Source organism: Herbaspirillum rhizosphaerae (assembly GCF_046025915.1).
In the GTDB taxonomy this organism is placed as follows: domain Bacteria; phylum Pseudomonadota; class Gammaproteobacteria; order Burkholderiales; family Burkholderiaceae_D; genus Herbaspirillum; species Herbaspirillum rhizosphaerae_A.
The window spans coordinates 1-115,343 of the sequence record NZ_JAQQFR010000008.1; the positions used below are offsets into that span (position 1 = coordinate 1).

A 115,343-nucleotide genomic window follows, 5' to 3' on the forward strand; every position below is an offset into this window, starting at 1 on the left:
GGGTTCGCGTCACCCAAACAAAAACGGCTGCAAGCAATTGCAGCCGTTTTTGTTTGGGTGACGCTTAGCTATTCAGGCAGCGATCAGGTCGGTTGTTGCTCGACATCCGCTTCGCCGTCACCTGCCAGAGTCTGACGCGTTACCGGTTGTGGATCGCGCACTAATGCTTCCGGCGGTTGTACGCGCACCGGTTCGCTGTGATCGACGGAAGAAGACAACACATTGAGCGTGGCTTCCGGCGCGGCATCCCAGACCGGGTCATCAATGGCTTCAAACACACGCTTCAGTTGTGATCCCCAACTGCGGCGGATCATCTGGAAGTACTGATTTTGCTCATCGATGGTGACGAAGCGTGTCACGGCCAGGTCGTTGCTGTTATAGACCAGAAGATCCAGTGGCAGACCGACCGAAATGTTCGACTTCAAGGTCGAATCCATGGAGATCAGCGCACACTTTGCGGCTTCATCCAACGAGGTTTGCGGTGTGACGACGCGGTCGATGATCGGTTTGCCATACTTGGCTTCGCCAATCTGGAAATAGGTGTTTTCGTCGTGCGACTCGATGAAGTTGCCGGCCGAATACATCTGGAACAAGCGGCAACGCTCGCCCTTGATCTGGCCGCCAAAAATGATGCTGACATTGAAGTCGATACCGAACTTGCCCAACTCTTCCGCATCGCGCTGATGCACGGTGCGAATAGCGTCGCCGAGAATTTGCGCGGCTTCATACATGGAGTGGGCAGTCCAGATGGTGCGGCCTTCGGCGTTGGTCTTTTCAGCAACGATCTGGCGGATCGATTGCGAAATGGAAAGATTGCCAGCCGTCATCATCACCATGACGCGTTCGCCCGGATTCTCGTAGACGTTCATCTTGCGGAAAGTGCCGATATGATCGACACCCGCATTGGTCCGTGAGTCGGATAAGAAGACCAGGCCTTCGTTCAGGCGCATGGCAACGCAATAAGTCATGATGTGAGCTAAAAATGTAAAAGCCGAATTTTACAGGAAGCCCCGCCGACGCTGCGCGTGGGCGGGGCCAAATGTCGTGGTCCTGACACATTATCGGCAAATTTCAGATAATTCTTAAGTGTCTCCGAGCATCAAATTGGCAAAATGATAAAAATTATGCTGCCAAAGGAACAAGAAAGTCTTTGCTGATGCGATTTCCCAGCTCAAAGATGCGTTCAAGAAACACAGTCAGGTAATCATGCAGTCCGGCATCCAGCACTTCTTCGATGCGGCTGAATTTGAGATCTGCGTGAAGTTTGCCGGCAAAGCGCTCGGTGTCGGCGGAAACATCGTTGTGCACGTGCTTCAGATTGCTCAGCACCTGATCCATGCAAGCCGCCAGCGAACGCGGCATGTCGGCGCGCAGGATCAGCAATTCGGCAACGCGTTCCGGTGTAATCACATCGCGATAGACCTTGCGATAGATTTCGAAGCCGGATACCGAGCGCAGGATCGCCGCCCAGTAATAGAAGTCGATCTGGCTGTCCTGACCCTTGTGGTCTTTGGTCAGCAAACTTTGACTCAATTGGGTTGATTGCTGGTTTTGCTGTTGGCTCTGTTTGGCGGCCACTTCCTTGGCGCCGTGGAATTTGACGTCAATGATACGGGCGGTGTTGTCGGCGCGTTCGAGGAAGGTGCCGAGGCGAATGAAGTGGAATGCTTCATCCTTCAGCATCGTACCGATGGTGACGCCGCGCGACAGATGCGAGCGGTGTTTGACCCACTCGAAGAAATCACTCGGATTTTGCTCCAGCGCGTCCGTCTGCAGATAACCCTGCATCTTGATCCAGGTGGCGTTCTGGATTTCCCATGCTTCTGTCGTCAATGCGCCGCGCACGGCACGCGCATTTTCACGCGCCTGCTTGAGGCAGGAGGCGATCGAAGAAGGATTGCTCGGATCACGCACCATGAAGTTGATGACGTCTTTTTGGGTCAGTGCATCGTACTTCTGGTTATAGCCATACAGCAGCTCCGAGATGCCGAGCACGGCGCGCCAGCCTTGTTCGGCGTCGTCGATCGATTGCGGCAGCAAAGCGGTTTGTACGTGCACGTCCAGCATGCGTGCGGTGTTTTCGGCGCGTTCGGTGTAGCGCGCCATCCAGAACAGGTGGTCAGCGGTGCGGCTCAACATATTTTATTTCTCCAGAATCCAGGTGTCCTTGGTGCCGCCGCCTTGCGACGAATTCACCACCAGCGAGCCTTCCTTGAGCGCCACGCGCGTCAGGCCGCCCTTGACCATCGAGACGGTTTTCCCCGACAGCACGAAGGGACGCAAGTCGAGATGGCGTGGCGCAATGCCGGATTCGACATAGGTCGGACATACCGACAAGGCCAGCGTCGGCTGAGCGATATAGCCGTCAGGCTTGGCGATGACACGCTGGCGGAAGTCTTCGATTTCCTGCTTGGTCGACGCCGGCCCGACCAGCATGCCGTAGCCACCTGCACCGTGGACTTCCTTGACGACCAGTTTTTCCAGATTGGCGAGCGTGTAGGAAAGATCTTCCTTTTTGCGGCACTGATAGGTCGGGACGTTGTTGAGGATCGGCTCTTCGGACAGGTAAAACTTGATCATGTCCGGCACATACGGATAAATCGATTTGTCGTCCGCCACGCCGGTGCCGATGGCATTGGTGAGCGTGACCTTGCCGGCGCGATAGGCCGACAGCAAACCAGGTACACCCAGCGACGAATCGGCGCGGAAGGCCAGTGGATCGAGATAATCGTCATCGATGCGGCGATAGATCACGTCGACACGTTTCGGCCCGCGCGTGGTGCGCATGTAGACCGTGTTGTCCTTGACGAACAAATCTTGTCCTTCGACCAGCTCGACGCCCATTTGCTGCGCCAGGAAGGCATGTTCGAAATACGCCGAGTTGTACATGCCCGGCGTCATCACCACGACGGTCGGATCCACCACGCCGACCGGTGCGACGGAACGCAGATTGTCGAGCAGCATGTCAGGGTAATGATCAACCGGCGCAATCTTGTGTCGAGTGAACAGTTCAGGGAACAGCCGCATCATCATCTTGCGGTTTTCCAGCATGTAAGACACACCGGAGGGCACGCGCAGATTATCTTCCAGCACGTAGAACTCGCCTTCGCCGGCACGCACGATGTCGACGCCGGCAATGTGCGCATAGATGTCGGAGGCCACATCGACGTCTTGCATCTCGGGACGATATTGCGCGTTCTTCAGAATCTGCTCGGCGGGAATGACGCCTGCCTTGATGATTTTCTGACCGTGATAAATATCATGGATGAACATGTTCAGCGCTTTGACGCGCTGCACCAGACCGGCTTCCAGTTTGGACCATTCAGCGGCATGGATGATGCGCGGAATAATGTCGAAGGGGATCAGCCTTTCCGTACCTGCATCGTTGCCGTAGACCGCGAAGGTAATGCCGACGCGACGGAAGATCAGGTCGGATTCTGCGCGCTTGCGAACTATCGTTTCAGCGGATTGTGCGGAGAGCCAGGCAGCAAATTCATCATAATGCTTGCGTACGGAAACGGCTCCATCGGAATACATCTCATCGAAAAAATTTGCCATAAATTTGCTTCATTTTCTGGTGCTGATGCTGGGGGATTTTGAGGCTTCTAATCAAGCGAATATTATTTGTAGAATCGTATTGGCCGGCATCCTCATCGCTGGTGAACGTAGACACAGACTATCACGCCATTTCCATTTTTGGACAGCGAAAATTGCGTAAGGTCGGGGCTTCGATTCGTGCCAGCGATGGCCGCCTTAACAGGGGATGGATCGTTGAAAATGCAGTTTTCCTTTCAAAGCAGAGATCGCGAAGAGATCAGATTCATGCCCAAGGCGTCGGCGCGGGAACGGCGCACGGCGCGGGCATGTCGATAGTGGTGAAGTCGGCCGGACTGACGATTTCCAGATATTCCATATCCGGTGAATAGTCGAACAGAAAGTGCACGATGCCGGGTCGCTGGTGTACGCAGTCGCCAGTCTTCACCAGCGTTACCTGATCCTCATACATGAAGCGCGCCCAGCCTTTGAGCATGATCACGATATGAAAATTAGCTTCGTGCCGATGCCAGCCGGTACCGGCCTCCGGCGCCATGTTGGCCTTGACCAGTTGAGCGATCACCTGACCGCCGGTGGCTGCCGCAATACCCAGATCCCGATATAGGAAGAAGTCGCGCAAGCCGCCGGATTCAAACGGCGTGTCGCCCTCGCTGACATGAGAAAACACGTTCAAAGCTGTCGGATTTGTTTCGGCTATCGTATTCATCACACTGATCCTTTCTGCGGCGTCCCGCATTTGACGCGATTGAGAATAACGTTGCTGGTGCTGTCTCCTCTTGTTCTTCCCGGTGAGGCCTTGTATAAAACTTCCGTCACGACTTCCATCGCAACTTCACAACATCTGCCGATGCTGCGGCTTAAATTGCGGCTTAAAATTCCACATCCAATTCATCGATATCTTCCGGCTCTTTCTGTGCTGCGGCAATCCATTCCTTCATTTCCGGCATGGCCATGATGCGCTTGCTGTAGGCCGCGCAGATCGGCTCCAGCGTGACGTCATAGGTGATGAACCGCGTGATCACCGGCGCATACATGGCGTCGGCCATGGTGCGTTCGCCGAACAGGTAGGGGCCGCCATAAGTCGCCAGGCATTCTTTCCAGATGGTGGTGATGCGCTGGATGTCGGCCTGTGCGCGTGACCAGACTTTGAAGTTGGGGAAGTGCGCCTTGAGGTTCATCGGCAGTGCCGAGCGCAGGGCGCTGAACCCGGAATGCATCTCGCCGCAGATCGCGCGGCAATGCGCACGGGCGGCCTGATCTGCCGGCAGCAGCTTGGCGGCGGGGCGGATCTCGTTGAGGTATTCGGCAATGGCGAGGGTGTCCCAGACAAAGATGTTGCCATGCTTCAGGCTGGGTACAAGAATGGATGAAGACAGCAGCAAGATTTCGGCGCGTGCATCGGGATCGTCCGGTGAGACGATGTCTTCCTGAAACGGCAAGCCGGCAAATTTGGCAAGCAACCAACCACGCATGGACCACGAAGAATAATTCTTGCTGGTGATGCGCAAAGTCGTTTTAGGCATGTCAGTCCTTTATGTGTATGTGTGCTTCTGACTTTGGCGCGTCGATACCTTGACGCGCAGTTTGCGTGGACGCGTCTGTGTTTCTGTGTACTTTCTGACCTGCTGCTTTTGGCTGCGGTCTTGCAACACGTGTCTTGCCGCATGTTCTGTAACCCTCATCAGAGGCGGCATGGTGTTGCATATTCGGTACTTGCAAAGGGCGTGCCAGCGACGCGCATCAGAAAGCGAATAGACATACCGTGTGGAAGGTGGTGGCGATCAGTGGCATGCATATTGCATCGATGGCAGTACTGGTGAGAACAGAGGGAATGGGTTCTATGACAAATATTTACCAGGCATATCAACAATACGCCGATGCCACCGATCCACTGCGGGCTTCGGCACGTGCAGCCGCACCGTTTCTGGGGCATAGCTGGCCGGGCTTTCCGTCCAGCCTGACGTTGCGGAAAATGTCTGCCGCTTACGAAGTATTTGCCCGTACGCAACTTACGCATGTGCGTCCACCCTTCGATATCGATAGCGTGGAGGATGGTGGTCGCACCGTTGCGGTGCAAGAGCAGGTGGTCGATCAGACGCCATTCTGCACGCTGCTGCGCTTCCGCAAGGAAACCGCCGCCGAGCAGCCCGCCGTCTTGCTGGTGGCGCCGATGTCCGGGCATTTCGCCACCTTGCTGCGCGGCACCGTCAAAACCTTGCTGCGCGATCACGACGTCTACATCACCGACTGGCACAACGCTCGTGATATCTCGCTGGAGCATGGCCGTTTCGGCCTTGACGAATACGTCTCTCACCTGATTCGCTTCCTGCAGACCATCGGTCCCGGCGCGCACATCGTTGCGGTCTGCCAGCCGACGGTGGCGGCAATTACGGCGGTGGCCGTCATGGCAGAAGACAATGACGCCGCCCAGCCACGCAGCATGACGCTCATGGCCGGCCCGCTCGATACGCGTGTCAATCCGACAACCGTCAACGAACTCGCCAAGAGTAAGCCCATCGAGTGGTTTGAGCAGAATCTGGTCAGCACCGTGCCGGCACGCCATCCCGGCGGCGGGCGGCGTGTTTATCCCGGATTCATGCAACTGGCGGCATTCATGAACATGAATATCAATCGCCACGTCGACGCATTTCGAAATCTATACAACTATCTCATCGAGGGGGAGAGCGAAAAAGCCGAGGCAATCAAGGTGTTTTATGAAGAATACTTCGCCATGTCGGATCTGCCGGCGGAGTTTTATCTGGAAACGGTACGCATCGTGTTCCAGGAGCATGCGCTGCCGCTCGGACTGCTGGAGTACAAAGGCCGTCCGGTCAATCTCAAGGCGATCCGGCGCACTGCATTATTCACGGTAGAAGGTGAAAAAGACGATATCTGCGCCGTCGGCCAGACCGTCGCTGCACAAGATATGTGCAGCAGTATCCGCCCCTACATGCGTTTGCACCATGTGCAGACAGCGGTCGGACACTATGGCGTATTTAATGGACGCCGCTGGGAAAATGAAATCTATCCACGCATGCGGGATTTCATTAATATGCACCACAGGTGATCATTCCCTCGCGCAACCCAATCAACTGTAGTCCATCAGCTCAACTTGTTTGTTGTAAAGGATCTTCATGTCAATTCATGTGGCGCTGAACCATGTCACGTCTTACCGTTACGACCGTGCTATCAATCTTGGACCTCAAATCGTCCGTCTGCGGCCCGCCCCGCATTGCCGTACTCGCATCCTGAGCTATTCCCTGCGCATCCTGCCGGAACCGCATTTCATCAACTGGCAGCAGGATCCGCAAGCCAATTACATGGCGCGTCTGGTCTTTCCGGAAAAGACCGAAGAATTCCGTATTGAAGTCGACCTCGTGGCCGAAATGTCGGTCATCAATCCCTTCGACTTCTTTCTCGAACCGTATGCCGAGCAAATCCCGTTCGAATACGCTGACGAATTGCAAAATGAGTTAGCGCCATATCGAAAGACTTTGCCGCTGACGCCGCTGTTTCAGAAGCTGCTGGACAGTATTCCGCGTGAAAAAGTGCGCAGCGCCGATTTTCTGGTGGGTTTGAATCAAAAGCTGGCCGACCTCGTCGATTACACCATCCGCATGGAGCCGGGCGTGCAGACGCCGGAAGAGACGCTCACCATCGGTTCCGGTTCCTGCCGCGACTCGTCATGGCTGTTGGTGCAGTTGCTGCGCCATCTTGGCCTGGCTGCGCGTTTTGTCTCCGGTTATCTGATCCAGCTCACCGCCGATCAAAAATCGCTCGACGGCCCGTCGGGCCCGGAAGCCGACTTTACCGACCTGCACGCCTGGTGCGAAGTTTATCTGCCGGGCGCCGGTTGGGTCGGTCTCGATCCGACTTCCGGCTTGTTCGCCGGCGAAGGCCACATCCCCTTGTCCTGCACGCCGGAGCCGTCATCGGCCGCGCCGGTCAGCGGCATGGTCGATCCTTGCGAAGTGGAGTTCGAACATTCGATGAGCGTGTCGCGCTTCTGGGAAGCGCCGCGCGTCACCAAGCCCTATACCGAAGCGCAATGGAGCGAGATCGAAGAACTCGGCCACGCCATCGACGACGATCTCGACGCACTCGACGTACGCCTGACCATGGGCGGCGAGCCGACCTTTGTGTCGCTCGATCATCCGGACGAGCCGGAGTGGAATACCGCCGCGTTGGGTGATACCAAAAAACCGCTGGCTGCCGATCTCTACCATCGCATGCGGCAGAAATATGCCGTCAAGGGTTTGCCGCATTTCGGCCAGGGCAAGTGGTATCCCGGCGAGCAACTGCCGCGTTGGGCGCTCAATTGCTACTGGCGCCGCGACGGCCAGCCGATCTGGAATAACCGTGATCTGATCGGTGACGAAACCACGCCGAACGTCACGGACGACAACATCACCGAGACTTTCCTCAAAGGCGTTGCATCGCGCCTGTCGCTGGACGGCAAGCATGTGTTTTCCGCCTATGAGGACGTGTTCTATTACATGTGGCGTGAGCGCCGTTTGCCGGGCAACGTCGATCCTTTCGATTCCAAACTGGAAGACAAGCAAGAGCGTGCGCGATTGCTGCGCGTGTTTTCGCAAGGTCTCGACAAGGTCGCCGGCCATGTGTTGCCGGTGGCGCGACGGCCTGACGAAAGCGGTTGGCAGACTGGCGATTGGTTCCTGCGCAGCGAGCGCTGCTATCTGTATCCGGGGGATTCGCCGCTGGGTTACCGCCTGCCGCTGGATTCGCAGCCTTGGGTGACGTCCACCAACTATCCGTATGTCTATCCGGAAGATCCGTCGCAACAATTCCAGGCACTGCCTGCTGCTGCGGATATTCGCCTGCAATACACCAAACGTCCTTCGCTGACCGGAGCTACCTCGGTTTCTTTCCTGCAGGACTACTACGCCACGCTGCGCGGCGCGGTGACCGGTAATGGCAAAGGCAGCGGCAATGGTGCACGTGCCGGAACAAGCGGTGGCGTTCCGGGTGCCTTTGAATCGGCAGACTGGATCACGCGCACCGCCTTGTGCGCCGAAGTACGCAACGGCGTGCTGTATCTGTTCATGCCGCCGCTGGCCAAGATGGAAAGCTATCTTGAGCTGGTCGCCGCCATCGAAGCGACGGCAGAAGAACTCAAACAGCCGGTGTTGATGGAAGGCTACGAGCCGCCGCACGATCCGCGCATCCGCAAATTCAGCGTCACACCGGACCCGGGCGTGATCGAAGTCAATATTCAACCGGCATCCAACTGGACGGAACTGGTTGATCAGACCACGCACCTGTACGAAGCCGGCCGCGAATCGCGACTGACGACCGAGAAGTTCATGCTCGACGGTCACCATTCAGGCACGGGCGGCGGCAACCATATGGTGATGGGCGGCATCACGACGAGCGATTCGCCTTTCCTGCGCCGTCCGGACGTGCTGCGCAGCCTGATCAGCTACTGGCACAACCATCCGTCGCTGTCGTACCTGTTCTCCGGCATGTTCATTGGCCCGACCTCGCAGGCGCCGCGTATTGACGAAGCGCGCAACGATTCCACCGTGGAAATCGAATTGGCCTTTGCCGAAATGGAAAACCAGATCGCCAAGGGCGGTTGCCCGCCGTGGCTGGTCGATCGTCTGCTGCGCAATCTGCTGATCGACGTGACCGGCAATACACATCGCGCGGAATTCTGCATCGACAAACTCTATTCACCCGACAGCGCCACCGGCCGTCTCGGCCTGCTGGAGCTACGCGCTTTTGAAATGCCGCCCCATGCGCGCATGAGCCTGACGCAGCAACTGTTGCTGCGTGCATTGGTGGCGCGTTTCTGGAAGACGCCGTACAAGCCCCAGCGCCTGGTGCGCTGGGGTACGGAACTGCATGATCGTTTCCTGTTGCCGCATTTCATCTGGCAGGATTTCAGCGACATCATGGACGACATGCAGGAAGCCGGCTATCCGATGCAGGCGGAATGGTTCGCACCGCACTTTGAATTCCGTTTCCCCAAGATCGGCGACTTTGCCGTCAAGGGCATGGCGCTGGAGCTGCGCACCGCGCTGGAACCTTGGCACGTGCTGGGCGAGGAGGGAAGTTCTTCCGGTACGGCGCGTTACGTCGATTCCTCGCTGGAGCGGCTGCAGGTCAAGGTCAGCGGCATGGCGAAGGATCGCTATGTGCTCACCTGCAACGGCGTGTCGGTGCCGCTGCAACCGACCGGCATCGTTGGCGAGTTCGTCACCGGCGTGCGTTATCGCGCCTGGCAGCCGCCATCAGCCTTGCATCCGACCATCGGCATCGACTCGCCACTGACCTTTGATCTGGTGGATACCTGGAACGGCCGCAGCCTGGGCGGTTGCCAGTACCACGTGGTGCATCCGGGCGGCCGCAGTTACGAAACCTTCCCGGTCAATGCTTTCGAAGCGGAAAGCCGTCGTCTCGCACGCTATTTCCGTCTCAACCACACACCTGGAAAGATGGAAGTTACCTCTTCAAGACCGTCAATCGAGTTCCCATTTACGTTAGACTTGAGACATTTCTAACGCACCTTTTTAGCCACCGCTGTCCGTCATTGCTTCACCGCATGACGGCGGCGGTCGCGCCCCCGGAATTCTATGTATCAGCGCCTCCTGCAAAGCTATACCGCCGACGCCGATCGTTACGACGAGATGCTGGCTGCCGACGGTCGTTTGCGACCGCATTGGCGCACGCTGATCGATCAGCTTGAAAATCTTTCTCCCGAGATGATGCGCCGTCGCGCTGAAGAAGTGCGCGACGCAATTGCCTCCGACGGGATGACATATAACGTCTATGCCGACCCGCAAGGCGTCAATCGTCCGTGGGAACTGGACTTGTTGCCGCAGATCGTCGCCGCCGACGAATGGCAGAAACTGTCGAGCGCGGTCACGCAACGCGCGCGCTTGCTCAACGGCGTACTCGCGGATCTCTACGGCGAGCAGCAATTGCTGGCCGATGGTTTGTTGCCACCGGCGCTGGTGTTTGGCCAGCACGGTTATTTGTGGCCATGCCGCGACGTTCATCCACCTGGCGGCGTGCATCTGCATTTGTACGCGATCGATCTGGCGCGTTCGGCGGACGGTACATGGTGGGTGATTGCCGACCGCACGCAAGGTCCTTCCGGTTCCGGCTATGCCTTGCAGAACCGTCAGATCATGACGCGCGCCTTGCCCGAGGCCATGCGCGACATGCGCGTGCAACCCTTGCTCAATTATTTCCATGCGCTGCATGAATGTCTCACGCGTTTGGCTCCCACGTCCGGCGAGCCGCCGCTGGTGGTGCTGCTGACGCCAGGCCCGTATAACGAAACGTATTCTGAGCACGCCTTTCTCGCGCACACCCTGGGCTTTCCGCTGGTCGAAGGTGTCGATCTGACCGTGCGCGGCGACATGGTTTTCCTGAAGACATTGACTGGCTTGCGACGTGTGCACGCGATCATGCGCCGTCTCGATGATGACTATTGCGATCCGCTCGAACTACGCTCAGAGTCCGCCCTGGGTATTCCCGGTTTGACGCAGGCAGCGCGGTCCGGCAACGTTTTGATCGCCAACGCACTTGGTAGCGGCATGCTGGAATCGACGGCATTGCATGGCTTCCTGCCGGCGATTTGCCAGCGCCTGCTGGGTGAAGAACTGGCCTTGCCGGCGGTGGCATCGTGGTGGTGCGGCGAAAAGCCCGCACTTGAGTACACGCTGGCGCATCTGGAAGAACTGGTGATCATGCCTGCGTTCCCATCGATGCGCATGCAACCCGTATTCGGCCACACCCTGAATGCGCAATCGCGTCGTCGTCTGGTTGAAAGCCTGCAACTGCAGCCGCATGCTTATGTGGCGCAAGAATGGGTACGTCTTTCGCAAGCGCCGGTGCTTTCCCGCAGTGGTGAATACCGGCTCATGAATCGCACCATCAGCCTGCGTGTGTTCGCAGTCTCTGACGGCGAAGGTGGCTACCACGTCATGCCGGGCGGTCTCACCCGTGTAGCGCCGCGCCAGCGTCGGGACGTTGTTTCGATGCAGCAGGGCGGCACCAGCAAGGACGTCTGGGTGCTCGGTGAACGCAACGACGATGGCGAATTTTCCGGTGGCAGCAGCACGGCAGAGAGCGGCGTCGCCGTCGGTCCGGGCGCGATGACGGATCCGGTGTCGCGTACTTCCGATCTGATCCGCACGACTGTGGACGTGTCTTCGCACGCTGGTGAAAATCTGTTCTGGATGGGCCGCTATGCGGAACGTACCGACAATCTGGCGCGCCTGTTGCGCACGACGCTGCAATGCACGACCGAAGCGCAAAGTGAAAATCGTGTGATCCTGCGCAGCGTCAGCGAGGTGTGTATTCGTCTCGGTATCCTGATGCCCAAATCGGAACAGGCACATCCGACCATCACCGCGTTGCAGCAGAGCCTGCAAGCCGCCATCTCGGATCCAAGCGCCAACGTCAGCATCGCAACGCATTTACGTCATCTGCATCACTCCGGCTATCAGGTGCGCGAACATCTGTCGCTGGACAACTGGCACGCGCTCAATCGCATGCCACCGATGGTGCAGGACAAGATCAATTCGCCGACGGCCATGCTGCACGTGTTGAACAGTGTCATTCAGGCCTGTTCAGGGCTGGCCGGTCATGCGCTGGACGACATGACACGTGACGAAGGCTGGCAGTTCCTGATGATCGGCCGCCATATCGAGCGCATGGTGCATCTGGCGACCTTGATCGATCAGTTCATGCAACTCGAACCCGCACGTCAAAACGCGGCACTCACCTGGCTGCTGGAATCATCGAGCAGCATTGTGACCTATCGCGTGCGCTATCGCCGCACGCCGGAATGGCTGCAAGTACTGCATCTGCTGGTCTTCGACGTCAGCAATCCGCACAGCATCGCCTATCAATTCCGCATGCTGCAGCATTACCTGACCGACATCGCGCAGCAGCTCGGTATCTTGAGCATGAATATTCCAGCGCATCTGAGCGATCAGTTGAATAGTTTCGCGTTACCCGATTTCTCTCGCGAGTCGGCAACTGCCGAGGCGGCGAATGCGCGTCTGATGCAACTCATGCGCGAAGCGACTACCGCTGGTTTCTCATTGACCGACGATCTGGCGCGGCATTTCTTCACGCCGCTCAGCGCACCTGTGAGTCAAGGGGTTTAAGCATGAGTAAGAGCAATGCCACCTATCACATCATCCACGAGACCAACTATAAATATGCGGTTCCGGTGCGCTTGTCGCATCAGGTATTGCGACTGACGCCGCGCTCGCTGCCGTGGCAGACGTGCACATCTCATTTCATCAATATCCTGCCCGGCCCAACCAATCTGATCAATCTGTACACCGACAGCTTTGGCAATGCACTGCAGTCGTTTTCTCTTGATCAGGATCACACCAGCCTGGAAGTGTATGCCGAGTCGCGCGTAGAAATTTCACCGCGTCTCCTGCCTGCATCGACGCCACCGTGGGAAGAAGTAGCCGAGACATTGTCCTACCGCGCAGGGCATAGTCTGCCGCCGGACATGCTGGAGGCATCGCGGTTCATGTTTGAATCCTCGCATGTCCGGATCAAGCGCGAATTTGCACGTTACGCGATGGAATGTTTCACGCCCGGACTGCCGCTGTTAGCGGGTGTCGATCGGTTGATGAAGCGCATCTTTAACGAGTTCACATTCGATCCTGAAGCTACCACGGTGTCGACGCCGGTAACCGAGGTGTTCATCAACCAGCGCGGCGTATGTCAGGACTTTGCGCACTTCATGTTGTCTTGTCTGCGGTCACTGGGTTTGTCGGCGCGCTACGTCAGCGGTTATTTGTTGACGCAGCCGCCACCGGGACAACCACGCCTGATCGGCGCTGATGCATCGCATGCCTGGGTGTCCGTATATTGCCCCGGCGCTGATGGTCAGCCGGGCACCTGGATTGATGCCGATCCGACCAATGGTGTTTTTCCCGATATTAGTCACATCACATTGGGCTGGGGACGTGATTTTATGGACATCTCTCCATTGCGCGGTGTCTTGATCGGCGGCGGTCAACAGACGATGGACGTGGCGGTGACTGTGATGCCTGCGGAAGAACGGCCTGATTTTCTGTTCAGCGTATAGAGTCCAAGGATGGCCGATGGCATGCCGTCGGCCATATGTCGTCTGCGTTCAGTTGTCACCTGGCTTCAGGCAAGAGACATATTAAGATTCTTCGGAGGCGTGATATCAATGGTGCGAATCGCATATTCAGGCTCTCTTTGCGCTGAGTCGACAACGAATACTTCGACTGCAGAGTTCAGCTCTCGCGCCTGATCCTGTAAGGATTGGGCTGCTGCCGCGGCTTGTTCGACCAGCGCGGCGTTCTCTTGCGTGGTCTGATCCATTTGCGCCATAGCCATGGTGATTTCATTCAAGCCCACGCTTTGTTCCCTGCTGGCGTGCGTGATGTCGCTGATCACCTCCGCAACATGACGAATGCCGGCAATCACGTTCTGGATCGTCTGGCCGGCTTCCGACACCAGGCGATTGCCGGAATCGACTTTGATGACCGAGTCGTCAATCAGTCCCTTGATCTCCTTGGCCGCACTTGCACTGCGTTGCGCGAGTCCTCTGACTTCAGCGGCAACGACGGCGAATCCACGTCCTTCTTCGCCGGCGCGTGCGGCTTCCACTGCGGCGTTCAGTGCAAGGATATTAGTTTGAAACGCAATCGTATTGATGACGTCGATAATATCCACAATGCGCTTTGACGATGCATCGATGGCGTGCATGGTCTCAACCACCTGTTCAACAATCGAGCCGCCTTGTCCGGCCATGGTGCAAACGTTCGACGCGAGGTTGTTGGCGGTCAAGGCATTGTCAGCGTTTTGCTTGACGGTCGCGGTAAGCTGTTCCATGGCCGCAGCGGTTTGTTCCAGAGAGCCTGCCTGCTCTTCGGTACGCGCTGACAGATCGAGATTGCCTTTGGCGATTTCGGTGGTCGCAACGGAAATTGTCGCCGTACCCTTGCGAACCTTTCGGACGATCGTCAAGAGGCTGTGGTTCATCGACTTCATTGCTGTCAGCAGGCTCGCGACTTCTTCATCTTTGGTGTCGACCGTCGAGGTCAGATCTCCCGAAGCGATCTTTTGCGCGACGGCGGCGGCATAGGTTGGCTCGCCACCGAGTTGATTCAGCAAACTGCGACTGACCATCGCTGCAGCAAGAATGCCGAATACCAGTGCAATGGCGCTCAGTACAGGAATGCCTCGGAGCGCATCCTGAGAAGTTTTTTCCGCTTCTATGCCGGCAGCCAGATTTTGTTTGTCTTCAATAGCGGCCAATGCAGCCAGTGTCGCACGGCGCTGTGCCTGCAACTCAGACAGCGTACCGGTCAAAAATTCTTTGATGATGGTGATTTCGCCCCGATTCGCGTGCTCCCGGAGTTTTTCCAGAAGTGGCGCTGCTTTTGCCGTTTGTGTTTTGATCTCTGCCATCAGCTCACGCTCCGTCGTTGTGGTCTCAGCAAATCTCAAGAATAGCTGTTCCAGACGCTGCTCAGCATCGTGATAGAGCGTGACGTGTTTCTGCAGTTGCGCTGCATATTGTTTGCTGAGTCCGGTGCTTTCTGCTATCGCAATATTGCGAACGACAATGGATTGTTCAAAGAGCTCGGCCCGCATTGCAGACAGGGCGCGAATTTCAGCATTGTTGATATCTGTAATGCGAAGGAGATGTGTATTGACATTCCGCACGCCATACATACCGATGAAACTGATGGACAGCATCAGACACAGAAGCAAACCGAAGCCGATAGTCAGGCGAGTGGAAACTTTCAAATTCGAAAAAAACATTGGATACCCCTAAAATAGTCAGACTGACGCAGGTGCCGCACGCGAATGCGCGACACTATTTTTAAGGGGGTAAGCGAGCGCTTTATGAGCGCCGATCTTCTCTTGTCGACAGCTGAGAACAAAGGAGATGGCGTTTCTTGTAGAGTGGATGTGAGTCTACAAATAGTTTCTTTGCGGCATAACGGACAGATGCAGGGTGATTCCGGGTCTGTTCAACGGTCGTGGTGTAAAAGCCGCACGGAACCGCCATGAGGATGCGGCAGATCTTCAGACGCGTGCGTAGTATGTCTAATTTGCCTTATTTGCCTCACTTGCCTTACGGCGTGCGGATGTGGTCAATCAGCGCCAGCGTCCGTTCATCCGGCGGAGGCGTCAGCAAGCTGACGATGACCAGTGCTGTGACGCCGACCGGCACGCCGAAAATACCGGCCGAGATCGGTGCGATATGGAACCACTGATTTGCGGCATGCCCGCCGAAAGCAGGATGGGTATGCAGCATGTAGTACACGCACATCACAAAGCCGCTGACGATGCCAGCAATGGCACCGGCCTGATTGGCGCGCTTCCAGAAGATGCCAGCCACCAGCGCCGGGAACAGGGTCGATGCCGCAAGTGAAAACGCCACTCCGACCATCGACAGAATGTCTCCCGGTTTCAGCGATGCGGCATAGGCCGCCAGCAAGGCCACCACCAACAGCAGCAATTTGGAAATCGTTACGCGCTTTTGCGACGACGCTGTCGGATCAACCACCTTGTAGTAGACGTCATGTGACAGCGCATTGGAAATCGTCAGTAGTAATCCATCGGCAGTCGACAAGGCTGCGGCCAGACCACCGGCAGCCACCAGCCCTGAAATGAAATACGGTAAGCCAGCAATTTCCGGGGTGGCCAGCACGATGATGTCGCCGTCGAGGGCAATCTCGCCAAGCTGCACGATGTTGTCGTGATTGAGGTCGTTGATACTGACCAGCGGATTGACCTTGTCGATGTTGGCCCAGTAGTAGACCCAGTCAGGCAGGTTTGCATAATTGCTGCCAACCAGCGAGGTATAAATGTCGTACTTCACCAGGATCGCCAGCGCCGGCACCGTGATGTAAATCAGCATGATGAAGAAGAGTGTCCAGAATACCGACTTGCGTGCCTCGTGGACTGTCGGCGTCGTGTAATACCGCATCAGGATGTGCGGCAGCGCGGCTGTGCCGAGCATCAGGCAGAACACCAGCGCGAGAAAATTATTGCGCTTGATTTCGGAGGCTTCTTCGTCCTTGCCGGGGAAGGGTTCGGTCTGCGACACCGGCGGCTGCGCGCGTGCGAGGTTATAGGCTTTGGCGTCGTTCCATTTACGTTCGGCTTCCTCTACCGTTTTCGGATAAGCAGTCAATGCGCGGCTGGCGCTTTTTATGTCCGCTAACGATGCATGGCTGTTGCGTTTGACCTCTTCAATGTGATGTTGCGCATCAATACGGCCTTCTTCCCACGAGCGCGGCAGGTTTTTGAGTTTCTTGTCGAAGTCGTCTGCGCGCGCCTGGAAGATCGCGCTGACTTCTTTTTCTTTCGGATCGTCGGCGATGCGTTTTTCGGCTGCATTCAGTTTGGGCAGTACGGAGCCGTAGGCCACTTGCGGTACGGGTACGCTGGTGTGTTTGGCCGACAGCCAGATGACCGGGATCAGATACGCGAACAGGATGATGATGTACTGCGCCACCTGGGTCCAGGTGATTGCGCGCATGCCGCCAAGGAAAGAGCAGACCAGAATGCTCGCCAGTCCCAGGAAAATGCCGATCGAAAAATCGATGCCGGTGAAACGCGAGGTGATCAATCCGACGCCGTAGATCTGCGCCACCACATAGGTGAACGAAATAATGATGGTCGCGATCACCGCGAGGATGCGTACGAAGTTGCCGCTGTAACGACCGGCATAACGTTCCGCAAGGAAGTCGGCGATCGTGTACTGGCCGAACTTGCGCAGATAAGGCGCGATCAGCAGCGCCACCAGGCAGTAGCCTCCGGTCCAGCCCATGATGTAAGCCAGTCCGTCGAAGCCTTGCAGATACAGTCCGCCGGCAAGACTGATGAAGGTCGCTGCCGAGATCCAGTCCGCCGCCGTCGCCATGCCGTTGAAAAGCGCCGGCACGCGTCTGCCGGCAACATAGTACTCGGGCACATCGGAAGTGCGGCAGACGACACCGATGCCGGCATACAAGGCAATCGTGACAAACATGAACAGATACCCGATCCATGCGCGCGGCATGCCTTCGTGTTCCAGCACCGCCAGCACCAGCAGGAAGAGAATGAAGCCGACCGTGTACCACGCGTAATACTTGCTCAGGCGGCGGAAAAATTGCTTGTTAGTCTCCATGCATCTGCTCGCTGTGAAGGTGCAATCGGCGCTCGGCGCGGCGCATCCAGATGGTGTACACCACGACGATGGCGAGATAGACCAGCATGATGCCTTGTGCCGCCATATAGAACGACAGCGGCCAGCCGAACAGATTGACCCGGTCCAGCTGGCGCGCAAAAAATACGGCAACGAAAGTCACCACAAACCACAGACCCAGCAAGGCCAGCGTCAGCCGGCGTGTCTTGTCCCAATAGGCGGACGGCGTCATGGGCGCTGCAGAAATTGCCGAAGCTGCAGACTCTGAAGGGGAGGATGGTATCTTCTCAGTCATGTCAGCCGATGTCGTCAATGAAAGCCTGGCGTGGCGTCATGCGCAACACCACGCGGAACAGGCAGCCCGGCGCCTTCGGATCCTGGCTGCGCGGATTGTTGTGAATCTCTACCGTGGCATCGTGCTGCTGCGCAATCTCACGCACGATCGCCAGGCCCAGCCCGCTGCCTGCTGCGTGCGTACCGAGGATGCGATAGAAGCGTTCGAATACGTGCTTGCGCTCAGCAGGTGCAATGCCGGGGCCGGTGTCTTCCACTTCGAGGAAGGCCAGGCCGCTTTCTTCGTCATCGCGCGCGCGTACCGTCACGCTACCTAACGCAGGCGTGTAGTGCAGCGCATTGTCGAGCAGGTTGTTGAGCAGCTCGCGCAGCATGATCGGATTGCCGGAAATCATGATCGGATGGCCGGGCTGCTCGAAGCCCAGATCGATGCGTTGCGTGAACGACATCGGCACCCAATCCTGCACCACCGTGCGCGCCAGTTCGGACAATTCCAACGGCTGGAAGGGCGATGTCTCGGGTGTTTGATTTTCGGCGCGCGCCAGCGACAGCAACTGATTGACCAGCCGCGTCGCGGACTCAGAGCTTTTGGCGAGCTGTTCCAGCGAGCGATGGACATCGGCCTGATCCGTCTGGCGCAATGCAAGTTCGGATTGCATACGCATGCCGGCCAGCGGCGTCTTCATCTGGTGTGCGGCGTCGGCGATGAAACGTTTTTGCAGCGCGATGGTTTGCGACAGCCGCGCCAACATGTCGTTGAGTGAGCGCACCAGCGGCGAGATTTCTTCCGGCACCTGGCCGGAGTCGATGGGGCTGAGATCGTCCGGGCGCCGTGCACGGATGCGCTGCTGCAATTCGGATAGCGGAGACAGACCGCGCGACAGCGCAAACCACACCAGCGCCAGCGCTACCGGCAGGATCACGAATTGCGGCAGGATCACACCCTTGATGATTTCATTGGCGAGCTGCGCACGCTTTTCCAGCGTTTCACCGACTTGCACTGTCGCCAGGCGCGGCTCTTTTGACGAGGCGGCGCGTTGCTCGGAGGTGCGGCGCAGGTCGACCTGCGTATAAGCGATGCGGACGTCGTTGCCGTGCAGGATATCGTTGCGAAACATCACCGTGCCGATACTCAGCTTGTCGTCGTCGGTCGGCGGCAGCGGCATGTCGCGATCACCCTCGACGAACTCGCCGCGCGGGCTGGTGATCTGGAAGTAGATGTTGTCGATATCGTCGGCACGCAGCAGATCGCGCGCCGATACCGGCAAACGTGCAACGGTCTTGCCATTGACTTCGGAAACCTGTTGCGCCAGCACCGTAACGCTGTCTTCGAGGGCGCGGTCGAACGGCTGGTTGGCGATGGATTGTGCGATCAGATAGGTGATGGCGATACTCATTGGCCACAATAGCAACAGTGGCGCCAGCATCCAGTCGAGAATTTCACCGAACAGCGAGCGTTGGATGCGCTCTTCGGGTTGTGTGGCGATGGCGGCGCGGCGTTTGCCTTTGGCCGAGGTGGGCGGCGTAGAGACACCGCCGACGGCGTCGCGCGCGTCAGGCATGGATGTCACCTGCGAGCGAGCCAACGCAAAGATAGTTCAATGGAAAAAAGCGAAAGCGGGAGTCAGACGTTGGCGGCAACGCCGGCACCGGCGCTGGCGATGGAGTCAGGCAATTTTTCGAGGCAATAGCCGAGTCCGCGCACCGTCGCAATGCGGATGCCGCCGACCTCGATTTTCTTGCGCAGACGGTGGACGTAGACTTCGATCGCATTATTGCTAACTTCCTCGCCCCATTCGCATAGATGATCCACCAGCTGTTCTTTGGAAACCAGCCTCCCGGTACGCTGTAATAATACTTCTAGCAAGCCCAGTTCGCGTGCAGAAAGATCGAGCATTTGTTCGCCGATGTAGGCGATGCGGCCGACCTGGTCGTAACTGAGCGAACCATGTTTGATCACCGTGGGGCCGCCGCCTGCACCTCGCCGGGTCAGGGCGCGTACGCGCGCTTCCAGTTCGGACAAGGCAAACGGCTTGGCCATGTAATCGTCAGCACCCAGATCGAGACCTTGTACGCGCTGCTCGACCGAGTCGGCCGCAGTGAGGATCAGCACCGGCAGCCGGGAGTTGCGTGCACGCAGGCGGCGCAATACTTCCAGCCCGGACATTTTGGGCAAGCCCAGATCCAGGATCAGCAAATCGAAATCTTGTGTGGACAAGGCGGAATCGGCTTCCACGCCATTCTTGACGCAATCCGCCGCATAACCGGAATGACGCAGCGAACGCGTTAATCCATCGGCCAGAACACTGTCATCTTCTGCAAGCAGGATACGCATGGTTAGATCCGCAGGAGTATGCGGCGTTGTCTCGTGTTTTATAAGAATATTGCGGTACTTTTTCTGCATATTCTACTAAATCGAGGTGCATTGCAACGCATAATCATACTGGTTTTGCGCTAAAACAAGCCGCGGCGATTTACTTTGCTTCTTTTGACTAAGCCCTTGATAAATCAGCGTAATGCCCGCATCTGTCCTGACTCTTGGTATAATTTTCTTGTTAATAGTCTGAAAACCTCAATGAAGCGTCTGTTTGCCCTCTTGTTGATCTGTCTGCTGCCCATGCAAGTATTTGCAGGGATGCTGACGTACAAGACCGGCATCGACTCTGCTGCACTGGAATTGCAGGTGCAGCAACAGCAAATGCTGGAAATGCAACGTTTGCTGACAGAAGTCGCAGGTGCCGGCCAGACCGCTGCTGACGACCAGCACGACCAGCAAATCCTGGCGGCACAGTCTGACCAGATTGATCAAGCCGACCGTGACGACGACACGTCGTATGCGGATAGTGAAGATTTTTCCAATCACGCCGGTGTCGGCGACGAAACCGTGCTCAATCCGACACTGGCTTTCATCGTTGATTCGGCCACGTTGGCGCCGGTGCTGCGTAGCGACGACGCGCGTCAACCTCCTTTCCTCCCTCCTGCCGGCCGTCCGCCGCGGGTCTGATTCCCTTCTTGCCGTTCGCGGCAATCCCCGGTCTTCGTCCTCAGTGCGGCGATAGCTGACGGCACGCGCCTTCTTCATCTTGTTTTGTGATTGTTTGCGTTGTGTTCGTTGTGCCCGCTGCATCTGATCCGATGCCTTGGCCTGGGTTGTTTCACTACCGGTTTTTATTGCTTTACGGCCGATGCGACCGCCTTCGCATCACATTCCATCTCAGGAGATAGCATGAAAAAAGTATTTGTCGCGCTGATAGTGGCTGCGATGACCCTATCAATTGGCGTAAGCAGCGTTGAGGCCAAGCGTCTCGGCGGCGGCGGCTCGTTCGGCAAGCAGTCGTCGGGTGCCAGCCGTCAGGCGCAAAGCCCGATGCAGCAGAACCAGGCCGCGCCTGCCAAGCCTGCTGCGCCTGCAGCAGCACCGGCTGCCGCTGCGCCAAAACCTAGCCCATGGAAGGGTATCCTCGGCGGTGCGCTGCTGGGCCTGGGTCTGGGCGCATTGTTGTCGCACTTCGGTCTCGGCGGCGCCATGGCCAGCATGATCAGCACCATTTTGATGGTGGCCTTGCTGGCGTTCGCTGCGATGTTCATCTACCGTATGTTCCGCCGCAAATCGGAAGGCAACAGCAACGAGCGTCCGGCGTATGCGGCGGGCTCGGCACCTGGTGCTGACCAAGGCAACTCCACACCGGCAATCGGTTCGCTGCTGGAACCGGCACAGCCACCGAAGGCGCTGCAAGGCACTTCTTTCGGTAGCGGTGCTACGGCCGTCGGTGCTGGTACGCTGGGTGCTGCGGAGCAGTCGTCTTACGGTATCCCTGCCGATTTCGATACGGTTGGTTTTGTGCGCAATGCCAAGACTTACTTTATCCGTCTGCAAGCTGCCTGGGACAAGGGCGATGCCAATGACATCCGTGAATTCACGACGCCGGAAATGTTTGGTGAACTGAAGCTGCAATTGCAGGAACGAGGTGCGTCGGCCAACCAAACCGACGTAGTGTCGCTGGATGCCGATATGCTGGGCGTGGAAACAGTCGGCAACGACTACCTGGCCAGCGTGAAATTCTTTGGTTTCATCAAAGAAGATCCGGCTTCGTCGCCAACGCAGTTCAACGAAATCTGGAACCTGTCCAAGCCTGTCACCGGCAACGGCGGCTGGGTGTTGGCTGGTATTCAGCAATTGTCGTAATGTGTTGACCGCTGGTCGGATGCATTCCGATCGCGCTGAAAAGCCGCTCTTCGGAGCGGCTTTTTTATGCTTGTTTAGTTTTATTATTTCCCCTTATTTTTCTTGCTTCCGCAACTCTTACGTCCGGTCGCGCGCTTGTCCTATGTCGCATGATTGGCGGCGGCCGCATGATGATCTTTTGTGCAAAAGGAGAACACCATGCAACGACAAGCTTCCGCCGTCTGGAACGGTAGTCTGAGAGACGGTAAGGGTTCATTGACCACCGAAAGCAAGACGCTTGATGCAACCCAATATTCGTTTTCGACACGCTTTGAAAACGGCGTCGGCACCAATCCCGAAGAGCTGATTGCGGCCGCACATGCCGGCTGTTTTTCCATGGACTTGTCGAGTCGCCTGGGCAAGGCCGGTCTCGGCGTTGAGCGTATTGACACCAATGCAACGTTAACGCTGGAGAAGGTTGAAGATGGGTTTTCCATCACGGCGATTGTGCTGGATGTGAAAGCGAAATTGCAGAATCCGGATCAGGCCAAATTTGATGAGGCCGTCGATGCGGCAAAGAAAGGCTGTCCGGTGTCAAAGGTATTGAAAGCCGACATCAGTGTACGGGCAAGCCTGGCTTGATAACTATTGATAGTCAACAGTGGATAGTTGCCTGATCTGATGGTCAATTGCTGTTGATTCATCCCATGACGGCTATGCGTCAGCGTGAACCAAAACGGGAGGGCGGTAGCGGGTCGGGCTGCCGTTCTTGCGACGGCTCTTCTTCCTGAGGAATTGTTCGGAACTGATTCGCAGACGCTGTTGCTTCCTTTGTCTCTTTGACGGTGCATTCACAAGATGGAACGTCGTCTTGCTCTTTTCCTCGTAACGGAAAACGCAATGCCAGCGGTACAGCGATGATCGCCAGTGCCGCTGTTGTTGCGTCGAGCCAGTTCATGTTTTATGCGAGGATCAGGTCGCAGCAGCGGCGACCGGTTTCCAGATTGCCACGTCGGTGGCATTGACCTTCTTCGGCAGCAGGCCCGCAGCAAAAAACGTATCCGCGATACGTTGCTGTTCGCCCAGTGCATTGACCACTACCGCCCGTACGTCGTAGCTGCGGCGGCTATTCGCCAACTCAATGGTCGGCGCGTCCAGACCCCAGAGCGGGGCAAGGAAGGTAGCCGCTTCCTTCGGATTCTGGCGCACCCACAATCCAGTCTTCTTCAGTTCATTGAATACGATTGCCAGCACGTCAGGATGGGCATCGGCGAAAGATGTCGACGCCAGGTAGTAACGCTGATAATCCGCGACGTTGCGGCCATTGGAAAGTACGCGCACTTGTGTCTGCTTTTGTACACCTGCGAGGAAGGGATCCCAGGTGACCCAGGCATCCACGCTGCCACGCTCAAATGCCGCACGGCCGTCGGCCGGTGTGAGATAGGCAACCTCAATATCACTGAATTTCAGTCCCGCTTTTTCGAGTGTGGCAATCAACAGATAATGCACGCCTGCCGCTTTGGTGACGGCAATCTTCTTGCGCTTGAGCTCGGCCACTGTTTTGATCGGCGAATCGGCACGCACGATGATGGCTTGTGCCGATGGCGAAGGCGCTTCTTGCGCCACATAGGTTAGTTTTGCGCCTGCAGCCTGCGCAAATACCGGCACGGTGTCAGCCACATCGGCACTGAGATCGACCCCGCCGACATTGAGTGCTTCGAGTAAGGGCAGGCCGCTGGAGAACTCATGCCAGCTGATCTTGACGTTCAGCGGCGCCAGCAATTTCTCCAGCGTGCCGTTCGTCTTGATGATGGTGAGCAGGGTGGAAGATTTCTGATAACCGATACGTAGCGGGGTGGTCTTGGCGCTTTGTGCAAATGCAGGCAATGCAAAGCTTGCAGTACCGGTGGCGCTCAGCAGAGCGATGGCCTGGAGCAGGCGACGGCGTTCCATATTGTTCTTTTCCCTTTTAGATTGAATCCGGCCGGCAATTGAAGAGCAACTGAAATTCAATTGACTAAAATTGCGGACACTTTGAGACCGACTTTACGGATGAAGGCCGGGGAAAAGAACGATTTTTTTCGCGCTTGCTTATTTGCTCAGCGCATGTGCTTCATGAATATTGGTGGAACATGCAGGTGATCGGTCCGGCGCACGTTGGCGCCGACCGGATCAGCGAGTCAGGGCAGGCGCAGTTCGAACTGCGCGCCGCCATCAGGATGATTGGCGAGCAGGGCTTCGCCTTTTTTGTCGCCTTTGTGATGTGCGCTGGCGATGGCTTTGCACAAATCCATGCCGAGGCCGGTCGATGGTTTTGCTTCGTGCGTACCGATGCCGGGGCCGTCATCGCGCACGCTGAATACGATACCGCCGCCGTCTTTATGGCAGCCGAGTTCAATCCGGGTACGCGCAAAACGTGTCGCGTTCTGGAGCGCAGCTTCGAGCGCCAGTCCGACGAGGTTTTCGTCGAAGAAGGCAATCACGGGCATACCTTCCTCATCGATGACGACATTCAGACCGGTCTGATTGATGGTCAGATGACGGAGCAATCCTTCCAGAAAATCTTGCGGAGACAGCGCCTCAACCTGCGCTGTCAGGCCTTGCGACGACGCCTTGTACAGTGTGAGAAAGCCGATCAGTTTCTCCTGTAAGTTAAGGCAGGTGGTATGTGCCTGGCCGGTACGCTCGTCGCTGGAGCCATCAGATAGTGCACGCAGTTGGCCTTCCAGAACGCCGAGTGAGTTTTTGATGTCGTGGACAATAATCGCTGCTAGTTTCGGGTCCATGTTCAGCTTTTCTGAGCGGCTTTTGCTACCGCTTCGCGTAAGAATTTATGCATCTTGCTGACACGGTCGTTCCCCGGTATCAGACGATCGAGTGTATTAAGGTAGCGGTTGACGCGTTTGACGTATTCCTGATTGATGCCGCGCTGGCTCATCCACAGCAGATGCAACTGCGCGGCTGCCATGAGGACACCGGTGTTTTCCGGCATGCTGTGCAAGGCTTCTTCCAGCTTGGCCAGTGACTCGTCCGGCTTGGCGCTGCGCATGAGGGCGTTGGCTTCCGCGATGATCGTCATACACTGTTTGATCGCGCCATCCACCAACTCGTCGGCCATGCTTTCGCGGCCGCTGTCGATCAGTACCTTGCGAGCAAGCGCCTGCAGTGTCTTGTTTTCATGATCGGATTTGACGGCCTTGGAAATCAGTTCCGCGCCTTCGTCATCATGGCCGATAGCGAACGCCGCGCGCGCCAAGGCCAGTGTCGCCATTTCGGAAGGCACACCGCCGGCACTGTTCATGGCAGCTTCAAAGGCTCGTTCCGCGGAAATTGTATCCCCCAGCTGGTAGTGAGCCTGCGCTGCTACCGCCGATTGCGCGGAGGTGAACATTTTGGATTCGGCGTACCGTTTCGGAGCACTCGACAGCAGCACCAGTGCAGCGTCGGCGTCACCAGTATCGACGTGCACCTGCGCCAGCGTCAGCAGATCGCTAGGTTGAGCCGTCAGCGAGCCCTTGGTATGTTTCAGAACTCTGTCGAAGGCTTCCTTGGCTTGCTCCAGATCGCCGACGCGATAAGCGGCGTCGCCGACCAGACGGCTGCGGCGTGCGGAAGGGATGATTTCCGACGAGCGCGACAAAGCATCCAGCGCTTCGCTCTGATTGCCCTGAGCTTCTTCGATTTGTGCGAGCAGATCGTAGGCTTCGATATATTGGGAGTTTTGTGCCAGTACATCCTGCACCAATACCTTGGCGTCATCCAGCTGGCCGGCAACGATATTGCAGCGCGCCATGCCAACCTTGGCCCAGACCAGATCGTCACGCATTTCCAGGGCTTGCGCATAGACCGCGCGCGCTTCTTCGATACGGCGCAGCTCAATCAGCAAACTACCTTTGGTCTTGAGGATATCGACAATCCACTTTGGCGCGACCTTCAGGACGTTGTCGCATTCGATGATGGCGCCGGCCTGATCCTTGCGCTTGAGCTTTTCATTGATCGGCAGCAGGGCGTTTTGCTTTTCCAGCAGACGGTCAATGCGCTCAGCCAGCTTGGAGGCTGTCAGCGGCTTAAGCATGTAAGCGTCGGGCTGGAACTCGGCTGCGCTGGCGACCAGGTTGTAGCCGCTTTCGGCCGTCACCATGATGAACATGGTTGTCGGCGGCAGCATAAATTGCGTACGGAAAAATTCGAGCAACTGCTGACCGTTGGTTTCCTTGTTCAGGTTGTAGTCGCAAACGATCAGGTCGTAGGCAGCCGCCTCCACGAAGCGGATCGCTTCATCGGGCGTGCCTGCCTGGTCGACTTTTGTGATGCCAAGCTGTCCCAGGTGCATGCGGATATTTTGGCGCATGGTGGGCATGTCATCAATGATGAGCGAACGCAGGCTGCTGATACGGCTAAATGGAACCAGGGTCATAAGGGGAATACGAAAAAACGTAATATTACTAGCTAGAAATGTATATCAGATACGAGGAATACCCCAATAAAAACGGGTATTTAACGCAATTTATTCAAATTATAGAGGCTGAAGCGTTTTTCCTCATGGCGGCTCATTGTTTTGTCCTGTTTTTATTGTCATTTTGCAATAAAAGGGCGGCGAGGCAGCAACGACAAGGCCGCTATAATTGGGGGGCCGATACTAACAGACATGAGATGCAGCTGACTTGTTTCGTCGCGACGCAAGAGATGCCGACGTAAAGTACGCCTTTGAGCGCGCCGTTGTTTTTAGCGCGAATCTGCGACAACTGAAAAAGAGCTTGCACAAACAACTGTTTTTTTATACAGTGCTGTTTAAGCAAAAGCACTGAACACTACGAACCACTTTCGTTGAAAGAAAACCCAATGGACGATAAAAAAGCCACTAACGCCAGCAATTCTGAAAAGGGCAAGGCGTTAGCCGCTGCTCTGGCACAAATCGAGAAGCAGTTTGGTAAGGGCTCGGTCATGCGCATGGAAGATGGCGCTGTCGTCGAGGAAATACAGGTCGTCTCGACCGGCTCCCTCGGTCTTGACATTGCACTCGGCGTCGGCGGCCTGCCACGTGGTCGTGTGATCGAAATCTACGGTCCTGAATCGTCCGGTAAAACCACATTGACGCTGCAAGCCATTGCTGAAATGCAAAAAATCGGCGGTACTTGCGCCTTTATCGATGCTGAACATGCACTGGATGTCACGTATGCCCAACGACTGGGTGTCAATCTGTCCGATCTGCTGATCTCGCAACCTGATACGGGCGAACAGGCACTTGAAATCACGGATGCGCTGGTGCGTTCCGGTGGCGTCGACCTGATTGTCATTGACTCGGTCGCGGCGCTGACCCCACGCGCTGAAATCGAAGGCGACATGGGCGATTCTCTGCCAGGTCTGCAGGCACGTCTGATGTCGCAAGCACTGCGCAAGCTGACAGGTAGCATCAACCGCACCAATACCACCGTCATCTTCATTAATCAGATTCGTATGAAGATCGGCGTCATGTTCGGTAACCCGGAAACGACTACCGGCGGCAATGCGCTGAAGTTCTACGCATCAGTTCGCCTGGATATTCGTCGTACAGGTTCGATCAAGTCCGGCGACGAAGTCATCGGTAGCGAAACCAAGGTCAAGGTCGTCAAGAACAAAGTGGCGCCACCATTCCGCGAAGCGCACTTCGATATTCTTTATGGAGAAGGCACATCCCGCGAAGGTGAAATCCTCGATCTGGGCTCCGACGCCAAGATCGTTGAAAAGTCGGGCGCTTGGTATAGCTACAACGGCGAACGCATAGGTCAGGGTAAGGACAATGCTCGCAACTACCTGAAAGAGCGTCCTGAACTGGCGCGTGAAATTGAAAACAAGGTGCGTGCTTCTCTGGGCGTCCCTGAGTTGGCCCCTGGTGCCGCCGGTGCCGCTGCAACACCAGCAGCAACTCCAGCGCCGACAGGCAAAGGTGCTGCAAAGAACGTAGCTGCCGAAGAATCCTGATGTCGTTGTACCTCGCTCGAGTCTTATCGGTCGCAACGATCGCGACGGTGTAACCGATGCCCAGGCCGCAACTCAGCCTGAAGGCGCGAGCGCTCAAATATCTCTCTTCACGTGAGCATAGTCGTCTGGAACTTGCGCGTAAGCTAACCCCTTACGCGCAAGATGACGACGATATCGAAGCCTTGCTCAACTGGCTTCAAGAATCCAAATTTCTCTCTCAAGAACGTTTTTCCGAATCGTTAATGCATCGGCGTGCCGGTCGCTATGGCAATAATCGCATTTTGTCCGAACTGAAAAGTCACGGCATCAGCGGTGAAACGCTGGGTGACGCGAAGTTTGAACTTGCACAAGGCGAGACCCAGCGTGCGCGCGAAGTGCTGAGCCGCAAATATGCGGAAGCGCCAGAAAGTGCTGAAGCACGTGCCAAGTGCATGCGCTTTCTGCAACAGCGGGGGTTTTCCCATAGGGCGATTCAGATGGCGGTCAAAACGGCGTGGAATGACGCGCCTCATGATGACGATTAATTGCCTGTGCCGATGGGGCATCGCGCGATAGCGCGCCAAGGAGGGCTTAGTATCCAATGGCACCAGAAAAGAACGCCAAGAACCACCGCAAGAAAACCTTACGATGCTGAAAACTTGAAGTGGCCCGGTGATTCCTCCTCTGCTTTTATCTCGTATTAACCACGGCAAAATACTCGGTAGTGGCTGATCCTGCTGCCTAGCCGGGTCGAGCTGTGCTAAAATCTCCGGGTTTTTGCTGCGCCGCATTAGCGGCTGTCATGGCAATCTTTGCGATGACGACACGCAATGCGACAACGATTAATGTTGATCAAATGGCATTCTCTATGCCCAACGCACTGTCTGTACCTTCTACTAAGCAATTCGCGAGGCCGTTTGGCTTTAGCGCGTCCCCGTTCGGTTGGGCCGCGCCATCGCGAATTCTTGCCTCCATTCGCGCCGCGCGGTTCTGCCGCCAGCCGGATTTCAATCCAGTAAGTTTTATTTAATAGTGTCTTAAAGGGAAGCTCCCATGAAAATCCATGAGTATCAGGGCAAAGAAATCCTCCGCCAATTCGGCGTGACCGTTCCACGCGGCATTCCGTGCCAATCCGTCGAAGATGCTGTCAAGGCAGCTGAAACGCTGGGCGGTCCGGTGTGGGTCGTCAAGGCGCAAATCCACGCGGGCGGCCGCGGCAAGGGCGGCGGCGTGAAGGTTGCCAAGTCCTTGGAGCAAGTCAAGGAATACGCTAATCAGATCCTCGGCATGCAGCTGATCACCCACCAAACAGGCCCAGAAGGCCAAAAGGTGCGTCGCCTGCTGATCGAAGAAGGTGCAGACATCAAGAAAGAACTGTACGTTTCGATGGTTACCGATCGCGTTAGCCAGCGTGTGGTCCTGATGGCATCCAGCGAAGGCGGCATGGACATCGAAGAAGTTGCAGAAAGCCACCCAGAACTGATTCACCAGATCGCTATCGATCCAGCTACCGGTCTGACTGACGCCGACGCTGACAGCATCGCAACCAAGATCGGCGTTCCAGCTGGTTCCGTGGTTGATGCACGCAAGCAACTGCAAGGTCTGTACAAGGCATACTGGGAAACCGATGCATCGCTGGCCGAAATCAATCCACTGATCCTGACCGGCGACGGTAAGGTCATCGCTCTGGACGCGAAGTTCAACTTCGACTCCAACGCATTGTTCCGTCATCCGGAAATCGTCGCTTACCGCGATCTGGACGAAGAAGATCCAGCTGAAGTCGAAGCTTCGAAGTTCGACCTGGCTTACATCTCCCTCGACGGCAACATCGGCTGCCTGGTCAACGGCGCTGGTCTGGCAATGGCAACCATGGACACCATCAAGCTGTTCGGCGGCGAGCCTGCCAACTTCCTGGACGTCGGCGGTGGCGCAACAACGGAAAAGGTTACCGAAGCATTCAAGATCATGCTGAAGAACCCAGAACTGAAAGCCATCCTGGTCAACATTTTCGGCGGCATCATGCGCTGTGACGTGATCGCCGAAGGCGTGATCGCTGCGTCCAAGGCTGTTTCCCTGAAAGTGCCACTGGTCGTGCGCATGAAGGGCACCAACGAAGAAATCGGCAAGAAGCTGTTGGCCGACTCCGGCCTGCCAATCATCTCGGCAGACAGCATGGAAGAAGCTGCGCAAAAAGTTGTTGCTGCAGCCAACGGTAAATAATAGGACAAGGAATAGCTATGTCGATTCTGATCAATAAAGACACCAAAGTCATCACCCAAGGTATCACCGGCAAAACCGGTCAATTTCACACACGCATGTGCCGCGACTACGCGAACGGCAAGAACGCATTCGTTGCAGGCGTGAACCCGAAAAAGGCTGGTGAAGATTTCGAAGGCATTCCAATTTTCGCGAATGTTTCCGAAGCCAAGAAGGCAACCGGCGCAACCGTTTCCGTGATCTATGTTCCGCCGGCAGGCGCAGCCGCTGCAATCTGGGAAGCTGTTGAAGCCGATCTGGATCTGGCGATCTGTATCACTGAAGGCATCCCTGTCCGCGACATGCTGGAACTGAAAAACCGCATGGCAAAAGCAGGCAGCAAGACATTGCTGCTGGGCCCTAACTGCCCAGGTCTGATCACACCAGACGAAATCAAGATCGGCATCATGCCAGGCCACATCCACAAAAAGGGTCGTATCGGCGTGGTTTCGCGTTCGGGCACACTGACATACGAAGCCGTCGGTCAACTGACAGCACTGGGTCTGGGTCAATCGTCCGCAGTTGGTATCGGCGGCGACCCGATCAACGGTCTGAAGCACATCGACATCATGAAGGCATTCAATGATGATCCTGACACCGACGCCGTCATCATGATTGGTGAAATCGGTGGTCCTGACGAAGCCAACGCTTCGTACTGGGTCAAGGAAAACATGAAGAAACCAGTCATCGGCTTTATCGCTGGTGTGACTGCGCCTCCAGGCAAGCGTATGGGCCATGCCGGCGCGCTGATTTCCGGCGGTGCTGACACTGCTGAAGCCAAGCTGGCAATCATGGAAGAATGCGGTATCAAGGCAACACGCAATCCTTCGGAAATGGCACGTCTGCTGAAGTCGGTTCTGTAATTCCTTTGCTGCAATAGCAAGCAAAGAGGCAAGTAAACGGCAGGCTGGATTGATTTGTCGCAGTTGTTGCAGTATCGGCAGAACTTCCCGGCCTGACCGGTGACATACCAATATGGGGAGCTCCGGCTCCCCATATTGTTTTCATGTCCAAACACGATGATGGGGGAACGGTTAATGGATTTTTTAATGGAATTGAACTGGCTTGCAGTCGGCCAGATCATCCTGATTGATATTTTGCTCGGTGGCGATAACGCTATCGTGATCGCCCTGGCGTGTCGCAACCTGCCCGATAACCTGCGTTTTCGCGGCATCTTGTGGGGTACATTCGGCGCCATTGCGATTCGCATTGTCTTGATCGCGTTCGCGGTGAGCCTGCTGCAGATGCCTTATATCAAGCTGGTCGGCGGCGTGTTGCTGTTCTGGATCGGCACCAAGCTGCTGAGCGACGATGACGGTCATGGTGAAATCAGTGGCAGCGATAAACTGTTCTCCGCGATCAAGACGATCATCGTGGCGGATCTGGTGATGAGTCTGGATAACGTCATCGCTATTGCGAGTGCAGCCGAACAGGCCGCCGGTGAGCATCAATTGCTGCTGGTAGTGTTTGGTATTCTCGTCAGCATTCCCATCATCGTCTGGGGTAGCACACTGGTGCTCAAGCTGATGGAAAAGGCGCCATTGATCATTACGCTGGGCGCAGCTTTGCTCGGTTACTTGGCGGGGGGCATGATTTTTTCGGACGTCGCCATTCGCGGGTGGGTGCAAAGCAATTTACCGCACCACGAGTTTGTCGTGCCGGGTTTGCAATTGCACTTGAGTCTGCCCGGTGTTGTGGGTGCCATCGGTGTCGTACTTGTCGGCAGCTGGCTGGCTCGCAAGTCTGCGAAAGAGGCGCATTGACGCGACTTTTAAGTTGAGATGATGAAGCCGTTCAAGATAGAGCGGCTTCGCCCATCGTTATATAAATGTTCACAAAAGTCGCGTTGGCGAATATCATCGCTCTGGGGAGAAGGCGTTGCCAGAGAGAAAATATCAGTCATCGAATCATCGTCGAACCAAGACCGAGTAATGATTACGTAGTTATCGCCGAATGACGAAGCGGCGCTTCTGAAAAATCGATTTTTTGTAATAGGAAAACAATATGCAAGCAACACGGTCCGCTCGTTATACACAAACCGGTTTCACCCTAATCGAATTGATGATTGTCATCGCTATTGTCGGCGTTCTGGCGATGGTCGCTATTCCGCAATATCGCGATTACCTGATTCGCGCCAAGGTCGCCGAAGGCATTAATCTGGCTGCACCGGCAAAAATGGCCGTGTCTGAAACGATAGTCGCCAAGGGTGGCGCTACTTTTAATCAGGCTGCTACCGGCTACAAATTCACGCCATCTAACGAAATAAAGAACGTTAAGGACATTACGATTGCGGATGGTGGCGCTATTACAATTACTTTCGGTGAGATTGGTGGTGATGGCAATGGGAAAACCTTGAAGCTAGTGCCGTCGGCAACGAATCCGAGCGCAATCACCTGGTTGTGCCAGGCAGCGCCAACAAATGCTGCTGCGACAACACCTGCGACACCTGCTGGCACGCCAGCTGTGGCGCCTGCCACGAATGTCGCGACTTTGCCGCCGCAGTACGCTCCGGAAAATTGCCGCAGCTGATTTCGTCGCTGATCTGATCAATCAGGCATCAACAAAAAAGCGTGCACAATGTGCACGCTTTTTTTATGTCAGAACGAATGGCGATGATGGCGAAATGAATCAACCCAACGTCACCTATGCCTGCGACCACGATCCAGACTTGCCGCCGTGTTTTTCCTGTACACGGATATCCGTCATGACCATGCCGCGATCAATCGCCTTGGACATGTCGTAGATTGTCAGCAGGCCGACCTGTACTGCCGTCAGGGCTTCCATTTCCACGCCGGTCTTTCCCTGTGTTTCGACGCGTACGGTGCAGTCGATGCTTGACTGGGCCTGGTCGATGTCGAAATCAACCGAGACGTGTGTCAACGCCAGTGGATGGCACAGCGGGATCAGATCGCTTGTGCGTTTGGACGCCATGATGGCCGCGATGCGAGCGATGCCGAGCACGTCACCTTTTTTTGCGGTGCCGGATTGAATCACGGCAAGCGTTTCCGGCTTCATGCGGATGGTGCCGCTGGCGATGGCGACGCGGTGCGTTTCCGCCTTGCCGCCGACATCGACCATGTGCGCCTGGCCACCTTGATCGAAATGCGTCAGGCCCTGATTGGCATCAGCATCATTGTTGGCATTGGAATTTATTGTCTTGGAAGAAGTCATAGCGGCAGAATGTCGGAGCGGTGAATACTGCGAGTATCATAGCAGGCATCGCAGGTAACTCTTTTATTGTCCCTATGCGTCAGCCAGTCGTTCCCGATCAAAACAGTACCGTCGTTACGCCGTTGCAGCGCCGTCTATCCGGTTTGCGCCCCTTGTTGGTGGCAGTCGCGTTGTCGCTGGCGGCTTTGCCTTTGGCGGTTGCGCCCAACCTCAGTACTGCCCAAACTTTGCCCACGCTGGGTGATACCGAGCGTGAAGGTTTGTCACCGTTGCTGGAGCGTAAGCTGGGTGAGCAAATCATGAAGGAGATCCGGCATGATCCGGATTATCTCGACGATGGCCCGCTGCTCGAATATCTGAATAATTTCGGATCGAATCTGGTGTCGGTGCGTCCCGACGTGCGCGGTGAAGCCGGCTACGACTTCTTCTTCTTTGCCGTACGCGATCCGGTACTCAATGCATTCGCTTTGCCCGGTGGTTTTATCGCCGTGCATTCCGGTCTTTTGCTGGCAGCGCAAAGCGAATCCGAACTGGCTTCCGTGCTGGCGCATGAAATCGGTCACGTTGCGCAGCGCCATATCGCGCGCATGATCGGTCAGCAAAAGCAGAATTCCATGATTCAGCTGGCGTCCATTGTTCTCGGTGCGCTGGCCGGTGTGTCCAAGGTCGGTGGCGATGCAGCGATGGCAACCATAATGGGCGGCACTGGCGTGGCGATGCAGCGGCAATTGAACTTCAGCCGCGATGCTGAGCGCGAAGCCGACCGGGTCGGCTTGCAGATTCTGCGCGACGGTGGTTTTGACACCTCGGGGATGGTGGCGTTCTTCGGTCGCCTGCAAAGCGCATCACGCAATTTCGGGGACTCATTGCCGCCTTATTTGCTGACTCACCCGCTGACGACGGAACGTATCGCCGATATCCAGGCGCGGATTCGCGATCAACGTTACAAGCAGCGTGCGGATAATCCAGACTTCCAATTGATCCGTGCACGTGTGCGCCTGCTGCAAGACAATTCGGCACAAGGCGTACGCGACGCTCAGGCCTACTTCGAGTCGCAATTGCGTCAGAATACCAAGATGCAGATCATGGTGTCGAAGTACGGGCTGGCCTATGCGGCTTACCTGCAGCGTTCTTACGATAAGGCAGAAACCTTGTTGCAAGAAGCGCGCTCTGCATCGCAGCCGATGGTCCCGAGCATCTTGTTCAGCAATCTGGAAATCGATATCAAGATCGCCAGGAAGCAACCGGATCAGGCGCTCAAGATTGCGGAAGTGCTGCGCAAGCAATTTCCCATCTCGCGGATGGCGGCGCGTCAATACGCTGACGCATTAATCGAAAGCCGTCGCTATGATCAGGCGGTCGCGTATTTGCGGGATCAGGCGCAGCTTTATCGAAACGATGTGGCGGTGCAGAATTTGCTCGCCAAGGCTTACGCGGCACAGGGTAAGCAGGCGTTGCAGCATATGGCGCTGGCGGAATCTTACTTTTTGTCCGGCAGCTTGCCGGCTGCGATTGAGCAGTTAGGTATCGCGCGTACAGCGCCGGATGCGACGTTCTATGATCAGGCCATGATCGATGCGCGTGAACGCGATCTGAAGGAACAGTGGAAAGAAGAAATGAAGGAAACCAAAGGTCGCGGATAATTCGGGTGAGGCGACGCGTTAGTCCGGGTTTTTCAGTTCTTCCGCAGTACGGGGTTGCGTGATGAAGCCGAACTGTTCTGCAAGGTTCTCCGTCGCAGTCCATTGCAAGGCGAGAGTTTTTCCTGCATAAGGCAGGCTCAGCGCACCGCGGTGCTTGCCTTCGAGCCACTCCATGATCTGTTCGTCACTTGCCGGAACACCTTCCAGCGTGAGAGTGGCAAACACGTGGGCAGCATCTCTGTCATCCAGTTTCGCAACAATTTTTCCCGCCACCAACAGCAAGCGCCCGTCCTGTGTCAGCCATGCCTGAGACGGCGTCGCCAACGTCTCTCCCGTGTGCAAGACAAAGCCCGCAGTCGGATCAGTGCGTATGACAAAGGGCGTGATTTCCAGATCAACATACACGCGCTGCGGCCCGTTTTGAAAATACCAGCGGCCTTCTGCATCGTGCGTGTAGTTGCGGTTGATGAAACCCAGTAGTGTCGGATGATTGATCTTGTCACCAGGCAGATTGAGATGTTGCGTGCGCTCGTCGCGCATGCGCCAGTTGCCGCGCGCGTCCAGCATCAGCCAGCCGAAACAGTGTGGCACATTCGGCCATTTGGCCATGGCTTGCAGGACGATCTCATCCATACGCTATTTACCTTCGAAGAAATGCAGCATGCGCTGCGGCAGCCAGCCGAGGTTGCCCGGTGGCGCACCCGCGGCGAAACCGACATGGCCGCCTTCTTCAGGATATTCCAGTTTGACGCATGCTGCTGCACTTTGCGGCAGATAGCGCGCCGGCAGAAAAGGATCGTTTTTTGCGTTCAGGACCAGCGTCGGTACAGTGATGTCGTGCAGGATATGTTTGGCACTGGCGCGATCCCAATAATCATCCGTATTGCGGTAGCCGTGCAATGGCGCCGTAATGATGTTGTCGAAGGTGTAGAGGTCGCGCGCCTGCATCAGCGCATCTCGACTGAACAGTCCGGGGAATTGGTCGAGTTTCACCAGCGACTTGGTGCGCATGGTGCGCAGGAAAACGTGGGTGTAAATCCGGTTAAAGCCATGCGCCAATGCCGCACCGCCGCCGGCCAGATCGAGCGGTGCCGAGATCGCGCAGGCGGCATCGATGAACTCGGCCTGATGCTGTGACTCACCCAGCCAGCGCAACAAGGCGTTGGCGCCCAGCGAGACGCCGGCAGCGTAAAACTTCGCGGCGCCGATGGTACTGCGATGATTCAGCAGGCGTCGCAAAATCCAGTCGAGCTCGGCGCTGTCGCCGGAGTGGTAGAAGCGTGGCGCCAGATTGATCTCGCCGGAACAGCCGCGAAAATGCGGCACCACACCCGACCATCCGCGTGCTGCAACGGCGGCCATGAAGGCGCGGCTGTAATGACTGTCCGACGAACCTTCCAGTCCGTGAAACAGTACCACCAGCGGCTGGCCCGGCTTGCCGTCGACAAAGTCGACATCGATGAAATCGGCGTCAGGCGTATCCCAACGCTCACGCCGGAAACGCACCTGCGGTTTGGCAATGAAAGTGGACGGATAAATTGTTTGCAGGTTGCCGCCGGGAAGCCAGCGGGGCGCGGAGTATCGCATGTTGCGTTTTTACGTATGTCAAAAGAAGTGCGAAGAGTGCGACGAAGTGTGAAGAAATGCGGAAGTACGGCAGAAACGTGTTGCGGCAATGTCGAGGAGATTGTCCGCCGCAAGGTTGTCCACAATCAGTGCAGCATCGTTTCGGTCATCGGTTCGGTTGGTGCCGGGCCGGGTGCCACCGAAGCGTGGTGAGTCACGATGCGCCAGCCTTGCGCGGTCTTCATGTAAATATTGGTGGCGATGACATGTACGTCGGCGCGTGCGTTCTCTGGATGCTGGATATCTTCGATGACGTTGTGTACGGCAGTGGTCATCGTATGTGCCGCATGCAATTGGCGTGGCTGGATATGCAGGCCGCCGCGCGCGAGAATTTCTTCCCAGGAATTGCGGATGGCGACATGGCCGATCAAACGAACTGCACCAGGATGGATGCAGACTATTTCTTCATCCTCGGCCCAGAGCGCCATCAGGGCTTCCAGATCGGCTCGGGCAAGCGCATCGTAATAGGCCGCTTCAACTTCGTCGGGTGAACCTTGTATCAGTTTGGCGCGTGGCATGTTTTCTCCGGAGGCAAAAAGCAAAGAGGGCCAGTCAATTCTTGGTGGCCCTCTTTGTCTGTGTCGCTATGGCGTGTCGTTGAGCTTAGTGCGCCTTGACGACGGCGCCAGGTTTCAACTGGTATTGCGTGCCGCAGTACGGGCACTTGGCGGCACCGTGTGCGTCCAGCTCGAGGAACACGCGCGGATGCGACGACCAGTGCGGCATGTTTGGATTCGGGCAGTGGGCCGGCAGGTCTTTGCCGTCGAGTTGTACAGGCTGGGTTTGTTGAACTTGGCTCATGTGATTCTCCGTTGCTGGGTGCTTTAAATGTGATGCAGTAAATTCGAATATTTGTTATCAGACCAGCGTCAGCCAGTGTTGATACTGCGGCGCCTTGCCCGACACGACGTCGAAGAACAAGGTTTGTAGTTTTTCTGTGATCGGTCCGCGCCCGCCGTTGCCGATGGTGCGGTTGTCGAGTTCGCGGATCGGTGTGATTTCAGCGGCGGTACCGGTGAAGAAGGCTTCGTCGGCGCAGTACATCTCGTCGCGGGTAATGCGCTTTTCGATGACATCAATGCCGAGGTCGCGCGCCATGGTCAGCACTGCGTCGCGGGTGATGCCGTCAAGGCAGGACGCCAGGTCAGGTGTATAGACCTTGCCGTTCTTGACGATGAAGACGTTTTCGCCGGAACCTTCCGACACATAGCCGTCGGTATCCAGCAGCAGCGCTTCATCGTAGCCGTCGGCCAGTGCTTCCTGGTTCGCGAGGATGGAGTTGATGTAGTAGCCCGACGCCTTGGCGCGCACCAGCGACACGTTGACGTGATGGCGGCTGAACGAAGATGTCTTGACGCGGATACCCTTGGTGATGCCGTCTTCGCCAAGGTAGGCGCCCCATGGCCATGCGGCGATGGCGACGTGGATCTTGTTGCCCTTGGCGGACACGCCGAGCTTTTCGGAGCCGATCCAGATCAATGGACGGATGTAGCAGGATTCGAGTTTGTTTTCACGCACGACCTGGCGTTGCGCTTCGAGGATGGTGGCCTGGTCGAAAGGCACTTCCATCTGAAAAATCTTGGCCGAGTTGAACAGGCGCTGCGTATGTTCCTTCAAGCGGAAAATCGCTGTGCCCTGCGGCGTTTTATAGGCACGCACGCCTTCGAATACGCCCATGCCGTAATGCAGCGTGTGGGTCAGTACGTGAATGGTGGCGTCGCGCCAATCGATCAGTGCTCCGTCTTTCCAGATTTTTCCGTCGCGGTCTGCCATGGACATGATGAAAGTCTCCGATGAATGGTAAAGCTGCAGTCAACGCTGCAAAGTCCACATTTTAACGGAACAAGCGCGTAAAAAGTTTCATCTATAAAATGTTCGAACTACGTAAAAATGCTACGTGGCAAGTTCTCAATAAAAGCGAACAAGGTAAGAATGAACAAGGAGACAGACGCCGGGGACAGTCGATCTGACCCGGTAAGGATAGTTGCGGGGGCTGCAGAATCGTCAGAATCTGGGCAGATGCAGACCAAGGCGCAAGCACGGCATATCGAGAAAGAAGCGTTTCAGGAAGGCTGGCGCGCCAGTGCGTCAACCATTCCTGCCGTGCTTGCCTGGGGCATCGTATCGGGCATGGCGATGGTCAAGTCGGGCATGACCATCTGGCAGTCTCTGGCCATGACGCTCACCGTCTATGCCGGGTCCGCCCAATTCGCCGTCCTGCCGCTCTTGGCGGCGCATACGCCGCTGATCGTGATCTTCCTGACGGCGATGATCGTCAACCTGCGTTTCGTCATCTTCTCCGCCGCGGTAGCACCGCATTTTGCCCATCTGCCCTGGTATCGCCGTGTCTGGTATGGCTATTTCAACGGCGACATTTCAATGGGGTTCTTTCCGCAGCGATTCCCGGCGCATACGGTGCATCAGCCGGCCGGCAAGCTCGGCTTTTTCGAAGCGGTCTGCTACCCAGGCTGGTTCGCCTGGCAGGTCGGCGCCATCGTCGGCATCCTGCTGGCCAGCCAGATCCCGGAAAGCTGGAATATCGGTTTCGCGGGCACGCTGGCCCTGATTGCGATCATGATCCCAATGATCATCAATCGGGCCGCGCTGGCCGGCGTAATCGTGTCCGGTGCTGTTGCCGTTGTAGCAATTAATCTGCCGTATCGACTCGGGCTGCTGCTGGCGGTCGTGATCGGCATGGCCGCTGCGATGCTGGCAGATAAATTTATCGTTAAGGAAAAAGAATGAACGCCTTCGACGTTTGGGTTTCTATAGTGTTGTTGACGATGTCGACGTTGATTACCCGCAGCGGCTTTTTTCTGTTCGGTCATGCCGTCAAGTTGCCGCCCAGGCTGCAACATGCCTTGGGCTATGCCCCGGCAGCAGCGATGGCGGCGATTGTGATGCCGGATTTGATGACATCGGGTGGTGTGATCGACATCAACTGGGCCAATCCAAAGTTGTTGGCAGGCATCGGCGGCGGGATTTTCTTCATGGTAACCCGGCATTTGCTGGGAACGATTGTTGCCGGGATGACACTCTTTACAGTGCTGCGTCTGGCGCTGTAGGCCGCTGTCCGGCCTGTGATCGAACGCTATCGCGGTTTACGTTGCTACGATTCCCTTATTCCGCCCGATTCCTCTCCGAAAACCATGCTGGGAGCAGGGCGGGTAGAGTAAAATAACGCCTTTTTGCCCCACCTTCGATTCTGCGAAAAATGAAATTCAACCGACTCAGCGATCTCATCTCTTCCAATCAACTGCAAGGCAAGCGCGTCTTTATTCGCGCTGATCTGAACGTGCCGCAGGACGATGCGGGCAATATCACCGAAGATACGCGCATCCGCGCTTCGGTGCCGGCTATCCGCGAGGCACGTGACGCCGGCGCAGCCGTGATGGTGACATCGCATCTGGGCCGTCCGGTTGAAGGCGAATTCAAACCTGAAGATTCGCTGGCGCCGGTTGCCAAGCGTTTGTCGGAATTGCTGGGTACCGAAGTCAAACTGGTCTCGAACTGGACTGATGGCGTCGATGTCGCGCCCGGCCAGGTCGTACTGCTGGAAAATTGCCGCCTCAACAAGGGCGAAAAGAAAAATAGCGATGAACTGGCGCAAAAGATCGCCAAGCTGTGCGATGTGTACGTCAACGACGCATTCGGCACGGCGCACCGCGCGGAAGCCACCACATACGGTATCGCCAAGTTTGCGCCGATTGCCTGCGCCGGTCCGTTGCTGGCCGCCGAACTCGATGCGCTGGGCAAGGCGTTGAACCAACCGGCGCGTCCGCTGGTGGCGATTGTCGCGGGTTCGAAAGTTTCCAGCAAATTGACTATCCTGAAAGCACTGGCCGACAAGGTCGACAACCTGATCGTCGGTGGCGGTATCGCCAATACGTTCATGCTGGCTTCTGGTCTGAAGATCGGCAAGTCGCTGGCTGAGGCGGATCTGGTTGACGAAGCGAAGGCGATCATCGATATGATGGCCAAACGCGGCGCATCGGTGCCGATTCCGGTCGACGTGGTGTGCGGCAAGGAGTTTTCGCCGATGGCCGTGGCGACCGTCAAGGACGCCAAGGATGTGGCGGACGACGACATGATTTTTGATATTGGTCCCAAGACCTCGGCAATTCTGGCTGCACAGCTGGCCAAAGCCGGTACCATCGTCTGGAATGGCCCGGTCGGCGTGTTTGAGTTCGATCAGTTCGGCGCAGGCACGATGGAGTTGGCACATGCGATTGCCGATTCCAGTGGCTTCTCGATTGCCGGTGGCGGCGACACGCTGGCGGCGATTGCCAAATACGACATCACCGACAAGGTCGGCTATATTTCGACCGGTGGCGGCGCTTTCCTGGAGTTCCTGGAAGGCAAGACTCTGCCGGCAGTAGAAATTCTGATGCAGCGCGCGCAATAAAGCGTCGTCAACAAGACACGCAGCACGCACCAAAGATAACGAGACAAGAGCTTTTCAACCAGGTCAGAGAAAGATTTTCATGCAAAGAGCAACCAAGATTGTCGCCACCATCGGCCCCGCTTCCAGCGACAGAGAAACACTGACGCGCATGATCAAGGCGGGCGTGAATGTGGTGCGCTTGAACTTCTCTCATGGCAAGGCCCAGGACCACATCGACCGCGCCACGCTGGTGCGCGAAGTAGCAGACGCCTGTGGCGTCAAGGTCGCGATCATGGCGGATTTGCAAGGTCCGAAAATCCGCGTCGGCAAGTTTGAAAACGGCAAGATCAATCTCGAAAACGGCGACAAGTTCATCCTCGACGCCGACTGCACCATGGGCAACCAGGAACGCGTCGGCCTCGATTACAAGGCGCTGCCGCGTGACCTTAAGGGCGACGACGTGCTGTTGCTCAACGACGGTCTGATCGTGCTGGTGGTGGAACGTGTGATGGGCAATGAGATCCACACCGTCGTCAAGATCGGTGGGGAGCTGTCCAACAACAAGGGTATCAACCGTCAAGGCGGTGGTTTGACGGCACCGGCGCTGACAGCCAAAGATATGGACGACATCAAGACTGCGATGAGCTTCCAGGCTGACTATGTTGCGGTGTCGTTCCCGAAGAACGCGACCGACATGGAAATGGCGCGTCAACTTTGCAATGTGGCGGCAGAGCCCTACGGCCACAAGCCGATGATGATCGCCAAAATCGAACGCGCCGAAGCGATCCCGCTGCTGCAAGAAATCCTCGACGCTTCCGACGGCATCATGGTCGCGCGTGGTGATTTGGCCGTGGAAGTCGGCAATGCTGCCGTGCCCGGTCTGCAAAAGCGCATGATCAAGATGGCGCGCGCTTCGAACAAACTGACCATCACTGCTACGCAGATGATGGAATCGATGATCGTCAATGCTGTGCCGACGCGTGCGGAAGTTTCCGACGTCGCCAACGCTGTGCTGGATGGCACCGATGCCGTGATGACTTCGGCCGAGACTGCTTCCGGCAAATATCCGGTGGAAACCGTGGAAGCCATGTCGGCCATCTGTCTGGCCGCCGAAAAATCCGAAGACTGCAAGCTCGATGCCGACTTCCTGAATTTGCAATTCACTCGTGTGGATCAGTCGATCGCGTACGGCGCACTGTTCACCGCGCATCACCTGCGCGTGAAGGCGATCGCCGCGTTGACCGAGTCCGGTTCCACTGCATTGTGGATGAGCCGACACAACATCGATGTACCGATTTTTGCCATTACCCCCAATGTCGCGACACGCCAAAAGGCCGCGCTGTTCCGCAATGTGCGCACGTTTGAACTAGCGCAGTCCACCGACACCGAAGTGGTGTTGAAGGGCGTGCAGGACTTGCTGCTGGAGCAAGGCGTCGTGCAAAAGGGTGATTTGATCGTCGTGACCTGGGGTGAGCCGATTGGACAAGTCGGCGGCACCAATGCCCTGAAAATTCTCAGGGTCGGCGAGTACTGATTTCTATCGTTCTGGAGTTTATTATGCCTCTCGTATCCATGCGTCAATTGCTGGACCACGCCGCCGAAAACGGCTACGGTTTGCCAGCGTTCAACGTCAACAATCTGGAGCAAGTCACTGCGATCATGCAGGCTGCCGACGAAGTTGGCGCGCCAGTCATCATGCAAGCCTCCGCAGGCGCCCGCAAGTACGCCGGTGAAGCGTTCCTGCGCCACCTGATCGAAGCCGCGGTCGAAGCTTATCCGCACATCCCTGTCGTTATGCATCAGGACCACGGCCAGTCGCCGGCGGTCTGCATGGCTGCGATCAAGTCGGGTTTCACTTCGGTGATGATGGACGGTTCGCTGATGGAAGACGGCAAGTCCGTCGCCAGCTACGAATACAACGTCGAAGTGTCGCGCAAGGTGGTTGAGTTCTCGCACGCCATCGGTGTCACGGTGGAAGCCGAACTGGGTGTACTCGGTTCGCTGGAAACCATGATGGGCGACAAGGAAGACGGCCACGGCGCCGACGGCAAGATGACGCGTGAGCAGCTGCTGACCGACGTCGCGCAAGCCGCCGATTTTGTCAAGCAAACGCAATGCGATGCGCTGGCCATCGCCATCGGTACTTCGCACGGCGCCTACAAGTTCTCGCGCAAGCCGACCGGCGACATCCTCGCTATCGACCGCATCAAGGAAATCCACGCGCGCATTCCGAACACCCATCTGGTGATGCACGGTTCGTCGTCTGTTCCGCAAGAACTGCTGGCTGAAATCCGTGAATTCGGCGGCGACATGAAGGAAACCTACGGTGTGCCGGTGGAAGAGATTCAAGAAGGCATCAAGCACGGCGTGCGCAAGATCAACATCGACACTGACATTCGTCTGGCGATGACTGGCGCGATCCGTCGCTACCTGATGGAAAATCCAGGCAAGTTCGATCCACGCGATTACCTCAAGCCGGCCCGCGAGGCTGCGAAGCTGGTGTGTAAGGCACGCTATCTGTCGTTCGGCTGCGAAGGCCAGGCCGGCAAGATCAAGGCGATCCCGCTGGAAAAAATTGCAGAGAAATACAAGAAGGGCGAGCTCTCCCAAATCGTTCAGTAAACAGTACGCGTTCGGCGAGCAAACCAAGCGACCGGGACTGGCAACAGCAGTCCCGGTTTTTTGACTTTAAAGGTGGGCAGAAAAACGGCAGTTTCGCCGTTCCAGGGTAACCCCGAATCCCTGACCTTCAACCCACGGAATGACCGGAATCAACATGACCAGCCTCTACAAAACTTCCATCACCTCACTCCCTCTGCTGGGCAACGGCAAGGTACGCGACAACTACGCGGTTGGCGACGACAAATTGCTGATCGTGACGACCGATCGTCTGTCCGCGTTCGACGTCATCATGAGCGAGCCGATTCCAGGCAAGGGCAAAGTGTTGAACCAGATGTCGGATTTCTGGTTCGAGAAGCTGGGCGACATCGTGCCGAATCATTTGACCGGTATCGCTCCGGAAACCGTGGTTGCCGCCAATGAAGTCGAACAGGTACGCGGCCGCGCCGTGGTTGCCAAACGCCTCAAGCCGATTCTGGTGGAAGCTGTTGTGCGCGGCTACATCATCGGTTCCGGCTGGAAGGATTATCAGGATTCTGGTTCCATCTGCGGCATCAAGTTGCCGGAAGGTCTGCAACAGGCCGCCAAGCTGGCCGAGCCGATTTTTACCCCCGCAGCCAAGGCCGATCTCGGCGAGCACGACGAGAACATCAGCTTCGCCGAAATGGAAACACGCATCGGCAGCGAACTGGCCAACAAGATGCGCGACATCAGCATCAAGCTCTACAAGACCGCAGCTGATTACGCTGCGACACGCGGCATCATCATCGCAGACACCAAGTTTGAATTCGGTCTGGACGACAACGGTGTGTTGCATCTGATGGATGAAGTGCTGACTGCTGATTCGTCGCGCTTCTGGCCTGCGGACAGCTACAAGGTCGGCATCTCGCCACCGTCGTTCGATAAGCAGTTCGTGCGCGATTATCTGGAAACTGTTGACGGCTGGAAGAAGACGCCGCCTGCACCTGCGTTGCCTGCTGATGTGATCGAAAAAACCGGCGCGAAATACCGCGAAGCGCTGGAACGCCTGACCGGCAATTCTCTGAAGGACTGAGCATGAGCGACCATAACGCACAAGCCAATGCGCAAACGCCGGTCGTCGGCGTCGTCATGGGATCGTCGTCCGACTGGGACGTCATGCAGCATGCCGTGGCAATCCTGAAAGAGTTCGGTATTCCGCATGAAGCACAGGTCGTTTCGGCACACCGTATGCCGGACCAGATGTTCGACTACGCCGAGAAAGCACGCGCTCGCGGCTTGCGCGCCATCATCGCCGGCGCCGGCGGTGCCGCGCATTTGCCGGGCATGATCGCCGCGAAGACCATCGTGCCGGTGCTGGGTGTACCGGTGCCATCCAAGTATTTGCGCGGCGAAGATTCCTTGCTGTCCATCGTGCAAATGCCGAAGGGCATCCCGGTCGCGACCTACGCCATCGGCGAAGCCGGTGCTGCCAACGCGGCCTTATCGGCTATCGCCATGCTGGCGACCACCGACGAAGCACTGGCCGCAAAGCTGGAGGCCTTCCGTGTCAAACAAACGCAAGTTGCCCTGGATATGAAGTTGCCGTTATGAGTCAGAAGCAGTCCCTAACGAACAATAACAATGTTTCGATCCCCACCACGACACCAGCCACCTGGCTGGGCGTGATGGGAGGTGGCCAGCTTGGCCGCATGTTTGCACACGCTGCGCAGGCGATGGGTTTCAAGGTCGCCGTGCTGGAGCAGGAAGAAGATTGTCCGGCAGGGCAGGTTGCGGATCGTTTGATTCGTACTTCTTATACTGATCCGAAAGGTTTGGAAGAACTCGCATCCTTATGCGGCGCAGTCACCACAGAATTTGAAAACGTATCGGCTGACAGTCTTGCCGCATTGGCCGGCAAGACTTACGTTGCCCCATCTGCATCCGGCGTATCGATTGCGCAGGACCGTATTGCCGAAAAACGTTTCTTCGTTGATTGCAGTGCTGCGTCCGGCGTGCAACCGGCGCCACACAAGATCATCGCCAGCGAGGCGGATATCGACGCGATTCCAGCTGATTTGCTGCCCGGGATTCTGAAAACCGTACGCATGGGGTATGACGGCAAAGGCCAGGTGCGCGTGCGCAGCATCGCTGATGTCAAGGCAGCGTTCGCCGAGATGAAGGGCGTGACCTGCCTCCTGGAAAAAATGCTGCCGCTGGCCTATGAGGTCTCCGTCTTGGTCGCGCGCGGTGCCGATGGCGCCGCCGTGGTGTACCCGATTGCAGAGAACGTGCATCGTGACGGCATCTTGTTCACCACGACCGTGCCGTCGGATCATGTTTCGGATCTCGTAGCAAAGAAGGCCCAGGACGCTGCGTTGGCGATCATCGCCAAGCTCGATTATGTCGGCGTGCTGTGCATTGAATTTTTCGTGCTCACCGACGGTTCTTTGGTTGTCAACGAGATGGCTCCGCGCCCGCATAATAGTGGTCATTACACCATTGACGCGTGCATCACCAGCCAGTTTGAACAGCAGGCACGTGCGATGGCGCGTTTGCCGCTGGGCGACGTGCGTCAGCATTCTCCAGCTGTCATGCTGAACATCCTTGGTGATGTCTGGTACGAAGGCGACAGCGATGAGATGCGCGAACCCGCCTGGGACAAAATCCTGGCGCTGCCGGGTGCGCATCTGCATTTGTATGGCAAGGCGCAAGCGCGTCGTGCACGTAAGATGGGTCACATTACTTTTGTCGCCCCAACGATGGTACAAGCGCAGGCACAGTTGGCGGCAGCATGCGCTATTCTCGGCATCGCTCAGTAAGAGAGACGCGACGATGGCGACAGTACAGATTGATATGGATGCGGTAAAGATGGCTGCACGCAAGCTCGAGGCCGGCAAGCTGGTGGCGTTTCCGACGGAGACGGTTTATGGTCTTGGCGGCGACGCCGAGAATGCTGCAGCGATTGCCGATATCTATGCTGCCAAAGGCCGGCCTGCCAATCATCCGGTTATTGTTCACGTCGCTCCTGAAGCCGATATTTCTTATTGGGCTGCCGATGTTCCCGCCGAGGCCCGCGCGTTGATCAAGGCCTTTTGGCCGGGCCCGCTGACACTGATTCTGAAGCGCGCTGCCCACGTTCCTGCTGCTGCCTCAGGTGGCCAGGATTCGATCGGTGTGCGTTGTCCCTCTCATCCTGTTGCACAAGCTTTGCTGCGTGAATTCAAGGGCGGCAAAGGCGGCGTGGCGGGGCCATCAGCCAATAAGTTTGGTCACGTCAGTCCGACCACTGCTGAGCATGTACGAGACGAATTCGGCAGCGATGCGGATAGTCTTGTTGATTACGTGTTGGATGGCGGTGCGAGTGAAGTCGGCATCGAATCGACGATCGTCGACTTGTCCCGTGTCGCAACGCACGGCGCCGTTTTGTTGCGACCAGGTCAGATCAGTGTTGATCAGATTGCTTCTGTGTTGGGCGTTGTACCACGTTCTCCGGATGCCGCAGCACCGCGGGCCTCGGGTACGCTGGATGCCCACTATGCACCGCATACGCCGGTTGCACAGGTGCCGGTGGATGAACTCTCCGAGACAATAAAAAAACTGACCGAGCGTCAGTACAAAGTCGCCGTGATCTATCGCACGCCAGAGCTTGCTTCCTTACTTGCCTCAATCGCTACACAAGCCTCTTTTGCCATGTCCGCGAACGCTGATCAATACGCGCACGATCTTTATGCTGCGTTGCGAGATATGGATCATCAGCATGCGGACGTCATTCTGGTGGAAATGACTCCCGCAGAAGCAGCATGGCAAGGTATCAATGATCGCTTGTGCCGTGCGGCCTTCGACTCGACTGGAATTCTTTCTCGTTTACTTACGAGCTGACGTGCTTTTTTCAGCGGTATTGCTGCTGATTCAATAGTCAAAATTATTTCCAGTTGCCAAAAAAATACACGTCTATACAAAGCGAATTAAAGCTGGCATAGTATCGCAAAAGAATAGCACGCGCGTTCTTTTTGTCTTAAGAGTGTAAAGACGGAATTCCATGATTCCGCTGTGCATTCAACAAAAACAGGCAACGCACAACGTAGCCAAAAAACCTTCGGACTAAGAGCCGGATAATTTATAAAACGGGGCGCAGCCCTTTATATTTGGAGACGACACATGAAGCAACAATTTTCCCTTTTGCCTAAAATCGCTGCGCTGTCCATCGCTGCTGCTTTTGCCGCACCTGCCATGGCGCAAACTGCCGGTAGCAATATCGTCAATCTGGGCTGGTTCCATCTGGCGCCGCAAGATTCGAGCGAAGGCATTCGTGGTGTTGGCGGTCTGGTCAATGGATCAAACTCGCCAAATGCTCATTCGAGCGTTAGCAATGCCGATACAGTCGGGGTGGCGTTTACACACTTCTTCACCGACAATATTGCTTTGACGACCGATCTGGGGCTTCCACCAAAGTTCAAGCTGACAGGTACAGGCACGCTGTCGAGCTTCGGTGAAATCGGTTCTGCGAAGCAATGGAGCCCGGCTATCGTCGCAAAGTATTTCTTTGGCGACGCGACTGACAAGTTCCGTCCATTTGTTGGTGCCGGTGTTACTTACGTCTGGTACTCGGATGTTAAGTTGAATCAAAGCTTCCAGCAATACGCAGGTGGCGGCTCCGTAAATTCGGCTCTGACTACTGGTAACGCCTCTGCCTCTTTGAGTTCGTCGCTTGCGCCAGTGGCGTCCCTTGGCGCGACATATAACGTGTCTGACAGGTGGTCGGTAGGTTTCTCGGTGTCGTATATCCCGTTGAAGACCGATGCAGAGATCACTGGCCAAGGTACAGCCGCAGGCACATTGAAGTACAAGACCTCTCTGACCATCAACCCTATCGTTAGCTTCTTGTCGGTCGGTTACAAGTTCTAATTCCGGCTTAGCTGAAAATAAGAAAAGCGCCCTTGAGGCGCTTTTCTTTTATTTGTTGTTCAGATCCAGTTGCTTAGGAGTCGATCTTGCCAAAACGACCGTCATGAAACACCAAAGCAGCTTGAGGCATCACCTCGCAATGCTCCACCTCGCCGACGAAAATCACGTGATCGCCTTCCGGATAGCGGCTGCGATTATGGCATTCGAACCAGGCGGAGACACCTTTCAAGACGGGTTGTCCCGTACGTGAAAGCGTATATTCCACACCGTCAAAACGGTCTGCCGATTTTCGCGCGAACTGTTCTGCCAATGCAGCCTGGTCGGCACCAAGAATATTGATCACATAGTGTGAGTTACCCGAGAACACCGGCATGCTACTGGCCTGTTCGGACAAGCTCCACAGCACCAGAGGCGGACTCAGCGATACGGAGTTGAACGAACTCGCGGTCAGGCCGAGCAAGGTCCCATCAGCCAAGCGTGTGGTGATAACAGTAACGCCGGTCGCAAATTGAGACAATGCTTTGCGGAAATGTGCGGCATCGAATTCGCGCGACGTAGCGCGCGGGGAGCGTGAATGCATCTAAAGCCTGTGGAATCGATTCTGGTCAATGCGACATTATGCCCAAAAAACACGATGCAGTAACCCGGAGGCTGCGAAGGGCAATATGTAGCTACTAGAAAAGACCTGGTTGGTCTTCTCGTGCTGAGTTTTTGAATATCTAACAATTAACAAAAAACGTACTTAATAGTGAATCCATTGTCACGTCTATCCTCAAGCAACGTTAGGAAATTAATTCTCAGCAATGGTATAAACGTAACTATGCAATCAACGTTGTGATTGCGGACATTCGAATCAATGACGTGGGAGCGATCGTGAATACTTCATCGGAAACAGCAATTCTTGGCGGCGGATGCTTTTGGTGTCTTGAGGCGGTGTATCAGCAGTTGAAAGGTGTGCAACACGTCGAGTCCGGATACACCGGTGGCCATGTCAACAAGCCGACCTACGAGCAAGTCTGCAATGGTGACACTGGTCACGCGGAAGTGGTGAAGTTGACGTTTGATCCTGCTGCGATCAGTTTCAGAGAAATTCTGGAAGTGTTTTTCACGATTCACGACCCGACGACGCTGAATCGCCAAGGAAACGACGTCGGCACGCAATATCGTTCGGTGATTTACTATGATTCACCAGCACAGCAAGATACGGCCAAGCACATCATCGCCGAGATGGCGCTGGTGTGGGATGCGCCGATAGTGACGGAACTCAGTCCTGTAGAAACTTATTACAAGGCCGAGGATTATCACCAGAACTACTTTCAGCAACATCCCTTCCAAGGCTATTGCGCCTTCGTCGTCGCGCCGAAGCTGGCCAAGTTCCGCGAAGTGTTTGCCGAGAAGAGCAAAGACGACTAAGAACAAGGCCGCAGCCGATCAAGCCGTTGCGTCGTAGATGTAGCGGCGCGATTGCGGCAGGACGTCTGCGTGACGGTTGGATTTGCCGCAGATGACCTGATATAGCGAAATCCAATCCTGGTTGAAACCATGCGAGCTGCCGGCGAGATAGACGCGCCAGATGCGATAGCGTTTCTCATCGGTGATCTTGCGAATTTCATCTGCCTTGGCTTCAAAATTGTCTGCCCAGATAGCACAGGTCTTAGCGTAATGCTTGCGCAGATTCTCGACATCAAAGGCTTCCAGCCCGCCTTGTTGCATGGCTTTCAGCACCAAGCTGATGTGGGGCAATTCACCGGCGGGGAAAACATATTTGTCAATGAACTCGCCGCCACCATAAGGTGACTCGCCGTTTTCAATATCCGTCGTGGTGATACCGTGATTCATTGCCAGTCCGCCATCGGCAAGCAAGGCGTTGATGCGTGAGAAGTACATCGGCAGATTTTTCAGGCCAACGTGTTCGAACATGCCGACGCTGGTGATACGGTCGAAGGTGCCGGTGATGTCGCGGTAGTCCTGCAGGCGGATTTCAATACGGTCGCTCAAGCCGGCTTTCTCAACGCGCTCCTTGGCCAGTGCATATTGATTTTCCGACAGCGTAATACCGACGCATTTTGCGCCGAATTTTTGCGCCGCGCGCAGCACCAGTGCACCCCAGCCACATCCGATATCGAGCAGCGTGTCGCCGGGGCGGACTTGGATTTTGGTGAGGATATGATCGATCTTCTTGATCTGCGCTGTAGCCAGGTCTTCGTCGCCATTTTCAAAGTAGGCGCAGGAGTAGACCATGTTCTCGTCAAGGAACAGCTTGTAGAAGTCGTTGGAGACGTCATAGTGATAGCGGATGGCTTCCGCATCTTTTTCCTTGCTGTGTCGGATGGAGCGGGCGATGCGCGCCAGCTTGCCTTCCGCTTTCAAGGTCTTGGCCGCCAAGGTGTTGGCGACGCTGATAATGCTGGCCACCGGACCGTCGACATCAATCTTGCCTTCGACGTAGGCTTCGCCGAGATTGGACAGCGATGGCTGGAACAGGTAAGTCAGGGCCGATACATGAGGAACGCGTAGCGTGACCTGCGGCACACCGTCGCTGAAGTCGAACTGTCGGCCGTTCCACAGTTCAAGACGCAACGGCAATGCCGTTGCATGACGGATTTCTTCTACCCAAGCTGCGAGCTTCTTTTCCCAAAACACGATGTTTCCCTCCGTGCAAGTGATGTGATGCTGTACGCAGCCCTGACATGAGTCCTGGTCAGGGTTGCAGGCGTTGCCGGTCCCAGGCGCCGTCTGCAGTGCGTGTATAGATCACGCGATCATGCAGGCGCGAGCGCCGGCCTTGCCAAAATTCCATTTTTTCCGGTACCACACGGTAGCCGCCCCAGTGTTCCGGGCGCACGGGCTGCGCGCCGTATTTTGCTTCTGCTGTGGCGAACTGCGCTTCCAGAGTTTCCCTCTTATCGACCGGTTGGCTCTGCTCAGAGGCGATGGCGCCAATCTGACTCGACAAAGGGCGACTCGAAAAATACGCATCGCTTTCGCTGGCCGTAACTTGCTCGATCTTCCCTTCGATGCGAACCTGACGCTCAAGTTCTACCCAATGGAAAAGCAGCGCGACATAAGGATGTTGAGCGATCTCGCGACCTTTGCGGCTGTGATAGTTGGTAAACCACGTAAATCCGGCGGCATCGACTTGCTTGAGCAGGACGATACGCGAGGAGGGCTTGCCGTCGGCACCGACGGTAGCAACACTCATCGCATTGGGTTCTGCGATCTCTGCTTTGATGGCTTCATCAAACCATGTTGAAAATTGAACAATAGGATCAGCGGCGACATCAAGTTCAGACAAACTGGCGCGGCTGTAATCTTTGCGAAGATCTGCTATCGACATGTTGCATTTATCCTTAATCGGGACAGCGCTAGATTAGCGCGTTTTTAAAAAGCGTGCAGGGAGTGGCTCGAAGCATCGCCGCCAAGATCAGACTGGTGGCCGCTTTCAAACGCGAGCCATTATGCGGCAGAACATCCGGCGTGAATATGATGCAGAACAAAAAAAGGCCGATGCACATGACATGCATCGGCCTTTCTGATGGAGGCGAAATCAGTTGTTCTTGATCGCTTCAACCTGAATTGCCAGCTTTATTTCCGGCGAGAAGCGTGGTACGCCGAAGGTCACGCCAAAGTCGGCACGGTTGAATGTCGCGGAGGCGTCAGCGCCACATACTTCGCGCTTGAGCATCGGATTTTGAACGCAAGCAAATTTGTTGATTTGCAATTGGACCGGCTTGGTGACGCCATGCAATGTCAGTTCGCCTTCGATGGCGACCGGCTTGTCGCCGTCAAATTTGATCGAAGTGCCCTTGTAAGTCGCAGTAGGGAATTTTTGCGCGTCCAGGACTTCTGCGGATTTGACGTGATCGTTCAGTTTGGAATGACCAAAGTCGATCGACGATGCATCGATGGTGATATCGACGGTACCAGTCTTGGCGGCGCGATCCAGCGTGATAGTGCCACTGGTCTTGGTGAACTTGCCGCGCCAGACAGACAGGCCCATGTGATCGGCTTCAAAGCTTGGGTAGGTGTGGCTAGGATCGATGGTGTAAGCGTCAGCGGCCAGGGCGGAGGTCGAAGCAGCACCGGCGGCGAGCAAGGAAATCAGGGCGAATTTAAATTTCATGGGACAGTCCTTTGTAATGATCTGTTGAGCGTTAAAACGAGTTGGCTTTATTGTGAATTACGGTGCTGTTACGACGTGAAACTTGATGGTGACTTCATCGGCGACCATGCCGGTATCTTTCCATTCACCTTCACCGATGTTGAATGTGAGGCGTTTGATTGGCACGGCGCCGTCAAAGATTTGTCCATTACCTTCTTTCTTCACCGTCAATGGGAAGCGCACGTCAGCCGTTTTTCCTTTGATGGTCAGCTTGCCCGTGACGTCATATTTGGTGCCGGCAGGTGCGCCGGCAGCAGCCTTGATGGAGCTGGAAACGAAACTGGCCTTGGGAAATTGTGCTGCGTTAAACCATTCCTTCTTCAGTACTTCCTTGTTGTATTCAGCGTCACCCAGGTCGAAACTGGAAATATCGATGTCCACGCTAGCTTTGGCGGCGTCGGGTTTGGCACTGTCGAAATCGATTTGTGCAGTAAATTTCTTGAATTTGGCCTCAACCGGAACATTCAATTGTTTAAATACGGCACTGACGGTGCTTTTGCCGGTGTCAACTTTGAGCGGTGCGGCAATTGCGGACGAAGCCAGGCTGAAGGCGACGATGCCGACGACGAGAGCGCTGGTCAATGTAGAACGCAGGATCATGAAATTTCCTCGAAAAAGATAATCAGGGCAGGATACGTTTAAGCACGCCGTCGCGATCGATGAATTGATGCTTCAGCGCAGCCAATACATGCAGGCAGAAAGCGGCTAGCAAAGTCATGTTCAGCCAGTAGTGCACCAGCTTGAGCAAGGGTTTGAGTTCCGGATTGGGATCGATGAAAACCGGCAGCGGGTAAAGGCCCAGATACACTACGGGAACGCCCGCGGCGAGACTATAGAAATATCCCGAAATTGGAATCGCAAAAATCAAAATATAAAGCAAACCATGCAGCGCATGTGCCGCACTTTGCTGCCAGCGCGGCATTTGTGCCGGATACGCTGGAGCCGCATGCGTCAGGCGCCACAGCAAGCGAAGACACGCGAAGGCGAGCACGGTGACGCCCAGCCATTTATGCCAGGAAAAATATTTCAGCTTGGTCGGCGTCAGGCCTGGGATGTTGACCATTGTCAGTCCGAGAGAGAAGGCGGCAATGATCAGCAGGGCGATCAGCCAGTGCAACAAAATCGCAGGTTTTGTATAGCGTTCCATGGCAGTTGCTGGTGGAAAGTGTGAGGAGATGGACGGCAAGCGAGTGCTTACTTGAGGCAGAGCAGGTGTTGCATGCTGCCGGCCGTCATGGCGACGTCGGTAGCTTGGGCGCAATCTCTATACAGCACAGCAACCATGCTTGTTCCTTTGTGATCGTTTGAAGTGATCGTTAAATGAGCCGACTCGCATTTTTGATGCGATGCCGCAGCATAAAGGCTTTTCGAGATTCGCAATAGGTCAGTAAAACTGATTTCACTGATCCATTTAAGTTAACAATCGATCTGTTACCGGGCTGTTTGAGGGATCCGGGGGCTTGGGGTTCCACCGGATCTCCTCCTACGCTTAAATATTTTTGGCCAAGGCGATTGCTTCGCCGATGTAGTTGGCCGGTGTCATGGCCAACAGGAGATTCTTGGCGTCTTGCGGGATGGCGAGGCCGTTGATGAAGTCGCGCAAGGCGTCTTTCGAAATGCCCTTGCCGCGTGTCAGTTCCTTCAATTGCTCGTATGGATTTTCGATGCCGTAGCGGCGCATGACCGTCTGAACCGGCTCGGCCAAAACTTCCCAGGTATTGTCCAGATCTTCAGCCAGGCGCGCAGGATTGACTTCCAGCTTGTTCAGACCGCGCAGGCAGCTGTCATAGGCCAGCACAGCGTAGCCAAAGGCTACGCCGATGTTGCGCAGGACGGTTGAGTCAGTCAGGTCACGCTGCCAGCGCGAAACAGGCAGCTTTTCCGACAAATGCTTGAGAACGGCGTTGGCCATGCCCAGATTGCCTTCGGAGTTTTCGAAATCGATCGGATTGACCTTGTGCGGCATGGTCGAGGAGCCGATTTCGCCGGCCTTGGTACGCTGCTTGAAGTAACCCAGCGAAATGTAGCCCCAGACGTCGCGGTTCAGATCCAGCAGTATGGTGTTGGCGCGCGCCACGGCGTCGAACAGTTCAGCCATGTAGTCGTGCGGTTCAATCTGGATGGTGTACGGATTGAACACCAGGCCCAGGCGTTGTTCGATGACGTTCTTGGAGAACGCCGCCCAGTCGGTTTCCGGGTAAGCGGACAGGTGGGCATTGTAGTTGCCGACGGCACCGTTCATCTTGCCGAGGATCTCGACGGCGGCGATGCGTTTGACGGCGCGTTGCAGACGGGCGACGACGTTGGCGATTTCTTTGCCCAATGTCGTTGGGCTGGCAGGCTGGCCGTGGGTGCGCGACATCATCGGCACGGCGGCATGTTCATGCGCCAGTTCGGTCAATTTGGTGATCAGGCCTTGCAGGGCTGGCAGCACGACTGTGTCGCGGGCCGCCTTGAGCATCATGCCGTGGGACGTGTTGTTGATGTCTTCGGAGGTGCAGGCGAAGTGGATGAACTCGGACGCAGCAACCAGTTCCGGCACGTCTTTGACTTTTTCCTTGAGCCAATACTCAACCGCCTTGACGTCATGGTTGGTGACTGCTTCGATTTCCTTGATACGCGCGGCGTCGGCTTCGGTGAAATCCGTTGCCAGCTTGTCCAGCAGTGCGCTGGCGTTTGCCGAGAACGGCTTGATTTCGGCAAAACCCGCTGCCGACAAGGCTTGCAACCAGGCAATTTCCACTTTCACCCGGTGGTGCATGAAGCCGGCCTCGGAGAGGATAGGACGCAACTTGTCGGTTTTGGCTGCGTAGCGGCCATCGAGAGGGGAGAGAGCGGAAAGTGCGGTGAGGGACATGATAGTAACGGGATGAAGGATGAAGATGACGGATAAACGGCGTTGAAACAACGGTGCGCAATTCGCACTCGGAGCGCTGGTGGAGAGCGGCAGCCGAGGCAAAACTGCATTGACTCGCGATTTTACCATTGCGGGGCGACGGAATCAGGTTCATTACGCATGTCGTCGCAAGTAGGTCTTCGGGCGTTAATGGGGAGTCCCCGATGCTATAATCGGGCCGGATTATTACAAAAATTGCTATGAAACTAATCGCCTCACTGGTAAGCCCCTACGCTCGCAAAGTTCGCATTGTCATGGCGGAGAAGAAGATCGATTACGAGCTGGTTCTGGAAGATGTATGGAGCGAGACGACGACCATCCAGCAATTCAACCCACTTGGAAAAGTGCCCTGTCTGATGATGGACGACGGTGGCGCCATGTTCGATTCCCGCGTGATTTCGGAATATCTCGATATCCTGACGCCGGTCGGTAAGCTGATGCCTACCGGCGGTCGCGAGCGAGCAGAAGTGAAATGCTGGGAAGCTTTGGCTGACGGTATGTTGGATGCCGCGATTCTGGTGCGCCTCGAGAAGGCTCGCCCGACAAGGCAGCAAAGCCCGGAGTGGATCAAGCGTCAATGGAGCAAGGTTGATGCATCCCTGAAATCCATGGCATCAGGTCTGGGTGAAAAAACTTATTGCGTTGGCAACCACTATTCGCTGGCGGATGTCGCAGTCGGCTGTGCTTTGGGTTGGCTGAACTTCCGTTTTCCTGAATCGCAGTGGAAAGAAAATTATCCTGAATTGCTGCGTTTGTTCGAGAAATTGTCCGAACGCCAGTCCTTCAAGGATACCGCGCCGAACTAATAATTCGGGGCGGGGCCTGATGCCAGGCCTCAAACAAAAAGCGCGACCTGAGTCGCGCTTTTTTTACGTCAGCCGTGTCGCATGAGCGGCTGGCAGATGTGATTACTCTGCAATGATCTGTGTTTGCAGGTAGTTTTGGATACCGATCTTTGTGATGATATCGAGCTGAGTTTCCAGCCAGTCAATATGCTCTTCGGTATCGTCCAGAATCATCTGGAACAGCTCACGAGAGACGTAGTCACCGTGGGTTTCGCAAGTCGCGATGCCTTCTTTGACGGTCTTGTGTGCTGCTTTTTCCAGCTTCAGATCGCATTCCAGCATCTCTACTGTATTTTCGCCGATCATCAGTTTGTGCAGTGCTTGCAGGTTTGGCAGGCCGTCGAGCATCAGGATGCGGTCGATCAGCTTGTCGGCGTGCTTCATTTCGCCGATGGACTCTGCGTACTCTTTCTTGGCAATCTTTTCAAAGCCCCAGTGCTTGTACATGCGGGCGTGCAGAAAATATTGATTGATGGCTGTCAATTCGTTAGTCAATTGAGCATTGAGCAGCTTAATGACCGCTGGATCGCCTTTCATAGGAACCTCTGAGAATAATAGTGGGAGAAGACAGGCTGGTAGGCAGAGGGGATCTGCGCACTCGTCCAGCCGCGTGAACGGACGGATCATAGCGCAGCCGATTCCGGACTTCACTATAAATTAGCGCGAATCATTCTTACTTTATTTCTATGGAGCAGCACCGGGCTTATCGCATCTGCACGGATAGCTTGTCCCAAGCGGGTTTGACAGAGCAGCCCTCAAAACAACAAAGCCTCCATTCCCTGAAGAATGAAGGCTCTGCGACGTAGCGAGCATGACGGCCTCGCCAGCTTCGGAGTGAATTACTTCGCTTGCGGATCAGTGACGAAGCCAATCTTGGACAGGCCGCCCGATTGAGCTGCTGCCATCACTTGCGCCACTTTCTCGTACTGCGTCGTACGCTCGGCGCGCAGATGCAATTCCGGTTGAGGCTGCTTTTTGGCAGCTTCGGCGATACGCAGATTCAACTGGTTGCTGTCGATCTGCTCATCGTTCCAGAACACCTTGCCACTCGCATCGATCGACAGATTGATGTTTTGCGGCTTGGTTTCATCCGGTTGATTGGTCGCGCGCGGCAAGTCGATCTTGACGGCGTGATTCATGACCGGAATGGTGATGATGAAGATGATCAGCAGCACCAGCATCACGTCAACCAGCGGAGTGGTATTGATCTCCGGGTTGAAATCGTCGTCCGAATCGGACAGGGAACCCATCGCCATTACGCTCTCCCGACGGCCGTCAGTTTGGCGCTTTTGGTGGCGCCTGTTTCGGCGTCCTCGGTTGCAGAACGCGCACCGGTAACAAACAGGGCGTGCAGATCAAAGCCGAACTTGTTCAGTTTAGCGATGGTGGTCTTGTTGCCGCGAACCAGTGCGTTGTAGCCGAAGGTTGCGGGTATCGCCACTGCCAGACCCAGAGCGGTCATGATCAGCGCTTCGCCGACAGGACCGGCGACTTTGTCAATACTCGCCTGGCCGGACGTACCGATGGACACCAGTGCGTGGTAGATGCCCCAGACGGTACCGAACAGGCCGACGAACGGCGCTGTCGAGCCAACCGAAGCCAGAACGGCCATACCTGCCTGCAGTTTGCCGGAAGCTTCATCAATGGCTTGGCGCAGAGAGAGGGTAACCCAGTCGCTGACCGACAATTGATCGTGCAAATGGCCCTTGTGGGCAGTGTGATGGCTCATGGAAGTAACGCCGGCTTTGGCGACTTCGGCGAATGGGTTGTCGGAACCCAGTGTTGCAACGCCTTCAGGCAGGCTGGTGGTGTCCCAGAATGCATGGCCCGCAGCGTCGGAGGCGCGGCGGAAACGCAGCAGTTGCAGCGCTTTGGTGACGATCACATACCAGGAGGCGATCGACATGGCGAGCAGCAGTACTGCCACGCCTTTGGTGACGAAATCCCCTTGCGCCCACAGGCTTTCCAATCCGTACGGACTAACTTCCATGATGACTTCCTTCTATGACTGTAGTGAATGAATTAACTGATTTTATTCCGCATGTCCGCTGTGATCAGCGGTCCAGCTTGAATGTGATTGCGCCGGTTGCCGATACGACGATAGGTTTGCCGTCTTCGATATAAGGCTTGAAGATTGCGCGCATGACGGCGCGGCGGGCTTCATCATCCAGACGGGACGAACCCGATCCCTTGATGATATCGACTTTTTCGGCCTTGCCCGAGGTGTTGACCAGAACGCGGAATTGCACGACGCCTTCTTCCCCCATCCGTTTGGACGCCGGCGGATAGTTGGGACGTGGTGCTTCGATGTATTCGATGCCGGACGTGATTTGCTTCGGCGGCGGCGGGCCTGGCGGCGAAGCAGGAGCCGGTGCCGGCGCTGCGGCAGGCGGCGATGGTTCAGCGGGTTGCGGCGGTGTCGGCGGGGCAGAGATGGCAGTCGGTGCTGGTGCTTGCGTGACCGGAATCGGTGGTGGCGGCGTGACGGATTTCTTTACAACCTGAACGACCTTCGGTGGCGCCGGAGGTGCTTTTGGCGGGGCTGGTTCTGGTGCGCGCTCGGGCGTGACAAATGTGGCGATGACTTCTTTTGGAATCGCGTTTGCGACTTGATGAATCAAACCGCTTTGCAGCGCATAGAAGAATGCAAGATGCAGCAGAATGATGAGGCCCAGCGGGCCGATTTTTCTGACCTGACGCCAGACGGCGCTGACGGCATTGGGCGAGCTGCTACTCATAGTAGGCGATAAGGCGTTCATAAATAATCTTTATGCAATAGCGGTGTTCGCGTGGAACACCATGCCTTGCACTGTATTGCGTGTTTGATGGGAATTGCTCAGGCATTCGCGCAGGACGTGTTTGGCGCAGGTATGGCATTTGCCGCAGCAAGTGCCAACACCGAGCTCCTTGCGAAGCTCGGACATGGAGGTCATGCCTGCGTTCACTGCCTGATGAATCTTGCCTTCAGAAATGTTGTTACAAACACATACGATCATTGTACGCCTTGCCGCCTGGGTGTATAGGCTCTTAAATGGATCTCGCTCCTGAGACGATGCGAGCAAACAAGTTAAATTTCTCGGGTTGCGGCATGGTGCGCTCCACTACGGTGCCCCACTGTTCCGACAATTGTTGGCAGGTCGCCCGCAATACCGGAGCCAGATTCGGCAAATCCGCCAATGCTTTCAGGTGTCGTTCAATCACTGACGCCAATTTGACGCAGCTTTTGGTTTCCTGATTGCTGGCAGTGTAGTGAGACATCAAATGCAGCACTGCTGAAACCAGCAGCTCTGGCTGTGCCGGCGCGCTATTAGGTTCTACGAAAGCAGAATCCATTTTTTCGGTAACCATCAAACTCTCCTTAATCGGCAAGCTTGGCTGGCTAACGAATAACGCTGTGGCATCACCGTTGGCTGGCTGGTTTTGTACCATCGTTCAAATACAAATTTTTCAGATGATTTTATTTTCGGGTTACGCGGTCAGGCTCAGGCTGTCAGAATCAGCTTGTTCAGCTGGGTCAGGCGCAGTTTGTAAATACGCCCGCCATGGTCGATCTCCAACTCGCGCATCTGCCGGAACAAATCCTGGCTCTTGATGCGCGCAATGGGGGAGCCATTTGCTGCAGTGGCTGGCTTGTTACGACGTTCGGTTCCGTGCTCGATCAGTTGGCTCATCATAACCTCCTATTAAATGCGAACAATTCTTATTTAGATTATTCGTCATTTAATCCAAGATTGCAAGCTCTTTTATGATTTGTTGCGACTTTCTTTCCTGTCAGAAATGGCGGGAAATGGATTTTGTTGCCAGAAAAGAAAAAACGCTCCGCTGCATAGGGCAGACGGAGCGTTTTTTTGCGCGATTTGAGCGGTTTTACACCGATTCGATAATCCCACCGCCGAGGCAGACGTCGCCCTGATACAACACGGCTGACTGGCCTGGTGTGACCGCCCATTGCGGATCGGTAAAGCGCAGGTCGAAACGTGCGCCGTCATCACTGAATGCACAGGGAACATCTGCCTGGCGATAGCGTGTCTTGGCGCTCAATGCCTCCATGTCCGGCGCTTCGCCCCCGACCCAACTGATCTGGCTCGCGCCCAATTGCGACGAAAGCAGCCACGGATGATCGTGGCCTTGCACGATATAGAGCGTATTGTTCTCTACGTCTTTGCGCGCCACGTACCAGGCATCGCTGTTGCCGTCGGCGTTCTGATGCGCCTTGATGCCGCCCAGGCCTATACCCTTGCGTTGACCAAGCGTGTAAAAACTCAGGCCGACGTGTTCGCCCACAATATCGCCTTCCGGGGTCTTCATCGGGCCGGGTTTGTACGACAGATAGCGATTGAGGAATTCGCGGAAAGGCCGTTCGCCGATGAAGCAGATACCGGTCGAGTCCTTCTTGGTCGCGTTCGGCAGCTTCAGTTGCTCGGCGATCTTGCGTACTTCAGTCTTGTGGATTTCGCCCAGCGGGAACAGCGTCTTCGATAATTGCGCCTGATTCAGACGGTGCAGGAAGTAGCTCTGGTCTTTGCTGGCGTCGACAGCCTTCATCAGTTCGAACTTGCCGATTGGATTCTCACGCACTCGCGCGTAGTGGCCGGTAGCGATCAAATCAGCGCCCAGTAGCATGGCATGATCCAAAAAGGCCTTGAATTTGATTTCGGCGTTACACAGCACGTCCGGGTTGGGCGTGCGGCCGGCCTGGTATTCGCGCAGGAACTCAGCGAACACGCGGTCCTTGTATTCGGCCGCAAAATTCACCGCTTCAATATCCACGCCCACGACGTCGGCGACGCTGGCCGCATCAATCCAGTCCTGGCGGGTCGAGCAGTATTCGGAATCGTCGTCGTCTTCCCAATTTTTCATGAACAGGCCGATAACCTCGTAGCCTTGTTCTTTCAACAGCCATGCGGACACGGACGAGTCGACGCCGCCTGACATGCCGATGACGACTTTTTTCTTAGCCATGGGCTACTCCAATTGCTTCTTTGACGGCAGCAGTGGTCACGCTAGCGTCGGTGTACAGTAAAGACAGCGGCGCGCGCTGCCCGCTGAGGTAATCGTCAATGCAGCGCAAGACCAGCGGGCTGCGATGGCGCTCGGTACACGCTGCGATTTCGTCGCGTGTCATCCATAGTGTGCGCACGATACCGGTATCGAGCGGGAGGTCGTGTTTTTCACCCAGTTTTCCGGCAAATGCAAAACGCAAGTAGGTGGTGTCCGCACCGGCGCGTGAGGACGATACATTGCGCGACATATACATGCCAATTAACGCAGTCGGTTCAAAATCGTGTGCGGACTCTTCCAACGCCTCGCGCACCACTGCGTGAGTCAGTGCTTCGCCTTCATCAAGATGGCCGGCCGGCTGGTTCAGGCGCAAGCCGTCGCTAGCTTGCTCTTCAATCATCAAAAAACGGCCCTCGCGCTCGATGATCGCAGCGACAGTAACGGAGGGCTTCCATACTTCAGTCATCATTATCCTTAACCTGCAACAGCCGCCATTTTACCGTGGCTGAGCAAAGCCTTCAGGGGATGGGGCAAAGATGCGAGTTGGCATTGCGAAACAGGGTGTTTGCGCAAAGTTGTCGATCTCTAAATTTTACGTGTAAGATTCCGGTAAGAAATTACAACTACAGGAGCTCTGAATGAGGCTAGGCATCCCCGTCGAAAGTCGGGACGGAGAAACACGCGTTGCGGCAACCCCGGAAACAGTCAAAAAACTGATCGCCGCCAAACATGAGGTGCTGGTCGAGTCAGGCGCCGGTATCAAATCCAGCATTACCGACGAGGCCTATGTTGCCGCCGGGGCTACGATCGCCGCTGCAAGCGACGTTTATGCCGCCGATGCGCTCCTCAAGGTGCGCGCGCCCAGCGCCGACGAGCGTGCTCGTCTGAAGTCCGGCACGGTGGTGGTCGGCATGCTCAATCCATTCGACGCAGACAATATTGCCGCCATGGCCGCTGCAGGGCTGACCGCCTTCGCGCTGGAAGCCGCGCCGCGTACCACGCGCGCGCAGTCAATGGATGTCTTGTCTTCGCAAGCCAACATCGCCGGCTACAAAGCCGTGCTGATGGCTGCCAATACGTATCAGCGCTTCATGCCGATGCTGATGACCGCAGCGGGTACCGTCAAGGCTGCGCGCATGCTGATCATGGGCGCCGGTGTTGCCGGTCTGCAAGCAATTGCTACCGCCAAGCGTCTGGGTGCCGTGATTGAGGCCTCCGATGTGCGTCCTGCGGTCAAGGAACAGATCGAATCGCTGGGTGCGAAATTCCTCGACGTACCCTTTATTACTGATGAAGAAAAGGAAATCGCCCAAGGCGTCGGCGGCTATGCCCGTCCGATGCCGGCCGACTGGATGCGTCGTCAGGCCGAGCTGGTGCATGAACGCGCCAAGCAAGCCGACATCATTATCACCACTGCGCTGATTCCGGGCCGCAAGGCACCGGTGCTGATCAGCGAAGAAACCGTCAAGGCCATGAAACCGGGTTCTGTCATTCTTGACATGGCGGTTGATCAAGGTGGCAATTGTCCTCTGTCCGAGTCCGGTAAAACGGTCATCAAGCACGGCGTGCACATCATCGGCGAAGGCAATCTGGCAGCGCTGGTGGCGGCCGATGCTTCGGCGCTGTATTCGCGCAACGTACTCGACTTCCTCAAGCTTATCGTCGACGGCGAAGGCAAGCTGGTCATCAACCGCGAAGACGACATCGTCGCGGCGACCTTGCTGTGTTCGGGCGGCGAAGTGCTGCGTAAATAAAAAAGACAGTAAGAGAAGACGTCTCGGCGTCGAAGAAAACGGAGAAAACACATGGAAGTCAGTCACACCATCATCAACCTGATCATCTTCGTGCTGGCGATTTACGTCGGCTACCACGTGGTCTGGACAGTTACGCCGGCATTGCACACACCGCTCATGGCGGTCACCAATGCCATTTCGGCGATCATCATCATCGGCGCCATGCTGGCCGCTGGCCTGACCGAAGGGCCGGTCGGCCGTATCGCCGGCACGCTGGCGGTTGCTCTGGCGGCGGTCAATGTCTTCGGCGGGTTCATGGTCACCCAGCGCATGCTGGAGATGTTCAAGAAAAAAGAACCCAAGACGAAGACAGACAAGGCGGGGGCATCAGCATGAGCATGAATCTGGTAACCCTGTTGTATCTGGTCGCTTCGGTCTTTTTCATCCAGGCATTGAAAGGCTTGTCGCATCCATCGACGGCGCGCCGCGGTAATGCCTTCGGCATTGCCGGCATGACGATTGCCGTTGTCACCACACTGGCGCTGATCATCAAGCTCAAGGGCGACATGCCCAGTTCCGGTATCGGCTTCTGGCTGGTGGCGGGCGGTGTGGTGGTCGGCGGTGGCATTGGCGCTTATCTGGCCAAGAGCGTCGAGATGACCAAGATGCCTGAACTGGTCGCAGCGATGCACTCGCTGATCGGCCTGGCGGCAGTCTGTATCGCCGTCGCGGCAGTCGCAGAACCTTGGGCGTTCAACATCGCCGCGCATGGCGAAGCGATCCCGCTGGGCAATCGCGTTGAATTGTTCATCGGTACCTTCGTCGGTGCGATCACCTTCTCCGGTTCAGTGATTGCGTTCGGCAAGCTGTCGGGAAAATACAAGTTCCGCCTGTTCCAGGGCGCGCCAGTGAGCTTCTCCGGTCAGCACATGCTGAACCTGTTGCTGGCGGTCGCGATGATCGGCTTCGGCGTGATCTTCGTGCTGACGCAACACTGGCTGCCGTTCATCATCATGGCCGCGATTGCCTTCGTGCTGGGCGTGCTGATCATCATCCCGATCGGCGGCGCCGACATGCCGGTGGTGGTGTCGATGTTGAACAGCTATTCCGGCTGGGCAGCCGCGGGTATCGGCTTCTCGCTGAACAACTCGATGCTGATCATCGCCGGTTCGCTGGTCGGCTCAAGCGGTGCGATTCTGTCGTACATCATGTGCAAGGCGATGAATCGTTCGTTCTTCAACGTGATTCTTGGGGGCTTCGGCGGCGATCCTGCTGCTGCAGTCGCAGGTGGCGCGCAGGCGCAACGTAACGTCAAATCAGGTTCGGCTGACGATGCTGCTTTCCTGATGGGCAACGCAGAAACCGTGATCATCGTCCCGGGCTACGGTCTGGCGGTGGCGCGTGCGCAGCATGCACTGAAGGAACTGACCGAGAAGCTGACCCACAAGGGCGTGATCGTAAAGTATGCGATCCATCCGGTGGCAGGTCGTATGCCGGGACACATGAACGTGCTGTTGGCCGAAGCCGAAGTGCCTTACGACCAGGTCTTCGAAATGGAAGACATCAACAGCGAGTTCGGTCAGGCCGACGTGGTGCTGGTATTGGGCGCCAACGACGTGGTCAATCCGGCAGCAAAGGATCCGAAGTCGCCAATCGCGGGCATGCCGATTCTGGAAGCCTACAAAGCCAAGACGGTCATCGTCAACAAACGTTCGATGGCTGCCGGTTATGCCGGTCTGGACAACGAACTGTTCTACATGGATAAAACCATGATGGTGTTCGGCGATGCCAAGAAGGTGATTGAAGATATGGTCAAGGCAGTCGAGTAAGTCGCCTTGATCTATCGGAAATAAAAAAGCCGCCGGAGTCAGATCCGGCGGCTTTTTTCATGGAGCGAAAAAAATTACTTGGTGCCGAAAATCCGGTCACCGGCATCGCCCAGACCAGGCACGATATAGGCATGGCTATCCAGATGCGAATCCAGCGAAGCGACGTACAGCTTCACGTCTGGATGCGCGTCATGGAATACCTGTACGCCTTCCGGCGCCGCCACCAGCGCGACGAAAATGATGTTTTCAGCAGTCACGCCGCGTTTCTTCAAAACGTCGACGGCGTACACGGCGGAATTGCCGGTCGCCACCATCGGATCGCACAGGATCATGGTGCGGTCTTGCAGGTCGGGCAGGCGCACCAGATATTCCACAGGCTGATGCTGGTCGTTGCGATATACGCCGATATGGCCGACACGCGCGGATGGAATCAACTCCAGCAAGCCATCGCTCATGCCAATGCCGGCACGCAGCACCGGCACAACGGCCAGTTTTTTACCGGCGATGACGGGCGCGTCATAAGTGACAAGCGGGGTTTCGATTGACTCGGTGGTCAGCGGCAAATCGCGCGTGATTTCGTAGCCCATCAGTAAAGTGATCTCGCGCAGCAGGTCGCGGAAGGTGCGTGTCGAGGTACGCTTGTCGCGCATGTGCGAGAGCTTGTGCTGGATCAGCGGGTGATTCAGGATGAACAGATTAGGGAAGCGGGGATCTTGTTTCATGGTCTTATTCGTTCAGGGCAGGGCCGCAGGGATGCGACGATACAGCATTGTCTCATGCCGGACGCTGCCTGCAAGGGTTTCCGGGCCGGGCGGCTGAACTACAGACTTATCGCCAACCGAACATCATTTGTTCCGCCAGAAGGCGTTTGGCGGGGGCTGCTACATCGATCAGGCCGAGCGACAAACCAAGCAAGGCTTGTGAAGGCGCACCATCGGGGGCGCTGGCAAAAACACGCGCCATCAGATCGGTCAGCTTGATGGTGGCGCTGCGGTCACGACGGCGTTGGGCTGCAAATTCTGCCAGCCCTGCCGTCCCTGATGCGTTGCGAGTGAGGGAGCCAGCCAGTACGACCGCATCGCGCAAGCCGAGGTTGAGTCCCTGGCCAGCAACCGGATGCAGGGTCTGCGCAGCATTGCCGATAGCGACCGTATGTGCCGAGGCGCCGGGTTCAGCGTTAAGGCCGAGCGGGTAACTGTTGCGCGCACTGCAGGTTGTAAAGCGGCCCACACGCGCACCAAAGGCTTCGCCGAGCGCGCGCAGAAAAGATGGTGCGTCCAGCGCCAATAAACGCTTGGCTGTCTCGGGACGTACACACCACACCAGAGCGTAACCATCATCCTGCGGCAACAGCGCCAGCGGACCTTCAGCGGTAAAGCGTTCGAAGGCACGATGATCGATACTGGCAGAGCTGGTGACGTGGGCAACGATGGCGACTTGTTCGTAGTCGCGCTGCAACGCCTTGGCAGTTTGTTCCGAGAACACGCCGCCTTCAGCCTGTACCACAACATTGGCGCTGAGTGTGCGGCCATCGGCAAGTTGCACTGAGGCTTGCGGGCCTTGTTCTTCAATCCCTGCAACCTCTGCAGGGCGCAGGACGGTCACGGCAGACGATGCCAGGGCCGTCGTCAATGCCTTCACCAGCGCGCCATAGCGCACCACATAGCCAAGCGCTGACAGGTTGTAGTCGTCGCGATTGATCAACGTGCGGCCGAAGTGCCCGCGCCGCGAGACGTGGATCTGGTGGATGGACGTGACTGCCGATGCCATCAATGGCCAGGCGCCGATGTCATGCAGGATTTGCTGGCTGCCATGGGACAGAGCAATCGTGCGCGGATCTTGCGCTGCATGTTCGGCGGCTTTGGCGTCGATCAGCGCAATACGCGCTGCGGACATGCCACGTTTGTGCAGCAAGGCGGCAGCGCTGAGGCCAACCGGGCCAGCGCCACAGATGATGACGTCGTAGTCCGGCGGCGACAGGGCGGTGTCGGTGGTGCTCATGAGTTTTGGGTCGTGGAAATTGGGAGCGGCTAAAGGACGACCTAAGCCGAACGCATCAGCGCTTCGATTTCTGCGACCTTGTTGGGGACGGCGGTCGTCAGGATTTCACAGCCGTCCGGCGTGACATGGGCATCATCTTCGATGCGAATGCCGATGTTCCAGTATTTCTCCGGCACGCCTTCTGCTGGACGCACGTAGATGCCTGGCTCAACCGTCAGCACCATACCAGGTTGCAGCGTACGCCATGGCTTGTCGCCGTTGCTATCGACCGGGTCGCGATATTCGCCGACATCGTGCACGTCCATGCCCAGCCAGTGACCGGTACGGTGCATGTAGAACTGGCGGTAGTCGCCCTTGGCAATCACATCGTCGAGCGAACCGACCTTGCTCTTGTCGAGCAAGCCGGTGTCGAGCATGCCTTGCGCCAGCACACGCACGGCGGCATCGTGGCCGTCCATGAAGCGCTTTCCGGGGCGGGTTTCGGCAATGGCAGCGTCTTGCGCAGCCAGAACGATTTCGTACAATTCCTTTTGCGGACCGGAAAACTTGCCGTTGGCCGGGAAGGTGCGTGTGATGTCGGATGCATAGCTGTCGAGTTCGCAGCCAGCGTCGATCAACACCAGATCACCATCTTTCAGTTCGGCATCGCTGGCACGGTAGTGCAGCACGCAGGCGTTGGCGCCGGTGGCGACGATGGAACCGTAAGCCGGATACTGCGAGCCGTTGTTGCGGAACTCATGCAGCAATTCGGCTTCCAGATGATATTCGCGCAGGCCGGGACGCGACAGGCGCATGGCGCGGCAGTGCGCTTCGGCGGATATGATGCCGGCGCGTTTCATGACGTCGATTTCACCGGCGTCCTTGAACAGGCGCATTTCATCGAGCAGCACGTTGACGTCGATAATGGACGACGGTGCGGATACGCCGGTACGCCCGAGTGCGCGCACGCTTTGCAGCCATTCCTGCACTTGCGCATCGCGTTTGGCGTCATGGCCCAGCGCATAGAACACGGCAGGCGCATCAGCCAGCAGTTGCGGCATTTCTTTATTCAGCGTATCCGTGGCGAAGGCTTCGTCGAAGCCGAATTGCGTGCGTGCCGCGTCAGGGCCGAAGCGGTAGCCGTCCCAGATTTCACGTTCGAGATTCTTGTCGCGGCAGAACAGGATGCTGCGGCTTTCTTTGCCCGGGCGGGCGATCAGGACGATGATGGCTTCCGGTTCCGTGAAGCCGGACAGGTAGTAGAAGTAGCTGTCGTGACGATAGGGGTAGTCGGCATCGCGATTGCGCATGACTTCGTGCGCGGTCGGGATGATGGCGACGCCACCACCTTTTGCTTGCATGTGCGCGATGAGCTTGGCGCGGCGGGCGGTGAAGGAGGCTATGGTCATGTTGGTACTTTCTTCCAGATCATCCGGATTATCTGCCGGCGAGGGGCGTATTCAATTCTTCCAGCTGTTCGACCGTGCCGACGTTAATCCATTCGCCACGATAAATCTCGCCGCCAACCTGGCCGCGCGATGCATATTCGCGCAGCAGCGGCCCGAGTTTTGCATGTTCGCCAGGAGTAATGGCATCAAACATTTGCGGCCGATACACGCCGATATTGGCGAAGGTATAAAGCGGTGATCCTTCGTTGGCGATCGAAAAGCTGTTCAACGCGAAATCACCGGTCGGGTGATGCGGCGGGTTCTTCACCAGATAGATCCAGGCAACGTCGCGCTTGTCCAATGGTATCGGATTTCCCCATAGATCGTTGTCTTCAAGCACGGTCTTGACCTGCTCGAAATCAAAATGCGGAATGTAGATGTCGCCCGAAATGGCGACGAAAGGATCTTCGCCCAGCAGACGGCGCGCCTTGGCGATGCCGCCGGCGGTTTCCAGCGCAGTACCTTCAGCCGAATATTGAATCTGCGCCCCAAACTGCGAACCGTTGCCCAGCGTCTCTTCAAACATAGGGCCGAGATGGGCGTGATTGATGATGATCTCCGTGATGCCGGCACGCACCAGATTCAGAATTTGCCAGACTATCAACGGTCGTCCACGCACCTTCAGCAAGGGCTTGGGACAGGTGTCGGTCAGCGGGCGCATACGCTCGCCGCGGCCGGCGGCAAAAATCATCGCTTTCATTGTTGGTGCTGCCTCAGAAGGTGTAGCCGACTTGCGGCGCTTTGTCTTCCAACTTTTCGATGAGTCTGACCAGCGGCACCAGCGCGGTATAGCGGCGTGCCGCCTTGAGCGTGTATTCCATAACCAGCGGCATGTCTTTCAGATAGGCATCCTTGCCGTCGCGATGGTAAAGACGTGCAAATATTCCCAATACTTTCAGATGGCGCTGCAGGCCCATGAACTCGAAATCGCGGTAGAAGGTATCGATGTCCGGGGCCACGGACAGGCCGGCGCGTTTGGCCCGTTCCCAGTACCGAATGACCCAGTCCAGCACCATTTCTTCATCCCACTGGATATAGGCATCGCGTAGCAACGAGACCAGATCGTAGGTGATCGGGCCGTAGACCGCATCCTGGAAATCGATGATGCCTGGATTGCCACTCGGCAGAACCATGAGATTGCGCGAATGATAGTCGCGATGCACATACACCTGCGTTTGCGCCAGATTGTTGGCGAGCAGGGTATCGAAGACTTTGCTCAGGGTATTTTTCTGATCATCGGTCAGCGTCACATTCAGGTGCTTGGTGAGGTACCAGTCGGGGAAAAGTTGCAGCTCGCGCGACAGCAGGGCGCGGTCGTACTCCGGCAGAACATCAGGCTTGCTCTGGGTTTGCAGCAGTATCAGCGCATCGATGGCATCGATGTACAGCTTATGTGCGGTGTCGTTGTTGAGCTGATTCAGATAAGTCGTCGAACCCAGGTCAGACAGCAGCAAAAAGCCGCGCTCAGCATCCTGTGCCAGGACCGACGGCACGGACACGCCGGTTTTGCCAAAGACTTCTGCGACGTGAATGAACGGGCGTACGTCTTCTTGCGGTGGCGGCGCGTCCATGACGATCAGCGTTTTTTTGTCGGGTGTATCCACGCGGAAATAGCGACGGAAACTGGCGTCGGCAGAGGCGGGTCGTAGCGTCTCGACCAGCGTCGGGGTTGCAGTCAGGGTTGGCAGCCATGCCTGCAGCAGGGACAGACGCGAATCGGTGGGGGAATTATTTAAAGACATGAACAATCAGAGGAATTCGTTTGATGATGTTGAGTTCCCATATAATAAGGGATTAAATCCAAAAAATCGCCTGCCATGGTGTTTGAACGCTTCTTTACATGATCCGCTTTTTTAAGTTTCCTTTTGGCCGTCTCGCCGACTTGCGGATGTCGCGTTTCTTTACGTCCCTTGTCGTGGCTGCCTCAGCGACGACCGTTTTGCCCATTTCTGCACAGGCGCAGACCACCCCGAACACGCAAGGCAAGCAGCCGAAAGCCGCCGACGACAAGGATTCGCCTGTCAATATCAGCGCTGAACAGATGACCGGTCGTCCTGACCGCCAGATCAATCTGGATCGCGACGTCGAAGTAGTGCGCGGCGAAACCACCATCAAGGCTGATAAAGCCGAATACCGCATCATCAAGGACGAAGTTGAGGCCACCGGTCACGTCTGGATGAAGCGTCTGCAGGATCGTTACACCGGCGACAAGGCCGTGATGAACATGGATTCCGGCAAGGGCTATGTTAACAACCCGACTTACCTGTTCGGTAAAAACGGTGGTCGTGGTAAAGCGGAAAAGATCGATTTTTTGTCTGACGATCAGGCATTGGTGACCGAAGGAACATACAGCACCTGTGAAGCGCTCGACCCGGACTGGTATCTCCAGGCATCCAAACTTGATCTGGACAGCGGCCGCGACGTTGGCACAATGCGCAGTGGCGTAGTGTATTTCAAGGGCGTGCCGATTCTTGGCGCACCGCTGATGTCGTTCCCGTTATCGGGCGAGCGCAAGTCGGGTGTGTTGCCGCCGACTTTCGGCGTGACCAGTACCGGGGGCGCAGAGCTGACGGTGCCTTATTATTTTAATATCGCACCCAATCGCGATCTGACTCTTTATCCGCGCTACATCGCACGTCGCGGACTGCTGTTGGGCGCAGATGCTCGCTATCTGGGTGAAACCTATTCGGGTGAGACACGGATTGAGGGGATTCAGGATCGTGTTACCGGAACTGGAAGATATTCGCTGTCAACGCTGCACACGCAGACGCTAGCACCCAATCTGGTGTTTGGTTGGAACGTCAACAAGGCGTCCGATAACGATTATCCGAGTGACTTTTCACACTCAGTGACCGCTAGTACCCAGCGATTGCTGACACGGGATGTTGGCCTTAATTACACCGGGGAATACTGGAGCGCAGCCGGTCATGTGACGAAGTATCAATTGTTGCAAGACGTCACTGCACCAATTCAAAAGCCGTATGATCGTTTACCACAGTTGAATTTAACCGCTGCCCGTCAGGATGTTGGTGGGTTCGATCTGAATTTTGCGTCTGAATTTGCTCGCTTTTCGAATACATTTACTGCGGGTACGTCAACAGGATCCGAAATGGTCGGAGGCGATCGTATGTACGCTACGCCGTCCATTTCTTACCCCATCATTCGTCCGGGTTATTTCATTACGCCGAAAGCATCGTTGGATGCGACAACCTATCGACTCAATAACGTTGCCGTCGGCGCACCGACCAATCTGACTCGTGTAGTGCCGACCTACTCCCTGGATGCAGGGATGACCTTTGAACGTGATACGAATATCTTTGGTCGTGATATGACCCAAACGTTGGAGCCGCGTTTGTTCTACGTTCGCACTCCTTATCGCGATCAGAGTCAATATCCGAATTTCGATTCGGGGTTGGCAGACTTCAACTTTGCGCAAATCTTCAGTGAGAATCGTTTTGTCGGTCATGATCGTATCAGCGATGCCAACCAAATCACCGGGGCGCTGGTGTCACGTTTCATTGAGGAAAATGGTCTAGAGCGTCTCCGTATGGCGGTTGGACAGCGGTTTTATTTTTCCGATCCCAAGGTTACGCTGGACGGCACAACATCGACAATCAACGGTAGTAAGTCCGATCTGTTGCTATCGTTGGGCGGCCAGATTTCCAATAAGCTCTCTCTCGACAACACCGTCCAGTACAGCGAAACTTTGCATCAGATGGTTCGTTCGACATTCGGCGGTCGCTGGCAGCCGGCACCGAAGAAGGTGCTGAACCTGACTTATCGTCTGGATAGAACCAACTCTACCGGCTTGCTCAAGCAGTTTGACGTCTCCGGACAGTGGCCGATCTCTCAACGCTGGTATGCTGTCAGCCGCATCAACTATTCCATCCCAGATAAGACCGTGGCAGAAGGTTTGCTGGGCATGGAATACAAGGCTGATTGCTGGGTCTTCCGTCTGGTCGCGCAGCGTATCCCGACATCGTCGACCAAGGCATCGACATCGTTCTTTATTCAGCTTGAGCTGAACGGCTTCTCGAAGATCGGTTCCAATCCGCTGGATGCCTTAAGCAGCAGCATTCCCGGCTACCAGCTTATTAATAAGCCCGACGACATTACCCGTTATTAATCGACATTTTTTATGAACGCTTCCTTCTCCATGCGCAATCATTCTTCTGTACGTATCACGTCCGGCATCGTTTTGTTGTGCATGTCGCTCGGCATGGTCGGCAGCGCCCAGGCACAATTCGCGGCGACAGCGACGCCCGCCGTTCCCGGCTTGACACCGCCACCAGTCAATCTGGTGCCTGCTGCTCCGGCAGCAGCGCCATCGCGGGCACCGCGTCCGGTTGACTCGATTCTTGTCGTGGTCAATAACGAAGTGATCACCCGCCAGGAGCTGGTGGATCGCCTGCGTCAGGTGGAAAAGCGCCTGACCGCACAAGGCATGGCGTTGCCACCGCGTACGCAACTGCAAAGCCAGTTGTTGGAGCGGATGATCGTTGAACGGGCCCAGACGCAAATGGCCAAGGAAAACGGCATCGTCGTTGATGACACCATGCTTGATCGCGCGGTCTCGCGCATCGCCGAGCAGAATAAATTGTCGATGGCGGATTTCCGGGTTCAGCTTGAAAAAGAAGGTATGGATTTCCCGGCCTTTCGTGAAGATATCCGTCGTGAAATCATCATGCAGCGCTTGCGTGAACGCGAAGTCGACAATAAGGTGGTTGTTACCGAATCCGAAGTCGACAACTACATGGCGTCCGACAACGGTGCTGCAAACAAGCGTGAAGATCTGAATCTGGCGCAAATCCTGATCCGTGTTCCGGAAAATGCATCGCCGGAACAAGTTGCGGCACGCCGCCAACGCGCAGAAGATGTCCTGCGCCAGTTGAAGACCGGTGCCGATTTCGCTAAAACTGCAGCTACCTATTCCGACAGCAACGATGCCTTGAACGGCGGCGATCTTGGCTGGCGCGGTCAGGACCGCTTGCCGCAATTGTTCCTTGATGCCGTGGCTAGTCTGAAACCAGGTGAAGTGTCGGCGATCGTCAAGAGCGGTAACGGTTTTCACATCGTCAAACTGATTGATCGTCGCGCCACCGGCGCTGCGAAGGCCGATGCGCCGGCCGTCGAACAAACGCACGCTCGCCATATTCTGATCAAGGTCAATCAAGTGGTGTCCGCAGCTGAAGCGCGCCGCAAATTGCTGGAGCTGAAAGAGCGTCTGGATCATAAGGCCGCTACCTTCGAAGAGCTGGCCAAGCTGTATTCCAATGATCTGTCGGCATCCAAGGGCGGCGATCTGGGCTGGATTTATCCTGGCGATACCGTGCCGGAATTCGAGCGCGCCATGAACGAACTGAAGCCAGGCGAAATCAGCCAGCCGATCGAATCGCCGTTCGGCTTCCACCTGATTCAGGTGGTGGAGCGCAAGACCGACGACGCGTCTAAAGAGCGTGCTCGTGCCGCTGCGCGCCAAGCTATCCGCGAGCGCAAGATTGACGAAGCGACCGAAGACTGGCTGCGTCAATTGCGTGATCGCGCTTATGTCGAATTCCGCACTGACGACAACTGATTTCCGATGTCCGATCTTCCCTCCGCAACGCGTTCTGAATCTCGCCAACGTCCTACGCTGGCGATTACCTGCGGAGAACCGGCCGGCATAGGGCCGGAGATTTCCATCCGAGCTGCATGGGAGCTGCGTGCTGAAGTACGCAGCGTGTTGCTCGGAGACGCTGCCTATCTTGCGCAGACGGCACACGGGCTGGACGCATCCATTGCGTTATCGGCGATATCGCTGCAAGCCTTCCGCAATACCGGTCTGCCCGATTTTCCACAAGATCGCCTCACCGTTATCGACTGTCCCGTCAACGAACCGATCGTGCCGGGCGTGCTGGATGCGCGTAACGGCCGTGCGGTTTTACAGGCACTGGATATCGCGGTCGAGGGAGCGCTGAAAAAGCACTTCGACGCCATTGTCACCGCGCCGCTGCAAAAGAGCACCATCAATGATGCCGGCGTGCCATTTACCGGTCATACCGAATACCTCGCTGAACGCACCGCCACGCCGCAGGTCGTCATGATGCTGGCAGGCGGTGAACATCCACATCTGCGCGTTGCGTTGGCGACGACGCATCTGGCGCTCAAGGATGTACCCGCAGCGATTACTTTCGATAGCCTCAGTAGAACGCTGGATATCATCCATGCCGATCTGCGCGATAAATTCGGCATTGCGAAACCGCGTATTCTGGTTACCGGGCTGAATCCGCATGCGGGTGAAAATGGTTATCTCGGACGCGAAGAAATCGACGTTATCATTCCGACGCTGGATGCGGCCAAGGCGCGCGGCATGGATGTGGCCGGTCCCTACCCGGCAGACACCTTGTTCCAGCAAAAATATCTCGAGCACGCCGACTGCGTGCTTGCCATGTATCACGATCAGGGCTTGCCCGTACTTAAGTTCGCTAGTTTTGGCCAAGGCGTCAATATCACGCTCGGTCTGCCCATCATTCGCACCTCCGTTGACCACGGCACGGCGCTTGATCTGGCGGCCAAGGGTTTGGGCGAGGCTGACCACGGCAGCATGATCGAAGCCATCAGGACTGCGGCGCTTATGGCCCGCGCCAAGAACTCTCTATGAAACACATTGCCCGCAAACGTTTTGGCCAGAATTTTCTGACCGATCAGACCGTCCTGTACGACATCATCAGCGCCATTGCGCCGAAAAAGGACGACATCATGGTCGAGATCGGTCCCGGCCTGGCAGCGATGACGAGCCTGTTGCTGGAGTCGCTTGATCACATGCACGTGGTTGAGCTTGATCGCGATCTGGTCGCACGGCTGCAGAAGCAATTCAGCCCGCAACGTCTGGAGGTGCATTCGGCGGACGCGCTGAAGTTCGATTTCACTTCGATTCCGGTGCCTGAAGGGCGCAAGCTGCGCGTGGTCGGCAACTTGCCGTACAACATTTCCAGTCCTTTGCTGTTCCATCTCGCCGAGCTGGCGCCACATGTTCAGGATCAGCATTTCATGCTGCAAAAGGAGGTGGTCGAGCGCATGGTCGCAGAACCGGGCGGCAAGGCTTTCGGACGTTTGTCCGTGATGCTGCAATGGCGTTATCACATGGAGCTGATGTTCGTGGTGCCGCCGACAGCGTTTGATCCGCCACCGCGCGTGGATTCCGCCATCGTGCGCATGATCCCGCTGGCGCAGCCGCTGGAATGTGATCAGTTCTTGTTGGAAGAGGTCGTCACCAAGGCATTCACACAGCGCCGCAAGGTCATCCGCAATTGCGTCGCGGGGTTGCTGACTGAGGCTGAACTGATCGACGCCGGCATCGATCCACAAGCGCGGCCGGAAGCTGTGCCTACGGAACAGTTTGTCGCACTGGCAAACGTACTCAAGAAAAAGCGCTCGACCTGACGGCCAGATAAGCAAATCCGCTGATTTGCTTATTTGCGGACGTCCTCTCGCGCGTCATCTACATGCTGCTTTCAGCAGCAAGCTATAAAGTCCATCGTCAACTCCTGATATGCGTGGACAATAAAACACATCGAGATAAAGCAGCCTCCAATTTCGCCATCGCAGCTGCATAGGCAGCTTGTGTCGAATGCTGGATGAAATGTCTCCTGCTGGCCCTGAACATTGCGTGATATCAGGAATTTCCTGATGGTCTGGCACACAGATGTCAGCTACTCTGCGGAAAAAATTGCCGCGCATCAATGTGACAGTGATGCTCACATCGCAGAAAATTCCGATCATTGATCCTGAGTGGTTGAAGCTTGGCCTGTCGGCGCGTAGTATCGTCAATACGCTTGGGCGGTAGGTCAGCGCCAGGCATGCCAGCCGTCAGCCAGTACGATTTATCTGCTCGAACATCAGCACTTCGCACTTCAATAAATAAAGGGGAAATGTATGCGCTTAACGAACTTGAAAATCGGGGCTCGCCTGAGTGTCGGATTTGGATTCCTGGTGCTGCTGCTGGTAGCGATGGCGCTACTCGGTGTGGCTCGTTTGTCTGCGCTCAATGAACAGATGGATGAAGTCATCAATGACAAATATCCCAAGACGGTATTGGCCAATGACATCATCAAAAACGTCAATGTCATCGCACGCTCCTCGCGCAACGTACTGTTGATGACAGATGCCGATGACCTCGGCAAGGAGATGCAGACTATCCGTCAGGCCAGCGATAACACCAAGGGGGCACTGGAGAAGCTTGACGCGCTCGTGACTGGAGACAAAGGTCGCGCACTCATCAAGACCATCCTCGATGCGCGCACGCAATACAACACCGGTCGCGACGAAGTCTTGCGACTGGTGGTCTCGGGTGCAAAGAACGAGGCGACCTTGCTGCTGCTGCAAACGGTGCGACCTCTGCAGTTGACGTACATGACGGCGATTGAAGCCTTGATCACGCATCAGAATGAACTGATGCAGATTGCTGGCAAGGAAGTCACCGACGAATACAAGGAGGCACGTGAGCTGGTGATCGCCTTGAGCGTGATTGCGATCATCTTTGCTGGATTCACAGCTTGGCTTGTCACCCGCAGTATCACATCGCCGTTGAGCCGCGCCGTCAAAGTGGCCGAGACCGTTGCTGCAGGTGATCTGACGTCGCAGTTCGATAGCAGCAGCAAAGACGAAACAGGGCAATTGCTGCGCGCGCTGCGCTCAATGAATGACAACCTGCTCAATATCGTCAGTCAGGTGCGTCACGGCACGGACACAATTGCCACCGCCTCGTCGCAAATCGCTACCGGTAATCTGGATCTTTCCAGTCGTACCGAACAGCAAGCCAGCTCGCTGGAAGAGACCGCATCCTCGATGGAAGAACTGACCTCCACCGTCAAGCAAAACGCAGAAAATGCGCGTCAGGCGAATCAGCTCGCGGTATCGGCCTCAGCGGTTGCCGTCGAAGGCGGAAGCGTGGTCGGCAAGGTAGTGCACACGATGGAATCAATCAATGCGTCGTCGAAGAAAATTGTCGACATCATCAGCGTGATCGATGGCATCGCTTTTCAGACCAATATCCTTGCGCTGAATGCCGCCGTTGAGGCAGCACGTGCCGGCGAACAAGGCCGGGGCTTCGCCGTCGTCGCATCGGAGGTCCGTACACTGGCACAACGCAGCGCCGCGGCAGCAAAGGAAATCAAATCATTGATCGATGATTCGGTGGAGAAAGTCGACTCCGGCAGCAAGCTCGTCGAGCAGGCCGGACAGACCATGAACGAAGTCGTCGCCAGCGTCAGACGCGTCACCGATATCGTTGGCGAGATCACCGAAGCCAGCCGTGAGCAAAGCGAAGGTATTGAACAAGTCAATCAGGCCGTGACACAAATGGATCAGGTGACGCAGCAGAATGCTGCACTGGTGGAAGAGGCTGCGGCCGCTGCCCAGTCGTTGCAAGATCAGGCCAGCAATCTGTCACAGATTGTCGGTGTGTTTAAGATCGACAGCAATCGCCTCACGCATGCATCCTCGTCGGCAGCAATGCCTGCATCACCTCGGTCACACGATGTGACACCCAAGGCGCCGGCACTGGCGCGCAAGGACAATGCACCGCGTCTGCCGGCCGCACGTACAGCTACGACAGCAACAGCCAAAGAAGACGATTGGGAACAGTTCTAAGCTGTATCTTGGGCGCATAGATTGATCTGACCGGGCAGCCGGATGGCCCGGTCAGGTTGAGGTCGCATCAATGTTAGTCTTAGTTTCAGCGTCAGTCTGCGCCGGTGGAGCATAATGCATCGCTTCCGCCGGCGGCAGCGCCGCCGCAAAATACCAGCCTTGCACGATATCTATGCCGCAGGTGCTGACAAAATCCAGTTGTTCCTTTGTTTCCACGCCTTCTGCCACGAGCCGGTAATCGAAAGCTTTCAGCAAGCCGCACAGTTCCCGGTACAGAAGTTCGCCGCGTGGTGTGGCGCTGTCTGCGACCAGACTGCGATCCAGCTTGACGCTATCGATACCTAGTTTGTGCAGTAACGCCAGATTGGAATAACCGGTGCCGAAATCATCGATCGCCAGGGTCACGCCGTTGTCGCGCAGCATGCTGACGTTGCGCACAAGATCGGAAAACTGATCAGTGAACGAGCTTTCCAGCATTTCCAGATTCAGGTGGAACAGGCTGGTGTCGATGCGCGCCAGCAAGGCTTTCACTTTTTCTTCTGAAGACAGAAAATCGGCAGTCAGGTTGAGGCTGATGCGTGGTTCGAAGCCTTGCGCCTTCCATTGGTGCAGATCTTCCAGGGCTTGGTTAATGACCCAGTTATTGAGGGCATTGGAATAACCTGCATTTTCTAGTTTCTCAATAAACCACGGACCGATGATTTTGCCATCCGGCATGCGCAACCGCAACAGAGCTTCGAAGCCGTAGAGTTGCATGCTGCGCACGTCGATCTGCGGTTGATACCAAAGCTCCAGCTTGCCTGCCGCCAGCAGTTTGAATGCCTCCATGGCTTGCGCATGCGATTGCATGACTTGCTGCTGCCGATGAAAGTATCCTTCCTCGGTGACCTCCAACTGAGCGTCGGGCAACTCATCGGTGGCGAATACTTTTTTCAGTTTTTGCCGGATCGAGTCGCCGCTTTCCAGCGCCAAAAACGGGTAGTACATGCCCGCGCCGATGATCAGCATCAGCAACTGAAAACCGATGGTTAGCAGACTGCCGCCACCGGCGTGCCATGCATTAATGCCAAAGGGAACGATCCAGTGCACATTCTCGACCAGCGGTATCAGATCCAGCGCGGCAACCGTATACGCCAGCCAGAATCCGACCAAGGGAAACCCGATGAAGGGTACCAGCAGATACGGATTGAAGACGATGGGATAACCAAAGATCAGGATGTCGTTCAGGTTGAATAATTGCAGCGGCAGTGAAATCTTGGCGACCACACTCTGACGCATGGTGTGGCGTCGCAAGAAGATGGCGACCATCATCGAGAGCGTACCGCCGGCGCCACCGAACAGTACGAAGGTATTGAGCAGACTGCCCAATGTGAACTGATGGATGACAATCTGATTCAGGTCGTTGCCATACATCAGGCTGGTGTAAACATAATTGCCGTGTATGCCCAGAAACCAAAGCACATGTACCGCCACGACGCGAATGCTGCCCTGAACCAGCACGGGTAAATGTGTCAGGTAGTCACCAGGACTGCTGATCGAGCTGATCAGCAGTGACGATAGCCAATGCCAAAGCAAGCCGTTGATCAGCACGATGCACACTGCCGGCAAGATGCTGTTGATGCTGGTTGCCAGCAAATGGCTGACTTCTTTGCCATTGATTTGCAAAAAACGGCAACGTCGTATCATCACCAGCAAAAAGATCGACAACAGCGGAAGCAGAATGCTATACACGCTAGGCAGAACCGATGCCACCGTGCTGTCGCTGGCAGCAGCCATGGGCGCCACCACGACCGCGAAGCTTACGCCGCTGATCAGCGCACCCACCAAGGGATCGATACGGCGATGACGCGCCAGTTTGTAGCCAAGCAGCGTCGCCACGGCGAACGGCAGCGCGCGTTTCACCGGAAAGGAAATGAGCTGGACGACGCCATAGATGCTGTGCTGGCTGCCACTGTCCGGGATCAGTGTTGACGCCAGATCCAGCAGCGACATCAGCATGTAGAGCGGCAGAATAGTGATGAACGTCTCGCGCATCACCAACAAGGTGCCGGAGACTTCACGCAACAGGCGGCTGTTTTTTATGGCGACGAGCATTGTTCTTGTTCCATCTTATTGTCCATCACACTTTTTGTGTGCGATTGGGCGGATCGCTGATGTGCTGCACGTTCTGGCAAGTGTCTCCCTTGTATGGCCTTCGCCAGAATAGGCGAACTTGCTGCCGTCATGGTAAAGGAAAGACGATGGATATGTTTGCTTGTCGCTGCGTCGCAACTAATGCCATCTTGCCATTTGATATCTCTCTACGCCGCCTGAGGTCCGGCAAGCCGCGCCGAACAGCGCTACAATCTTGCACTCCGATAAGTTCTTAGGCAAAAGGCTCACTATGCGTATTCTGCACACCATGCTGCGGGTTGGCGATCTGCAACGCTCCATCGATTTTTACACCAAGGTATTAGGCATGAAGTTGCTGCGCACCAGCGACAATCCGGAATACAAATACACGCTGGCTTTTCTCGGCTATGGCAGCAATCCTGAGCATGCCGAACTGGAACTGACCTATAACCATGGCGTCGACAAGTACGACATGGGCACCGCCTATGGCCATATCGCCGTATCGGTCGATGATGCTTACAAGGCGTGTGATGCGGCGCGCAACTCCGGCGGCAACGTGACGCGCGAAGCAGGCCCGGTCAAGGGCGGCACCACCGTGATTGCCTTCATTACCGATCCGGACGGCTACAAGATCGAGTTCATTGAGCGTAAAGACAGCGAACCGGGCAAGGGACTGTAAGCAGGATTGCCAGGCGCGTATTGCGTAGGCGAGCGCTTACTGCAAAAAGAAAAAGGCCTGCTCGTACTGGCGCGATCTCGCACCGTATGAGCAGGCCGTTCAGAAAATCAAAAGGTCAGAAAATCGGCAGGGTTTCCGGGGCGCTTTCGCGCAATGCCCGCTTTGCCGTTTCAAATTCAGGGAAGATGGATTGCACGGTCGCCCAGAAGCGCGGGCTGTGGTTCATCTCGCGCAGGTGCGACAGCTCGTGCGCGATCACATAGTCAATCAGCGGCAGGGCAAAATGCATCAGGCGCCAGTTCAGGCGGATGCGTCCATCGGCTGTGCATGAACCCCATTGCGTCGTCGCTGACGACAGGGCGAAGGACTGATACGTCACGCCGAGTTTCTCTGCGTAAATCGGTAGACGGGCGGCGAAAGTTTCTTTCGCGCGTGCCTGCAACCAGCCTTGCACGCGGTCTTTCAATTGCTGCTCGCCGGCGTCGGCCGGCAGACCCACCGTCAATTCCAGCGTCTCTGCGTCGTACGCAATACCGGCCGCCTGGTTGGCACGGATACGCAACGTCACGTCCTGGCCGAGATACGGCAGGGTCGCGCCGTCGCGCCATTGCATTTGCGGTTGCAAGCGGCGTGCCGAGCGTTCGCGGCGTTCGTTGAGTTTGGTGAAAATCCAGCGCTGCTTTTCGCGAATGGCATTCTCGATCTCGCCCAGCGTCACCCATTTCGGCGCTGTCACGCGTAGACCTTCGTCACTGATCAGGAAACCGATCGAGCGGCGCTTGGAGCGCAGCAAGGCATAGTCGATATGGTGCTCGCCCAGCTGGATGCGACGCATACCTTCGGCCGGGCGGCCGATAGGAGGCGACATCGGCGGCAGCGGAGACTGATGCGTCAGCTCTGGTGCGGGGATGTATGTCTCGGGTTCGACAAACGCCGGTGGCGGGTTTTCCTGCTTCGTCTCAAGCGGCGTCGGGGTGAAGAAATCCAGTTGCAGCGTCAGCTGGTTAGGATCGGGCTGTGAATGACGAAGCAGTTTCAATGTATTGGGGCCGATGGTCAGTTCTTTTTATCTACAGCGGCATAAACCGCCGGGGAAATCACGCGCATCTCCGATTCTATCCAATTTTCGACGCGTTGGCTTAATTGTGCGGGATCCAGGCCTTCCGGCGAGATCGGCTTGCCGATCGATACGGTAATAATTCCCGGTTTTTTGACGAATGATCCCTTGGGCCAGCACTCGCCGGCATTGACCGCAATCGGTACGACCGGCGTGTTGGTTTCTACCGCCAGCCGCGAGCCGCCATGCTTGTACTTGCCTACCTGACCCACGGGAATACGAGTGCCTTCCGGGAACATGATCACCCATTGGCCATCGGCCAGGCGCTTGCGGCCTTGCACGACCACCTGGGCGAACGCGTCGCGCCCCTTGCTGCGGTCAATCGGAATCATGCGCAGCAACGCAATACCCCAACCGAAGAAAGGAATGTAGGTTAGCTCTTTCTTGAACACGAACACCAGCGGACGCGGCATGATGATCAGGTAGAAAATTGTTTCCCATGCCGACTGATGTTTTGACAACAGAATCACCGGCGCATCCGGCAGGTTTTCCATGCCTTTGACCTGATAACGAATGCCGCAGATCACGCGTGCGGCCCAGATCACGATGACATTCCAGCGCGACGTTAGGTAATAGCGCTTGGCGTAAGGAAACGGTGCAAACAGGATGCAGGCCATTGACCAGATGACCGTGGTGACGGTCATGATCAGTGTGAACAAAACGGAACGCAAAAACAGGTTGATACGCAAAATTCAATCTCCCTTGTACGATTCGGTCGGGCTCGTCATCGCGAAGCCCGGACAGAACCTAAACCGACACTTCTACCGGCGCTTTTAAGATGAAGTCGACCACGCTGGCGAGATCGGGATAGACGAGTGTTCCTGGCGGCAGACCGCCTTTTTCGCGTGTCTTTTCGCCCTTGCCGGTCAATACCAGATAGGGCGCGCAGCCGGCCTTGAAGCCCGCCTGCAGATCGCGCAACGAATCGCCGACGGTGATCACGCCGCCACGCAGGCTGACGCCGAAACGCTTGGCGATTTCATTGAACATGCCTTCCTTGGGTTTGCGGCAATCGCAATTGTCGTCGGCGGCATGCGGGCAGAAAAACACGGCATCGATATCCGCGCCTACCTGCTGCGCGGCGTTGTGCATTTTTTGATGGATCGCATTGAGCGTCATCATGTCGAACAGACCGCGTCCCACGCCGGACTGATTGGTCGCTACGACCACACGATAACCAGCCTGATTCAGGCGAGCGATCGCTTCCAGCGAACCCTTGATGGGGATCCACTCTGCCGGCGACTTGATGAACGCGTCCGAGTCGTGATTAATCACGCCATCGCGATCCAGAATGATCAGCTTCATGTTCTTCTTACCCTCTATCCCTGAGAACCGTATGAGCCCTGTGAATCTTAAGCCGCCAGCTTGGAAATGTCCGCAACCTGGTTGAGCATCTGATGCAGCTCGGCCAGCAATGCCTGGCGATTGTTGCGCAGCTGTTCGTCTTCGGCGTTGACCATGACGTCATTGAAGAAGGCGTCGACGTTCTGGCGCAATTGTGCCAGCGCTTTCAACGCGCCGCTGAAGTTGCCCAGGGCATATGCGGCATCGACTTGCGGCTTCAACAGCAGCATGGCCGAGTACAGCGCCTGTTCGGCAGCTTCGCGCAGCAGGCCATTTTGTACCGTACCCGTCACACCACCTTCGATCTTTTTCAGAATGTTGGTGATGCGCTTGTTGGCGGCAGCCAATGCTTCGGCTTCCGGCAATGCGGCAAAGGCTTGCACCGCGTCGAGACGCTCGGTGATGTTGTCCAGGACTTCTGGCTGTTGCGCGACCACGGCTTCGATTTCGTTTGGCGAATAATTGCGCTCGCGCAGCATGCCGCGCAGACGATCATAAAAGAAGGCGCGGACGTCAGCGCTCGGATCCTTGAAGTTGCTGTTGCCCGCGAACAGCGCAACCGCTTCCTTCAACAAAACAGGGATCGCCAGCGGCAGGCGTTTTTCAACCAGCATGCGCAGGATACCCAGTGCATGGCGGCGCAGTGCAAACGGATCTTTGTCGCCGGTTGGCTGCAGGCCGATGCCCCAGATACCGACCAAGGTTTCCAGCTTGTCCGCCAACGCGACGGCAGTGCCTGTGGCTGATGCCGGCAAAGCGTCGCCGGCGAAGCGCGGTTGATAGTGTTCGGATGCTGCCAGTGCGACTTCGTCCGGCTCGCCGTCGTGGCGCGCGTAGTAGGTGCCCATGATGCCTTGCAGCTCAGGGAACTCGCCCACCATATCGGTCAGCAGGTCGGTCTTGGCCAGCAAGGCGCCGCGTTCGGCCAGCGCCACATCGGTACCCAGCAGTTTGGCAATTGCGCCGGCTAGCGCCTTAACGCGCTCGGTGCGTTGCAACTGATTGCCCAGCTTGTTGTGATACACCACGTTGCCCAGTTGCGGCACGCGGTCAGCCAGCGATTTCTTCTTGTCTTGTTCAAAGAAGAATTTTGCATCCGACAGGCGTGGGCGTACGACGCGCTCATTACCTTGAATGATGTGACGCGGATCCGGCGTTTCCAGATTGGAGACGATCAGGAAGCGCGAACGCAGCTTGCCGTTGGCATCGGTCAGCGCAAAATATTTCTGATTGGTCTGCATGGTCAGGATCAGGCATTCCTGCGGCACGGCCAGGAATTGATCGTCGAATTTGCATTCGTAGACCACCGGCCATTCGACCAGCGCAGTGACTTCGTCCAGCAGCGATTCAGGCATCAGCACCTTGTCGTCGCCCGCCTTGCCAAGCAGATCGAGGCGAATTTTTTCCTTGCGCTCGTTGAAGCCGGGAATGACCTTGCCTTTGCTGATCAGCGTCTCGACATAGGATTCCGGCGAGTCGACCGCGATCGCGCCTTGCGACAGGAAACGATGCCCCTGCGTGATCTTGTCCGCATCCAGACCGAGGATGTTCAGCGGCACGACGGTGGCGCCATGGAGGGCGATCAGACTATGTGCGGGACGCACGAAGTGCACGGTGTCGCCGGCGGCGCGGCCATGCTGGCGCTGATAGCTCATGACCTTGGGGATCGGCAGCTTGGCGACCGATTCTTCCAGCGCAGTTTGCAAGCCGATTTGCAGGGCCGTGCCCTTGGCGGTATAGGTGTAGAAGAAGCTCTCGGCCTTGCCGTCCTGTGCGCGTTCCAGCTGATCCGGCGTGATGACGGTGACGCCGACCTGGGCTGCCAGCGCAGCGAGTTTCTTGACCAACGGTGCGGATGGACGGCCTTCAGCATCGAGCGCGACGCTGACCGGCAGCACTTTTTCGCGGATCGATTTATCCAGCGAGGTGGCGCGCACCTTGGTGATGGCAACCGCCAGGCGACGTGGTGTTGCGTAGGCCGTGGCGACTGCGCCGTCTTCGAGGAAGTCGCGTGCTTTCAGTCCGTTGAAAATGCCGTTGGCAAAAGCGTCGCCCAGTTTGGCGAGTACTTTCGGTGGCAGTTCTTCAGTCAGGAGTTCTACTAAAAGTGTTTGAGTCATTTTCTATTTTCTTGCCAATTCTTGCTTGTCTGGCGCAGCAGTTGAACACAGCTGCTGCGCGATCCGGTCAATACTTGTTCAGGCGTTCAGGTGATCAGGCAGCCTGGGGTGCAGTCGCTGCGGCGTCAGCCATCGGGAATCCGAGACGTTCGCGCGATTCGAAATACGCCTGCGCCACGGCACGCGACAGATTGCGAATGCGGCCGATGTAGGCAGCGCGCTCGGTCACCGAAATCGCACCGCGTGCATCGAGCAGATTGAAGGTGTGCGCCGCCTTCAGGATCATTTCGTAAGCCGGCAGTGCCAGCGGGACTTCCAGCAGGCGCTTGGCTTCTGATTCGTAGTTGCCAAACAGCGAGAACAGGAAATCGGTATTCGAGTATTCAAAGTTGAAAGTCGACTGCTCGACTTCGTTCTGATGGAACACATCGCCGTAGGTCAGGTTCTTCTTGACGCCGTTTTCAACCCATTCGGTCCATACCAGGTCGTAGACGTTTTCCACACCTTGCAGGTACATCGCCAGACGCTCAATGCCGTAGGTGATTTCACCCAGCACCGGCTTGCAGTCGAGACCGCCGACTTGTTGGAAGTAAGTGAACTGCGTCACTTCCATGCCGTTGAGCCAGACTTCCCAGCCCAAGCCCCAGGCGCCCAGTGTTGGGTTTTCCCAGTCGTCTTCGACGAAGCGCACGTCGTTTTGCTTCAGATCCAGGCCGAGCGCTTCCAGCGAGCCGAGGTACAGATCGAGGATGTTCTCAGGCGCAGGCTTCAGCACAACCTGATATTGGTAGTAGTGCTGCATGCGATTCGGGTTTTCGCCGTAGCGGCCATCCTTCGGGCGGCGCGATGGTTGCACATAGGCGGCACGCCAAGGTTCAGGTCCGATGGCGCGCAGGAAGGTCGCAGTATGCGACGTGCCGGCGCCGACTTCCATGTCGTACGGCTGGAGCAATGCGCAACCTTGCGCATCCCAATATTCTTGCAGCTTGAGAATGATCTGTTGAAATGTGAGCATCTTTTTTGTGGTCGCCGGTGATGGCAGGCAAGGAATTGCTAAAACCCTGAATTTTAGCGGTTTTTGGAGTGCTTATGCGCCCCGCATCGAGGATAGAACCGAATAAGGCGAGGAAATTGCGCTGAAACCTCAGCGCTTGCGGCGGGATAGCAGCCATGCCGCTGCCAGCGAGACAATTGCCAGCGCCAGCATCAGCTTGTTGCCGAACAGAATGTACGGCGTCTGGCCCTGATAGCCTTGCACCGATGCACTCAGCATATTGCGTGTGTAGGGCTGCAATTCGGAGATCACCTGCCCGTTTGGCCCGATCACGGCGGTCGCGCCGGTATTGGTTGAGCGCAGCATCGGACGACCGGTTTCCAGGGAGCGCATCTGCGAGATCTGCAGATGTTGTGGTAAGGCGATGGAATTGCCGAACCAGGCGATATTCGACAGATTCAGAAGAATGCTGGCCTGTGGCAGACCGGCGTAATAGGCACCAGCCAACTGGGTGGCGATTTCTTCGCCGAACAAATCCTCATAGCAGATGTTTGGCATGACCCATTGCTGTTTCACTGCAAACGGCAGTTGCAACGGGTTACCGCGCGTCATGTCGCCGAGTGGAATGCTCATCATATCGACAAACCAGCGGAAACCGAACGGGATGAATTCGCCGAAAGGCACCAGATGGTGCTTGTCATAGCGATAAGGACTTTTGGCGCTGGCCGGATCGGGAGAAAAACCGATCACACTGTTGGCGTACTGGTTGGGGCCGTCAGACAGAGGAATGCCCAGCGCGAGATGGCTGCCGGAGGTCTGGACGAAACGGATCAACCGCGCCAGATAATCTGGCGGCAACTGCTGCGGCAGCAGCGGTACGGCGGTTTCTGGCGTGGCGATCAGATCGGCGGGCGCGCTGCGGATCATCTCGTCGTACATGTTCAACGTAGACAGCAGCGCTTCGTTGGAAAATTTCATTTCTTGAGGAATATTTCCCTGCAGTAAGCGCGCTGTGATTGGTTGGCCGACAGGTGTTGTCCATTGCACCAAATGCAAGGCTGCGCCTGCACATGCCAGCAATACTGCCAGCACTGCGGGCAGGATGCGTCGACCTGAACGCAGGCTCACCATCGCCAGACAGCCGGCGATGACGGCTGCAATCCAGGCCAGGCCGTAGACACCGGTGATGGGAGCAAAACCAGCTAGTGGGCCGACGTTATGCGCGTAGCCGGAAGTGAGCCAGGGAAATCCCGTGAACAGCCATCCGCGAACCCATTCCGACAAAGCCCACAAGGCTGGCAGCACCAGCAACAGCAACACGGCGGACGATATCTGCCAGCGCTGTCTGGCCCAACCTGCCAGTCCTGCTGTAAGCGCTGCATAAATGCCGAGATAGGCCGCCAGCAAGCCGACTGCCAAAGCCGCCATCCATCCCGCCATGCCACCATAGTCGTGCATGCTGATGTACAGCCAGTGCACGCCGCAGGCCGCCCAGCCAAAGCCATACAGCCAGCCGGTAAGTGCATTGCGCCTGAACGACGTTGTGCGGCTGATCTGGCGGAACAGCCACGCCAGCGTCAGAATCTGAATCGGCCAGATGTTGAAGGGCGCGAAGGCCAGAACATTGAGCACGCCTGCCAGCAAAGCGATGAGCGGCGTCCACCTTGTCGCCGCAGTTGACGTTTCAACCTGAGGGGACGAGGCGGACGCAGTCAGGGCATCCGTTGCAGTGTCTGTGCCGTCGGTGGAGTGAGTCGGGAGGTTCACGCAGGGAAACTTATTCTTCCTCGGCTGCCGGGTTTTCCGGCAGTTTTTCCACCAGCAGCACGTGTGCCTGGCGGGCGTCGGCGCGCAGCACTTCGAAGTGCATGCCGGCGATGTCGAACTCGTCGCCCTTGCGCGGCACGCGGCCGAGATGGTTGGCGACCAGACCGCCGATGGTGTCGGCATCTTCGTCGGAGAATTCGGTTTCCAGGGTTTCGTTGAACTGGGTGATTTCTGTCAGACCCTTGATGCGCCAGCGTGGGCCGTTGGCACCGTCCTTGATGGCAAGGATGTTGTCTTCTTCTTCGTCAAAATCGTATTCGTCTTCGATATCGCCGACGATTTGCTCCAGCACGTCTTCAATCGTGATCAGACCAGCAACGCCGCCGTACTCGTCGACGACGATGGCCATATGGTTGCGATTGGCACGGAAGTCGCGCAGCAACACGTTGAGGCGTTTCGATTCGGGGATGAAGACGGCGGGGCGCAGCATGTCGCGCACGTCGAAAGAGTCTTCCGCGTAATAACGCAGCAGATCCTTGGCCAGCAAGACACCGATCACCTTGTCGCGCTCTCCTTCGACAGCCGGAAAGCGGGAATGCGAAGTCGACAGCACTTCCGGCATCCAGGTTTCGATCGGTTTGGTGATGTCGATGGTGTCCATTTGCGAACGCGGCACCATGATGTCGCGTACGGCCAGATCGGATACCTGAAACACGCCTTCAATCATCGACAGCGCATCGGCGTCAATCAGATTGCGCTCGTGGGCGTCTTGCAGGACTTCGAGCAACTCTGCTCGGTTTTCAGGTTCAGGGGAGATGAGTGCAGTGAGACGTTCAAATAAAGAACGGTGTGGTTTAGCGTCAATGGATTTGACGCTACTAGGGTGATCTTGCATATGGCGTGAGCCGTGGGTCCGACGTTGTTTCGATGAGCCATAGGATACAACAAATATATGACAAATCTACTAAAACGCGATTTCGCGCTCTGAGCGAACAACGAATGAAGCAGACGGAATGTCGCAAATAACAACAGTTTCCGGATGGACATGTCCGCAGCATGCGCATGCCGCGAACATGTCGAAAGAAACGAAGGGTGATTACTTCTTCATTTCGTCCTTGGCCATGCCGTCTTTCGCCATACCATCCTTAGCCATGCCGTCTTTGGCCATGGAGTCCTTGCTCATGGAGTCTTTCTTTTTCATCTTGTCTTTCTTCATGCCGTCTTTTTTCATGCTGTCCTTCGACATCGAATCCTTGGCCATGTCGTCCTTGGCCATGGTGTCAGCAGCGTAGGCGCCCGAAACGGCAGCCATCATCAAACAGGCGAACAGAGTAGAGAGTGCTTTTTTCATGTGGAGCTCCTAGAAATAAAAAATGGTAAAAAAGTGGCAAAAGCGCCATGAACCCGGCAATGACTTGGCAACTTGCTAAGCACCGCCGAACCAGTTGTACCCCTGGTCTTCCCAGTAACCGCCGGGGTAAGTGTTGGTTACTTCGATTGAAGCAATATGCTTCGGATTCTTGTAGCCCAGTTTGGTGGGCATGCGCAGCTTCATCGGGAAGCCATACTTCGGCGGCAGAATTTCGCCGTCGTAGGTCAGCGTCAGCTGCGTCTGTGCGTGTAGCGCTGTCGGCATGTCGATGCTGGTGTAATAGTCATCGGCACAGCGGAAGGCGATGTACTTCGCATTCAGGTCGGCGCCGATATGCTTCAGGAAGCCGGCAAACGGGACGCCGCCCCAGCGGCCGATGGCGCTCCAGCCTTCCACGCAGATGTGGCGCGTGATCTGCTCCACCTGCGGCAAGCGACGCAGCTCCGGCAGCGTCCAGGATTTCTTGTTGCTGACCAGTCCTTTGATGTCCAGGCGATATGCATCTCCGTCGACTTCGGTGATCTCGTCTTCACCGTAAAACGCATTGAACGGAAAAGGCCGTGTGATCATCGACGCCGGATAGGTCGGCGCCATCTTGTTCGGATCAAACAGCCATGCTTGCACGCCGTCGTTCATGCGAGAGATATTGGTGAGCATGCGGTTGACCGATTCGTTATCGGTGATCTCGCAGCCGGTCAGCAGCGACAGGCCTCCCAGTGTCAGCGCGCGTTTGCCGAACAGACGGCGCGAAGGCATGGCCAATTCGAGTTCACGGCGCGCGTCCTTGATGATGAGTTCGCTATCCAGCGAGGAGGACAGGCGATTGGGTTTCTTGATCATGATGATGTCCTCCTTAGCGTCCGCGCAGCATGGCGAGCAGGGTGCGCGGTACCAGCGCCACCATGACGATGTGCACGACGATGAACAGCACCAGAAAACTCATCGCGAAAAAATGCACGATGCGCGCATTGTCAAAACCACCCATCAAGTCGCGCAGCAAGGGAAACTGCACCGATTTCCAGATCGCCAGACCGGATACCACAATCAGAATGAGATCGGCGATGACGGACAGATAAGCCAGCTTTTGTACCGCGTTATAGTGATCGAGCGACGCGTGCTGCAGCTTGCCTTTCAGCGCTTGTACAAAGTCACGCAGCACTTCCTTCGGGCGCAACGGAAAGAATTTGCGTTGCGCACGTCCGCTCAGCAGATTGAGTGAGAGATACACGAGTCCGTTGATCGCCAGCAGCCACATCGCAGCAAAATGCCATTGCAATGCGCCGCCCAGCCAGCCGCCCAGCGTCCATTCTTTTGGAAACACGAAGGGAAAAATGGGCGAAGCATTGTAGATGCGCCAGCCGCTGGCGATCATGATCACGACAGAGAAGGCATTGATCCAGTGCGTTACGCGCAACCACAGCGGGTGCACTGTCTTGGCGGGCGGAACGTCTGGGGTGGTCGGCATGACCGATAGGGAAGCTTTCACAATCGTCTCCTGATTACATAGTGCGATGCAAAACGTCTTCGATCAGATTCGTGTGAGGCGTTTTGCGATTCTATGCCCCTTGGTCGTAGCGATCGGGTGATTTCTTACAGGCGGAGAGAAAAAAATGAAAACGGCAGGACATTTTGCCAACACTTAAAAAATTTAGCGAGAAAGTGGTCAGCAAAATGTAAGAATTCGGGGCGATTGCCGACTAAACGATATGGAACCGGCGAATTGGGTGACGGCGCGTCATCTACAATGACGTCACTGGAGAGAATAAATGAAATGCAAGGAAGCACACCGCGTCTTGTGCGAGGCGCAAGACAATAAACTATCGTTTGCCCGAAGGCTGGCGCTGCGCTGGCATCTCGCTATTTGCGACCGTTGCACGCGCTTTGGACAGCAGTTGGAATTTTTGCGGACAGCGGTCAGACGCTACCGCGACAAGGAATAAGTATCAGCGTCAGTACGGCATCGGTGTTGAAATAAACGATGCCGCAAAGCATTACACCAATTGTTGCACTATGGACATCGAGCCACCTTAGATGATGGCCTGAAGCAAAAATGAACGGCGGCACGCCTCAATCGGCGATGCGGGTTTCCAGCTCAGCTGCGTTCGGCGTAAGGATTGTCGAAGCCCAGACCCGCCAGAATCTCCGTCTCCAAAGCTTCCATCTCGGTCGCTTCTTCCTCTTCTTCGTGATCGTAGCCTTGCGCATGCAACACGCCATGGACGATCAGGTGCGCCGCATGATCCAGCAGCGGCTTCTTTTGCTCAGCCGCTTCTTTTTCAAGCACGTCGGTACACAGGATGATGTCGGCCTGCGTGACTTCGCTGTCTTCATCTTCTGTGTAGGCAAACGTCAGCACGTTGGTGGCGTAATCCTTGCCGCGATAGTCGCGGTTCAGAGTCTGGCCTTCTTCAGCATCGACAAAACGAATCGTCAACTCGGCAGGCGCAAACAGCGCCGCCTGAATCCATCGGCGGATCTGCGGGCGCGGTACGCTTTCTTTCAAACGTGGATCGGCGTATTGGACGGAAAGAGTCAGTTTATTTTTTTGCATGACGTGGCTTGGCTGACTGAGTCAGGCCCTGGCTGAGACGTTTGACGGCGTTGTTGGAAGTGATGTGAGCATTGCCATTTGGCGCTGCAGCTTCATACGCATCGACGATGCGCGCCACCATCGGATGGCGCACCACGTCGCTGCTGGTGAAACGCGAGAACGCGATGCCGCGCACATCGTGCAGCACATTCAGCGCATCGATCAGGCCGCTCTTCTGGCCATGATGCAAGTCGATCTGCGTGACGTCGCCGGTCACCACGGCCTTGCTGCCGAAACCGATACGGGTGAGGAACATCTTCATCTGTTCCGGCGTCGTGTTTTGCGCTTCATCGAGAATGATAAAGGCGTGGTTCAGCGTGCGGCCGCGCATATAGGCCAGCGGTGCGATCTCGATCGCCTGCTTTTCAAACAGCTTCTGTGTGCGGTCAAAACCGAGCAGGTCGTACAGCGCGTCATACAGCGGACGCAGATACGGATCCACCTTTTGCGCCAGATCGCCCGGCAAGAAGCCCAGACGTTCGCCGGCTTCTACCGCCGGACGCGTCAGCACAATGCGTTGCACGGCATCGCGTTCCAGCGCATCGACAGCGCAGGCAACGGCAAGATAAGTCTTGCCGGTACCGGCCGGGCCGACGCCGAAGGTGATGTCGTGTTCCAGAATCGCGTGCAGATATTCGCTCTGATGTGGTGTGCGACCGCGCAGGTCGTGCTTGCGCGTTTTCAGCACCGGGCTTTCGATTTCAGTCTTTTCTGTCTTGTCGATGGCGGTATCTGCATCACCGAGTTCAGCATCGATGGTCGCTGTGGCACGTTGTTCGACCAGCGCCAGTTGAACATCTTCCACCGACACCGGCTTGTCCGCCAAGGCGTAAAAGCGTTCGAGAATGGTGACTGCGCGTTCTGCGTTGGTGCCGCTGGCGATGAATTTTTCGCCGCGACGGAAAATCGTCACATCGAGAGCGGAGGAAATTTGCCTCAGGTTTTCATCCAAAGGACCGCACAGATGCGCCAGACGTTTGTTGTCGAGCGGTTGCGGGATGAAGTACTGAGGCTGGCTGGGTGATTTTTTCAATCTGGCTCGTTATCGGTAAGTAGAGATTGGATTGGAATTCAGGGATTATTGCTTGACCACGATTTCGCCACGCAGCGAGAAAGAGGATGTTTGCAGAATCGAGACATCGATCATCTGGCCGATCAGACGCGTACCGTTCGGGCCGCCGTCAAAATTGACCACGCGGTTGTTTTCGGTACGACCTTGCAGCTCGTTCGGATCCTTCTTCGACGGGCCTTCCACCAGGATACGCTGCACTGAACCGACCATGCTCTGGCTGATCTTGTTGGCGTTTTCCTGAACGACCGCCTGCAAATGCTGCAGGCGTTTCAGTTTGACTTCATACGGCGTGTCGTCGGCCAGGTTGGCGGCCGGTGTGCCGGGACGCGGGCTGAACACGAAGCTGAAGCTGGAGTCGTAGCCGATGTCGGTGATCAGCTTCATCAGTGCGTTGAAATCTTCATCGGTCTCGCCCGGGAAGCCGACGATGAAGTCGCTGGAGATGGCGATGTTCGGACGCACTTCACGCAGGCGGCGCAGTACCGATTTGTATTCCAGCGCTGTGTAACCACGCTTCATCGCCGCCAGGATACGGTCGGAGCCGTGTTGCGCCGGCAGGTACAGGTGATCCACCAGCTTCGGCACCTTGGCGTAGGTGTCGATCAGGCGCTGTGTGAATTCCTTCGGATGGCTGGTGACGAAGCGAATGCGCTCGATGCCGGGGATGTCGGCGATATATTCGATCAGCAACGCAAAGTCGGCGATTTCGCCATCGGCCATTGCGCCGCGGAAGGCGTTGACGTTCTGGCCTAGCAAAGTGACTTCCTTGACGCCTTGCTCGGCCAGTCCGGCCACTTCGGTCAGCACGTCTTCAAAGCGGCGCGAGACTTCTTCGCCGCGCGTGTAAGGCACCACGCAATAGCTGCAATACTTGCTGCAACCTTCCATGATCGATACGTAGGCCGTTGCGCCTTCGACGCGGGCCGGCGGCATGTGGTCGAACTTTTCGATTTCCGGGAAGCTGATGTCGACCTGTGGACGGCCGGTAAAACGGCGCTCGCTGATCAGTTGCGGCAGGCGGTGCAGGGTTTGCGGGCCGAATACCATGTCGACGTAGGGCGCGCGCTTGACGATGGCTTCGCCTTCTTGCGAGGCCACGCAGCCGCCGACGCCGATCAGCAGGTCGGGATTATTTTTCTTCAGCTCGCGCAGGCGGCCGAGGTCGGAGAACACTTTTTCCTGTGCCTTTTCACGCACCGAACAGGTATTGAGCAAGATGATGTCCGCATCTTCCGGCTTGTCGGTCTTGATCAGGCCATCGGAGGCGTTGAGCACATCGGCCATCTTGTCCGAGTCGTACTCGTTCATCTGGCAGCCGAAGGTTTTGATGAATACTTTTTTCTGCATAGTTGTCAATCAAGCATGAGGGCGCGGCAGGGAGTCAGAGTCGGTGCCGGCAAGGGGAAGCAGAGGCGAATCGCATATTGTTGCCGCCCGGCGCGGATTGCATTCAGTTGCAAATTCAGTCGCAAGTTCAATTGCAAAACCAGCGAGATAGCTGTCTTGCGGCGCGGGTAAGGCGAGTGCGGATCGTAGTCCCATGCACTTCCAAGGTTCGCGATTATAGCACCGGATGCCTCGTGCAGCCGGGCAGCGGGCAGTCTGTGGCGAGGTTCTGCAACAGGTCGAAAAATGGTATTTCGGCAATAAATCAGGCCTGCGCTGAAAAACAACTGTTCAACCAGTCCAGTACGGCGCGCAGACGCGGCAGGGATTTCAAATCGCGGTGATAGACCACCCAGATTTCCCGATGCAGCTGCGGCGCGGCTTCCGCCAGTTCCAGATCGGGTGCCAGCAAATACTGGGGTAACAATGCCAGTCCCACGCCTGCACGTGCCGCCACGCATTGTGCCACCAGGCTGGTGCTGCGAAAGCGCACCGGGTTGTTGCCGGCATGGTCAGCCAGCCACAGCGTCTCCGGAATTTCCGGCACGCCATCGTCATAGCCGATGAAAGCTGCAGATGCGGGGTGATGGCGCCAGTCATCCACGCGCGCCTTGCTGCCGCACAGAAAGTAGCTGATCTTGCCCAGGCTTCTGGCAATCAGATCACCGTCCTGCGGCCTGGCAAAACGGATTGCCAGATCGGCGTCGCGTCGTGCCAGGCTGACGGTCTGATGGCTCATGCTGAACTCGATGTCCAGATTCGGCCATTGATCCAGCAGGGAAGGCAGGCGTGGCGCCAGAAACATCGTCGCCAGTGCATCCGTACTTGCGATGCGCACCTTGCCTTCCATGCGGATATCTTCGCCAGCCAGTCTGCGCGCCAGTTGTGCCGTCTGCGCCTGCATCTCACGCGCGGCGCCCAGCACCGTCTCGCCCAGGCGCGTCAGTTCTGTGTCGTCGCCGCGCCGTGTGAAGAGGGGGCCTTGCAAGGCAAGCTCCAGCATCTGCAGGCGTCTGCTTACGGTGGCATGCGTGACGTCCAGCGATCGTGCGGCTCCCGAGAAGCTGCCTGCTTCTACAAAGGCGGCAAAGGTGCGCAAGCCTTCCCAGTCCGCAGACAAGCTCTGTACAGGATGATTTGGAAGTGCTGTTAATTTATTCACGGGTGGCTGCTTATTTTTGCGAATTGATGTACGTATTTTAACCATCTACGATGGCTTCCGTTAGTCGTGCTTATTGACGCTTATTGACGCTTATTGACGCTTATTGACGTATTTACTCAACTTTCTAAAGGAGTTCACCATGTCCACACCCAAAACACTGCTGCAAATCGCCGGCGCTGCACCGCGCAGCCCGCAATGGAAGGACGCGGCGCTGATCCTCATCGACCATCAGGCTGAATACACGAAAGGCGGCGTGCCACTGGCCGGCATTGACGCTGCCATCGGCGAGATCGCGCAATTGCTCAAACAGGCGCGCGCTGCCGGCGCTCCGGTTTTTCACGTGGTCCATCACGCCAAGTCCGGCGCGGCACTGTTTGATCCGCAACGTGAATACGTCAACATCATAGATGGCTTGGAGCCACAAGAGGGGGAGGTGACGGTCGTCAAGGCGCTGCCGAATTCCTTCGCCAATACCACGCTCGATGCTGAGCTGAAGAAGGCCGGGAAAAAGGAGTTAATCATCGCCGGCTTCGCCACGCACATGTGCATCAGCGCCACCACGCGTTCAGCGCTGGATCATGGCTATGTGTCGACGGTCGTGGCAGCAGCATGCGCCACGCGCGATTTGCCGGATGCATTGGGTGGCGGTGTCGTCTCCGCAGCAGAGGTGCAGCGCGCGTCGTTGGCGGCATTGGCCGATCGGTTTGCGACGGTGGTGCCGAGCGCAGCTGCGCTCGTTTAACCGTTTCGTAGAGACGTTCTAAGTATTGGTCGGGTTAATGCGCAGGTTTTTCAGGATATCGCGCCAGCTCACAATCCCGACAGGCCTGGCGTTCAGATCGACGACCGGCAGACAGGAAACGCTGTGTGTGTTGAACAAGTGAATTGCGTCATCGACCGTTGCAGTTTCCTGCAACACGATCGGGTGCCGCGTCGCGATCTGATGTACGCGCTTGTTCAGGCTGGCGATGTCTTGATAGGTTTCTCGTGCCGAGCCGATGTTCGGGCTCAGGGCCTTGAGCAGATCGCGATCTGAAACCACGCCCAAGAGTTTGCGCTCTTCCACCACCAGCAGGTGGTGGAATTTCAAATTGTCAAAAATCTCTTTGACCGTTTCCAGCTTGTCATCCAGGGTAACGGTCACGAGCTTTGTGCTCATGATTTTCTTGATGCTGACTCCAGCCATTGCTCCTCCGCTAACAAACCTGATGACATTCAGTGAGCCCGTTGTGTAGCGTGCCCTATAAACCGGGTGCGGTTCCATGCGCGAGATCAAAGACGGGCGAGAATCCATCGATAAAAACAAAAAAGCCGCTGACCCTTTCGGATCAACGGCTTACAGTGTCTTTGGTGGTGATAGGTGGATTTGAACCACCGACCCCAGCATTATGAGTGCTGTGCTCTAACCAACTGAGCTATATCACCAAAAGCAAGCCCGCAATTATGCTGGCCGATCACTCATCTGTCAAGAGAATTTGAGTCACTAAAGAAGGCCTAGTTAATTCGTTTTCCATCAAAGCCAAGCCTCAGCTCTCCAGCGCCTTCCGCACGTGATCCATCACGATTTGCGTTGCGTTGGCCGCATTGCAATCGATGATCACACGGCCCGGCGTGGAGCGCAGCCAAGTGATCTGGCGTTTTGCTAGTTGCCTGGTGGCAATGATGCCGCGTTCGCGCATTTCGGCGTAGTCGTACTGGCCGTCGAGGTATTCCCAGGCCTGGCGGTAGCCGACGCAGCGCATCGATGGCAGTCCGAGGTGCAGGTCTCCGCGTGCGCGCAGATGGCGGACTTCGTCCAGCAAGCCGTCATTTTCCAGCATCAGGTCAAAGCGGCGTGCGATGCGCTCATGCAAGACGGCGCGCTCGGATGGTTCCAGCGCCAGCGGCAGCAGTGTGAAGGGCAGAGGCTCGGCTTCTTTTTGCGCCAGCAGCGCCGACATCGGCTTGCCGGTCAGTTCGATGATTTCGAGCGCGCGCTGGATGCGTTGGCTGTCGTTGGGTTTGAGACGGGCAGCGGTTTCCGGGTCGAGCGTGGCCAGGCGTGCATGCTGCGCGGGCACGCCGTCGCGCGCGGCTTCTTCGTCGAGGCGTTCACGCACTGCGGGATCGGCTTCCGGCAAATCGTCGAGACCGTCGCGCAGGGCCTTGAAATACAGCATGGTGCCACCCACCAGCAGCGGCAGCTTGCCGCGCGCGCGGATGTCTTGCGCCAGACGCAGGGCATCATTGCGAAACTGCATCGCCGAATACGATTCGGTCGGGTCCAGGATGTCGATCAGATGATGCGGCACGCTGGCCAGTTCTTCGGCGTTCGGTTTGGCCGTGCCGATGTCCATCTCGCGATACACCAGCGCGGAGTCCACCGAAATGATTTCACAAGGAATATGTTTGGCGATTTCCAGCGCCGCTGCGGTCTTGCCGGAGGCGGTCGGGCCCATGATGGCGACTGCCAATGGTACGGCTTTTACGGCCGGTGCTTCAGTCATTTTATTGACCGCGCAGAAAGAGTTTGTCCAGATCGGACAAGGCCAGCTGGCTCCAGGTCGGTCGGCCGTGGTTGCACTGGTCTGCGCGTTCGGTGGCTTCCATCTGGCGCAGCAGTGCGTTCATTTCCGGTACGGTAAGGCTGCGGTTGGCACGTACGGCGGTGTGGCAGGCCAACGTGCCGAGCAGTTCGTTGCGGCGCTCCAGTAGCACGCGTGAGCCGCCGAATTCACGTACGTCGCGCAGCACGTCACGCGCCAGTGTCTGGGCGTCGGCGTTCTTGAGCAGCGCAGGTACGGCGCGTACCGCCAGCGTGGTCGGCGACATCGCGGCGATATCAAAGCCGAGCGCGCTCAGGGTCTCCTGATGTTCTTCCACGGTGCCGACTTCAACCGCGTCGGCGTAGAAGGTCACCGGGATCAGCAGCGGTTGCACGAACATGCTGTTGTCATCGAGCGCGTTCTTCAACTGTTCGTACAGGATACGTTCGTGCGCAGCATGCATGTCGACCACGACCAGGCCCTTGCTGTTTTGTGCGAGCACGTAGATGCCGTGCAATTGCGCCAGCGCGAAGCCGAGCGGGAAGTCGTCCGCCGGCAGGCTTTGCGTATTGGCGGCGATGGGCATGGTGAATGCGCCGGTATTTGTTTCGCTGCCCGTTGCAGATGCCATGTCCAGATTGGTCTGCACGCCGGGACGGAACATCGCGCCGTAATCGGCGGTATTCTGCGCAACGCCAAAACCACCGGCTGAAAAATTCGGGCGCAGTTGTGCGCCGAATTCCGCCTGATGCTGAGGCTGCTGATAGGGTTGTTGGGTTTGATCGCGCATCCACGGCAACGGCCCGTTGCCGGCCGCTTGTGGTGCGGGCGCATTGCCGAATGAGGTTGCGGAGGTCGCCGCCAGTGCGCGGCTGACGGCGTGAAAGACGAATTGATGCACGCTGCGGCTATCGCGGAAGCGCACTTCAATCTTGGACGGATGCACGTTGACGTCGACCAGTGCCGGATCCAGATCCAGCGCCAGTGCGTACGACGGATAGCGGTCGCCGTGCAGCACGTCCTGATAGGCGGCACGTACGGCATGCACCAGCAGTTTGTCGCGCACAAAGCGGCCGTTGACGTAAAAGTACTGGCCGTCGGCGCGTGCCTTGGAGGCGGTCGGTAAGCCGATGAAGCCGTGGATGCGCAACGGGCCGGCGCTTTCATCAACCGGCAGACGCGCATTGGCGAATTCATCGCCGAGAATGTGTGCGCTGCGTTTGGCAAACTCGCCGATGTTCCAGTGGTCGACGGTCTTGCCGTTATGCGTCAGCGAGAAAGTGACGTCGGGGCGCGCCAACGCAATGCGGCGTACGACCTCAGCGCAGTGGCCGTATTCGGTTTGTTCCGATTTCAGAAACTTGCGGCGCGCAGGCGTATTGAAATACAAATCCTGTACGTCGATGGTGGTGCCGGGCGAACCGGAAGCCGGTACGACATTGCCTTCCTGCGAGCCGGTGATTTCCCAAGCATGGGCCGCATCGGCAGTACGGGTGGTCAATGTCAGTTGCGCAACCGATGCGATCGATGCCAATGCCTCGCCACGGAAACCGAGGGTGCCGACGTTTTCCAGATCAGTCAGGGAGGCGATTTTGGACGTCGCGTGACGTGCCAGTGCCAGCGGCATCTGCTCAGGCGGAATGCCGCGACCGTTGTCAGTGATGGCGATACGTTTGACGCCGCCTTGTTCCAGCCGCACGGTGATTTGCGTGGCACCGGCATCGAGGGCGTTTTCGAGCAATTCCTTGACGACAGCGGAGGGACGTTCAATAACCTCGCCCGCAGCGATCTGCGAGATCAACTGGTCGGGCAGGGCCTGGATGGGGCGAATAGGGCGGGTAGGGCGATCTGGTGCGTTCATCTTGCGATTATACCGCCAGCCGGGTCAGGGATTTCCTGTCCGGCCGGCGGTACGACCAGGTATGACGAACTTAGAACTGTTCCCAGTCGCTGTCCTTGTCGGGGGATGGCAAGGCCTTCTTTGTTGCCGGAAGTTTGGTTGCCGCTGTGGCAGGTTTGATCGCAGTGACCGGCTTGACGCTGACCGTGCGCATTGGAGTAGGTGCAGGTGCAGGCGCAGCCGTGAACGACATCGCATGCGTCTCGTCCAGCTTGAAGGTGCTGACCGATGCCGTCAGTTTATGCGCCTGGTCTTGCAGCGATTGCGCAGCAGCGGCGGCTTCTTCCACCAGGGCGGCATTTTGCTGCGTGGTTTGTTCCATCTGCGTGATGGCGTGATTGACTTGCTCGATGCCGTCGCGCTGTTCCTGGCTGGCCGAGCTGATCTCGCCGACGATGTCGGTTACGCGGCGCACGCTGGCGACGACTTCGGTCATGGTGGCGCCCGCTTGTTCGACCAGCTTGCTGCCGGCTTCAACCTTGTCGACGGAATCATCGATGAGGATCTTGATTTCCTTGGCGGCAGCGGCGGAGCGTTGCGCCAGGCTGCGCACTTCGGATGCAACCACCGCAAAGCCCCGACCCTGCTCGCCGGCACGTGCGGCTTCCACTGCCGCGTTCAGTGCCAGAATATTAGTTTGGAAGGCGATGCCGTCGATGACGCTGATGATGTCGACAATCTTCTTCGACGAATCGTTGATTGAGCCCATTGTGTCGATCACTTTGCCGACTACTGCGCCGCCTTGCGAGGCGACTTCAGACGCAGACTGAGCAAGTTGATTGGCTTGCTGGGCGTTGTCGGCGTTTTGCTTGACGGTCGAGGTCAGTTCTTCCATTGCGGAAGCGGTTTCTTCCAGCGAACCGGCCTGCTGTTCGGTCCGCGACGACAGGTCGAGATTACCGCTGGCGATTTCAGTCGATGCAGTAGTGATTTGTTCTGTGCCCTGGCGGACATCCGCCACCACGTGTGCCAGACCATCGCTGATGCCGTTGACGGCAAGCATGAGCTGGCCGATTTCATCCTGCTGATTGACCTGCAGGCGTGCGGTAAGGTCGCCACCGGCCAGCTTGTCGGCGGCTTCGCGGGCACGCGCCAGCGGGCGGGTGACAACCTGTTTGATGACGATCACCAGCACGGCGCCGACCAGCAGCAGGAAGATCGCGCCGAACAGCATGAAGCGGTCGCGCATGGCGGCGATTTCGCGCGTTACTTCAGCAGTGTAGGTTTCACCGGCGATGACCCAGTTCCAGCTTGCGAACTGGCTGAACGCAACGATCTTGTCTTCGCCTGCGTGGCCGGCGGTATCGGGGTTGTCCCACATGTAGCGCATGACGCCTTCTTTCTGCGTCAGCATGTCCTTGATGAATTCCTTGCCGTTGACGTCCTTCAGGCCCAGCAGATTTTTACCCTCATCTTTCGGTCCGGCGATCAGCTTGCCGTAGTCATTTCCCGGCTTGGCGTTGATCACATAAAAGTAACCGGTCTCGCCGATCTTGAGCGCTTTAATCTTGGCGGTCAGCGCCGCAATGTCGCCTGAAATATCAACACCCACATACAGCACGCCGATCAGTTGGCCCGCTGCGTCCTTGATCGGAGTGTACTTGGTGATGTATTGCTTGCCGAACAGCGTCGCAATGCCGCTATAGGATTTGTCGGCCAGCAGTGCCGCGTAGCCGGGATGCGTTCTGTCGAGCAGCGTGCCGACGGCGCGGTCGCCGTTTTCCTTTTTCACCGATGTGGAGACACGCACGAAATCGTCGCCGGTCTTGGCGAAGATGGTTGCGGTCACGCCAGTCTGCGCGGTGAAGCGGTCAGGGATGGCGAAATCCAGGTTGAGGTCGGTATTGCCGTTGCGCAGTACCGGCGTCGCCTTGTCGCCGATCTGGATGGTGCGGCTGCTGTCGAGCGAAAATTTTTCCGGGAAGGAGTTGGCGAACATGTTGGAGAAACGTTCCACCTGGCTGTTCACCGAGCGGTCGAACATCTCGACCATGTTGACGACGCCACGCGTCTCGCCGGCGATCTGGTTCATCGATCGATGCTCCAGCATCGTCGACGTGGCGTAGCTGATCAACAGCATCGCCGCGATGAACAGAGCTCCCACCAGTGCGAGGGTGAGAGAAGTGAGCTTGGTGCCGACGGCCCAGCTCCGGTAATGGAAGGCAGAGGTTTGCATAGTGTGGTTTTCTTTTTGTTGGGCGCGAGGGCGCCGGGTACCGCGAGCAAACGTGTTTACTCTGTTGCTGCAAAGAACTTGCAAACGTTTGCGCGTGCGCGGCAATGATGTGAAGCTTCGGTTTGAAGGGGAGAAAGTATAGCTAAATTCGCCCTCAAACTGGTTTCATTGAGCGGAATAATTCACGTAACTAGTTGTTTATGAACCACTTTTTTTGGTAAGACCTTTAAAAGTGATGCAACAATGCTAAGTAAAATTGTTTCTTTGATAAAACTTTTTATAAAAAATTGTCTATTTTGAAATTTTTTAGCCAATGCTCAAAAATTTCGGACAGCATGGGGCGCGAAAACAGATAGCCCTGAGCGACGTCGCAGCCCTGTTGTTTGAGCAGATGGTATTGCCGTTTGTCCTCCACGCCTTCAGCAACGACGATCAGGTTGAGGCTCTCGCCGATGCGAATGACGGCATTGGTCAGCGCCAGCACGGTTTCGTCGCGATCCATGTCGCGCACAAAACTCTGGTCCAGTTTCAGTTCGCATACCGGCAGATTGCGCAGGTAGCCGAGACTGGAGTAGCCGGTGCCGAAATCATCCATCGCCAGCTTGACGCCCTGCGCGTGGATTTCGTGGATGGTACGCGTGGTGCTGGGGTTGGTGTCCATCATCACCGTCTCAGTGATCTCCAGCGTCAGGTCGCCGGGCGCTAATTCATAGCGTTGCAGCAAGCCGGCAATGAATTGCGGCAAGTCCAGATCATGGAAGTTGGTCGACGACAGATTGACCGACACCGATGGCACCTTGATGCCGCGACGGCGCCAATCGCTCAACTGTGAACAGGCTTCTTCCAGCGCCCATTTGCCGAGCTCGCCGATGAGTCCGCATTCTTCCGCAATCGGGATGAAGCGCGCCGGCGAGACTTGCCCCAACTGGTCATGATGCCAGCGTGCCAGCGCTTCCACGCCATGCAGCAGGCCGGTGCGGACATTCACCTGGGGCTGGTAGTGCAGCTCAAAATCACCGCCGCGCAAGGCATCGCGCAAAGCGCCCTCCAGCGCCAGCCGCTCTTGCGCCTGCGTGTTCATTTCATCACTGAAGAAGCTGAAGCGGCCGCGATTCTTTTCCTTGGTCTGATACATCGCCATGTCGGCACGATGCAGCAAGATCTCGATAGTGTCGCCATTGTCCGGGAACAGGGCAATGCCGATACTGGCCAGCGGCGTCAGCGCCACACCGGCAATATGGCAGGGCAGTGACAGGTTGGCCTGAATGCGTTTGACGACGTCGGTGACGCGATGTAGATCGCATTGCGACAACACGATGACGAACTCGTCGCCAGACAGGCGGCCGACGATATCCGACTTGCGCGCCTCGATTTGCAATCGTGCCGCAACCGTGCGCAGCAATTCGTCGCCGGCCTGATGGCCGAGCGAATCGTTGATCTGCTTGAAGCGATCCAGATCGATGAACAACACTGCCAGCGGGATCCGCGTGCGCGCCGCATTGGCGATAGCCTGGTTGGCCTTGACCATCAGCAGGCTGCGATTGGGCAGGCCGGTCAGCGAATCGTAGAACGCCAGTTGATGTATGCGCGAACGCGTCTCTTCTCGTTCCAGCGCCAAGGCGCACAAGTGCAGACTGACATCGACCAGACGATGATGGAAGGCATCAGCCTTGCGCTTGCCGTGATAGTAGAAAGCCAGCGTACCGATGACGCGGCCATCAGCTGACTTGATCGGCGTCGACCAGCATGACTCCAGCCCCATCGGCAATACCAGATGTTTGTAATCGGCCCACAACGGATCATTGGCGATGTCGACGACTTCCACCGGCTCGGCACGGAAAGCGGCGGTGCCGCAGGAGCCGACACAGGGGCCGATCGGTATGCCTTCAATGGCCTGGTTGTAGGCTTCCGGCAAACGCGGGCCGGCTACCGGATGCAGCAAGCCTTGCTCGTCGACGCGTAGCACCGACGCGACAACGTCGGGCGCAATGTGCTCCAGTTCCAGGCACACCATGGTCAGCACTTCCTGCAGGCTGGCTTCGCGCACCATGGCGTTGAGCGCTTTATATTGCAGCACCTCATGCATCTTGGTGTTGGTGATATCGGTCAGGATGCAGACGGCATTGATCAGTTTGCCGTCGCCGTCGAGAATCGGATTGACCACGGTCGATACCCACAGCGGATGGCCTTGCTTGTCGATCATCATCTCTTCGCCGTGGAAGCTGTTGCCTTGTGCAATCACGGCGTAGCAGTCGTCGATCAGCTTCAGGATCGCGGTCTGTCCTTCGAACAGTTCGCGCGGCCGCTTGCCGATGACTTCGTCGGCGGCAAAGCCGAGCATGCGGCTGAAACCAGTATTGTGAAAGACGATGTAATTGGTGTCGTTGGTGATGAAAACGGCATTGTCGGTTTCGTTGATGCCCAGCGACAGCAGGTGCTGGTATTCGCGGTCGCGTTGTTCGCGCACCATGCGGTAAGACACGTCGGAGCCGATGCTGATGATCTTGATCGGCAAGCCGTCGACATCCAGCACTGGCGTATAGGTCGCTTCCCACCAGATCGGACGGCCATCACGCGCAATCCTCTTAAAACGTCCTGAGAAGAAGCGTCCCTGATTGACGTCGCGCCAGAAGTTTTCATATTCTTGACTGGCAACATATTCCGGATCGCATAAGAAGCCGTGGTGCTTGCCGACGATCTCTTCGGGCAGATAGCCCATGGTCTTGAGATAGTTACTGTTGGCGCCCACGATGACGCCGTCAGCGGAGAACTCGATCACGCCGAGCGAGCGGTTGAGGGCGCGTAGAACGCTGTGATTTTCTTGTGAGTCGTCGACATGCGCAGTGATGTCGGCGGCGATGGAAACAACGTGCTGGAGCTTTCCCTCGGCGTCGAAGACGGGATTGCAGGTTGCCTCCAGCCACAACCGGGAGCCGTCGCTGCGCATGCGCTGCAAGGTGCCTGCCACGACTTCACCGGCATGCAGGCGACGCCAGAATTCAGCGTATTCAGGCGATTTGGCGTATTCGGGATTGCACAGCATACGGTGATGATGGCCGACGATGTCGCTGCGCCGGTACGCCATCAGCGTCAGGAAATTGTCGTTGGCGCTCAGAATCGTGCCGTCAGGCGCGAGTTCAAGTATCGCCATCGAGCGGGAAAATGCAGCCAGCAGCGCTTCCTTCTCCTCCAGAGAGGCGCGGCATTGCTGGAGTTCCTGGCTGATATGCTCGGCATCCATCATCATGGACTGTTCCCTTGCCTGATCTTCGTTGCGTGACTGCTTCGGTACGCGCAATTCCCCTGCTCGATAATCATCATATGCCGCTTTTAATTCTTATGTCTGCTTGATGCGACGACGTTACGACAATTAACGGCTATTTTTTTCTTGCTTCAGAACTGTTCCCACTGATCCCCGTCGTCGGCCTTGGGTGCTGCAATAGTCTTGGTGGCGACTGCCGGCTGCTCTGATTTCCTTGAGGCAATGGCCGATGTTCTGGATGCGGTAGCAACCGGTTTCGGTGCAATCGGTCTTGGCGTAGCGGTTTTGCGTGGCGATGGCGCTGAAGCGGCACCGGTCAGATCGGCGGAAGAAATCTTGAACACGCTGACAACCTGAGACAGGCGACCGGCCTGATCTTGCAGAGATTGTGCCGCAGCAGCGGCTTGTTCCACCAGCGCGGCATTTTGCTGGGTGGTTTGATCCATCTGCGTGATGGCTTGATTCACTTGTTCGATACCGTCGCTTTGTTCCTGGCTGGCAGCGGTGATTTCGGCCATGACATCGGTGACGCGCCTGACGCTGGCAACCACCTCATCCATGGTGACGCCGGCCTGGGCAACCAGCTTGCTGCCTTGCCCGACTTTGTCCACAGAATCATCAATGAGCGTCTTGATCTCTTTGGCCGCTGCCGCAGAACGCTGCGCCAGACTGCGCACTTCTGAAGCGACAACGGCAAAGCCGCGTCCCTGTTCGCCTGCGCGGGCCGCTTCCACAGCGGCATTCAACGCCAGGATATTGGTCTGGAAAGCGATGCCGTCGATGACGCTGATGATGTCGACAATTTTTCTGGACGACTCATTGATCGATTCCATGGTGTTGACCACCTGGCCGACGACGCTGCCGCCTTCGACCGCCACCGTAGACGCTGAGGCGGCCAGTTGATTGGCCTGGCGTGCGTTGTCGGCATTTTGTTTGACGGTGGAAGTCAGTTCTTCCATGGCCGAGGCGGTTTCTTCCAGTGAGCTGGCTTGTTGTTCGGTGCGTGAAGACAGATCGAGGTTGCCGGTTGCAATTTCGCTGGATGCCGTCGCAATGGTGTCGGTGCTGACGCGCACCTCGCCGACGATTTGTTGCAAGCGGGCATTCATGGTTTGGAGTGCTGCCAGCAACTTGCCTGTTTCATCTTTGGCGCTGCTGTCGATGCGCGACGTCAAGTCGCCGGCGGCGACAGTTTCCGCCAGGCTGACAGCGTGGTTCAGCGGTTGCGTGATACTGCGCGTCGTGACGTAGGCAATCACGCAGGCAAGCAGAATGGCAATGGTGGTGAGGGCGATGATCAGGTTGCGTGCACTGCCGTACTCCTTCTCCACGTTGAGGCTGGCGTCCTTCATCAACTGATCCTGATACTTGTTGAGCTCGTTGAGCGACTTCAGGTATCTTTGCTGAAGGTCAAAGGTGCCACCGGTAAAGAGCAGGCTCAACGCTTTGTCGCGGTCGCCGGCAGCGATGCTTTTCAGAACCTGATCGCTGGCAGTTGCATAGTCGGCGCGGGCACGTTGGATTTCCTGGAAGAGTGCCCGGCCTTTTTCCGATTTGATGCCTTTGTCCAGCGTGTCCATGTCGGCAGCGACCGTCTTGATCGCGACAGGGATCAGGTCGTTCTGCAGTTTGATTTGCGCAGGATCCGTCATCAGCAGCAGATTACGGGTGGCGCGGATGATCAGGTTTTCCTGGTTGATGATATCGCTGGCGTAGACGGTTTTCGGGTACGTCTGATTGACGACCGTGGACATCTGATGATTGAGGATAGATAGCTGGTTACCGCCCACAAAGCCTGTGATGATCAGTAATGCCACGAGAATGGCAAAGCCGGCGCCCAGTCGGACGCCAATTTTCAGATTTGTGATGCGCATTTTGAATCTCCCTTTTTATATATATGCGCCTGTCACTTTTGCGGGGGTGTGAACAGTGGACATATCAGACGTTATCGGAAAGAACATTCTTGTTCTTGAGCATCGGAGACAAATAAGTTTTATCGCATTTTTTTCACTTGAAACGCGTCGCGTTTCCCGTCATTCTCTTTTGTTGGCGTTTGCTTTTGCGTTGATGGCAAGGCGAAAGGATGAGTAGTGTATGATTCCGGCGCAGCATAAAACGTAGCAAAGTACGTCACAGAGTACGAAACAACGCACGTAACAAACGTACGTAACAAACATCAACTAGTCGGCAATAGCCAGCAGCAGTCAGTAAAAGTCAGTCGGCAACAGTAGGTTATAGGGCTTTCCCGCGTTGGCGGCGATCAATGAAATGAGTGTATGGATTACTTGCAGTTACTGGATGTGCTGTTGCACGTCGACAAGTCCCTCGGCATCCTGATAGAGCAATACGGCACGATGATTTATGTAGTGCTGTTCCTGATTATCTTTTGCGAAACCGGCCTGGTGGTGCTGCCGTTTTTGCCCGGTGATTCCCTGTTGTTCATTGCCGGTACCTTTTGCGCTACCGGTGCGATGAACATCTGGCTATTGATGTTTCTGCTGGTCGTTGCGGCCATCACCGGCAATACCCTCAATTATTGGATCGGCAAAGCGATCGGGCACAGAGTTTTTACCAACAATTACCGCTGGCTCAATCCCGAAGCGCTGGCAAAAACTCATTCCTTTTACGAAAAGCACGGCGGCAAAACCATTATCCTGGCGCGCTTCACGCCTATCGTCCGCACCTTCGCGCCCTTCATTGCCGGCGTGTCGGAAATGACCTTCGTCAAATTCCAGTTCTTCAACATCATCGGCGCCTTGCTCTGGGTAGTCGGGCTGGTCGTGTTCGGTTATCTGTTTGGTAACTTGCCCTGGGTACGCCAGAACCTCAACACCCTGGTGCTGATCGGCATCGCCGCCGCCATCCTGCCGATCGTGCTGGGTGGCTTGTGGCAGGTTTTCCGCCAGTTCCGCCGGCGTAAATAAGTTTGCGCCAGACTGTTGCCGATATCTTCAGCTTTTCCCCGACCCGCTGTTCTTCACTCCCCTAAAATTCCTCCCAGTGCGCATCGTTGCCACCGGGAGTTTTCACTTTGCTGGTTTCCAGCTTTCTTGCCGGTGTCGTGCTGATCGTTGATGGCCGTGGTGTGATGTCGCGTGCGGGATGCGATGGACGTGGCGAGCGGACAGACGTCGTCGCTGCCGCTGGTTCGCCAATTAGCTCGCGTTCATCCAGCTTGAAGACGCCGACCACCTGCGCCAGATGGCTGGCCTGATCCTGCAACGATTGCGCCGCCGCGGCAGCCTGTTCGACCAGCGCGGCGTTCTGCTGCGTGGTCTCGTCCATCTGGGTAATGGCGTGGTTAATCTGTTCGATGCCGTCGCTTTGCTCCTGCCCGGCCGAGGTGATTTCGCTGACGATATCGGTGACGCGCCGCACACTGGTGACGACTTCTTCCATCGTATTGCCGGCTTGCTCGACCAGCTTGCTGCCGTTGCCGACTTTCTCGACGGAGTCGTTGATCAGGGCTTTGATTTCCTTGGCGGCAGAGGCACTGCGCTGTGCCAGGTTACGTACTTCCGATGCGACTACTGCAAAACCGCGCCCTTGTTCTCCGGCACGGGCGGCTTCGACTGCTGCGTTCAACGCGAGGATATTGGTCTGGAAGGCGATGCCATCAATCACGCTGATGATGTCGACGATCTTCTTCGATGACGCATTGATCGATTCCATGGTGTTGACCACCTTGCCGACCACGCTGCCGCCTTGCATCGCGACTTCGGATGCAGACACAGCCAGTTGATTGGCTTGGCGCGCGTTGTCGGCGTTCTGACGCACCGTGGAGGTTAGCTGCTCCATGGCGGAGGCGGTTTCTTCCAGCGAGCCGGCCTGCTGCTCGGTGCGCGAGGAGAGGTCCAGATTGCCTCTGGCGATCTCTGTCGTTGCGGTGGCGATGGTATCGGTGCCGCGTCGCACCTGGCGCACGATGCTTTGCAAATTGTCATTCATGGTCTTGAGCGCGCCCAGCAATTGCGCGGTTTCATCCTTGCCACTGGTATCGATCTCTGATGTCAGGTCGCCTGCGGCAACCGTCTTGGCAACCGCGACGGCGCGGTTGAGCGGTCGGGTGATGCTGCGCGTAATCGTGAAAGCGATGAAGCCGGACATTGCCAATCCCACGACCGCCAGCCCAATCAGCATATGGCTGGCGTGCTCATAGTTGCGGTCAACTTCTTCGCCGGAAGTCTGCATCATTTCATGTTGCTGTTTGATTAATTTTTCGACAGCCCCCATGTAGGCGCTCTGAACCGGACGCACGTCGCTGATGAGCAGATCAATGGCGCCTTCCTTGGTGCCTTCCGCGACGAGCTTGAGTACCTGGTCGCGTTTTTCCAGATAATTCTTTTGCGTCACCAGCAGATTGGCCAGCAAGGTGCGGCTCTGGTCGTCCGTCAGGCGCTTGTCGAGTTCGGTGAGTTGGGTTTGAATGGCCTTTTCAGCGCCGACGATACGGTCGCTTTCGCTCTTGATCTGCTTGGGGTCTTTGAGCAGCAGAATGTTGCGCACCGAGCGAGCGACCAGATTGAGCTGGTCAACGATGTCGCCGGCGATGACGGTCTTGGGATACTTGTCATGGATGACGTCGTTCATCTGGCGGTTGAGCTGCGATAGCCGGTTGACGCCCACCACGGCCATGGCGACCATCAGCAGCATGAGCAAACCGAATCCCAGCCAGAGGCGGCTGCTGATCGTAATATTGGCAATCTTCACGTGCTTCTCCCATCTGTAAAACATGCAATGACAATGTTGCTGTTTGAAAAGAATCGGGCAGTGCAGCAGGGTAGTGCGGCGTACGACGTGATGAAAATTTGAGCAAAGAACGTTGCTGCGAGCGCTAGGCTGCACTCCATCATTGTTCATGGAAGGGCAAGAAGCAAATAAATAACGGCATTAAAGCGTAATCGGGTTGGTACTCAGATGCTACAACCATCATACGATTGCGGCCCGGGTAGGCCATGCGAGGAAATGACGTGTTTATGCCGATCTGTTTGCGATAAGTACGCTAAATCGTTCCAAATCGATTACGTCGGGGAAATATTCAGGTGGTATGGGAAGGCTCAAAACAAAACTCCCGATGCGTGAGCACCGGGAGTTTGGGGGAGAGCGTAACTTGTCGAAATCAGGTCAGCTTGTTCTTGGCGAGCGGCGGATTCTTGGAGAAGTACTTCTTGATGCCGGTCATGATGGCATCAGCCATGTCATCCTGATAACTGTTGTCGGTGAGCTTGGCTTCTTCTTCCGGATTGGAGATGAATGCCGTCTCGATCAGGATGCTCGGGATATCCGGTGCCTTGAGCACGGCGAAGCCTGCTTGCTCAACCGCGCCCTTGTGCAGCTTGTTGATGCCGCCGATTTCTCGGAGCACGGCGTTACCGATGCGCAGGCTGTCGTTGATCTGCGCCGTGGTCGACAAATCCAGCAAAACGCTTGCCAGTTGCTTGTCGTGCGTCTTGATATTGACGCCGCCGATCATGTCGGCGGAGTTTTCCTTGTTGGCGAGCCAGCGCGCTGCGGTTGAGCTGGCGCCCTTTTCGGACAAGGCGAACACCGAGGAGCCGCGCGCAGTAGGCTGCACGAAGGCATCGGCGTGAATCGAGATGAACAAATCGGCCTGCACCTTGCGAGCCTTTTGCACGCGCATGCCCAACGGCACGAAGAAGTCGGCATCGCGGGTGAGCATTACGCGCATGTTCGGCTGTTCTTCGATTTTCTTTTTCAGACGCTTGGCAATCGACAGCACCACGTCTTTTTCGCGGTTGCCGCGGCTGCCGATCGCGCCGGGGTCCTCGCCACCGTGGCCGGGGTCGAGCGCGATGGTGATCATGCGCGTCAGTTGCAGCTTGGTGTCGTCCTGCGGCCTGGCCTTGGCGACCTGTGGCGGATCGTCATCCTGCGCTTGCGGCGCCGGTTTAACGTCCGGCTTGGCCTCCGCCAGCGGCGGTTTGACCTCGGTTTGCTGGTCCTTGGGCCAGTTGCCCTTCTGGATCAGCGCGGCGATCGGATCGGGCGGATTGGCCGGATACAGGTCAATGACGAAGCGGTATTTGTACTCGCCGACCGGTTCCAGTGTGAACACCTGCGGCTTGATCTCGTCCTTGAGGTCGAACACCAGGCGCACCACGCTGGGGCGGTTCTGGCCGACGCGGACTTGCTTGATGTAGGGGTCGTTAGGCTGGATCTTGGCGACCAGGTCTTTCAGCGTCGAATTCAGGTCGATACCTTCGATATCGACTACCAGGCGTTCCGGATTCTTGACGACGAAATGGGTGACTTTGAGGTTGCTGTCGTTCTCCAGCGTGACGCGGGTATAGTCATCGGACGGCCATACGCGCACCGCCAGAATTTGCGACGCCAGCGCAGGCATGGGAGTCAATACAGAGACGAGGAGCGTGCCGCCTGCCTTGAGGATAGTGCGGCGAGTCTTGGATTTCAGAGATTTGGTGCAAATTTCAGTCGAGCGAGGCATTGATGACCCTTGTCAGACAACGCTCGTAATTCTACATCACGTCCGTGTCCTGCAACCGTTAGAGAGATATGGATGTCTGGGGCGGGCAACACTGGTTCGCCTTTTTCCGGCCATTCGATGATGCAGATGCTGTTTTCGTTGAAATGTTCACGAAAACCCGCCTCCAGGAACTCTTCCGGACTGGCCATGCGGTAGAGGTCGAAGTGGATAACGGTTACCATGCGGTCTGCGAGCTTGACCGGGTAGGGCTCGGCCAGCGTGTAAGTCGGACTTTTGACGCGGCCTTCGTAGCCGGCGGCATGCAGCAGCGCGCGCGTCAGGGCGGTTTTGCCGGCGCCGAGGTCGCCATGCAGATAGATCGCCATGCCCGGTTCCAGCACGTGCGCCAGCGCGGCGCCCAGCGCGGTGGTGCCGGCTTCGTCCTGCAAATGGGTGTGATGGATGTAATCAGGCGACATAGACGAAAGCTGCAAAGAAATTTGTTTGAAACAAAGTAATTAATGATTGTGATGCGATGACCGACCTAGTAGCACTTGCCGACACCATCAAAGCCTGGGGGCGCGAACTCGGGTTCGCCGACCTGCGCATTGCCGATGTCGATCTGTCGCATCGGGAAGCCGGTTTTCAGGCGTGGCTCGACAAGGGATACCACGGCGAGATGGATTATATGGCAAGCCACGGGATGAAGCGCACCCGGCCTGCAGAATTGGTGCCGGGAACGGTGCGCGTGATCACCGCGCGCATGCCTTATCTGCCGCGAGCGACTTCTCCCGACTGGCGTGAACGTGAGGAGGCGCGTGGCGCCGACGGCAGCGCCGCCGTTGTCTCCCTGTACGCCCGCGGCCGCGATTATCACAAGGTGCTGCGGGCGCGATTGCAGCAGCTCGCCGGTCGTATCGAAAACGAAATCGGCAGCTTCGGCTATCGCGTCTTCACCGATTCCGCACCCGTGATGGAAGTCGCGCTGGCGGAAAAATCCGGCCTCGGCTGGCGCGGCAAGCACACCTTGCTGCTCAACCGCGAAGCCGGCTCCATGTTCTTCCTTGGAGAACTGTTCACCGATCTGGCGTTGCCGGTCGACGAACCGGTCACGCCACATTGCGGGCAGTGCAGCAGCTGCATTGACGTTTGTCCGACGCAGGCCATCGTCGCGCCTTACGAACTCGATGCACGCCGTTGCATCTCTTATCTCACCATTGAACTCAAGGGAAGCATCCCGGTGGAGCTGCGCAGCTTGATCGGCAACCGCGTCTATGGCTGCGACGACTGCCAGCTGTATTGTCCATGGAACAAGTTCGCACAAACCTCGACCTTGCCCGATTTTGACGCGCGTCATGGCCTCGGTAGCGCCTCGCTGATCGAGCTGCTGAACTGGAGCGAAGACGATTTCAACCGCAACACCGAAGGCAGCGCCATCCGTCGCGTCGGGCACGAACGCTGGCTGCGCAACATGGCGGTTGGACTGGGTAATGCCGCATCAACACACAAAGGCGATCCGGCCATCGTCGCGGCTTTGCAAGCACGCCTGACACACCCCGCCGAGCTGGTGCGTGAGCATGTCGAATGGGCGCTGGAGCAACATTCCTTGTAAAGTGTTGTCTCCACAAAAAACAAAGATGGAGACAAGAGATGTCAAAACTGAAACCACTCTCGCTGGCCTTGCTGCTAACCGGTTGTGCGGCCATGTCGCTGGCGCACGCCGCGGCCAACGATGCTGCTACAGAAACTCTGCGCGTTGCCGGCCTGTACAAGAAGGCCGAAATCCTCATCGACAAATGGGGCGTGCCGCACATTTACGCCGCCAGCCAGACCGATGCCTTCTTCGTGCAAGGCTTCAACGCCGCGCGTGATCGCCTGTTCCAGATCGACCTGTGGCGCCGCCGCGGTCTCGGCCAATTGTCGGAAGTGTTCGGCCCCGCGTACGTAGCCCAAGACCAGGCCACGCGCCTCTTCCTTTACCGCGGCGACATGCAGCGCGAATGGGATTCCTACGGCAAAGAGTCGCAGCGCGTGGCGACCGCCTTCGTCGCCGGTATCAATGCCTACGTCGATTTCGTGACCGCCCATGCGGAGCGTCTGCCCTATGAATTCAAACAACTTGCCTATCTGCCCGCCAGATGGCAGCCGGAAGACGTGGTGCGAATCCGCAGCCATGGCCTGACCCGCAATCTGACCAGCGAAGTCGCGCGTGCCAACGTCGCCTGCAAGGCCGATCTCAAGTCCGATGAAATCCGCTTCGGCCTGACACCGAAATGGGAAGCGACGATGCCCGAAGGTCTCGATCCTTGCTTGCCGAAAGACTTGCTCAAGGTATTTCAGCTAGCCACGCAAAACGTCAAGATCACCAAAGATAGTCTGAATGCCCGCGCGGATGATCATGGCGACAGCATCCAGATCGCCGCCGCCGAAAACCTTGAAGAAACCATGGAAGGCAGCAACAACTGGGTGGTCGCGCCGTCGAAATCCGCCACCGGTCGCGCCATTATGGCCAACGATCCGCATCGCGCCTATTCCGCGCCTTCGCTGCGTTACATCACACACCTGAGCGCCCCCGGGATGAATGTCATCGGCGCGGGTGAGCCGGCTTTGCCCGGTATCTCCATCGGTCACAACGGCACCATCGCTTTCGGCCTCACAATTTTCAATATCGATCAGGAAGATCTCTACGTCTACGAGCTCAATCCCGACAACCCGAACGAATACAAATACCAGGGCAAGTGGGAGCCCTTCACCGTGTTGCGTGAGCAGATCGAGGTCAAAGGCGGCGCGCCGGTCACTGCCGATCTGACCTTCACGCGCCACGGCCCGGTGATCTTTGTCGAGAAAGAAAAGAACCGCGCCTTCGCCGTCCGCTCGGGCTGGCTGGAGCCGGGCATGTCGCCTTACTTCGGCAGCATCGACTACATGCGCGCGAAGAATTTCAAAGCCTTCAAACGCGCCATGCTCAACTGGGGCGCACCGACTGAAAACCAGGTCTACGCCGACGTCAAAGGTAACATCGGCTGGGTACCCGGCGGCCTCGCGCCCAAGCGTCCCAACTGGGACGGCCTGATGCCGGTGCCGGGTGACGGTCGTTA

The 115,343-nt window shown here is 56.6% G+C and carries 105 protein-coding genes and 1 tRNA gene (1 of these 106 running past the window's edge); 40 read left to right on the forward strand and 66 right to left on the reverse strand.

Going from position 1 to position 115,343, the window contains the following annotated elements:
- Positions 1-83: 83 nt before the first annotated feature.
- From PQR63_RS13110 to PQR63_RS13130, 5 genes are all read right to left on the reverse strand, one after another.
- Entirely contained in the window at positions 84-968 is an 885-nt protein-coding gene (locus PQR63_RS13110; RefSeq protein WP_408168342.1) for a proteasome-type protease, read from the reverse strand.
- 154 nt (positions 969-1,122) lie between these two features.
- Positions 1,123-2,139, reverse strand: coding sequence for an alpha-E domain-containing protein (locus tag PQR63_RS13115; protein WP_408168343.1), 1,017 nt, complete (start codon positions 2,137-2,139; stop codon positions 1,123-1,125).
- A 3-nt stretch (positions 2,140-2,142) separates the two neighbouring features.
- The gene (locus tag PQR63_RS13120) at positions 2,143-3,558 is read right to left on the reverse strand and encodes a circularly permuted type 2 ATP-grasp protein (protein ID WP_408168344.1); all 1,416 of its coding nucleotides are present in this window, start codon (positions 3,556-3,558) and stop codon (positions 2,143-2,145) included.
- Positions 3,559-3,820: 262 nt separating this feature from the next.
- On the reverse strand, positions 3,821-4,261 hold the full coding sequence (locus PQR63_RS13125) for a cupin domain-containing protein (protein WP_408168345.1): 441 nt from the start codon (positions 4,259-4,261) through the stop codon (positions 3,821-3,823).
- Between the two features lie 163 nt (positions 4,262-4,424).
- Positions 4,425-5,078, reverse strand: coding sequence for a glutathione S-transferase family protein (locus PQR63_RS13130; RefSeq protein WP_094565336.1), 654 nt, complete (start codon positions 5,076-5,078; stop codon positions 4,425-4,427).
- A gap of 317 nt (positions 5,079-5,395) precedes the next feature.
- On the opposite strand from PQR63_RS13130, the gene PQR63_RS13135 reads away from it, so the two are divergent.
- From PQR63_RS13135 to PQR63_RS13150, 4 genes are all read left to right on the forward strand, one after another.
- A complete protein-coding gene (locus PQR63_RS13135; protein ID WP_408168346.1) occupies positions 5,396-6,622 on the forward strand; it encodes a polyhydroxyalkanoate depolymerase in 1,227 nt (408 codons plus the stop codon).
- A gap of 67 nt (positions 6,623-6,689) precedes the next feature.
- Entirely contained in the window at positions 6,690-10,079 is a 3,390-nt protein-coding gene (locus PQR63_RS13140; RefSeq protein ID WP_408168347.1) for a transglutaminase family protein, read from the forward strand.
- Positions 10,080-10,151: 72 nt separating this feature from the next.
- Complete coding sequence (locus tag PQR63_RS13145; RefSeq protein ID WP_408168348.1) at positions 10,152-12,701, forward strand: circularly permuted type 2 ATP-grasp protein; 2,550 nt, start codon at positions 10,152-10,154, stop codon at positions 12,699-12,701.
- 2 nt (positions 12,702-12,703) lie between these two features.
- Positions 12,704-13,645, forward strand: coding sequence for a transglutaminase family protein (locus PQR63_RS13150; RefSeq protein WP_408168349.1), 942 nt, complete (start codon positions 12,704-12,706; stop codon positions 13,643-13,645).
- 65 nt (positions 13,646-13,710) lie between these two features.
- Here PQR63_RS13150 and PQR63_RS13155 read toward each other — a convergent pair whose 3' ends face one another.
- The 5 genes from PQR63_RS13155 to PQR63_RS13175 all read right to left on the reverse strand — a co-directional run bounded on the left by PQR63_RS13155 (position 13,711) and on the right by PQR63_RS13175 (position 20,363).
- Positions 13,711-15,357, reverse strand: a complete 1,647-nt coding sequence (locus PQR63_RS13155; RefSeq protein WP_408168350.1) for a methyl-accepting chemotaxis protein — start codon at positions 15,355-15,357, stop codon at positions 13,711-13,713.
- 316 nt (positions 15,358-15,673) lie between these two features.
- On the reverse strand, positions 15,674-17,716 hold the full coding sequence (locus PQR63_RS13160) for a sodium:solute symporter family protein (protein WP_408168351.1): 2,043 nt from the start codon (positions 17,714-17,716) through the stop codon (positions 15,674-15,676).
- The gene (locus PQR63_RS13165) at positions 17,706-17,966 is read right to left on the reverse strand and encodes a DUF4212 domain-containing protein (RefSeq protein ID WP_408168352.1); all 261 of its coding nucleotides are present in this window, start codon (positions 17,964-17,966) and stop codon (positions 17,706-17,708) included. The genes PQR63_RS13160 and PQR63_RS13165 overlap by 11 nt, the downstream gene beginning before the upstream one ends.
- Before the next feature lie 64 nt (positions 17,967-18,030).
- A complete protein-coding gene (locus tag PQR63_RS13170; RefSeq protein ID WP_408168353.1) occupies positions 18,031-19,590 on the reverse strand; it encodes a sensor histidine kinase in 1,560 nt (519 codons plus the stop codon).
- Between the two features lie 62 nt (positions 19,591-19,652).
- On the reverse strand, positions 19,653-20,363 hold the full coding sequence (locus tag PQR63_RS13175) for a response regulator (protein ID WP_408168354.1): 711 nt from the start codon (positions 20,361-20,363) through the stop codon (positions 19,653-19,655).
- A gap of 240 nt (positions 20,364-20,603) precedes the next feature.
- Between PQR63_RS13175 and PQR63_RS13180 the strand changes: the two genes are divergently transcribed.
- The 3 genes from PQR63_RS13180 (at position 20,604) to PQR63_RS13190 (ending at position 22,835) form a co-directional block, all read left to right on the forward strand.
- Positions 20,604-21,032, forward strand: coding sequence for a hypothetical protein (locus PQR63_RS13180; RefSeq protein ID WP_408168355.1), 429 nt, complete (start codon positions 20,604-20,606; stop codon positions 21,030-21,032).
- 222 nt (positions 21,033-21,254) lie between these two features.
- Positions 21,255-22,214: a Tim44 domain-containing protein gene (locus PQR63_RS13185; protein ID WP_408168356.1), complete on the forward strand. Its 960-nt coding sequence runs from the start codon at positions 21,255-21,257 to the stop codon at positions 22,212-22,214.
- Positions 22,215-22,412: 198 nt separating this feature from the next.
- Positions 22,413-22,835, forward strand: coding sequence for an OsmC family protein (locus tag PQR63_RS13190; protein WP_094565325.1), 423 nt, complete (start codon positions 22,413-22,415; stop codon positions 22,833-22,835).
- Between the two features lie 79 nt (positions 22,836-22,914).
- Here the strand turns inward: PQR63_RS13190 and PQR63_RS13195 are convergent, their stop codons facing one another.
- The 4 genes from PQR63_RS13195 to PQR63_RS13210 form a co-directional block, all read right to left on the reverse strand.
- Positions 22,915-23,151: a hypothetical protein gene (locus tag PQR63_RS13195; protein WP_408168357.1), complete on the reverse strand. Its 237-nt coding sequence runs from the start codon at positions 23,149-23,151 to the stop codon at positions 22,915-22,917.
- Positions 23,152-23,165: 14 nt separating this feature from the next.
- Positions 23,166-24,146: an aliphatic sulfonate ABC transporter substrate-binding protein gene (locus tag PQR63_RS13200; protein ID WP_408168358.1), complete on the reverse strand. Its 981-nt coding sequence runs from the start codon at positions 24,144-24,146 to the stop codon at positions 23,166-23,168.
- Positions 24,147-24,373: 227 nt separating this feature from the next.
- The gene (locus PQR63_RS13205) at positions 24,374-24,979 is read right to left on the reverse strand and encodes a sensor histidine kinase (protein ID WP_408168359.1); all 606 of its coding nucleotides are present in this window, start codon (positions 24,977-24,979) and stop codon (positions 24,374-24,376) included.
- Positions 24,980-24,981: 2 nt separating this feature from the next.
- Positions 24,982-26,610, reverse strand: a complete 1,629-nt coding sequence (locus tag PQR63_RS13210; RefSeq protein WP_408168360.1) for a tetratricopeptide repeat protein — start codon at positions 26,608-26,610, stop codon at positions 24,982-24,984.
- A 425-nt stretch (positions 26,611-27,035) separates the two neighbouring features.
- Between PQR63_RS13210 and recA the strand changes: the two genes are divergently transcribed.
- The 6 genes from recA (at position 27,036) to PQR63_RS13240 (ending at position 32,918) form a co-directional block, all read left to right on the forward strand.
- Positions 27,036-28,154 (forward strand): recombinase RecA, encoded by a 1,119-nt coding sequence (gene recA / locus PQR63_RS13215; RefSeq protein ID WP_408168361.1) that lies wholly within the window; start codon positions 27,036-27,038, stop codon positions 28,152-28,154.
- A gap of 56 nt (positions 28,155-28,210) precedes the next feature.
- On the forward strand, positions 28,211-28,678 hold the full coding sequence (recX, locus tag PQR63_RS13220) for a recombination regulator RecX (protein WP_408168362.1): 468 nt from the start codon (positions 28,211-28,213) through the stop codon (positions 28,676-28,678).
- Positions 28,679-29,186: 508 nt separating this feature from the next.
- A complete protein-coding gene (sucC, locus tag PQR63_RS13225) occupies positions 29,187-30,353 on the forward strand; it encodes an ADP-forming succinate--CoA ligase subunit beta (RefSeq protein ID WP_408168363.1) in 1,167 nt (388 codons plus the stop codon).
- Between the two features lie 17 nt (positions 30,354-30,370).
- Entirely contained in the window at positions 30,371-31,252 is an 882-nt protein-coding gene (gene sucD, locus PQR63_RS13230; RefSeq protein WP_050477405.1) for a succinate--CoA ligase subunit alpha, read from the forward strand.
- Between the two features lie 174 nt (positions 31,253-31,426).
- Positions 31,427-32,152 (forward strand): TerC family protein, encoded by a 726-nt coding sequence (locus tag PQR63_RS13235; protein WP_408168364.1) that lies wholly within the window; start codon positions 31,427-31,429, stop codon positions 32,150-32,152.
- A gap of 241 nt (positions 32,153-32,393) precedes the next feature.
- Positions 32,394-32,918, forward strand: a complete 525-nt coding sequence (locus PQR63_RS13240; RefSeq protein ID WP_408168365.1) for a pilin — start codon at positions 32,394-32,396, stop codon at positions 32,916-32,918.
- A gap of 114 nt (positions 32,919-33,032) precedes the next feature.
- Here PQR63_RS13240 and moaC read toward each other — a convergent pair whose 3' ends face one another.
- Positions 33,033-33,560: a cyclic pyranopterin monophosphate synthase MoaC gene (moaC, locus tag PQR63_RS13245; protein WP_408168366.1), complete on the reverse strand. Its 528-nt coding sequence runs from the start codon at positions 33,558-33,560 to the stop codon at positions 33,033-33,035.
- A gap of 74 nt (positions 33,561-33,634) precedes the next feature.
- On the opposite strand from moaC, the gene PQR63_RS13250 reads away from it, so the two are divergent.
- Complete coding sequence (locus PQR63_RS13250; protein WP_408168367.1) at positions 33,635-35,203, forward strand: beta-barrel assembly-enhancing protease; 1,569 nt, start codon at positions 33,635-33,637, stop codon at positions 35,201-35,203.
- A gap of 18 nt (positions 35,204-35,221) precedes the next feature.
- Here the strand turns inward: PQR63_RS13250 and PQR63_RS13255 are convergent, their stop codons facing one another.
- The 5 genes from PQR63_RS13255 to PQR63_RS13275 all read right to left on the reverse strand — a co-directional run bounded on the left by PQR63_RS13255 (position 35,222) and on the right by PQR63_RS13275 (position 38,608).
- Complete coding sequence (locus tag PQR63_RS13255) at positions 35,222-35,836, reverse strand: DUF2946 family protein (protein WP_408168368.1); 615 nt, start codon at positions 35,834-35,836, stop codon at positions 35,222-35,224.
- Positions 35,837-35,839: 3 nt separating this feature from the next.
- On the reverse strand, positions 35,840-36,790 hold the full coding sequence (locus PQR63_RS13260; protein ID WP_408168369.1) for a YheT family hydrolase: 951 nt from the start codon (positions 36,788-36,790) through the stop codon (positions 35,840-35,842).
- A 125-nt stretch (positions 36,791-36,915) separates the two neighbouring features.
- Complete coding sequence (locus PQR63_RS13265; protein ID WP_408168370.1) at positions 36,916-37,347, reverse strand: YybH family protein; 432 nt, start codon at positions 37,345-37,347, stop codon at positions 36,916-36,918.
- A gap of 85 nt (positions 37,348-37,432) precedes the next feature.
- The gene (locus PQR63_RS13270; RefSeq protein ID WP_007878625.1) at positions 37,433-37,630 is read right to left on the reverse strand and encodes a zinc-finger domain-containing protein; all 198 of its coding nucleotides are present in this window, start codon (positions 37,628-37,630) and stop codon (positions 37,433-37,435) included.
- A gap of 57 nt (positions 37,631-37,687) precedes the next feature.
- Complete coding sequence (locus PQR63_RS13275) at positions 37,688-38,608, reverse strand: branched-chain amino acid transaminase (protein WP_094565308.1); 921 nt, start codon at positions 38,606-38,608, stop codon at positions 37,688-37,690.
- A 153-nt stretch (positions 38,609-38,761) separates the two neighbouring features.
- On the opposite strand from PQR63_RS13275, the gene PQR63_RS13280 reads away from it, so the two are divergent.
- The 10 genes from PQR63_RS13280 to PQR63_RS13325 all read left to right on the forward strand — a co-directional run bounded on the left by PQR63_RS13280 (position 38,762) and on the right by PQR63_RS13325 (position 48,698).
- Entirely contained in the window at positions 38,762-39,574 is an 813-nt protein-coding gene (locus PQR63_RS13280; protein ID WP_408168585.1) for an AzlC family ABC transporter permease, read from the forward strand.
- Complete coding sequence (locus PQR63_RS13285; protein WP_408168371.1) at positions 39,571-39,894, forward strand: AzlD domain-containing protein; 324 nt, start codon at positions 39,571-39,573, stop codon at positions 39,892-39,894. The genes PQR63_RS13280 and PQR63_RS13285 overlap by 4 nt, the downstream gene beginning before the upstream one ends.
- A 149-nt stretch (positions 39,895-40,043) precedes the next feature.
- Complete coding sequence (locus tag PQR63_RS13290; protein ID WP_408168372.1) at positions 40,044-41,234, forward strand: phosphoglycerate kinase; 1,191 nt, start codon at positions 40,044-40,046, stop codon at positions 41,232-41,234.
- Positions 41,235-41,313: 79 nt separating this feature from the next.
- Positions 41,314-42,747 carry a pyruvate kinase gene (gene pyk / locus PQR63_RS13295; RefSeq protein WP_408168373.1) on the forward strand — a complete coding sequence of 478 codons (1,434 nt, stop codon included), beginning with the start codon at positions 41,314-41,316 and terminating at the stop codon, positions 42,745-42,747.
- Positions 42,748-42,770: 23 nt separating this feature from the next.
- Positions 42,771-43,835: a class II fructose-bisphosphate aldolase gene (gene fba, locus PQR63_RS13300; protein ID WP_116434025.1), complete on the forward strand. Its 1,065-nt coding sequence runs from the start codon at positions 42,771-42,773 to the stop codon at positions 43,833-43,835.
- 154 nt (positions 43,836-43,989) lie between these two features.
- Positions 43,990-44,886 carry a phosphoribosylaminoimidazolesuccinocarboxamide synthase gene (locus tag PQR63_RS13305; RefSeq protein WP_408168374.1) on the forward strand — a complete coding sequence of 299 codons (897 nt, stop codon included), beginning with the start codon at positions 43,990-43,992 and terminating at the stop codon, positions 44,884-44,886.
- 2 nt (positions 44,887-44,888) lie between these two features.
- Complete coding sequence (gene purE / locus PQR63_RS13310; protein ID WP_408168375.1) at positions 44,889-45,404, forward strand: 5-(carboxyamino)imidazole ribonucleotide mutase; 516 nt, start codon at positions 44,889-44,891, stop codon at positions 45,402-45,404.
- Complete coding sequence (locus PQR63_RS13315) at positions 45,401-46,612, forward strand: 5-(carboxyamino)imidazole ribonucleotide synthase (RefSeq protein ID WP_408168376.1); 1,212 nt, start codon at positions 45,401-45,403, stop codon at positions 46,610-46,612. Before purE ends, PQR63_RS13315 begins: the two co-directional genes overlap by 4 nt.
- A gap of 13 nt (positions 46,613-46,625) precedes the next feature.
- Positions 46,626-47,672, forward strand: coding sequence for an L-threonylcarbamoyladenylate synthase (locus tag PQR63_RS13320; RefSeq protein ID WP_408168377.1), 1,047 nt, complete (start codon positions 46,626-46,628; stop codon positions 47,670-47,672).
- A gap of 279 nt (positions 47,673-47,951) precedes the next feature.
- Entirely contained in the window at positions 47,952-48,698 is a 747-nt protein-coding gene (locus PQR63_RS13325) for an OmpW/AlkL family protein (protein ID WP_408168378.1), read from the forward strand.
- 73 nt (positions 48,699-48,771) lie between these two features.
- Here PQR63_RS13325 and PQR63_RS13330 read toward each other — a convergent pair whose 3' ends face one another.
- Entirely contained in the window at positions 48,772-49,278 is a 507-nt protein-coding gene (locus PQR63_RS13330) for a flavin reductase family protein (protein ID WP_408168379.1), read from the reverse strand.
- A 293-nt stretch (positions 49,279-49,571) separates the two neighbouring features.
- On the opposite strand from PQR63_RS13330, the gene msrA reads away from it, so the two are divergent.
- Positions 49,572-50,111, forward strand: a complete 540-nt coding sequence (gene msrA / locus PQR63_RS13335) for a peptide-methionine (S)-S-oxide reductase MsrA (RefSeq protein WP_408168380.1) — start codon at positions 49,572-49,574, stop codon at positions 50,109-50,111.
- A gap of 18 nt (positions 50,112-50,129) precedes the next feature.
- On the opposite strand, the gene PQR63_RS13340 is transcribed toward msrA, so the two are convergent.
- From PQR63_RS13340 to purB, 6 genes are all read right to left on the reverse strand, one after another.
- Positions 50,130-51,341 (reverse strand): class I SAM-dependent methyltransferase, encoded by a 1,212-nt coding sequence (locus tag PQR63_RS13340; protein WP_408168381.1) that lies wholly within the window; start codon positions 51,339-51,341, stop codon positions 50,130-50,132.
- A gap of 58 nt (positions 51,342-51,399) precedes the next feature.
- The gene (gene pdxH, locus PQR63_RS13345) at positions 51,400-52,035 is read right to left on the reverse strand and encodes a pyridoxamine 5'-phosphate oxidase (protein ID WP_408168382.1); all 636 of its coding nucleotides are present in this window, start codon (positions 52,033-52,035) and stop codon (positions 51,400-51,402) included.
- A 210-nt stretch (positions 52,036-52,245) separates the two neighbouring features.
- A complete protein-coding gene (locus PQR63_RS13350; RefSeq protein WP_408168383.1) occupies positions 52,246-52,821 on the reverse strand; it encodes a YceI family protein in 576 nt (191 codons plus the stop codon).
- Positions 52,822-52,878: 57 nt separating this feature from the next.
- On the reverse strand, positions 52,879-53,460 hold the full coding sequence (locus PQR63_RS13355) for a YceI family protein (protein ID WP_408168384.1): 582 nt from the start codon (positions 53,458-53,460) through the stop codon (positions 52,879-52,881).
- A 22-nt stretch (positions 53,461-53,482) separates the two neighbouring features.
- Positions 53,483-54,007 carry a cytochrome b gene (locus PQR63_RS13360; protein WP_408168385.1) on the reverse strand — a complete coding sequence of 175 codons (525 nt, stop codon included), beginning with the start codon at positions 54,005-54,007 and terminating at the stop codon, positions 53,483-53,485.
- Positions 54,008-54,349: 342 nt separating this feature from the next.
- Complete coding sequence (purB, locus tag PQR63_RS13365; protein WP_408168386.1) at positions 54,350-55,717, reverse strand: adenylosuccinate lyase; 1,368 nt, start codon at positions 55,715-55,717, stop codon at positions 54,350-54,352.
- A gap of 239 nt (positions 55,718-55,956) precedes the next feature.
- On the opposite strand from purB, the gene PQR63_RS13370 reads away from it, so the two are divergent.
- Entirely contained in the window at positions 55,957-56,562 is a 606-nt protein-coding gene (locus PQR63_RS13370) for a glutathione S-transferase N-terminal domain-containing protein (RefSeq protein ID WP_094565295.1), read from the forward strand.
- Positions 56,563-56,664: 102 nt separating this feature from the next.
- Here PQR63_RS13370 and bfr read toward each other — a convergent pair whose 3' ends face one another.
- The 9 genes from bfr to PQR63_RS13415 form a co-directional block, all read right to left on the reverse strand.
- Positions 56,665-57,138 (reverse strand): bacterioferritin, encoded by a 474-nt coding sequence (gene bfr, locus PQR63_RS13375; RefSeq protein WP_408168387.1) that lies wholly within the window; start codon positions 57,136-57,138, stop codon positions 56,665-56,667.
- A 302-nt stretch (positions 57,139-57,440) separates the two neighbouring features.
- Complete coding sequence (locus PQR63_RS13380) at positions 57,441-57,857, reverse strand: ExbD/TolR family protein (RefSeq protein WP_094565293.1); 417 nt, start codon at positions 57,855-57,857, stop codon at positions 57,441-57,443.
- Positions 57,857-58,591 carry a MotA/TolQ/ExbB proton channel family protein gene (locus tag PQR63_RS13385; protein WP_408168388.1) on the reverse strand — a complete coding sequence of 245 codons (735 nt, stop codon included), beginning with the start codon at positions 58,589-58,591 and terminating at the stop codon, positions 57,857-57,859. The genes PQR63_RS13380 and PQR63_RS13385 overlap by 1 nt, the downstream gene beginning before the upstream one ends.
- A gap of 64 nt (positions 58,592-58,655) precedes the next feature.
- Positions 58,656-59,360: an energy transducer TonB gene (locus PQR63_RS13390; RefSeq protein ID WP_408168389.1), complete on the reverse strand. Its 705-nt coding sequence runs from the start codon at positions 59,358-59,360 to the stop codon at positions 58,656-58,658.
- A gap of 9 nt (positions 59,361-59,369) precedes the next feature.
- Complete coding sequence (locus PQR63_RS13395; RefSeq protein WP_408168390.1) at positions 59,370-59,597, reverse strand: (2Fe-2S)-binding protein; 228 nt, start codon at positions 59,595-59,597, stop codon at positions 59,370-59,372.
- 31 nt (positions 59,598-59,628) lie between these two features.
- Positions 59,629-59,949 carry a hypothetical protein gene (locus PQR63_RS13400; protein WP_408168391.1) on the reverse strand — a complete coding sequence of 107 codons (321 nt, stop codon included), beginning with the start codon at positions 59,947-59,949 and terminating at the stop codon, positions 59,629-59,631.
- A gap of 134 nt (positions 59,950-60,083) precedes the next feature.
- Entirely contained in the window at positions 60,084-60,272 is a 189-nt protein-coding gene (gene hemP / locus PQR63_RS13405; protein ID WP_408168392.1) for a hemin uptake protein HemP, read from the reverse strand.
- Positions 60,273-60,468: 196 nt separating this feature from the next.
- Positions 60,469-61,563: a tRNA 2-thiouridine(34) synthase MnmA gene (gene mnmA, locus PQR63_RS13410; RefSeq protein ID WP_408168393.1), complete on the reverse strand. Its 1,095-nt coding sequence runs from the start codon at positions 61,561-61,563 to the stop codon at positions 60,469-60,471.
- Entirely contained in the window at positions 61,556-62,068 is a 513-nt protein-coding gene (locus PQR63_RS13415; protein WP_408168394.1) for an NUDIX hydrolase, read from the reverse strand. The genes mnmA and PQR63_RS13415 overlap by 8 nt, the downstream gene beginning before the upstream one ends.
- Positions 62,069-62,240: 172 nt before the next feature.
- Here PQR63_RS13415 and PQR63_RS13420 point away from each other — a divergent pair, with 172 nt between their 5' ends.
- The 3 genes from PQR63_RS13420 to PQR63_RS13430 are packed head-to-tail and all read left to right on the forward strand — an operon-like array spanning position 62,241 to position 65,164.
- Entirely contained in the window at positions 62,241-63,356 is a 1,116-nt protein-coding gene (locus PQR63_RS13420; protein ID WP_408168395.1) for a Re/Si-specific NAD(P)(+) transhydrogenase subunit alpha, read from the forward strand.
- Between the two features lie 51 nt (positions 63,357-63,407).
- A complete protein-coding gene (locus PQR63_RS13425; RefSeq protein ID WP_094565284.1) occupies positions 63,408-63,731 on the forward strand; it encodes an NAD(P) transhydrogenase subunit alpha part 2 in 324 nt (107 codons plus the stop codon).
- Positions 63,728-65,164, forward strand: coding sequence for an NAD(P)(+) transhydrogenase (Re/Si-specific) subunit beta (locus PQR63_RS13430; RefSeq protein WP_408168396.1), 1,437 nt, complete (start codon positions 63,728-63,730; stop codon positions 65,162-65,164). The genes PQR63_RS13425 and PQR63_RS13430 overlap by 4 nt, the downstream gene beginning before the upstream one ends.
- 74 nt (positions 65,165-65,238) lie before the next feature.
- Here PQR63_RS13430 and upp read toward each other — a convergent pair whose 3' ends face one another.
- From upp to PQR63_RS13455, 5 genes are all read right to left on the reverse strand, one after another.
- A complete protein-coding gene (gene upp, locus PQR63_RS13435; protein WP_094565282.1) occupies positions 65,239-65,886 on the reverse strand; it encodes a uracil phosphoribosyltransferase in 648 nt (215 codons plus the stop codon).
- Between the two features lie 106 nt (positions 65,887-65,992).
- The gene (locus tag PQR63_RS13440; RefSeq protein WP_408168397.1) at positions 65,993-67,165 is read right to left on the reverse strand and encodes an FAD-dependent monooxygenase; all 1,173 of its coding nucleotides are present in this window, start codon (positions 67,163-67,165) and stop codon (positions 65,993-65,995) included.
- Between the two features lie 41 nt (positions 67,166-67,206).
- Entirely contained in the window at positions 67,207-68,553 is a 1,347-nt protein-coding gene (pepP, locus tag PQR63_RS13445; RefSeq protein ID WP_408168398.1) for a Xaa-Pro aminopeptidase, read from the reverse strand.
- 28 nt (positions 68,554-68,581) lie between these two features.
- Complete coding sequence (gene murU / locus PQR63_RS13450; RefSeq protein WP_408168399.1) at positions 68,582-69,292, reverse strand: N-acetylmuramate alpha-1-phosphate uridylyltransferase MurU; 711 nt, start codon at positions 69,290-69,292, stop codon at positions 68,582-68,584.
- Positions 69,293-69,305: 13 nt separating this feature from the next.
- Positions 69,306-70,334 (reverse strand): aminoglycoside phosphotransferase family protein, encoded by a 1,029-nt coding sequence (locus tag PQR63_RS13455; protein WP_408168400.1) that lies wholly within the window; start codon positions 70,332-70,334, stop codon positions 69,306-69,308.
- Positions 70,335-70,432: 98 nt separating this feature from the next.
- On the opposite strand from PQR63_RS13455, the gene PQR63_RS13460 reads away from it, so the two are divergent.
- The 5 genes from PQR63_RS13460 (at position 70,433) to PQR63_RS13480 (ending at position 78,222) form a co-directional block, all read left to right on the forward strand.
- Positions 70,433-72,718 (forward strand): LPS-assembly protein LptD, encoded by a 2,286-nt coding sequence (locus PQR63_RS13460; RefSeq protein WP_408168401.1) that lies wholly within the window; start codon positions 70,433-70,435, stop codon positions 72,716-72,718.
- A 12-nt stretch (positions 72,719-72,730) separates the two neighbouring features.
- Positions 72,731-74,167 (forward strand): peptidylprolyl isomerase, encoded by a 1,437-nt coding sequence (locus PQR63_RS13465; RefSeq protein ID WP_408168402.1) that lies wholly within the window; start codon positions 72,731-72,733, stop codon positions 74,165-74,167.
- A gap of 6 nt (positions 74,168-74,173) precedes the next feature.
- Positions 74,174-75,232: a 4-hydroxythreonine-4-phosphate dehydrogenase PdxA gene (gene pdxA / locus PQR63_RS13470; protein ID WP_408168403.1), complete on the forward strand. Its 1,059-nt coding sequence runs from the start codon at positions 74,174-74,176 to the stop codon at positions 75,230-75,232.
- Positions 75,229-76,014, forward strand: a complete 786-nt coding sequence (gene rsmA / locus PQR63_RS13475) for a 16S rRNA (adenine(1518)-N(6)/adenine(1519)-N(6))-dimethyltransferase RsmA (RefSeq protein WP_408168404.1) — start codon at positions 75,229-75,231, stop codon at positions 76,012-76,014. The genes pdxA and rsmA overlap by 4 nt, the downstream gene beginning before the upstream one ends.
- 492 nt (positions 76,015-76,506) lie before the next feature.
- Positions 76,507-78,222, forward strand: a complete 1,716-nt coding sequence (locus tag PQR63_RS13480; protein WP_408168405.1) for a methyl-accepting chemotaxis protein — start codon at positions 76,507-76,509, stop codon at positions 78,220-78,222.
- A gap of 51 nt (positions 78,223-78,273) precedes the next feature.
- On the opposite strand, the gene PQR63_RS13485 is transcribed toward PQR63_RS13480, so the two are convergent.
- The gene (locus PQR63_RS13485; RefSeq protein ID WP_408168406.1) at positions 78,274-80,316 is read right to left on the reverse strand and encodes an EAL domain-containing protein; all 2,043 of its coding nucleotides are present in this window, start codon (positions 80,314-80,316) and stop codon (positions 78,274-78,276) included.
- A gap of 289 nt (positions 80,317-80,605) precedes the next feature.
- Here PQR63_RS13485 and gloA point away from each other — a divergent pair, with 289 nt between their 5' ends.
- Positions 80,606-81,013, forward strand: coding sequence for a lactoylglutathione lyase (gene gloA, locus PQR63_RS13490; RefSeq protein ID WP_094565270.1), 408 nt, complete (start codon positions 80,606-80,608; stop codon positions 81,011-81,013).
- A gap of 115 nt (positions 81,014-81,128) precedes the next feature.
- Here the strand turns inward: gloA and PQR63_RS13495 are convergent, their stop codons facing one another.
- The 10 genes from PQR63_RS13495 to PQR63_RS13540 form a co-directional block, all read right to left on the reverse strand.
- On the reverse strand, positions 81,129-82,052 hold the full coding sequence (locus PQR63_RS13495) for a M48 family metallopeptidase (protein WP_408168407.1): 924 nt from the start codon (positions 82,050-82,052) through the stop codon (positions 81,129-81,131).
- Between the two features lie 17 nt (positions 82,053-82,069).
- Positions 82,070-82,819 carry a lysophospholipid acyltransferase family protein gene (locus PQR63_RS13500; RefSeq protein ID WP_408168408.1) on the reverse strand — a complete coding sequence of 250 codons (750 nt, stop codon included), beginning with the start codon at positions 82,817-82,819 and terminating at the stop codon, positions 82,070-82,072.
- A gap of 58 nt (positions 82,820-82,877) precedes the next feature.
- On the reverse strand, positions 82,878-83,435 hold the full coding sequence (gene gmhB, locus PQR63_RS13505; protein ID WP_198361729.1) for a D-glycero-beta-D-manno-heptose 1,7-bisphosphate 7-phosphatase: 558 nt from the start codon (positions 83,433-83,435) through the stop codon (positions 82,878-82,880).
- 47 nt (positions 83,436-83,482) lie between these two features.
- On the reverse strand, positions 83,483-85,594 hold the full coding sequence (gene glyS, locus PQR63_RS13510) for a glycine--tRNA ligase subunit beta (RefSeq protein WP_408168409.1): 2,112 nt from the start codon (positions 85,592-85,594) through the stop codon (positions 83,483-83,485).
- Between the two features lie 94 nt (positions 85,595-85,688).
- Complete coding sequence (gene glyQ, locus PQR63_RS13515) at positions 85,689-86,609, reverse strand: glycine--tRNA ligase subunit alpha (RefSeq protein ID WP_408168410.1); 921 nt, start codon at positions 86,607-86,609, stop codon at positions 85,689-85,691.
- Between the two features lie 129 nt (positions 86,610-86,738).
- Positions 86,739-88,304 (reverse strand): apolipoprotein N-acyltransferase, encoded by a 1,566-nt coding sequence (lnt, locus tag PQR63_RS13520; RefSeq protein WP_408168587.1) that lies wholly within the window; start codon positions 88,302-88,304, stop codon positions 86,739-86,741.
- 61 nt (positions 88,305-88,365) lie between these two features.
- Positions 88,366-89,250 carry a CorC family transporter gene (locus PQR63_RS13525; RefSeq protein WP_408168411.1) on the reverse strand — a complete coding sequence of 295 codons (885 nt, stop codon included), beginning with the start codon at positions 89,248-89,250 and terminating at the stop codon, positions 88,366-88,368.
- 201 nt (positions 89,251-89,451) lie between these two features.
- A complete protein-coding gene (locus PQR63_RS13530) occupies positions 89,452-89,706 on the reverse strand; it encodes a pentapeptide MXKDX repeat protein (RefSeq protein ID WP_094565262.1) in 255 nt (84 codons plus the stop codon).
- Positions 89,707-89,781: 75 nt separating this feature from the next.
- Positions 89,782-90,567, reverse strand: coding sequence for a molybdopterin-dependent oxidoreductase (locus tag PQR63_RS13535; RefSeq protein WP_408168413.1), 786 nt, complete (start codon positions 90,565-90,567; stop codon positions 89,782-89,784).
- A 13-nt stretch (positions 90,568-90,580) separates the two neighbouring features.
- Positions 90,581-91,192, reverse strand: a complete 612-nt coding sequence (locus PQR63_RS13540) for a cytochrome b/b6 domain-containing protein (protein WP_408168588.1) — start codon at positions 91,190-91,192, stop codon at positions 90,581-90,583.
- Between the two features lie 301 nt (positions 91,193-91,493).
- Here PQR63_RS13540 and PQR63_RS13545 point away from each other — a divergent pair, with 301 nt between their 5' ends.
- Positions 91,494-91,667, forward strand: a complete 174-nt coding sequence (locus PQR63_RS13545; protein ID WP_408168414.1) for a zf-HC2 domain-containing protein — start codon at positions 91,494-91,496, stop codon at positions 91,665-91,667.
- A 152-nt stretch (positions 91,668-91,819) separates the two neighbouring features.
- On the opposite strand, the gene ybeY is transcribed toward PQR63_RS13545, so the two are convergent.
- The 4 genes from ybeY to PQR63_RS13565 form a co-directional block, all read right to left on the reverse strand.
- Positions 91,820-92,278: an rRNA maturation RNase YbeY gene (gene ybeY / locus PQR63_RS13550; protein WP_408168415.1), complete on the reverse strand. Its 459-nt coding sequence runs from the start codon at positions 92,276-92,278 to the stop codon at positions 91,820-91,822.
- The gene (locus tag PQR63_RS13555) at positions 92,265-93,350 is read right to left on the reverse strand and encodes a PhoH family protein (RefSeq protein WP_408168416.1); all 1,086 of its coding nucleotides are present in this window, start codon (positions 93,348-93,350) and stop codon (positions 92,265-92,267) included. The genes ybeY and PQR63_RS13555 overlap by 14 nt, the downstream gene beginning before the upstream one ends.
- A 45-nt stretch (positions 93,351-93,395) precedes the next feature.
- Positions 93,396-94,736, reverse strand: coding sequence for a tRNA (N6-isopentenyl adenosine(37)-C2)-methylthiotransferase MiaB (gene miaB / locus PQR63_RS13560; protein WP_408168417.1), 1,341 nt, complete (start codon positions 94,734-94,736; stop codon positions 93,396-93,398).
- A gap of 304 nt (positions 94,737-95,040) precedes the next feature.
- Positions 95,041-95,982, reverse strand: coding sequence for a LysR family transcriptional regulator (locus PQR63_RS13565; RefSeq protein ID WP_408168419.1), 942 nt, complete (start codon positions 95,980-95,982; stop codon positions 95,041-95,043).
- A gap of 94 nt (positions 95,983-96,076) precedes the next feature.
- On the opposite strand from PQR63_RS13565, the gene PQR63_RS13570 reads away from it, so the two are divergent.
- The gene (locus PQR63_RS13570) at positions 96,077-96,679 is read left to right on the forward strand and encodes a cysteine hydrolase family protein (RefSeq protein WP_408168420.1); all 603 of its coding nucleotides are present in this window, start codon (positions 96,077-96,079) and stop codon (positions 96,677-96,679) included.
- An 18-nt stretch (positions 96,680-96,697) separates the two neighbouring features.
- On the opposite strand, the gene PQR63_RS13575 is transcribed toward PQR63_RS13570, so the two are convergent.
- The 7 genes from PQR63_RS13575 to PQR63_RS13605 form a co-directional block, all read right to left on the reverse strand.
- Positions 96,698-97,096: a CBS domain-containing protein gene (locus PQR63_RS13575; protein ID WP_408168422.1), complete on the reverse strand. Its 399-nt coding sequence runs from the start codon at positions 97,094-97,096 to the stop codon at positions 96,698-96,700.
- Positions 97,097-97,285: 189 nt separating this feature from the next.
- Positions 97,286-97,362, reverse strand: a tRNA-Met gene (locus PQR63_RS13580).
- A gap of 101 nt (positions 97,363-97,463) precedes the next feature.
- Positions 97,464-98,423, reverse strand: a complete 960-nt coding sequence (gene miaA / locus PQR63_RS13585; RefSeq protein WP_408168423.1) for a tRNA (adenosine(37)-N6)-dimethylallyltransferase MiaA — start codon at positions 98,421-98,423, stop codon at positions 97,464-97,466.
- Position 98,424: 1 nt separating this feature from the next.
- Positions 98,425-100,323 (reverse strand): DNA mismatch repair endonuclease MutL, encoded by a 1,899-nt coding sequence (gene mutL / locus PQR63_RS13590; protein ID WP_408168424.1) that lies wholly within the window; start codon positions 100,321-100,323, stop codon positions 98,425-98,427.
- Between the two features lie 70 nt (positions 100,324-100,393).
- Positions 100,394-102,538, reverse strand: coding sequence for a methyl-accepting chemotaxis protein (locus PQR63_RS13595; protein ID WP_408168425.1), 2,145 nt, complete (start codon positions 102,536-102,538; stop codon positions 100,394-100,396).
- A 277-nt stretch (positions 102,539-102,815) separates the two neighbouring features.
- Positions 102,816-105,785, reverse strand: coding sequence for a sensor domain-containing protein (locus PQR63_RS13600; protein WP_408168426.1), 2,970 nt, complete (start codon positions 105,783-105,785; stop codon positions 102,816-102,818).
- A gap of 146 nt (positions 105,786-105,931) precedes the next feature.
- On the reverse strand, positions 105,932-107,674 hold the full coding sequence (locus PQR63_RS13605; protein ID WP_408168427.1) for a methyl-accepting chemotaxis protein: 1,743 nt from the start codon (positions 107,672-107,674) through the stop codon (positions 105,932-105,934).
- Between the two features lie 402 nt (positions 107,675-108,076).
- On the opposite strand from PQR63_RS13605, the gene PQR63_RS13610 reads away from it, so the two are divergent.
- Positions 108,077-108,724, forward strand: a complete 648-nt coding sequence (locus tag PQR63_RS13610; protein WP_408168428.1) for a VTT domain-containing protein — start codon at positions 108,077-108,079, stop codon at positions 108,722-108,724.
- Positions 108,725-108,785: 61 nt separating this feature from the next.
- On the opposite strand, the gene PQR63_RS13615 is transcribed toward PQR63_RS13610, so the two are convergent.
- The 3 genes from PQR63_RS13615 to tsaE all read right to left on the reverse strand — a co-directional run bounded on the left by PQR63_RS13615 (position 108,786) and on the right by tsaE (position 112,724).
- Positions 108,786-110,534 carry a methyl-accepting chemotaxis protein gene (locus PQR63_RS13615; RefSeq protein WP_408168429.1) on the reverse strand — a complete coding sequence of 583 codons (1,749 nt, stop codon included), beginning with the start codon at positions 110,532-110,534 and terminating at the stop codon, positions 108,786-108,788.
- Positions 110,535-110,919: 385 nt separating this feature from the next.
- The gene (locus PQR63_RS13620; protein WP_408168431.1) at positions 110,920-112,266 is read right to left on the reverse strand and encodes an N-acetylmuramoyl-L-alanine amidase; all 1,347 of its coding nucleotides are present in this window, start codon (positions 112,264-112,266) and stop codon (positions 110,920-110,922) included.
- Entirely contained in the window at positions 112,230-112,724 is a 495-nt protein-coding gene (gene tsaE, locus PQR63_RS13625) for a tRNA (adenosine(37)-N6)-threonylcarbamoyltransferase complex ATPase subunit type 1 TsaE (protein WP_408168432.1), read from the reverse strand. The genes PQR63_RS13620 and tsaE overlap by 37 nt, the downstream gene beginning before the upstream one ends.
- 56 nt (positions 112,725-112,780) lie before the next feature.
- Between tsaE and queG the strand changes: the two genes are divergently transcribed.
- Positions 112,781-113,857, forward strand: coding sequence for a tRNA epoxyqueuosine(34) reductase QueG (queG, locus tag PQR63_RS13630; protein ID WP_408168433.1), 1,077 nt, complete (start codon positions 112,781-112,783; stop codon positions 113,855-113,857).
- Positions 113,858-113,895: 38 nt separating this feature from the next.
- On the forward strand, positions 113,896-115,343 hold the 5' portion of the coding sequence (locus PQR63_RS13635; protein WP_408168434.1) for a penicillin acylase family protein. Its footprint extends 982 nt past the window's final position; only the first 1,448 of its 2,430 coding nucleotides appear in the window; it begins with the start codon at positions 113,896-113,898; the stop codon falls past the right edge of the window.

Excerpts from the sequence above, each read along its gene's own strand:
- PQR63_RS13155 (WP_408168350.1), bottom strand. The coding sequence starts at position 15,357 with ATGTTTTTTTCGAATTTGAAAGTTTCCACTCGCCTGACTATCGGCTTC.
- PQR63_RS13420 (WP_408168395.1), top strand. The coding sequence starts at position 62,241 with ATGAGGCTAGGCATCCCCGTCGAAAGTCGGGACGGAGAAACACGCGTT.
- PQR63_RS13240 (WP_408168365.1), top strand. The coding sequence starts at position 32,394 with ATGCAAGCAACACGGTCCGCTCGTTATACACAAACCGGTTTCACCCTA.
- PQR63_RS13140 (WP_408168347.1), top strand. The coding sequence starts at position 6,690 with ATGTCAATTCATGTGGCGCTGAACCATGTCACGTCTTACCGTTACGAC.
- PQR63_RS13480 (WP_408168405.1), top strand. The coding sequence starts at position 76,507 with ATGCGCTTAACGAACTTGAAAATCGGGGCTCGCCTGAGTGTCGGATTT.
- PQR63_RS13485 (WP_408168406.1), bottom strand. The coding sequence starts at position 80,316 with ATGCTCGTCGCCATAAAAAACAGCCGCCTGTTGCGTGAAGTCTCCGGC.
- PQR63_RS13205 (WP_408168359.1), bottom strand. The coding sequence starts at position 24,979 with ATGGACCCGAAACTAGCAGCGATTATTGTCCACGACATCAAAAACTCA.
- PQR63_RS13255 (WP_408168368.1), bottom strand. The coding sequence starts at position 35,836 with ATGGATGAGATCGTCCTGCAAGCCATGGCCAAATGGCCGAATGTGCCA.
- hemP (WP_408168392.1), bottom strand. The coding sequence starts at position 60,272 with ATGAGCCAACTGATCGAGCACGGAACCGAACGTCGTAACAAGCCAGCC.
- miaB (WP_408168417.1), bottom strand. The coding sequence starts at position 94,736 with ATGCAGAAAAAAGTATTCATCAAAACCTTCGGCTGCCAGATGAACGAG.
- moaC (WP_408168366.1), bottom strand. The coding sequence starts at position 33,560 with ATGACTTCTTCCAAGACAATAAATTCCAATGCCAACAATGATGCTGAT.
- pdxH (WP_408168382.1), bottom strand. The coding sequence starts at position 52,035 with ATGTCGATAGCAGATCTTCGCAAAGATTACAGCCGCGCCAGTTTGTCT.
- PQR63_RS13385 (WP_408168388.1), bottom strand. The coding sequence starts at position 58,591 with ATGGAAGTTAGTCCGTACGGATTGGAAAGCCTGTGGGCGCAAGGGGAT.
- recA (WP_408168361.1), top strand. The coding sequence starts at position 27,036 with ATGGACGATAAAAAAGCCACTAACGCCAGCAATTCTGAAAAGGGCAAG.
- PQR63_RS13290 (WP_408168372.1), top strand. The coding sequence starts at position 40,044 with ATGAAATTCAACCGACTCAGCGATCTCATCTCTTCCAATCAACTGCAA.
- PQR63_RS13330 (WP_408168379.1), bottom strand. The coding sequence starts at position 49,278 with ATGCATTCACGCTCCCCGCGCGCTACGTCGCGCGAATTCGATGCCGCA.
- murU (WP_408168399.1), bottom strand. The coding sequence starts at position 69,292 with ATGAAAGCGATGATTTTTGCCGCCGGCCGCGGCGAGCGTATGCGCCCG.
- mutL (WP_408168424.1), bottom strand. The coding sequence starts at position 100,323 with ATGAACGCACCAGATCGCCCTACCCGCCCTATTCGCCCCATCCAGGCC.
- PQR63_RS13465 (WP_408168402.1), top strand. The coding sequence starts at position 72,731 with ATGAACGCTTCCTTCTCCATGCGCAATCATTCTTCTGTACGTATCACG.
- upp (WP_094565282.1), bottom strand. The coding sequence starts at position 65,886 with ATGAAACAAGATCCCCGCTTCCCTAATCTGTTCATCCTGAATCACCCG.
- PQR63_RS13415 (WP_408168394.1), bottom strand. The coding sequence starts at position 62,068 with ATGACTGAAGTATGGAAGCCCTCCGTTACTGTCGCTGCGATCATCGAG.
- PQR63_RS13455 (WP_408168400.1), bottom strand. The coding sequence starts at position 70,334 with ATGTCTTTAAATAATTCCCCCACCGATTCGCGTCTGTCCCTGCTGCAG.
- fba (WP_116434025.1), top strand. The coding sequence starts at position 42,771 with ATGCCTCTCGTATCCATGCGTCAATTGCTGGACCACGCCGCCGAAAAC.
- ybeY (WP_408168415.1), bottom strand. The coding sequence starts at position 92,278 with ATGCAAAAAAATAAACTGACTCTTTCCGTCCAATACGCCGATCCACGT.
- PQR63_RS13200 (WP_408168358.1), bottom strand. The coding sequence starts at position 24,146 with ATGGAACGCCGTCGCCTGCTCCAGGCCATCGCTCTGCTGAGCGCCACC.
- PQR63_RS13185 (WP_408168356.1), top strand. The coding sequence starts at position 21,255 with ATGAAAAAAGTATTTGTCGCGCTGATAGTGGCTGCGATGACCCTATCA.
- PQR63_RS13160 (WP_408168351.1), bottom strand. The coding sequence starts at position 17,716 with ATGGAGACTAACAAGCAATTTTTCCGCCGCCTGAGCAAGTATTACGCG.
- gloA (WP_094565270.1), top strand. The coding sequence starts at position 80,606 with ATGCGTATTCTGCACACCATGCTGCGGGTTGGCGATCTGCAACGCTCC.
- PQR63_RS13180 (WP_408168355.1), top strand. The coding sequence starts at position 20,604 with ATGAAGCGTCTGTTTGCCCTCTTGTTGATCTGTCTGCTGCCCATGCAA.
- queG (WP_408168433.1), top strand. The coding sequence starts at position 112,781 with ATGACCGACCTAGTAGCACTTGCCGACACCATCAAAGCCTGGGGGCGC.
- PQR63_RS13125 (WP_408168345.1), bottom strand. The coding sequence starts at position 4,261 with ATGAATACGATAGCCGAAACAAATCCGACAGCTTTGAACGTGTTTTCT.
- PQR63_RS13130 (WP_094565336.1), bottom strand. The coding sequence starts at position 5,078 with ATGCCTAAAACGACTTTGCGCATCACCAGCAAGAATTATTCTTCGTGG.
- glyQ (WP_408168410.1), bottom strand. The coding sequence starts at position 86,609 with ATGCTCACATTTCAACAGATCATTCTCAAGCTGCAAGAATATTGGGAT.
- PQR63_RS13350 (WP_408168383.1), bottom strand. The coding sequence starts at position 52,821 with ATGAAATTTAAATTCGCCCTGATTTCCTTGCTCGCCGCCGGTGCTGCT.
- PQR63_RS13360 (WP_408168385.1), bottom strand. The coding sequence starts at position 54,007 with ATGGAACGCTATACAAAACCTGCGATTTTGTTGCACTGGCTGATCGCC.
- pyk (WP_408168373.1), top strand. The coding sequence starts at position 41,314 with ATGCAAAGAGCAACCAAGATTGTCGCCACCATCGGCCCCGCTTCCAGC.
- PQR63_RS13605 (WP_408168427.1), bottom strand. The coding sequence starts at position 107,674 with ATGCGCATCACAAATCTGAAAATTGGCGTCCGACTGGGCGCCGGCTTT.
- PQR63_RS13355 (WP_408168384.1), bottom strand. The coding sequence starts at position 53,460 with ATGATCCTGCGTTCTACATTGACCAGCGCTCTCGTCGTCGGCATCGTC.
- PQR63_RS13400 (WP_408168391.1), bottom strand. The coding sequence starts at position 59,949 with ATGGTTACCGAAAAAATGGATTCTGCTTTCGTAGAACCTAATAGCGCG.
- bfr (WP_408168387.1), bottom strand. The coding sequence starts at position 57,138 with ATGAAAGGCGATCCAGCGGTCATTAAGCTGCTCAATGCTCAATTGACT.
- recX (WP_408168362.1), top strand. The coding sequence starts at position 28,211 with ATGCCCAGGCCGCAACTCAGCCTGAAGGCGCGAGCGCTCAAATATCTC.
- PQR63_RS13545 (WP_408168414.1), top strand. The coding sequence starts at position 91,494 with ATGAAATGCAAGGAAGCACACCGCGTCTTGTGCGAGGCGCAAGACAAT.
- PQR63_RS13115 (WP_408168343.1), bottom strand. The coding sequence starts at position 2,139 with ATGTTGAGCCGCACCGCTGACCACCTGTTCTGGATGGCGCGCTACACC.
- PQR63_RS13210 (WP_408168360.1), bottom strand. The coding sequence starts at position 26,610 with ATGACCCTGGTTCCATTTAGCCGTATCAGCAGCCTGCGTTCGCTCATC.
- PQR63_RS13285 (WP_408168371.1), top strand. The coding sequence starts at position 39,571 with ATGAACGCCTTCGACGTTTGGGTTTCTATAGTGTTGTTGACGATGTCG.
- mnmA (WP_408168393.1), bottom strand. The coding sequence starts at position 61,563 with ATGGCTAAGAAAAAAGTCGTCATCGGCATGTCAGGCGGCGTCGACTCG.
- PQR63_RS13430 (WP_408168396.1), top strand. The coding sequence starts at position 63,728 with ATGAGCATGAATCTGGTAACCCTGTTGTATCTGGTCGCTTCGGTCTTT.
- PQR63_RS13390 (WP_408168389.1), bottom strand. The coding sequence starts at position 59,360 with ATGAACGCCTTATCGCCTACTATGAGTAGCAGCTCGCCCAATGCCGTC.
- PQR63_RS13620 (WP_408168431.1), bottom strand. The coding sequence starts at position 112,266 with ATGCCTCGCTCGACTGAAATTTGCACCAAATCTCTGAAATCCAAGACT.
- PQR63_RS13460 (WP_408168401.1), top strand. The coding sequence starts at position 70,433 with ATGATCCGCTTTTTTAAGTTTCCTTTTGGCCGTCTCGCCGACTTGCGG.
- pepP (WP_408168398.1), bottom strand. The coding sequence starts at position 68,553 with ATGACCATAGCCTCCTTCACCGCCCGCCGCGCCAAGCTCATCGCGCAC.
- PQR63_RS13315 (WP_408168376.1), top strand. The coding sequence starts at position 45,401 with ATGAGTCAGAAGCAGTCCCTAACGAACAATAACAATGTTTCGATCCCC.
- rsmA (WP_408168404.1), top strand. The coding sequence starts at position 75,229 with ATGAAACACATTGCCCGCAAACGTTTTGGCCAGAATTTTCTGACCGAT.
- PQR63_RS13265 (WP_408168370.1), bottom strand. The coding sequence starts at position 37,347 with ATGCCACGCGCCAAACTGATACAAGGTTCACCCGACGAAGTTGAAGCG.
- PQR63_RS13370 (WP_094565295.1), top strand. The coding sequence starts at position 55,957 with ATGAAACTAATCGCCTCACTGGTAAGCCCCTACGCTCGCAAAGTTCGC.
- PQR63_RS13110 (WP_408168342.1), bottom strand. The coding sequence starts at position 968 with ATGACTTATTGCGTTGCCATGCGCCTGAACGAAGGCCTGGTCTTCTTA.
- gmhB (WP_198361729.1), bottom strand. The coding sequence starts at position 83,435 with ATGAAGCTGATCATTCTGGATCGCGATGGCGTGATTAATCACGACTCG.
- PQR63_RS13120 (WP_408168344.1), bottom strand. The coding sequence starts at position 3,558 with ATGGCAAATTTTTTCGATGAGATGTATTCCGATGGAGCCGTTTCCGTA.
- PQR63_RS13595 (WP_408168425.1), bottom strand. The coding sequence starts at position 102,538 with ATGCAAACCTCTGCCTTCCATTACCGGAGCTGGGCCGTCGGCACCAAG.
- PQR63_RS13425 (WP_094565284.1), top strand. The coding sequence starts at position 63,408 with ATGGAAGTCAGTCACACCATCATCAACCTGATCATCTTCGTGCTGGCG.
- PQR63_RS13540 (WP_408168588.1), bottom strand. The coding sequence starts at position 91,192 with ATGCCGACCACCCCAGACGTTCCGCCCGCCAAGACAGTGCACCCGCTG.
- PQR63_RS13325 (WP_408168378.1), top strand. The coding sequence starts at position 47,952 with ATGAAGCAACAATTTTCCCTTTTGCCTAAAATCGCTGCGCTGTCCATC.
- sucD (WP_050477405.1), top strand. The coding sequence starts at position 30,371 with ATGTCGATTCTGATCAATAAAGACACCAAAGTCATCACCCAAGGTATC.
- PQR63_RS13150 (WP_408168349.1), top strand. The coding sequence starts at position 12,704 with ATGAGTAAGAGCAATGCCACCTATCACATCATCCACGAGACCAACTAT.
- PQR63_RS13190 (WP_094565325.1), top strand. The coding sequence starts at position 22,413 with ATGCAACGACAAGCTTCCGCCGTCTGGAACGGTAGTCTGAGAGACGGT.
- PQR63_RS13575 (WP_408168422.1), bottom strand. The coding sequence starts at position 97,096 with ATGAGCACAAAGCTCGTGACCGTTACCCTGGATGACAAGCTGGAAACG.
- PQR63_RS13305 (WP_408168374.1), top strand. The coding sequence starts at position 43,990 with ATGACCAGCCTCTACAAAACTTCCATCACCTCACTCCCTCTGCTGGGC.
- PQR63_RS13170 (WP_408168353.1), bottom strand. The coding sequence starts at position 19,590 with ATGCCTGACGCGCGCGACGCCGTCGGCGGTGTCTCTACGCCGCCCACC.
- PQR63_RS13395 (WP_408168390.1), bottom strand. The coding sequence starts at position 59,597 with ATGATCGTATGTGTTTGTAACAACATTTCTGAAGGCAAGATTCATCAG.
- PQR63_RS13195 (WP_408168357.1), bottom strand. The coding sequence starts at position 23,151 with ATGAACTGGCTCGACGCAACAACAGCGGCACTGGCGATCATCGCTGTA.
- PQR63_RS13145 (WP_408168348.1), top strand. The coding sequence starts at position 10,152 with ATGTATCAGCGCCTCCTGCAAAGCTATACCGCCGACGCCGATCGTTAC.
- PQR63_RS13615 (WP_408168429.1), bottom strand. The coding sequence starts at position 110,534 with ATGTTTTACAGATGGGAGAAGCACGTGAAGATTGCCAATATTACGATC.
- glyS (WP_408168409.1), bottom strand. The coding sequence starts at position 85,594 with ATGACTCAAACACTTTTAGTAGAACTCCTGACTGAAGAACTGCCACCG.
- PQR63_RS13320 (WP_408168377.1), top strand. The coding sequence starts at position 46,626 with ATGGCGACAGTACAGATTGATATGGATGCGGTAAAGATGGCTGCACGC.
- PQR63_RS13135 (WP_408168346.1), top strand. The coding sequence starts at position 5,396 with ATGACAAATATTTACCAGGCATATCAACAATACGCCGATGCCACCGAT.
- PQR63_RS13235 (WP_408168364.1), top strand. The coding sequence starts at position 31,427 with ATGGATTTTTTAATGGAATTGAACTGGCTTGCAGTCGGCCAGATCATC.
- PQR63_RS13610 (WP_408168428.1), top strand. The coding sequence starts at position 108,077 with ATGGATTACTTGCAGTTACTGGATGTGCTGTTGCACGTCGACAAGTCC.
- PQR63_RS13380 (WP_094565293.1), bottom strand. The coding sequence starts at position 57,857 with ATGGCGATGGGTTCCCTGTCCGATTCGGACGACGATTTCAACCCGGAG.
- PQR63_RS13175 (WP_408168354.1), bottom strand. The coding sequence starts at position 20,363 with ATGCGTATCCTGCTTGCAGAAGATGACAGTGTTCTGGCCGATGGATTA.
- PQR63_RS13250 (WP_408168367.1), top strand. The coding sequence starts at position 33,635 with ATGCGTCAGCCAGTCGTTCCCGATCAAAACAGTACCGTCGTTACGCCG.
- sucC (WP_408168363.1), top strand. The coding sequence starts at position 29,187 with ATGAAAATCCATGAGTATCAGGGCAAAGAAATCCTCCGCCAATTCGGC.
- tsaE (WP_408168432.1), bottom strand. The coding sequence starts at position 112,724 with ATGTCGCCTGATTACATCCATCACACCCATTTGCAGGACGAAGCCGGC.
- PQR63_RS13165 (WP_408168352.1), bottom strand. The coding sequence starts at position 17,966 with ATGACGCCGTCCGCCTATTGGGACAAGACACGCCGGCTGACGCTGGCC.
- PQR63_RS13530 (WP_094565262.1), bottom strand. The coding sequence starts at position 89,706 with ATGAAAAAAGCACTCTCTACTCTGTTCGCCTGTTTGATGATGGCTGCC.
- PQR63_RS13275 (WP_094565308.1), bottom strand. The coding sequence starts at position 38,608 with ATGTCCATGGCAGACCGCGACGGAAAAATCTGGAAAGACGGAGCACTG.
- PQR63_RS13280 (WP_408168585.1), top strand. The coding sequence starts at position 38,762 with ATGAACAAGGAGACAGACGCCGGGGACAGTCGATCTGACCCGGTAAGG.
- PQR63_RS13525 (WP_408168411.1), bottom strand. The coding sequence starts at position 89,250 with ATGCAAGATCACCCTAGTAGCGTCAAATCCATTGACGCTAAACCACAC.
- purE (WP_408168375.1), top strand. The coding sequence starts at position 44,889 with ATGAGCGACCATAACGCACAAGCCAATGCGCAAACGCCGGTCGTCGGC.
- PQR63_RS13535 (WP_408168413.1), bottom strand. The coding sequence starts at position 90,567 with ATGATCAAGAAACCCAATCGCCTGTCCTCCTCGCTGGATAGCGAACTC.
- PQR63_RS13570 (WP_408168420.1), top strand. The coding sequence starts at position 96,077 with ATGTCCACACCCAAAACACTGCTGCAAATCGCCGGCGCTGCACCGCGC.
- PQR63_RS13260 (WP_408168369.1), bottom strand. The coding sequence starts at position 36,790 with ATGCGATACTCCGCGCCCCGCTGGCTTCCCGGCGGCAACCTGCAAACA.
- PQR63_RS13440 (WP_408168397.1), bottom strand. The coding sequence starts at position 67,165 with ATGAGCACCACCGACACCGCCCTGTCGCCGCCGGACTACGACGTCATC.
- PQR63_RS13565 (WP_408168419.1), bottom strand. The coding sequence starts at position 95,982 with ATGGTTAAAATACGTACATCAATTCGCAAAAATAAGCAGCCACCCGTG.
- PQR63_RS13270 (WP_007878625.1), bottom strand. The coding sequence starts at position 37,630 with ATGAGCCAAGTTCAACAAACCCAGCCTGTACAACTCGACGGCAAAGAC.
- miaA (WP_408168423.1), bottom strand. The coding sequence starts at position 98,423 with ATGACTGAAGCACCGGCCGTAAAAGCCGTACCATTGGCAGTCGCCATC.
- PQR63_RS13600 (WP_408168426.1), bottom strand. The coding sequence starts at position 105,785 with ATGATGATGGATGCCGAGCATATCAGCCAGGAACTCCAGCAATGCCGC.
- purB (WP_408168386.1), bottom strand. The coding sequence starts at position 55,717 with ATGTCCCTCACCGCACTTTCCGCTCTCTCCCCTCTCGATGGCCGCTAC.
- pdxA (WP_408168403.1), top strand. The coding sequence starts at position 74,174 with ATGTCCGATCTTCCCTCCGCAACGCGTTCTGAATCTCGCCAACGTCCT.